Annotated in this window: 86 protein-coding genes and 1 pseudogene (1 of these 87 running past the window's edge); 64 read left to right on the top strand and 23 right to left on the bottom strand. The window is 72.9% G+C overall.

Translation table 11 applies throughout. The features are described 5' to 3' along the window. The 7 genes from C4J65_RS28885 to C4J65_RS28915 all read left to right on the top strand — a co-directional run. Nucleotides 1–636: the 3' portion of a nitrilase-related carbon-nitrogen hydrolase gene (locus tag C4J65_RS28885; protein ID WP_115745037.1), read on the top strand. The gene continues 207 nt to the left of window position 1, outside the view; the window shows 636 of its 843 coding nt (coding positions 208–843); its start codon lies off the left edge, out of view; it ends in the stop codon at nucleotides 634–636. After that, complete coding sequence (locus tag C4J65_RS28890) at nucleotides 633–1,916, top strand: aspartate aminotransferase family protein (protein ID WP_115745038.1); 1,284 nt, start codon at nucleotides 633–635, stop codon at nucleotides 1,914–1,916. Before C4J65_RS28885 ends, C4J65_RS28890 begins: the two co-directional genes overlap by 4 nt. Nucleotides 1,917–1,955: 39 nt before the next feature. Then, a complete protein-coding gene (locus tag C4J65_RS28895; protein ID WP_115745039.1) occupies nucleotides 1,956–3,581 on the top strand; it encodes a PucR family transcriptional regulator in 1,626 nt (541 codons plus the stop codon). Nucleotides 3,582–3,716: 135 nt separating this feature from the next. Then, the gene (locus C4J65_RS28900; RefSeq protein WP_115745040.1) at nucleotides 3,717–4,559 is read left to right on the top strand and encodes a nitrilase-related carbon-nitrogen hydrolase; all 843 of its coding nucleotides are present in this window, start codon (nucleotides 3,717–3,719) and stop codon (nucleotides 4,557–4,559) included. A gap of 34 nt (nucleotides 4,560–4,593) precedes the next feature. Next, on the top strand, nucleotides 4,594–5,997 hold the full coding sequence (gene hydA, locus C4J65_RS28905) for a dihydropyrimidinase (RefSeq protein ID WP_115745041.1): 1,404 nt from the start codon (nucleotides 4,594–4,596) through the stop codon (nucleotides 5,995–5,997). Nucleotides 5,998–6,008: 11 nt separating this feature from the next. Continuing rightward, on the top strand, nucleotides 6,009–7,031 hold the full coding sequence (locus tag C4J65_RS28910) for a TIGR03842 family LLM class F420-dependent oxidoreductase (protein WP_115745042.1): 1,023 nt from the start codon (nucleotides 6,009–6,011) through the stop codon (nucleotides 7,029–7,031). Between the two features lie 110 nt (nucleotides 7,032–7,141). Then, complete coding sequence (locus C4J65_RS28915; RefSeq protein WP_162833401.1) at nucleotides 7,142–8,689, top strand: NCS1 family nucleobase:cation symporter-1; 1,548 nt, start codon at nucleotides 7,142–7,144, stop codon at nucleotides 8,687–8,689. Between the two features lie 9 nt (nucleotides 8,690–8,698). Here the strand turns inward: C4J65_RS28915 and C4J65_RS28920 are convergent, their stop codons facing one another. Next, a complete protein-coding gene (locus C4J65_RS28920; RefSeq protein ID WP_115745044.1) occupies nucleotides 8,699–9,355 on the bottom strand; it encodes a hypothetical protein in 657 nt (218 codons plus the stop codon). 257 nt (nucleotides 9,356–9,612) lie between these two features. After that, on the bottom strand, nucleotides 9,613–10,626 hold the full coding sequence (locus C4J65_RS28930) for a carboxymuconolactone decarboxylase family protein (protein ID WP_115745046.1): 1,014 nt from the start codon (nucleotides 10,624–10,626) through the stop codon (nucleotides 9,613–9,615). Between the two features lie 167 nt (nucleotides 10,627–10,793). Here C4J65_RS28930 and C4J65_RS28935 point away from each other — a divergent pair, with 167 nt between their 5' ends. Together C4J65_RS28935 and C4J65_RS28940 are read left to right on the top strand one after the other, a co-directional pair. Continuing rightward, a complete protein-coding gene (locus C4J65_RS28935) occupies nucleotides 10,794–11,918 on the top strand; it encodes a histidine kinase (protein WP_115745047.1) in 1,125 nt (374 codons plus the stop codon). Next, nucleotides 11,915–12,589: a response regulator transcription factor gene (locus tag C4J65_RS28940; RefSeq protein WP_115745048.1), complete on the top strand. Its 675-nt coding sequence runs from the start codon at nucleotides 11,915–11,917 to the stop codon at nucleotides 12,587–12,589. Before C4J65_RS28935 ends, C4J65_RS28940 begins: the two co-directional genes overlap by 4 nt. 15 nt (nucleotides 12,590–12,604) lie before the next feature. On the opposite strand, the gene C4J65_RS28945 is transcribed toward C4J65_RS28940, so the two are convergent. The 3 genes from C4J65_RS28945 to C4J65_RS28960 form a co-directional block, all read right to left on the bottom strand. Then, the gene (locus C4J65_RS28945; RefSeq protein ID WP_115745049.1) at nucleotides 12,605–13,669 is read right to left on the bottom strand and encodes a biotin/lipoate A/B protein ligase family protein; all 1,065 of its coding nucleotides are present in this window, start codon (nucleotides 13,667–13,669) and stop codon (nucleotides 12,605–12,607) included. A 75-nt stretch (nucleotides 13,670–13,744) separates the two neighbouring features. Then, complete coding sequence (locus C4J65_RS28950) at nucleotides 13,745–14,713, bottom strand: sensor histidine kinase (RefSeq protein WP_205351085.1); 969 nt, start codon at nucleotides 14,711–14,713, stop codon at nucleotides 13,745–13,747. A gap of 402 nt (nucleotides 14,714–15,115) precedes the next feature. Beyond that, nucleotides 15,116–22,033 carry a glycoside hydrolase domain-containing protein gene (locus tag C4J65_RS28960; RefSeq protein ID WP_115745051.1) on the bottom strand — a complete coding sequence of 2,306 codons (6,918 nt, stop codon included), beginning with the start codon at nucleotides 22,031–22,033 and terminating at the stop codon, nucleotides 15,116–15,118. Nucleotides 22,034–22,436: 403 nt separating this feature from the next. On the opposite strand from C4J65_RS28960, the gene C4J65_RS28965 reads away from it, so the two are divergent. The 11 genes from C4J65_RS28965 to C4J65_RS29015 all read left to right on the top strand — a co-directional run bounded on the left by C4J65_RS28965 (nucleotide 22,437) and on the right by C4J65_RS29015 (nucleotide 41,301). Beyond that, nucleotides 22,437–23,837, top strand: coding sequence for a hypothetical protein (locus tag C4J65_RS28965; RefSeq protein WP_162833402.1), 1,401 nt, complete (start codon nucleotides 22,437–22,439; stop codon nucleotides 23,835–23,837). Next, the gene (locus C4J65_RS28970; RefSeq protein WP_115745053.1) at nucleotides 23,831–25,894 is read left to right on the top strand and encodes an MFS transporter; all 2,064 of its coding nucleotides are present in this window, start codon (nucleotides 23,831–23,833) and stop codon (nucleotides 25,892–25,894) included. The genes C4J65_RS28965 and C4J65_RS28970 overlap by 7 nt, the downstream gene beginning before the upstream one ends. Before the next feature lie 87 nt (nucleotides 25,895–25,981). Continuing rightward, the gene (locus tag C4J65_RS28975; protein WP_115745054.1) at nucleotides 25,982–29,521 is read left to right on the top strand and encodes a non-ribosomal peptide synthetase; all 3,540 of its coding nucleotides are present in this window, start codon (nucleotides 25,982–25,984) and stop codon (nucleotides 29,519–29,521) included. An 85-nt stretch (nucleotides 29,522–29,606) separates the two neighbouring features. After that, nucleotides 29,607–33,830 carry a non-ribosomal peptide synthetase gene (locus tag C4J65_RS28980; RefSeq protein WP_115745055.1) on the top strand — a complete coding sequence of 1,408 codons (4,224 nt, stop codon included), beginning with the start codon at nucleotides 29,607–29,609 and terminating at the stop codon, nucleotides 33,828–33,830. After that, complete coding sequence (locus C4J65_RS28985; RefSeq protein WP_011030914.1) at nucleotides 33,827–34,234, top strand: cupin domain-containing protein; 408 nt, start codon at nucleotides 33,827–33,829, stop codon at nucleotides 34,232–34,234. Before C4J65_RS28980 ends, C4J65_RS28985 begins: the two co-directional genes overlap by 4 nt. An 18-nt stretch (nucleotides 34,235–34,252) precedes the next feature. After that, complete coding sequence (locus C4J65_RS28990) at nucleotides 34,253–35,614, top strand: SidA/IucD/PvdA family monooxygenase (protein WP_115745056.1); 1,362 nt, start codon at nucleotides 34,253–34,255, stop codon at nucleotides 35,612–35,614. Continuing rightward, the gene (locus C4J65_RS28995) at nucleotides 35,611–35,997 is read left to right on the top strand and encodes a cupin domain-containing protein (RefSeq protein WP_115745057.1); all 387 of its coding nucleotides are present in this window, start codon (nucleotides 35,611–35,613) and stop codon (nucleotides 35,995–35,997) included. Before C4J65_RS28990 ends, C4J65_RS28995 begins: the two co-directional genes overlap by 4 nt. Then, on the top strand, nucleotides 35,994–37,514 hold the full coding sequence (locus tag C4J65_RS29000) for a class I tRNA ligase family protein (protein ID WP_115745058.1): 1,521 nt from the start codon (nucleotides 35,994–35,996) through the stop codon (nucleotides 37,512–37,514). The genes C4J65_RS28995 and C4J65_RS29000 overlap by 4 nt, the downstream gene beginning before the upstream one ends. A 147-nt stretch (nucleotides 37,515–37,661) precedes the next feature. Further along, nucleotides 37,662–38,936, top strand: coding sequence for an ATP-grasp domain-containing protein (locus tag C4J65_RS29005; protein WP_115745059.1), 1,275 nt, complete (start codon nucleotides 37,662–37,664; stop codon nucleotides 38,934–38,936). A 2-nt stretch (nucleotides 38,937–38,938) separates the two neighbouring features. Further along, nucleotides 38,939–40,261, top strand: coding sequence for a diaminopimelate decarboxylase (gene lysA, locus C4J65_RS29010; RefSeq protein ID WP_115745060.1), 1,323 nt, complete (start codon nucleotides 38,939–38,941; stop codon nucleotides 40,259–40,261). 212 nt (nucleotides 40,262–40,473) lie between these two features. Next, complete coding sequence (locus C4J65_RS29015; RefSeq protein WP_115745061.1) at nucleotides 40,474–41,301, top strand: ester cyclase family protein; 828 nt, start codon at nucleotides 40,474–40,476, stop codon at nucleotides 41,299–41,301. A 23-nt stretch (nucleotides 41,302–41,324) separates the two neighbouring features. Here C4J65_RS29015 and C4J65_RS29020 read toward each other — a convergent pair whose 3' ends face one another. The 4 genes from C4J65_RS29020 to C4J65_RS29035 all read right to left on the bottom strand — a co-directional run bounded on the left by C4J65_RS29020 (nucleotide 41,325) and on the right by C4J65_RS29035 (nucleotide 46,087). Continuing rightward, nucleotides 41,325–42,008 carry a class I SAM-dependent methyltransferase gene (locus tag C4J65_RS29020; protein ID WP_162833403.1) on the bottom strand — a complete coding sequence of 228 codons (684 nt, stop codon included), beginning with the start codon at nucleotides 42,006–42,008 and terminating at the stop codon, nucleotides 41,325–41,327. Nucleotides 42,009–42,139: 131 nt separating this feature from the next. Then, entirely contained in the window at nucleotides 42,140–43,357 is a 1,218-nt protein-coding gene (locus C4J65_RS29025; protein ID WP_115745063.1) for an IS110-like element IS110 family transposase, read from the bottom strand. Nucleotides 43,358–43,630: 273 nt separating this feature from the next. Next, complete coding sequence (locus tag C4J65_RS29030) at nucleotides 43,631–45,136, bottom strand: DHA2 family efflux MFS transporter permease subunit (RefSeq protein WP_115745064.1); 1,506 nt, start codon at nucleotides 45,134–45,136, stop codon at nucleotides 43,631–43,633. A 6-nt stretch (nucleotides 45,137–45,142) separates the two neighbouring features. Then, on the bottom strand, nucleotides 45,143–46,087 hold the full coding sequence (locus C4J65_RS29035) for an NAD(P)/FAD-dependent oxidoreductase (RefSeq protein ID WP_115745065.1): 945 nt from the start codon (nucleotides 46,085–46,087) through the stop codon (nucleotides 45,143–45,145). 86 nt (nucleotides 46,088–46,173) lie between these two features. Here C4J65_RS29035 and C4J65_RS29040 point away from each other — a divergent pair, with 86 nt between their 5' ends. Further along, nucleotides 46,174–46,638: a MerR family transcriptional regulator gene (locus tag C4J65_RS29040; protein ID WP_240330546.1), complete on the top strand. Its 465-nt coding sequence runs from the start codon at nucleotides 46,174–46,176 to the stop codon at nucleotides 46,636–46,638. Nucleotides 46,639–47,033: 395 nt separating this feature from the next. Continuing rightward, nucleotides 47,034–49,241, top strand: a complete 2,208-nt coding sequence (locus C4J65_RS29045; protein ID WP_240330652.1) for a heavy metal translocating P-type ATPase — start codon at nucleotides 47,034–47,036, stop codon at nucleotides 49,239–49,241. Nucleotides 49,242–49,248: 7 nt separating this feature from the next. Here the strand turns inward: C4J65_RS29045 and C4J65_RS29050 are convergent, their stop codons facing one another. After that, nucleotides 49,249–49,947, bottom strand: a complete 699-nt coding sequence (locus C4J65_RS29050) for a response regulator transcription factor (RefSeq protein WP_115745068.1) — start codon at nucleotides 49,945–49,947, stop codon at nucleotides 49,249–49,251. Nucleotides 49,948–50,355: 408 nt separating this feature from the next. On the opposite strand from C4J65_RS29050, the gene C4J65_RS29055 reads away from it, so the two are divergent. Further along, nucleotides 50,356–52,008 (top strand): AMP-binding protein, encoded by a 1,653-nt coding sequence (locus tag C4J65_RS29055; protein ID WP_115745069.1) that lies wholly within the window; start codon nucleotides 50,356–50,358, stop codon nucleotides 52,006–52,008. 85 nt (nucleotides 52,009–52,093) lie between these two features. Here the strand turns inward: C4J65_RS29055 and C4J65_RS29060 are convergent, their stop codons facing one another. After that, nucleotides 52,094–52,534, bottom strand: coding sequence for an SCP2 sterol-binding domain-containing protein (locus C4J65_RS29060; RefSeq protein WP_115745070.1), 441 nt, complete (start codon nucleotides 52,532–52,534; stop codon nucleotides 52,094–52,096). A gap of 194 nt (nucleotides 52,535–52,728) precedes the next feature. Between C4J65_RS29060 and C4J65_RS29065 the strand changes: the two genes are divergently transcribed. The 3 genes from C4J65_RS29065 to C4J65_RS29075 are packed head-to-tail and all read left to right on the top strand — an operon-like array spanning nucleotide 52,729 to nucleotide 55,241. Then, a complete protein-coding gene (locus C4J65_RS29065; RefSeq protein ID WP_115745071.1) occupies nucleotides 52,729–53,727 on the top strand; it encodes an ATP-binding cassette domain-containing protein in 999 nt (332 codons plus the stop codon). After that, nucleotides 53,727–54,506: an ABC transporter permease gene (locus C4J65_RS29070; RefSeq protein ID WP_115745072.1), complete on the top strand. Its 780-nt coding sequence runs from the start codon at nucleotides 53,727–53,729 to the stop codon at nucleotides 54,504–54,506. The genes C4J65_RS29065 and C4J65_RS29070 overlap by 1 nt, the downstream gene beginning before the upstream one ends. 42 nt (nucleotides 54,507–54,548) lie before the next feature. Continuing rightward, on the top strand, nucleotides 54,549–55,241 hold the full coding sequence (locus C4J65_RS29075; protein ID WP_115745073.1) for an alpha/beta fold hydrolase: 693 nt from the start codon (nucleotides 54,549–54,551) through the stop codon (nucleotides 55,239–55,241). A 72-nt stretch (nucleotides 55,242–55,313) separates the two neighbouring features. On the opposite strand, the gene C4J65_RS29080 is transcribed toward C4J65_RS29075, so the two are convergent. Further along, on the bottom strand, nucleotides 55,314–56,156 hold the full coding sequence (locus C4J65_RS29080) for a hypothetical protein (protein ID WP_115745074.1): 843 nt from the start codon (nucleotides 56,154–56,156) through the stop codon (nucleotides 55,314–55,316). Between the two features lie 327 nt (nucleotides 56,157–56,483). Between C4J65_RS29080 and C4J65_RS29085 the strand changes: the two genes are divergently transcribed. Beyond that, nucleotides 56,484–64,469, top strand: coding sequence for a non-ribosomal peptide synthetase (locus C4J65_RS29085; protein WP_115745075.1), 7,986 nt, complete (start codon nucleotides 56,484–56,486; stop codon nucleotides 64,467–64,469). A 56-nt stretch (nucleotides 64,470–64,525) separates the two neighbouring features. On the opposite strand, the gene C4J65_RS29090 is transcribed toward C4J65_RS29085, so the two are convergent. Then, nucleotides 64,526–65,839, bottom strand: coding sequence for a hypothetical protein (locus tag C4J65_RS29090; protein WP_115745076.1), 1,314 nt, complete (start codon nucleotides 65,837–65,839; stop codon nucleotides 64,526–64,528). Between the two features lie 158 nt (nucleotides 65,840–65,997). Here C4J65_RS29090 and C4J65_RS29095 point away from each other — a divergent pair, with 158 nt between their 5' ends. From C4J65_RS29095 to C4J65_RS29105, 3 genes are all read left to right on the top strand, one after another. Beyond that, nucleotides 65,998–66,477 (top strand): hypothetical protein, encoded by a 480-nt coding sequence (locus C4J65_RS29095; protein ID WP_162833404.1) that lies wholly within the window; start codon nucleotides 65,998–66,000, stop codon nucleotides 66,475–66,477. 3 nt (nucleotides 66,478–66,480) lie between these two features. Next, nucleotides 66,481–66,873, top strand: coding sequence for a BlaI/MecI/CopY family transcriptional regulator (locus C4J65_RS29100; RefSeq protein ID WP_275898170.1), 393 nt, complete (start codon nucleotides 66,481–66,483; stop codon nucleotides 66,871–66,873). A gap of 62 nt (nucleotides 66,874–66,935) precedes the next feature. Then, nucleotides 66,936–67,808: a M56 family metallopeptidase gene (locus C4J65_RS29105; RefSeq protein WP_115745078.1), complete on the top strand. Its 873-nt coding sequence runs from the start codon at nucleotides 66,936–66,938 to the stop codon at nucleotides 67,806–67,808. Nucleotides 67,809–67,877: 69 nt separating this feature from the next. On the opposite strand, the gene C4J65_RS29110 is transcribed toward C4J65_RS29105, so the two are convergent. The 4 genes from C4J65_RS29110 to C4J65_RS29125 form a co-directional block, all read right to left on the bottom strand. Next, a complete protein-coding gene (locus C4J65_RS29110; protein WP_115746679.1) occupies nucleotides 67,878–69,245 on the bottom strand; it encodes an aminotransferase class III-fold pyridoxal phosphate-dependent enzyme in 1,368 nt (455 codons plus the stop codon). 52 nt (nucleotides 69,246–69,297) lie between these two features. After that, nucleotides 69,298–70,824: an NAD(P)/FAD-dependent oxidoreductase gene (locus tag C4J65_RS29115; RefSeq protein ID WP_115745079.1), complete on the bottom strand. Its 1,527-nt coding sequence runs from the start codon at nucleotides 70,822–70,824 to the stop codon at nucleotides 69,298–69,300. Beyond that, the gene (locus C4J65_RS29120) at nucleotides 70,821–71,618 is read right to left on the bottom strand and encodes a class I SAM-dependent methyltransferase (RefSeq protein WP_115745080.1); all 798 of its coding nucleotides are present in this window, start codon (nucleotides 71,616–71,618) and stop codon (nucleotides 70,821–70,823) included. Before C4J65_RS29120 ends, C4J65_RS29115 begins: the two co-directional genes overlap by 4 nt. 73 nt (nucleotides 71,619–71,691) lie before the next feature. Continuing rightward, nucleotides 71,692–72,936: a cytochrome P450 gene (locus tag C4J65_RS29125; RefSeq protein WP_162833405.1), complete on the bottom strand. Its 1,245-nt coding sequence runs from the start codon at nucleotides 72,934–72,936 to the stop codon at nucleotides 71,692–71,694. Between the two features lie 126 nt (nucleotides 72,937–73,062). Here C4J65_RS29125 and C4J65_RS29130 point away from each other — a divergent pair, with 126 nt between their 5' ends. Both C4J65_RS29130 and C4J65_RS29135 read left to right on the top strand, forming a co-directional pair. Continuing rightward, on the top strand, nucleotides 73,063–74,193 hold the full coding sequence (locus C4J65_RS29130) for a hypothetical protein (protein WP_115745082.1): 1,131 nt from the start codon (nucleotides 73,063–73,065) through the stop codon (nucleotides 74,191–74,193). 77 nt (nucleotides 74,194–74,270) lie between these two features. Next, nucleotides 74,271–75,473 (top strand): NAD(P)/FAD-dependent oxidoreductase, encoded by a 1,203-nt coding sequence (locus tag C4J65_RS29135; RefSeq protein ID WP_115745083.1) that lies wholly within the window; start codon nucleotides 74,271–74,273, stop codon nucleotides 75,471–75,473. Between the two features lie 82 nt (nucleotides 75,474–75,555). On the opposite strand, the gene C4J65_RS29140 is transcribed toward C4J65_RS29135, so the two are convergent. Both C4J65_RS29140 and C4J65_RS29145 read right to left on the bottom strand, forming a co-directional pair. Then, nucleotides 75,556–76,818 (bottom strand): cytochrome P450, encoded by a 1,263-nt coding sequence (locus tag C4J65_RS29140; RefSeq protein WP_115745084.1) that lies wholly within the window; start codon nucleotides 76,816–76,818, stop codon nucleotides 75,556–75,558. Continuing rightward, nucleotides 76,818–78,071: an NAD(P)/FAD-dependent oxidoreductase gene (locus tag C4J65_RS29145; RefSeq protein WP_115745085.1), complete on the bottom strand. Its 1,254-nt coding sequence runs from the start codon at nucleotides 78,069–78,071 to the stop codon at nucleotides 76,818–76,820. The genes C4J65_RS29140 and C4J65_RS29145 overlap by 1 nt, the downstream gene beginning before the upstream one ends. Before the next feature lie 243 nt (nucleotides 78,072–78,314). On the opposite strand from C4J65_RS29145, the gene C4J65_RS36205 reads away from it, so the two are divergent. From C4J65_RS36205 to C4J65_RS29270, 25 genes are all read left to right on the top strand, one after another. Then, nucleotides 78,315–78,746: an SCP2 sterol-binding domain-containing protein gene (locus tag C4J65_RS36205; protein ID WP_162833406.1), complete on the top strand. Its 432-nt coding sequence runs from the start codon at nucleotides 78,315–78,317 to the stop codon at nucleotides 78,744–78,746. A gap of 35 nt (nucleotides 78,747–78,781) precedes the next feature. Further along, a complete protein-coding gene (locus tag C4J65_RS29155) occupies nucleotides 78,782–79,711 on the top strand; it encodes a TIGR03619 family F420-dependent LLM class oxidoreductase (protein ID WP_162833407.1) in 930 nt (309 codons plus the stop codon). Between the two features lie 45 nt (nucleotides 79,712–79,756). After that, nucleotides 79,757–80,029 (top strand): acyl carrier protein, encoded by a 273-nt coding sequence (locus C4J65_RS29160; RefSeq protein WP_115745088.1) that lies wholly within the window; start codon nucleotides 79,757–79,759, stop codon nucleotides 80,027–80,029. Nucleotides 80,030–80,034: 5 nt separating this feature from the next. Beyond that, complete coding sequence (locus C4J65_RS29165; RefSeq protein ID WP_115746680.1) at nucleotides 80,035–81,309, top strand: beta-ketoacyl-[acyl-carrier-protein] synthase family protein; 1,275 nt, start codon at nucleotides 80,035–80,037, stop codon at nucleotides 81,307–81,309. Next, nucleotides 81,306–82,442 carry a beta-ketoacyl synthase N-terminal-like domain-containing protein gene (locus C4J65_RS29170; protein WP_115745089.1) on the top strand — a complete coding sequence of 379 codons (1,137 nt, stop codon included), beginning with the start codon at nucleotides 81,306–81,308 and terminating at the stop codon, nucleotides 82,440–82,442. Before C4J65_RS29165 ends, C4J65_RS29170 begins: the two co-directional genes overlap by 4 nt. After that, entirely contained in the window at nucleotides 82,443–83,465 is a 1,023-nt protein-coding gene (locus C4J65_RS29175; protein WP_115745090.1) for a beta-ketoacyl synthase N-terminal-like domain-containing protein, read from the top strand. Beyond that, nucleotides 83,462–84,220: an alpha/beta fold hydrolase gene (locus C4J65_RS29180; RefSeq protein ID WP_115745091.1), complete on the top strand. Its 759-nt coding sequence runs from the start codon at nucleotides 83,462–83,464 to the stop codon at nucleotides 84,218–84,220. Before C4J65_RS29175 ends, C4J65_RS29180 begins: the two co-directional genes overlap by 4 nt. After that, on the top strand, nucleotides 84,217–85,218 hold the full coding sequence (locus tag C4J65_RS29185) for a thioesterase family protein (RefSeq protein WP_240330547.1): 1,002 nt from the start codon (nucleotides 84,217–84,219) through the stop codon (nucleotides 85,216–85,218). The genes C4J65_RS29180 and C4J65_RS29185 overlap by 4 nt, the downstream gene beginning before the upstream one ends. Then, complete coding sequence (locus C4J65_RS29190; protein WP_115745092.1) at nucleotides 85,218–86,489, top strand: beta-ketoacyl synthase N-terminal-like domain-containing protein; 1,272 nt, start codon at nucleotides 85,218–85,220, stop codon at nucleotides 86,487–86,489. The genes C4J65_RS29185 and C4J65_RS29190 overlap by 1 nt, the downstream gene beginning before the upstream one ends. After that, nucleotides 86,483–87,469, top strand: a complete 987-nt coding sequence (locus tag C4J65_RS36210; RefSeq protein ID WP_162833408.1) for a beta-ketoacyl synthase N-terminal-like domain-containing protein — start codon at nucleotides 86,483–86,485, stop codon at nucleotides 87,467–87,469. Before C4J65_RS29190 ends, C4J65_RS36210 begins: the two co-directional genes overlap by 7 nt. Further along, nucleotides 87,450–88,280: an SDR family oxidoreductase gene (locus tag C4J65_RS29200; protein WP_115745093.1), complete on the top strand. Its 831-nt coding sequence runs from the start codon at nucleotides 87,450–87,452 to the stop codon at nucleotides 88,278–88,280. The genes C4J65_RS36210 and C4J65_RS29200 overlap by 20 nt, the downstream gene beginning before the upstream one ends. Further along, the gene (locus C4J65_RS29205; RefSeq protein ID WP_205351086.1) at nucleotides 88,277–89,455 is read left to right on the top strand and encodes a beta-ketoacyl synthase N-terminal-like domain-containing protein; all 1,179 of its coding nucleotides are present in this window, start codon (nucleotides 88,277–88,279) and stop codon (nucleotides 89,453–89,455) included. Before C4J65_RS29200 ends, C4J65_RS29205 begins: the two co-directional genes overlap by 4 nt. Before the next feature lie 74 nt (nucleotides 89,456–89,529). Beyond that, nucleotides 89,530–89,817, top strand: coding sequence for an acyl carrier protein (locus C4J65_RS29210; RefSeq protein ID WP_205351087.1), 288 nt, complete (start codon nucleotides 89,530–89,532; stop codon nucleotides 89,815–89,817). Continuing rightward, on the top strand, nucleotides 89,814–90,221 hold the full coding sequence (locus tag C4J65_RS29215; protein WP_115745094.1) for a hypothetical protein: 408 nt from the start codon (nucleotides 89,814–89,816) through the stop codon (nucleotides 90,219–90,221). The genes C4J65_RS29210 and C4J65_RS29215 overlap by 4 nt, the downstream gene beginning before the upstream one ends. Then, nucleotides 90,218–90,727 carry a 3-hydroxyacyl-ACP dehydratase FabZ family protein gene (locus C4J65_RS29220; protein WP_115745095.1) on the top strand — a complete coding sequence of 170 codons (510 nt, stop codon included), beginning with the start codon at nucleotides 90,218–90,220 and terminating at the stop codon, nucleotides 90,725–90,727. Before C4J65_RS29215 ends, C4J65_RS29220 begins: the two co-directional genes overlap by 4 nt. A gap of 37 nt (nucleotides 90,728–90,764) precedes the next feature. Then, nucleotides 90,765–91,511, top strand: coding sequence for a 3-oxoacyl-ACP reductase FabG (fabG, locus tag C4J65_RS29225; RefSeq protein ID WP_115745096.1), 747 nt, complete (start codon nucleotides 90,765–90,767; stop codon nucleotides 91,509–91,511). Nucleotides 91,512–91,578: 67 nt separating this feature from the next. Beyond that, nucleotides 91,579–92,283: a DsbA family protein gene (locus C4J65_RS29230; protein WP_115745097.1), complete on the top strand. Its 705-nt coding sequence runs from the start codon at nucleotides 91,579–91,581 to the stop codon at nucleotides 92,281–92,283. Next, nucleotides 92,264–93,130, top strand: coding sequence for an alpha/beta hydrolase (locus tag C4J65_RS29235; RefSeq protein ID WP_115745098.1), 867 nt, complete (start codon nucleotides 92,264–92,266; stop codon nucleotides 93,128–93,130). The genes C4J65_RS29230 and C4J65_RS29235 overlap by 20 nt, the downstream gene beginning before the upstream one ends. Then, complete coding sequence (locus C4J65_RS29240) at nucleotides 93,127–95,037, top strand: enoyl-CoA hydratase/isomerase family protein (protein ID WP_115745099.1); 1,911 nt, start codon at nucleotides 93,127–93,129, stop codon at nucleotides 95,035–95,037. The genes C4J65_RS29235 and C4J65_RS29240 overlap by 4 nt, the downstream gene beginning before the upstream one ends. Nucleotides 95,038–95,071: 34 nt before the next feature. After that, the gene (locus C4J65_RS29245; RefSeq protein ID WP_115745100.1) at nucleotides 95,072–95,380 is read left to right on the top strand and encodes a DUF6059 family protein; all 309 of its coding nucleotides are present in this window, start codon (nucleotides 95,072–95,074) and stop codon (nucleotides 95,378–95,380) included. After that, nucleotides 95,377–96,042 (top strand): sigma-70 family RNA polymerase sigma factor, encoded by a 666-nt coding sequence (locus C4J65_RS29250; RefSeq protein WP_115745101.1) that lies wholly within the window; start codon nucleotides 95,377–95,379, stop codon nucleotides 96,040–96,042. Before C4J65_RS29245 ends, C4J65_RS29250 begins: the two co-directional genes overlap by 4 nt. A gap of 4 nt (nucleotides 96,043–96,046) precedes the next feature. Next, a complete protein-coding gene (locus C4J65_RS29255) occupies nucleotides 96,047–96,607 on the top strand; it encodes a DUF5134 domain-containing protein (RefSeq protein ID WP_115745102.1) in 561 nt (186 codons plus the stop codon). A gap of 476 nt (nucleotides 96,608–97,083) precedes the next feature. Then, entirely contained in the window at nucleotides 97,084–98,919 is a 1,836-nt protein-coding gene (locus C4J65_RS29260) for a gamma-glutamyltransferase (RefSeq protein WP_115745103.1), read from the top strand. Nucleotides 98,920–99,016: 97 nt separating this feature from the next. Then, nucleotides 99,017–99,862 (top strand): inositol monophosphatase family protein, encoded by an 846-nt coding sequence (locus tag C4J65_RS29265; RefSeq protein WP_115745104.1) that lies wholly within the window; start codon nucleotides 99,017–99,019, stop codon nucleotides 99,860–99,862. A gap of 106 nt (nucleotides 99,863–99,968) precedes the next feature. After that, entirely contained in the window at nucleotides 99,969–100,859 is an 891-nt protein-coding gene (locus tag C4J65_RS29270; protein WP_115745105.1) for a GNAT family N-acetyltransferase, read from the top strand. 42 nt (nucleotides 100,860–100,901) lie between these two features. On the opposite strand, the gene C4J65_RS29275 is transcribed toward C4J65_RS29270, so the two are convergent. Beyond that, nucleotides 100,902–101,585, bottom strand: a complete 684-nt coding sequence (locus C4J65_RS29275; RefSeq protein ID WP_115745106.1) for an NAD(P)H oxidoreductase — start codon at nucleotides 101,583–101,585, stop codon at nucleotides 100,902–100,904. A 104-nt stretch (nucleotides 101,586–101,689) separates the two neighbouring features. Here C4J65_RS29275 and C4J65_RS29280 point away from each other — a divergent pair, with 104 nt between their 5' ends. From C4J65_RS29280 to C4J65_RS29290, 3 genes are all read left to right on the top strand, one after another. Next, nucleotides 101,690–102,631, top strand: a complete 942-nt coding sequence (locus C4J65_RS29280; protein ID WP_115745107.1) for an AraC family transcriptional regulator — start codon at nucleotides 101,690–101,692, stop codon at nucleotides 102,629–102,631. Nucleotides 102,632–102,738: 107 nt separating this feature from the next. After that, a complete protein-coding gene (locus C4J65_RS29285; protein WP_115745108.1) occupies nucleotides 102,739–104,148 on the top strand; it encodes an NAD(P)/FAD-dependent oxidoreductase in 1,410 nt (469 codons plus the stop codon). Further along, a complete protein-coding gene (locus C4J65_RS29290) occupies nucleotides 104,145–104,654 on the top strand; it encodes an O-acetyl-ADP-ribose deacetylase (protein WP_115745109.1) in 510 nt (169 codons plus the stop codon). The genes C4J65_RS29285 and C4J65_RS29290 overlap by 4 nt, the downstream gene beginning before the upstream one ends. Nucleotides 104,655–104,694: 40 nt before the next feature. Here the strand turns inward: C4J65_RS29290 and C4J65_RS29295 are convergent, their stop codons facing one another. Continuing rightward, nucleotides 104,695–105,183 (bottom strand): hypothetical protein, encoded by a 489-nt coding sequence (locus C4J65_RS29295; RefSeq protein ID WP_115745110.1) that lies wholly within the window; start codon nucleotides 105,181–105,183, stop codon nucleotides 104,695–104,697. A gap of 342 nt (nucleotides 105,184–105,525) precedes the next feature. Between C4J65_RS29295 and C4J65_RS29305 the strand changes: the two are divergent. Continuing rightward, nucleotides 105,526–105,696, top strand: a pseudogene (locus C4J65_RS29305) (ABC transporter ATP-binding protein); the annotation flags it as partial. A gap of 70 nt (nucleotides 105,697–105,766) precedes the next feature. Here C4J65_RS29305 and C4J65_RS29310 read toward each other — a convergent pair. Then, entirely contained in the window at nucleotides 105,767–107,158 is a 1,392-nt protein-coding gene (locus C4J65_RS29310; RefSeq protein ID WP_115745111.1) for an RICIN domain-containing protein, read from the bottom strand. A gap of 282 nt (nucleotides 107,159–107,440) precedes the next feature. Here C4J65_RS29310 and C4J65_RS29315 point away from each other — a divergent pair, with 282 nt between their 5' ends. After that, nucleotides 107,441–111,364, top strand: a complete 3,924-nt coding sequence (locus C4J65_RS29315; protein ID WP_115745112.1) for a glycoside hydrolase family 2 TIM barrel-domain containing protein — start codon at nucleotides 107,441–107,443, stop codon at nucleotides 111,362–111,364. A gap of 26 nt (nucleotides 111,365–111,390) precedes the next feature. Here the strand turns inward: C4J65_RS29315 and C4J65_RS29320 are convergent, their stop codons facing one another. Further along, the gene (locus C4J65_RS29320) at nucleotides 111,391–111,753 is read right to left on the bottom strand and encodes a metalloregulator ArsR/SmtB family transcription factor (protein WP_115745113.1); all 363 of its coding nucleotides are present in this window, start codon (nucleotides 111,751–111,753) and stop codon (nucleotides 111,391–111,393) included. 85 nt (nucleotides 111,754–111,838) lie between these two features. On the opposite strand from C4J65_RS29320, the gene C4J65_RS29325 reads away from it, so the two are divergent. Beyond that, on the top strand, nucleotides 111,839–113,752 hold the full coding sequence (locus C4J65_RS29325) for a heavy metal translocating P-type ATPase (RefSeq protein ID WP_205351172.1): 1,914 nt from the start codon (nucleotides 111,839–111,841) through the stop codon (nucleotides 113,750–113,752). Nucleotides 113,753–113,843: 91 nt separating this feature from the next. After that, nucleotides 113,844–115,316, top strand: a complete 1,473-nt coding sequence (locus C4J65_RS29330) for an AlkA N-terminal domain-containing protein (protein WP_115745114.1) — start codon at nucleotides 113,844–113,846, stop codon at nucleotides 115,314–115,316. The last annotated feature ends 27 nt before the right edge of the window (nucleotides 115,317–115,343 follow it).

Here is a 115,343-nt window from a genome sequence, read left to right on the forward strand (position 1 = left end):
CCCACGACCCGCCGCATGCAGGCGCTGGCCCGCGAGACCGGCATGGTGGTCGTCGTCCCCGTCTTCGAGGTCGAGCAGTCCGGCTTCTACTACAACACCGCGGCCGTGATCGACGCCGACGGCACCGTCCTCGGCACCTACCGCAAGCACCACATCCCGCAGGTCAAGGGCTTCTGGGAGAAGTTCTACTTCCGCCCCGGCAATCTCGGCTGGCCGGTCTTCGACACCGCCGTCGGCAAGGTCGCCGTCTACATCTGCTACGACCGGCACTTCCCGGAGGGCTGGCGCCAACTCGGCCTCGGCGGCGCCCAGCTCGTATACAACCCCTCGGCCACCCACCGCGGCCTCTCCGCCCACCTGTGGCGGCTCGAACAGCCCGCCGCGGCCGTCGCCAACGAGTACTTCGTCGCCGCCATCAACCGCGTCGGCGTCGAGGAGTACGGGGACAACGACTTCTACGGCACGTCCTACTTCGTGGACCCGCGCGGGCAGTTCGTCGGCGACCTCGCCAGCGACAGCAAGGAGGAACTCGTCGTCCGCGACCTGGACTTCGACCTCATCGACGAGGTACGGCAGCAGTGGGCCTTCTACCGCGACCGCCGGCCCGACGCCTACGAGGGGCTGGTGCGGCCGTGACCCGTGACCTCTTCGCCCGCCACCGCGCCGTCCTGCCCGACTGGCTCGCCCTCTACTACGAGGACCCGCTGGAGATCACCCACGGCGAGGGCCGGCACGTCTGGGACGCCGCAGGCAACAAGTACCTCGACTTCTTCGGCGGCATCCTCACCACGATGACCGCGCACGCCCTGCCCGAGGTCACCAAGGCCGTCGCCGAGCAGGCCGGGCGCATCATCCACTCGTCCACCCTCTACCTCAACCGGCCGATGGTCGAACTCGCCGAGCGCGTCGCCCAGCTGTCCGGCATCCCCGACGCCCGCGTCTTCTTCACCACCTCAGGCACCGAGGCCAACGACACCGCCCTGCTGCTCGCGACCGCCCACCGCCGCAGCAACGCGATCCTGGCGATGCGCAACAGCTACCACGGCCGCTCCTTCAGTGCCGTCGGCATCACCGGCAACCGCGGCTGGTCCCCGACCTCCCTGTCCCCGCTCCAGACCCTGTACGTGCACGGCGGCGTCCGCACCCGCGGGCCCTACGCGGACCTGGACGACCGGGACTTCATCGACGCCTGCGTCGCCGACCTGACGGACCTGCTCGGCCACACCCGCGCCCCCGCCGCCCTGATCGCCGAACCCGTCCAGGGCGTCGGCGGCTTCACCTCCCCGCCGGACGGCCTGTACGCCGCCTTCCGCGAGGTGCTGCACGAGCGGGGCATCCTGTGGATCTCCGACGAGGTGCAGACCGGCTGGGGCCGCACCGGCGAGCACTTCTGGGGCTGGCAGGCCCACGGAAGGAGCGGTCCGCCGGACATCGTCACCTTCGCCAAGGGCATCGGCAACGGCATGTCGATCGGCGGGGTCGTCGCCCGCGCCGAGATCATGAACTGCCTGGACGCCAACAGCATCTCCACCTTCGGCGGCACCCAGGTCACCATGGCCGCGGGCCTCGCCAACCTCAACCACCTCCTGGAACACGACCTCCAGGGCAATGCCCGGCGCGTCGGCGGACTGCTCATCGAGCGGCTGCGCGCCGTCGCCGCCCAGGTGCCGCACGTGCGCGAGGTACGCGGGCGCGGGCTGATGATCGGCATCGAGCTGACCCGGCCCGGCACCGACGAGGCCGCCCCCGAGGCGGCGTCCGCCGTACTGGAGGAGGCCCGCGCCGGCGGGCTGCTCGTCGGCAAGGGCGGCGGCCACAGCACCAGCGTCCTGCGCGTCGCCCCGCCGATGTCCCTCACCGTCGCGGAGGCCGAGGAGGGTGCCGCGATCCTCGAACGCGCCCTGCGGAGCATCTGATCGCCTGATCACCGGGTGACGAGCCCAGGAGAGGCCCCCATGACCACGACCACCCCGCAGACCCCGGCCCAGCAACCCTGGGAACCCGCCCTGTCGGTCCGTCAGGTCCTCGGCCTCGAACGGGTACGGGCCGGACAGCCCGAGGTGGTGGCCGGAGCGCACCGCCTCGACCGGCCCGTGCGCTGGGTGCACGTCGCCGAGGCCGCCGACGTCGGCGTGATGCTCAGCGGCGGCGAGATGGTCCTCACCACCGGCGTGCTGCTCGCCGGTGACGAGCACCGGCAGGGGGAGTACATCCGTTCACTGGACCGCGCCGAGGCCGCCGCCGTCGTGCTCGGCCTCGGCCGCGCCTTCCCCGCCCCGCCCGAGGTGATGCGCAGCGCGGCCGAGCGCTGCGGGCTGCCCATGGTCGTCCTGCACCGGCCCTTCCCCTTCGCCGAACTGACCGAGGAGGTGCAGTCCCGGCTGCTGCGCCGCAAGTTCGCCGCCGTCAGCCTCTCCGAGGCCGTACGCACCGAGCTGACCGGTCTGATCACCGCGGGTGCCCCGGTGCAGCGCCTGCTCGACGAGGTGGCCCGGCACGCCGGCTGCCCGGTCGTCGTCACCAACCTCGCCCACCGCGTCCTCGCCACGGCGGGGGAGCGGGCCGCCGTCGACGACGTACTGCGGGACTGGGAGCGCATCGCCCGTCAGGCCGGTGTCGGCTCGGCCGACGGCTGGGTCCGTGCCGAACTGACCTGCCGGGGGGAGAGCTGGGGGCGCCTGGTGCTGTGCGGCTACGGGGGCGAGCGGGCCGCCGGACGGCTGCTCGCCGACCGCGCCGCCGAGGCGCTCGTCCTGCACCGCATGCTCGCCGGTGACGGCACGCACGCGGGCACGCACCCGGGCGCTGCCGCCGGCTCCTGGGACTCCTGGGAGGAACAGTCCGCGCGGAGCCTGCTCACCGACCTGGTCAGCGGGGCGGTACCGGCGCGGCAACTGCTGCCCCGGGCCCGCGCCGCCGGGCTGCCGGTCAACCGGCGCGTCTTCGTCCCCCTCGTCGTCCGAGAACGGGAGCCCGCCCGGCCGGCCCGGGTGCTGCGGCGCCTCGGCCTGCCCGGCCTCGCCGCCCACCTCGCCGACGACCATGTCGCTGTCCTGCTCAGCCTCGCCCCCGACCAGGACGCCAGGACCCTTACGGCCCACTTCGCGAGCCGGCTGCGTTCGGAACCGGACAACTCCCACGCCGTGGTCGCCGCCGCCGACGCCCGCGCCGACTGGACCGACGTGCCCGCCGGGCTGCGCGAGGCCCAGCACGTCGCCGACGCGGTCGCCGACTCCGCGGCAGCCGCCCTGAACCTGCCGCCCGTCGTGCGGCTGCGCGACATCCACCTGCGCGGCCTGGTGCGGCTGCTGCGCGACGACCCGCACGTGCAGTCCTTCGCCGAACGCGAGCTGGACGGCCTCCTGCGCGGCCCCGACCAGGACCTGCTGCCCGTACTGCGCACCTACCTCGCCACCGGCCGCAACAAGTCCCGCACCGCCCAGCTCCACCACGTCTCCCGGCCCGCCCTCTACCGGCGTCTCGAAGCCATACAGGGCCGTCTCGGCGTCGACCTCGACGACTTCGAGCAGGCGGCCTCCGTGCACATCGCGCTCCTCGCCCACGACGCACAGCAGGGGTGACACCGTGCAATGCCGGACCCCCGCAGACGTGACACCGTGCCACTCATTTCGGCCACCGCCGGTCCCTAGTCTCGCCGTACACCGAGCGCCACACCGAGCGCCACAGCGAGCGATTCGAGCGAGTGGAGGCCGAAGATGAGCCGAGTGATCCGTGCCGCGCTCTTCCAGACCGCCTGGACGGGCGACAAGGAATCGATGATCCAGGTCCACGAGCAGGCGGTGCGCGACGCCGCCGCCCAGGGCGCACAGGTCATGTGCTTCCAGGAGCTGTTCTACGGACCGTACTTCTGCCAGGTCCAGGACCCCGAGTTCTACGCCTACGCCGAACGCATCCCGGATGGCCCGACCGTGGAACGCTTCCAGCGGCTCGCCCGCGAGCACGGCATCGTCCTGGTGCTCCCGATGTACGAGGAGGAGCAGCCCGGCGTCCTCTACAACACCGCCGCCGTCATCGACGCCGACGGCTCCTACCTCGGCAAGTACCGCAAGACGCACATCCCCCAGGTCCGCGGCTTCTGGGAGAAGTTCTACTTCCGCCCCGGCAACTCCGGCTGGCCGGTCTTCGACACCGCCGTCGGCAAGGTCGGCGTGTACATCTGCTACGACCGGCACTTCCCGGAGGGCTGGCGGGCGCTGGGCCTCGAAGGCGCCGAGATCGTCTTCAACCCGTCGGCCACCTCCCGCGGCCTGTCCGGCTACCTGTGGCAGCTGGAGCAGCCGGCCGCCGCCGTCGCCAACGAGTACTTCGTCGGCGCCATCAACCGCGTCGGAGTCGAGGAGTACGGCGACAACGACTTCTACGGCACCTCCTACTTCGTCGACCCCGAGGCGCAGTTCGTCGGCGAGGTGGCGAGCGACAAGGAGACCGAACTCGTCGTCCGCGACCTCGACCTGGCCAAGCTGCGCGAGGTCCGCGACCGCTGGCAGTTCTACCGCGACCGCGCGCCGGGCGCCTACTCCCCGCTGACCGCGCCCTGATCCGCCGGCGCCCCCGACAGGAGGGAACAGCAGCATGAGCAGCCGTACCGTCATCCGCGGCGGCCTCGTCGTCACCGCGTCCGACGAGATCCACGCCGACGTCCTGATCGAGGACGGCCGCGTCGCGGCCCTCGCCGCGACCGGCACTCCGGCGGCCGAGGCGTTCACCGCCGAGAAGGTCATCGACGCGAGCGGCAAGTACGTCATCCCGGGCGGCGTCGACGGGCACACCCACATGGAGATGCCCTTCGGCGGCACCTACGCCGCCGACACCTTCGAGACCGGCACCCGCGCCGCCGCCTGGGGCGGCACCACCACCATCGTCGACTTCGCCATCCAGGGCGTCGGGCACTCCCTGCGCGAGGGCCTGGACGCCTGGCACGCCAAGGCCGAGGGCAACTGCGCCATCGACTACGGCTTCCACATGATCGTCTCCGACGTGAACCAGGAGACGCTCAAGGAGATGGACCTGCTGGTGGAGGAAGGGGTGACCTCCTTCAAGCAGTTCATGGCCTACCCCGGCGTCTTCTACTCCGACGACGGACAGATCCTGCGCGCCATGCAGCGCGCCGCCGAGAACGGCGGCCTGATCATGATGCACGCCGAGAACGGCATCGCGATCGACGTCCTCGTCGAGCAGGCACTCGCCCGCGGCGAGACCGACCCCCGCTTCCACGGCGAGGTCCGCAAGGCCCTCCTGGAGGCCGAGGCCACCCACCGCGCCATCCGGCTCGCGCAGGTCGCCGGGGCGCCCCTGTACGTCGTGCACGTCTCGGCGACGGAGGCGGTGGCCGAGTTGACCCGGGCCCGCGACGAGGGCCTGCCCGTCTTCGGCGAGACCTGCCCGCAGTACCTGTTCCTGTCCACCGACAACCTCGCCGAGCCCGGCTTCGAGGGCGCCAAGTACGTGTGCAGCACCCCGCTCAGGCCGAAGGAACACCAGGCGGCACTGTGGCGGGGCCTGCGCACCAACGACCTCCAGGTGGTCTCCACCGACCACTGCCCCTTCTGCTTCAGCGGGCAGAAGGAACTGGGCCGGGGCGACTTCTCCAAGATCCCCAACGGGATGCCGGGCGTCGAGAACCGCATGGACCTGCTCCACCAGGCCGTCGTCGACGGGCACATCAGCCGCCGCCGCTGGATCGAGATCGCCTGCGCCACCCCGGCCCGCATGTTCGGCCTGTACCCGAAGAAGGGCACCATCGCGCCCGGCGCCGACGCCGACATCGTCGTCTACGACCCGGACGCCGAGCAGGTCCTCTCCGCCGAGACCCACCACATGAACGTCGACTACTCGGCGTACGAGGGCAGGCGGATCACCGGCCGGGTGGAGACCGTGCTCTCGCGCGGCGAACCGGTCGTCACCGAGCGGGAGTACACCGGGCGCAAGGGCCACGGCGCCTACACCCCGCGCGCCACCTGTCAGTACCTGAACTAGGAGTGGTGCCCATGGACTTCGGACTCGTCCTGCAGACCGACCCCCCGGCCTCCCGTGTCGTGGAGCTGATGCAACGGGCCGAACGCAACGGCTTCAGCCACGGCTGGACCTTCGACTCCGCCGTGCTGTGGCAGGAGCCGTTCGTGATCTACAGCCAGGTCCTGGCCAACACCAGCACACTGAAGATCGGCCCGATGGTCACCAACCCGGGCACCCGCACCTGGGAGGTGACCGCCTCCACCTTCGCCACCCTCAACGACATGTTCGGCAACCGCACCGTCTGCGGCATCGGCCGCGGCGACTCCGCGATGCGGGTGGCCGGGCGCAAGCCCAACACCCTCGCCCGCATAAGCGAAGCCATCAAGGTCATCCGTGCGCTGGGCAGGGGAGAGGAGGCCGACCTCGGCGGCGGCACCGTCGTCCGGTTCCCCTGGACCAGGCCCGGCGCCGAAGTCCCCGTGTGGATGGCCGCGTACGGCCCCAAGGCGCTGAAGATGACCGGCGAGGAGGCGGACGGCTTCATCCTCCAGCTCGCCGACCTCTACCTCACCGAGTACATGGTCAAGGCCGTCCGGGACGCCGCCGTGGCCGCCGGACGCGACCCCTCGGAAGTGACGGTCTGCGTTGCCGCCCCGGCCTACGTCACCGCCGACGACTCGCCCGAGGCCCTCGCCCACGCCCGCGAGCAGTGCCGCTGGTTCGGCGGCATGGTCGGCAACCACGTCGCCGACCTGGTCGCCAAGTACGGCGCCCACACCGGCGCCGTCCCCGACGAACTCACCGACTACATCAAGGCCCGCGAGGGCTACGACTACGCCCACCACGGGCGCAGCGGCAACCCGGACACGCAGTTCGTGCCGGACGAGATCGTCGACCGGTTCTGCCTGATCGGCCCGGTCGAGAAGCACATCGAGAAGCTGACCGCCCTGCGCGCCCTCGGCGTCGACCAGTTCGCGCTGTACGACATGCACGACGCGCGGGAAGCCGTGATCGACACCTACGGCACGAAGGTCATCCCGGCCGTCAACGCCTGAGCCACCGCTGCCCGCCCCGCACCGAGGGGCGGGCCCCCAGGGCGCACCCGCGCACCCCCCCGGCACCGCCCGCACGGCCTCTCCCGTCCCACCGCATGATTGGCCTGCCCATGACCGACACCGCGCCCACGGCCATACCGCCGTCCGCCCAAGTCACCCTCCCCGACGGGCGCGTGGAGCTCGCCCCGGGCTCCCCGCCGCCGAGCGGCCGCTACGCCAACGAGGACCTGCTGCCGGTCCCCGTCGGCAAGCGCACCTGGACCACGTACAACTTCTCCGCCCTGTGGGTCGGCATGGCCCACAACACGGCCTCCTGGACGCTCGCCTCCGGTCTCATCGCGGTCGGCATGGACTGGAAGCAGGCGGTGTTCACCATCGCCCTGGCCAACCTGATCGTGCTCGCCCCGATGCTGCTCACCGGGCACGCCGGACCCAAGTACGGCATCCCCTTCCCGGTGTTCGCCCGCGCCTCCTTCGGTGTCCGGGGAGCCAACCTGCCCGCCGTCGTACGGGCGTTGGTGGCGTGCGGCTGGTTCGGCATCCAGACCTGGATCGGTGGCGAGGCGATCTACTTCCTGGCCGGGAAGCTGATCGGCGACGGCTGGACCGGCGCCGCGACCGTAGGCGGCTACGCCTGGACCATGTGGCTGTCCTTCGCGATCTTCTGGGCGATCCAGGTCGCCATCATCTACCGCGGCATGGAGACCATCCGCCGCTTCGAGAACTGGGCCGCACCCTTCGTCCTCGTCGGCGCCTTCGTGATGCTCTGGTGGATGAGCGACAAGGCGGGCGGCTTCGGCCCGCTCTTCGACCAGCCGTCGAAGCTCGGCTGGGGCGGCGACTTCTGGAAGCTGTTCTGGCCCTCCCTGATGGGCATGATCGGCTTCTGGTCCACGCTGTCCCTCAACATCCCGGACTTCACCCGCTACGGGAAGAGCCAGAAGGCCCAGACCCGCGGGCAGGCCCTCGGCCTGCCGACGACGATGACCCTCTTCGCGTTCCTGTCCGTGATGGTCACCTCCGGCTCACAGGCCGTGTACGGCGAGCCGATCTGGGACCCGGTCCAACTCGCCGCGAAGACCGACAACGTGGTCGGCCTGCTCTTCGCCCTGGTGACCGTCCTGGTGGCGACCCTGTCCGTGAACATCGCCGCCAACCTGGTCTCACCGGCCTTCGACTTCTCCAACGTCGCACCGCGCAAGGTCAGTTTCCGGGCGGGCGCGCTCATCACGTCCGTCCTGGCGGTACTGATCTTCCCGTGGAAGCTGTACTCCGACCCGCAGGGCTACATCTTCACCTGGCTCGGCCTGGTCGGCGGGCTGCTCGGCACCGTGGCCGGCATCCTCATCGCCGACTACTGGATCCTGCGCCGCGCCCGGCTGCACCTCGTCGACCTGTACCGCAGGGGCGGACGCTACTGGTACGAGGGAGGCTGGAACTGGCGTGCCGTGCTGGCCTTCGTAGTCGGCGGGGTCCTGGCCATCGGCGGCGCCGACTTCCATCCCCTGGTCGACGGCCGCCCCGTACCCTTCCTCGAACCGCTGGCCGACTACGGCTGGGCGGTCGGCCTGGGCACGTCCCTGGTGCTCTACCTGGTCCTCATGCTGCTGCCCGCGACCCGGCCGCGAGCCGGGACCGCCGAGCAGACGGGAGTCTGACGACAGGCCCTAGCCGTCCTGCAAGGCGGCCACGGCCTCCTTGGCCGCCTTGATGGCACCCTTGTTGATCTCGGTCGTACCCGGGGCCTTCTTCGACTCGAAGTCGCTGCCGTTGTAGGTGATCATCACCAGGGCGTTGGCGGCGCGGACCAGCACGGTGCCCTCGCGGGTCTGCTGCTTGTCCTCGGTGGTGAGGTTGACGACGGAGTAGGCGCCGTCGCCGAGCCCCGGGACGTCACCGCCGCCGCTGCGGTCGGCGACGCGCTCCTTGTACGACTTCTGGGCCGCCTCGTCCGTCGCCATCACCTCGAAGGAGACGTCGAGCCACCGGTAGTCGTATCCCTTGAGCGCGTTCCAGGAACAGGTGCGGCGCACCTTGGTGTCCGTGGACGGGATCTCCTTGCCGGCCGCCTTGGCGCCCGGCACCAGCGAGGTGACCGTCTTGCCGGCCAGACTCTCGCACGGTGCCGGTGCGGTGGCGTACGTCTTCGTCGCCGTCTCCGTCGCCGGCGCGGAGGCCGATCTGTTCGTGGTGTCGGGCGGCGTCTTCTCCTTCGCGGCCGGTGAGGTGTCCGGCCCGGAGGACAGTGCCCAGCCCGCCGTGGCGAGCACGGCGACCGGCGCCAGACGGGCGGTCAGGGCGAGCGGCAGAGGAAGAGAACGCACGGCGCACTTCTCGTGGGGGACGGTGCGGAGGGTGCCCGCACTGCGGACGGGACGCCAGTGTCACACGAGTCCCCCCGGGGCGGAAGGGCGAACTCGGTGCGTGGCCGGGCGGTGACGCAGACGAACGACCGGCGCCGCCTCCGGTCCGCCGAGCCGTCCGGCGGGCAGGGGACGGCCCGGGTAGCGCGACAGCAGGAGGTCGGCGGCGTCCCGGACCGGGTCGGGACCGGGCACTCGGAGCGAGCCGGTGACGGCGGTCATGAGTTCTCCCGAGCGGTGGGACGAGAGCTCGGGGCGGTCAGGGCGGTCTCGATACGGTCCACGGCGGCGAACGCGCCGTACGCGACGAGGTGCACCAGGCAGTGGTCGGTGTGCTCGGGGCGGCGCCACGCCGCGACGTCCGCGTCCGTGATCCGGTACGGCGCGAGCGCCACCAGCAGCGCCAGCCGTGCGCCCGGCCGCACCCTCCGGTCGGGGAACGGGTCCGGTGTGAGGGGCGGGTGCGAGCCGTCCCAGTCACGCAGGGTGGCGCGCACGAGGTCCTGGTCGTCGGCGTCGAGGAGACCGGCGCCCATCGGGGCGGCGCGGCTCAGCGCCGCGTACGCCGGGCCGACCGGTGTCCCCGCCGCCCACGCCGGACCCGGGCCGGGGTCGTCCAGCAGGGGAAGGGAGGCGCCGGGCACGGCGGTTCGCCGTACGGTGCGGGACAGCGACCGGCCCGCCAGGCTCCGCACCGGACGCAGCCGCTGCGCGTCGGCCGGGAGCAGTCTCTCGGTCACCAGGGACGACACGACGCGGTTGATGAAGTGGAAGGCCAGCACGGTGCCGAGGTAGCCGGGAGCCTCCTCGGGCCGGAACGGGTACGGCTCGCGCGCCGCTCCCGGAACGCGGGTGCGCCGCGCCCACTCGAGTACGCGCGCGTGCCGGTCGTCCGCCGGCTTCTGACCCCTGGCCAGCCGTTCGGCCAGGGCGTGGTCGCCGGTGGCGTGCAGCAGCATGGTGTGCGCGTCCACGCAGAACCGGCACTTGTTGGCCTGCGACACCCCGAAGGCGGCGACCTCCTTGCCGGTGCGGTCGCCCGGCCCGGCGAGCAGGGACTCGCGCATCAGAGCCCAGGCCGGGGCGACGAGCGCGGGCGCGGAGGAGAGGGCAACGAACGGGGCGGGTTCGGGAATGCCGAAGTCCCGCGCGGCCTGCGCGTAGACCTCGGCGACGCGGCCGGTGGCCGCCTTGGGCGGCAGCGGTTCGGTGTGACGGAAGGGTGTGGGCATGGACAGCAGCGTGCGCCGCCGGGGCCCCCGCGGTCGTCGTACCGCAGGATGCGGTTGGCACTGCGCCGCCGGGTCCCCGCCGGGCGGCCGACTACTTCGCCGGGAGTAGTCCGCAAGCCGTCCACAGGGCCGACGCGCCGGTCGGCCGGGACGCATAGGGTGCGGGCATGAGTGGGCGTCAGGTCGATCGCGGACGGCTCGCCGACGTGGTCCTCGCGGCCGTCGTCGGCGCCCTCGGTACGGCGGCCGCCGCCTTCGACGACGACACCACGGCACTCGACCACGTGCTCGTCGCCCTCGCCTCGGCGGCGCTCGCCTGCCACCGCACCGCCCCGCGCGCGGTGCTGGCCGTCGCCACCGTCCTCGGCACGGCGTACGTCGTGCACGCGCACCCCGGCCCGCTGTCCGCGCTGCCCGTCCTGGGCGCCGTGCACACCGCGGCCCGGGTCGGCCACCGGGGCGTCGCGGCGGCCGGCGGCGCCGTGTTCCTGGCCGGGTACGTCGCCACCGGCCCCGGCACGCAGAACGCGGCCGAGCGGGCCGGACTGCTCGCCGGGTGGTTCCTGTGCGCCGTGGTGACCGGTCTCGCCGACCGGAACTGGCAGGCGTACCTGCGCCAGACCGAACAGCGGGCCCTGGAGGCGGAACGCACCAGGGAGGAGGCGGCCCTGCGCCGCGCCGGGGAGGAACGGCTGCGGATCGCCCGCGAGTTGCACGACTCGCTGACGCACAGCATCTCCATCGTCAAGCTCCAGGCGGGCGTCGCCGTCCACCTCGCGCGCAAACGTGGCGACGAGGTGCCGCCCGCGCTGCTCGCCATCCAGGAGGCCAGTGGCGAGGCGATGCGCGAACTGCGCTCCGCCCTCCAGGTGCTGCGGGCCGACGAACCGGCCGGCACCCCGGCCCTGCTCGTCCAGCGGGCCCGCGCGGCGGGGCTCGCCGTCGACCTCACGGTCACCGGGGACGAGCGCCCGCTGCCCCGGGCCGTCGACCGGGCCGCCTACCGCATCGTGCAGGAGGCCCTCACCAACGCGGCGCGCCACGCCGGACCGGCGAAGATACGGGTCCGCATCGACTACGGGACGGCGCACGAGGGGGAGTTCGTGAGGGAGCTGACGGTAGGCGTGGACGACGACGGGGCCGCCGATCCGGCCCGCCCTCCGGTGCCCGGCACCGGCCTGACCGGCATGCACGAACGCGTCAGCGCCCTCGGTGGCACCCTGCGCGCCGCCCCCCGCGCGGAGGGCGGCTTCTCGGTGCGCGCGCGGCTCCCGCTGGGGGAGACGGTATGAGCGGCGTTCTCCGGGTCGCGCTCGTCGACGACCAGGCACTGATGCGGGCCGGTTTCCGGGCGCTGCTCGACGCCGAGGAGGGCATCGAGGTGGTCGGCGAGGCCGCGGACGGGGAACAGGGGGTGGCGCTGGTCCGGGCCCAGGTGCCCGACGTGGCCCTGGTCGACGTACAGATGCCGGTCATGTCGGGCATCGAGGCGACCCGCCGCATCGCCGCCGACCCGGCCCTCGCCGCCGTACGCGTCGTCATCCTCACCAACTACGGCCTCGACGAGTACGTCTTCGAGGCGCTGCGGGCGGGAGCCAGCGGATTCCTCCTCAAGGACACCGAGCCGGCCGACCTGCTCCAGGCCATCGACGTGGTGGCACACGGCGAGGCCCTGCTCTCCCCGTCGGTCACCCGCACCCTGATCGGTGAGTTCGTCGCCCGGCCCCCGGACCGGTCCACCGCACCCGGCCTGGACTCCCTCACCCGCCGGGAACGCGAGGTCACCGCGCTCGCGGCGCGCGGCCTGAGCAACGAGGAGATCGCCGCCCACATGGTGATCAGCCCGCTGACCGCCAAGACGCACATCAGCCGGGCGATGACCAAGCTGGGCGCCCGCGATCGGGCCCAACTCGTCGTGTTCGCCTACGAGTCGGGCCTGGTCGCGGTGCGCCGCACGGTCTAGGAAGCGCAGGGAGCCTCAGGGCACCCGGGCGGTCCACTCGGCGGAGGAGAACTTGGCGCGGGCCAACTCCCGGGCCCGGGTCAGCTCCTCGTCCGTCACCTTGCCCCGGCTCAGCCCGTACCGCCCGCCGAAGGAGGAGATCATCCGCTCGATCACGGCCTCGCGCGCCAGACCGGTCTGCCGGCGCAGCGGGTCCACCCGCTTCTTCGCGGACTTCGTGCCCTTGTCGGACATCTTCTCCCGCCCGATGCGCAGCACCTGAAGCATCTTGTCCGCGTCGATGTCGTACGACATGGTCACGTGGTGCAGTACGGCGCCGGGTCCGCCCCCGGGGCCCACGACGCGCTTCTGCGCGGCGCCAGCGATCTTGCCCTGGTCGGTGGCGATGTCGTTCAGCGGCTGGTACCAGGCGCGGATGCCCATCTCGCCGAGCGCGCCGAGCACCCAGTCGTCGAGGTAGGCGTAGCTGTCCTGGAAGGAGAGTCCCTGCACCAGCGCCTCCGGCACGGACAGGGAGTAGGTGATGGTGTTGCCGGGCTCCACGAACATCGCGCCGCCCCCGGAGATCCGGCGGACCACCTCGATGCCGTGCCGGGCGGCGCCCTCGGCGTCCACCTCGTTGCGCAGGGACTGGAAACTGCCGATGATCACGGCCGGGGCGCCCCACTCCCACACCCTCAGCGTCGGCGGCCGCCGGCCCGCGGCGACCTCGGCGGTCAGCACCTCGTCGAGGGCCATGTGCAGGGCGGGGGACTCGGGTCCCTCGTGGATCAGCTGCCAGTCGTAGTCCGTCCAGTCCGTGGCGTGCGCCAGCGCGCGGCGCACGGCGATGCCGACGCCCTCCGAGGTCAGCCCGTACATGACGGTGCCCTCGGGCAGGGCCGCGTCGATCCGTGCGGCGAGTCCCGTCGCGGCGGTGTCCGCCGGGGCGCCCTCCAGCGCGCGGTTGACGGCGTCCAGCGCCTCGTCCGGCTCCAGGAAGAAGTCGCCCGCCACCCGCACGTGGCGCAGCACGCCGTCCTCGGCCTCCACGTCCACGACGACCAGCTTGCCGCCGGGGACCTTGTATTCACCGTGCACCGTTGCCTCCGTTCCGCATCCGGCGACAACAGCGTGCCCGGCCGGTGTGTTCCCGTCCTGCCCCCGGTCGTGCGGTCACGCGACCTGTTCGGCCACCCGGTCGCCGACGGGCACGGTCAGCCGCACCTCGGTGCCGCCCCCGCGCGCCGGCCCGACGACGAGGTCGGCGCCGATCAGCAGGGCGCGCTCGCGCATGCCGCGGATCCCGGCGCCCTCGGCGGCCCCGCCCGAGTCGTCGAAGCCCCGGCCGTCGTCCCGTACCCGCAGCCGGACGGCGTCACCGGCCCGCTCCAGGGACAGCACCACCAGGCGGGCCCCGGAGTGCCGGGCCGCGTTGGTGAGGCCCTCCTGGGCGACGCGGTAGAGCACCAGGTCGGCGTTGTCGCCCAGACGGGGCAGGCCGGAGGCGATGGCGTGGCGCACGGTCAGCGAAGGCCCGGTGAACTCGTCCGCGAGCGACCTCAGGGCGCTGCCCAGGCCCAGCTCCTCCAGGACCCCCGGGAGCAGCCGGCGGGCGATGCGGCGGATCTCGTCCAGGCTGGCCCGGGTCGTCTCCTGCACCTGCGAGAGCTGTTCACGCACCTCGTCGGGCGCCTGGTCCGCGACCCGCTTGAGATCCAGCAGCACGGCGGCGAGGGTCTGCCCCACCTCGTCGTACAGCTCCTGGGCCACCCGGTGACGCTCCGACTCCTGCGCGCTCAGCGTGCGGGCGGCGCTCAGGGCGCGTTCGGCCTCCAGCCGGTCGAGCATGGTGTTGAAGGTGGTGATCAGTTCGGCGATCTCGCCGTCGCCGTCGACCTTCGGGCGGACCCGCGGCCGCAGCAGATCGGTCGTGGTCATGGCTCGCGCGAGCTGGCGCAGTGGTCCGAGGCCGATCCGCAGCAGCAGGATGTTGGCGATCAGTATGACCACCAGGCCGGCCGTGAGGATCGCGGCCTCGGTGAGCAGGACGGGGGTCGACACGGTGACCGGTCCCAGCAGCAACGCGGTCGCCGCGACCAGCACCACCGAGTTGAACAGCGAGATTCTCCAGAACAGGGGCACCGCAGCAGCGTCCGGGACGTGCGCCACGGGAGTCCATCGGTTCGCACACCCATTTCCGGCCCGCACCGGCACGTAGCGGCCGGGCGGGACGGCGGCACCCGCCGGCCGGCCTGGGCCGCATGCGTGTCACCGGGGAACTGCCGGCGCTCGCCGCCGGCGAGGTGGACGTCTCGTGCGTGATCAAGGCGTACGAGGAGGTCGTCGCCGCCGGCCCGATGCTCACCGCCGCCCCGCCCGCCCCGGCTGGTCGGCTACGACGCCCGCGCCGACGAGCACGCCCTGCGCCGCGCCCGGGAGGGCAACGGGCCCCGCACCGGGGCGCCGAGCCCGACGTGAGAACGACGGACCGCCGCCGGCACGGCCATACCGTGCGGGCGGCGGTCCACCGGGGCCGTCCCGGGGTCATCCCACGGTCCGCTCCCACTCGCGTGCCGGCGTCCAGAGACCGCCACCGTCGCCGACACCACCACTGCCACCGGCCGTCCCGCCGCCGGTGTCCCAGAGCGCGCCCGGCCGGTGCGGATGCCGCTCCGTCGGCCGGAAGCCGACCGTGTAGGTGCGGGTGTACGCGCCGTTGGCCGAGGTCACCCTGATGGTGCGGGTGGTGAAGCCGCGCTGCGAGGACGAGACGGTGGAACTGCCCCCGACCACACTCACCCGCGCACCCGACGCCGCCGTCACGGCACCGACGGCGGGGATCCTCCCGCGCTTCGGCCGGTCCACGACGTACGTGCTCACCTCCGGATCGAACCCGTCGAGAGCCACGCCTCCCACCGTGATCGCGGAGGCGTCGGCCACACTGGCCCGCGTGGCGTCCGAGAAGTTGGTCACCGTGACCGAACCGTCGGCGTTCACGACCACGTCCGCCGCCATCGCCGCCGCCAGGTTGATCCGCTGCCAGCCCGGCCCGCCGGACCCGGTGAGGTCGAGCGGGTACCCCGAGTCCGTCGCGGTCTGCTCCAGGACCTGGGTGCGCTGTTCCGCGGTGAGGTCCGGGAAGGCCGTGATCAGCAGCGCCGCCGCGTCCTCCGGCGCGTCGAGGGCCTGCCCGGCCTTCCCGGTCCGGGAGAACCCGTAGGTCAGCCGCCGCGTGTACCGGTCGATCTGCTGCGCGGTGCTCAGACCGGCGTAGGGGTCGCCCGCGCAGGCCGTGAGGGTGTCGCCGTAGCCCTCCTCCTCGCACCGCGCGAGCAGCACGTTCTCGATCTCGGTGTGGGCCTGCCCCAACAGCTTCTCGAACTCCGGGTCCGCCCAGCGGTGCGCCACCGTGGCCTGGGCCGTGATGCGGCCGCCCATGACGTCCAGCGGGTAGTGGAACCCGAGGACGACGCGGTTGTCGCCGTACTCCGAGGCGCGCGCCAGGATCGACGGTGCCAGGTCGGGCAGCAGCGTGGCGAGGATCGTCCCGGCCTCGTAGCCGCCGTAGGTGTGGCCGCTCGGGTACGAGCCCTGTCCCGCGAGGCCGCTGTACGAGCTGTTCTGCGACTCGTAGATCGCCCCGCCGTCCCCGGCGAAGCCCAGCCGCACGTACGGGCGCAGGTACTGGTAGTGGTTCTTCGCCGCGTCGTGGGTGTCGAGGTTCTCGTTGACGCGGGAGAACAGCGCGCTGGTCTTGGGCAGTCGGCCTTCCTTGAGGGCTTCGCCGTACAGCGGGCCGAGCCGGGAGCCGAGGCCGTCGGCCATCGTGACGGTGGCGCTGTTCGACGCGTCCACCTCGGCCCGGTCGACCTGCCGCTGCGTCGCCGCGTTGTTGACGCTCACGGTGATCCTGTCGTTCTCGGCGCCGAGCGGGGTGCCCGCGGGCAGCTCCGAGCCGGCGCCGAGCGTGGCGGGGCCGAGGTCGTCGAAACCGGAGAGCAGGTGGGTGAACCAGTCGGACCCGTCCCCGGTCCGGGGCCACGCGTCCGAGGCGTAGGCGGCGTCGAGCACGTCGTCCGGGAAGGGGGACGGCTCGTAGTCCGCCGGGTCGGTGGCGGCGGTGGCGGAGGTGACCGAGGCGGTGGAGACCGCCGTACCGGGGTCGTCCGAGCTGCCGGCCCGGGTGACCGCGGTCACGGTGGCGGTGTGGGCCTTCGCCCCGCCGGCCGACGTGAGCAGCGCGGTGGAGGTGGTGCCGTTGACGTGCGCGGTGGTTCCGTCGTCGAGGGCGACGGTGTAGCCCACGACCGGGAAGCCGCCGTCACCGGCCGGCCGCCAGTTCACCCGGACCCGTTCGCCGTCGGTGACCACGCCCGTGACGGTCGGGGCCTGAGGCCTGTTGTCACCCGTGACGGCGGGCTGCGTCGGTGCGCTCCAGGGGGAGTCGCCCAGGGCGTTCACCGCGCGGACCCGCGCCGTGTACGACGTGGCGTCCGTCAGCCCGGTGAACACGGTGCTCCGGCTGTCCGGATCGGCGATCTCGACCTGGTGGCCGCCGCTGAGCGTGATCTCGTAGCCGGTGACCGGCGAACCGCCGTCGTCCTCGGGCGCGGACCAGGTGACCTTCACACTCGTGCCGGACGGGGCCGCGGACACCGCGTCGGGCGCGGCCGGCACCGTCCTGCGCTTGGTGGTGAGCGAGGACCTGGCGCGGTCGAGGGCCGCGTACCGTTCGGTGAGGGTGCGGTCCGTCGCCGCCTCGTCCGCCACGGCCGTCCTCGCCGCGGTGAGCGCCGTGGTGAACGCCGTCCACGAGGCGTCCGTGTAGCGCTCGTTGCCGAGGGCGGACGCCGTGGCGACCAGGCTCTCCAGCCTCAGTCTCGGCAGCGGCACCAGCTGGTTCGCGGCCAGGGTCAGGCTCCGGGTCCGCAGGTCGACCTCGAGCTGCGTCGCGTCCCCGGCGCCGAGGAGGTCGCGGGCGGCGGTGAGTTCGCGCCGGAACACCCCGAAGTCGATCGTGCCGTACCGGCTCGCGTCCTCGGACAGGTCCTCGTACTGGTCGATCGCCTTGCGCAGGGCGGACAGATCCGTCTGCGCGGGCTCCTCGACGTGGTCGAAGGCGACCTGGCCGAGGTTGGCGACGTAGGGGTGCGAGGAGTCGGCGTTCGTGGTCAGCCGCAGGTGCACGGCGTGCGTGCCGGTGACCGCCTTGGGCAGGGTCAGGCTGGTCGTCCCGCCCGACGACCACGAACTGCCGGTGACCGGCAGGGGGATCGTCGCGTACGGCGTACCGGGGGAGTCCGCGTCGAAGGAGTCCAGATAGAGGTGCACGGCGGAACCGGTGCCGCAGCGCGCGGAGTTGTTGACGTAGGTGAGCGTGACGGTGTTCTTGGCGGAGTCGCCGAAGTCGACGTCGCCGTAGTCGAGCCAGGCTCCGTCGTAGGTGCCGCCCAGACTGGTGGCGGAACCCGCGTCGCTCCAGGTGGCCGGTTCGCTCTTGAGCCCGCCGCCGCTGTTGCCCTCGAAAGCCGTGGCGTCGAACACCACCGGGGCGTCCGCCTGCCGCGTCAGGATGAGCGAGTGGACGTTGGCGACGTAGGGCTGCGGGTCGGTCTGCGTGCTGGAGACGAAGACGGCGTAGACGTCCTGCGTGCCCTCGAAGACGTCCGGGTCGAGCCGCACGCTCGTGTCCGCCACGGTGCCCCAGCCCGAGCCGGTGTAGTCGAGCGGGACGGTGACGGCCGTCGGGCCGTCCTTCGCACCCAGGCGCAGTTCGATGTGCGAGTCCGACGCCGCGCGGGAGCGGGGCTTGTCATAGCTGACGGTGACGGTGTCGGCGCCGTCACCGAGGCCGGTGTCCCGCCACTCGGCCCACGCGCCGTTCGTCACGTTCTCGAAGACGCCGCCCGAGAGCTTCAGCGGGAGTGAACCGTCGCCGGTCGACGTGGCGTTGGCCGTGGTGAGCGTGGCGAGTGTCGTGACCGGGGAGGACGAGGGGGCCGCTTCGGGCGAGAACTGGTACCAGTCGAAGTTGGATACCCACTGCTGCCCCGAGGGGGCGTGGAACACGAAGGTCGCGCTCGATGCCTCCAGCAGGGCTTCCGGGTCCGAGACCGCCGCCCGCACGGTCGTGTAGTACTGCCAGCCGCCGGTCCCGGGCAGCGAGACGGTGGCGACGACGGGGCCGTCGGCGTCCCCGGCGTGGATGTCCACGCTGCTCGGCTGCGCCGTCGCGGCCTGCGAGTTGGCGTAGCGCACGGAGACGCTCCGCGGGGCGACCCCGCCGAAGTCGAGGTTCGTGTACTGCTCCCAGGCGCCCTCGGTGACGCCGCCGAGGTCGCCGTCCGAGTGGAACGCCTCCTTGACGAGGCTGGGCCCCTCCATCCGGTCGGGGTCCTCGGCCTGGAGGACGGCGTAGCCGCCCTCGTCCAGGGTGAGTGCGTCGACGGCCGAGCGCAGCGCGTCGTGCGCCGCCATGAGCGTGCCGGTGGGGGAGGCGGAGTTCGCGAGGACGGTCCGCGCGCGTTCGAGCGCCGTGCGGAAGATGCCGTAGGAGCCGTCGGAGTAGTTGCCCTTCCGCACCAGGGACGCCTCCTCGACCAGGGCGGCGAGGCTCCCCCGGTGCACGGCCGCGGCCGAGACGAGCAGCGGGTCGGTCACCGACACCCCGGTGCCGGTCACGGTGGAGGCCGGTATGCCGTGCGGGAAGGCCCGGTCGCGGAAGGTGATGCCGAACCGCGCGTCGGTCCTCGTGGTGCCGGTGAGCTTCAGCGACGCGGTGCGTTTGCCGGTGACCCGGAGATCCGCCGTCACGCCGTCCGGGAGGCCGGTCACGCTCGCCGCGCCGGTCCGGGTGAGGCTGGTTCCCTTCCGCGCGGCGAACGACGCCCTGCCGGACAGGCGGAGTTCGACGCTCGCGTCGACGGTGCCGTCGGCGGCGGTGCCGACGGTCTCCGGGCTGGCGGAGACGACGGTCGTGCCCCTGCCCGGCGCGTGCTCGTCGTCACCGTCGCCCGAGTCGGTGTTCAGCGAGTAGGCGGGCTCGGTGCGGGCGCCCCAGGACGACGGCTTGGCACCCATGTCGAACCTCAGGGTGCCGCCGGCGACGATCTGCGAGTAGTCGAGCCACGTGTTCGAGAACCGCTTGCCGTTCAGCGCCGCGCTCTGCACGTAGTGGTTGCCCGGCGAGACCCCGTCGGCCTCGACGGTGAACTCGGCGCCGTTGGCGTAGGTGATCGTCGTGGAGTCGAAGAACGGGCTGCCGATCTGGAACTGGCTGGAGCCCGCGGTCACCGGGAACAGCCCGAGGGCGGCGGCGACGAACATCGTCGACATGGTGCCGGCGTCGTTGTCCATGGTCGGCAGGAAGCCGTCCGGGGCGAGTTCGTAGGCCTTGGTCTTCACCGGCGGCCTGAACTCGCCGCCGGAGCTGGGGGCTTCGTTCGTGGAGCCCGTCGCGATGTACCGGTTCCAGGTCTCACCGGTGTAGATGGCGCGCACCCACTTCTGCGTCAGGCTCGGCTCGCCGACGTAGTTGAAGAGGTAGGGGGCCTGGAGGTCGATCTCGTTGGCGTTGGAGTGCAGCATGGCCGAGCCGTCGTCGGCGTCGGAGTCCTCGCCGAACATGTGCCGGATCGCGGCCCGGCCGGCCTTCACACCACCCATGGCCTCGATGAGCCCGCCCATGTCGTACGCGTCGTACCAGTGGTACTGCCAGAGCGTGCCCTGGTAGAGCCTGGCCTCCTCGAACTTCTCGTAGTCGGCCTGCTGCCAGTCGCCGTCGCCCTCGCGCGGGGTGAGCAGACCGACCTCGGTGCCGTCGTCCGCGGTCCAGGCGCCGGGCTTGACCAGGTTGTCGGTCGCCATCGTCGCCTGCTCGCGCAGCTTCTTCGCGTCCGCGTCCTCGCCGAGCGCGTCGGCGATGACGGACAGCGCCCACTGGTCGTAGCCGCGCTGCACCGTCGTACCGGGGTCACCCGGAATGTAGCCCTGCCGCAACTGCGTCCCGGTGTAGTACCCGGTGTACGACTTCAGCGCCGGGTACGCCTCGTCGAGCCGGTCGAAGTCCTTGAACCCCTTCGACAGCGCGTCGGCGATCACCACCGCCGAGCGCTCCCAGCGCACCGTCGGCACCGAGTGGGTGAGACTGCCCGGGCTCTTGCCCGCGGCGTGCGCGTCGGCGAAGAGGATGACCGCGGACTGCACCATGTCCCGGTAGGCCGCCGGGTCGATGTAGGCCTCGACCGAGTACTTGCGGAAGTCGTCCCAGGTGGACCAGCCGTCGTAGTACGTGAAGCCGTTCGCCTCGTGCACCGCGCCGTCGACGCCGCGGTACGTGCCGCTGGTGCTGGTGGCGTTCACCGGCAGCGCGTACATGCGGTACAGGTGCGTGTAGAACTGCTTGGTGAGCGTCGAGTCCGGGTCGGCCTTCTTCGAGGCCTTCACCGCGACGGCGCCGAGGGTGCGGTTCCACTCCGCCTTCGTCTGTGCCCGCACCTCCTCGAAGGTGCGGCCCGCGACCTCCTTGTGCTGGTCGGTGGCCGCCTGTTCGGCGCTGATCGGCGACAGCGTGACGCGCAGTTCGACGTCGTCGCCGTCGGCCGGGTCGAACCCGAGGACGGCGCCGGTGTCGGTGCCGTCCCGCGCCGTCGCGTCGCCCAGCGCGCCGTCGTCGCCCCAGGTGCGCAGCGAGGTCACGGGGGCGTTCGTGGTGGCGTAGTAGTACAGGCGGTACGAGGCGCCGTTGAACGACCCGGCGACCAGGCCGCTGATCGCGGTCGTCCCGTCCTTCAGCGTGGTCGCGTCCAGGGTCGCGCGGGTGCGGCTGGTGAAGTTGTTGGCGAGGTCGAGGACGAGCTGGGGCTGCGCTTGCGCGGGGAAGCTGTACCGTTCGAGCGCCGTCCGGGTCGTCGCCGTCATCTCGGCGTCGATCGTCCCCGAGGGGGACCCGAGCCCCACCCGGTAGGAGCCGGGCGTCGCGCTCTCGTCGTCGTGGCTGTAGGGGTGCGCGTAGGTGCTCGTGGCCGGGCGCTTGTCGTACTGCTGCGAGGTCGGGACGACCAGCAGGTCGCCGCCGCCGCCCGAACCGCCCACGCCGTCCAGGTTCGTGGCGGTGAACCCGGCGATGTGGTCCTCGTTGTAGTCGTACCCCGAGTGGTTGCGGCCCGGCGTCGTCATCGGGTTGACCTTGGCCAGGCTGTGCGGTGCCTGGGCGCCGGGAAGGTCGTTGCCGTCGTCGCCCGCGGTGGACACGAAGGGGTCGACGAGCTTCGTGTAGTCCGTTCCGCCGGACGCCTCACCGGCCGAGGGCGGGGCCTTCGGGAGGGGCACGGCGCCGGCGGTGCCGCCGCCCGTCAGCGCGGCCAGGCCGAGTGCTCCGACGAGCACCGCCGCGACCGTGGCCCGCAGGGCGGTCCGGGGACTGGACGACCGGATCGGCGGTCTCTTGGATCTGTCGGGCATGACGAGTACGGACCCTTCCCTGGTTGGACAACGTTGTCAAGCGGCTTCCGAAGCGTGCGCTCCGGCTGAACGCTCCGCCATCACATAGGGAGAAGTCATACAACGGGGAAACGGAGTTCGTACAGAGGTTCACCTGGCCGCGAGCGCCGTGGGGGCGGGCCGGCGCCACCCGGTGTCCACGTAGTGGTATTTGCCGATTGCGTGCGGCCCGTCGGCAAGATGTCCGCGGGTACCCGCGTCCGGCGTGGGTTTTCTTCGCTCCGGACTCCGTACCGGACAGGCATCTTCCGGCGCGTCGAACCGGTGTCGGTGCCATGGCGATAGTGTTCCGCTCCAGCGGCTGGGGGGACGCGGAAACCCCCTGTGCGAAATGCGAAAGCGGCATCAGGACATGCGGGGGGGCATGGAGAACAATCTCGGTTCATCGCGTCGTTCATCGCGTCGTTCATCGCGTCGTTCGTTCGACATCTGGAGTGAACTCACCCCGTCCTTCCGCGAAAACGCCCTGGCCCGTTCGGCCACCGGCGCGCGGAGCGTCCACGACGGAATCAGCGGCTCCAAGGGAACGTGGCGACCGCTGCGCCCGAGCTTCGTCGACCGGGGTCACTACGACGAACTGGGCCGTGTTTGCGCACGTCTGATGCGGTTGATCCTCGACGCCTGCCGCCGCAGGGCCGGCACGGTCGGCGAGCTCCAGGACGTGCTGGGGGTGGACGAGGCCGACACCCCGCTGCTGTCGCGCACGGAGCTGCTCGGCGACCACCTGCTCGTCGCCGCGCGCCCCGACATCGTCTATCGGTCCGGCGTCCCCCGGTTCGTCGAATTCAATATCGACGGTGCGCTCGGCGGCACACTCCAGGCCGATCTCCTCGCCGCGCGATTCCGCGATCTCTATCGTCCGCTTCCCGGCGGGGACCGTATCGACGCCCCGCCGTCCGCGGTTGATTCCCGTTTCGCCGAAATCCGTACGTCACTTGGCCTTTCGGAGGGATCACGGGTCGCCATTCCCGTGTTCCGCAAGGGCGCGGCACCCGGACTCGAGGACCCCGACGCCTTTCTCGCCTGGCTGGTCCCGATGTGCGAGAGCGGCCGACGGCACGGCATGGACACCGTCGCCTGCCCCATGGACCGGCTGGAGACCGGCGAGGACGACGTCCTGCTGCTCGACGGGCAGCGGGTGGACGCCGTGTTCCGGCTCTTCCTCAGCTTCGACCAGCCGCCGAGCAGCGGTCTGGACGCCCTGGTCCGCTCCGTGCGCGCCGGCCGGGTGCGGATGCACACGCCCGAGGCGACCTGGCTGCTCAGCGACAAGACCACGATGGCCTGGCTCTGGGCGGACAAGGACGTGCTGCCCGAGGACGACCAGCGGCTGATCGAGCGTCACCTTCCCTGGACGGCGCTGTTCCCCGCGCCCGGCGCCGGGGGCGAGGCGCTGCTGCGGCACGCCCTGGCCCACCGCATGGAGCTGGTCCTCAAGCCCGTCGGCGGCTACGGCGGCGGTGGCGTCGTCCTCGGCCCCGAGGTCCCGGACGAGGAGTGGCGCCAGGCGCTGGAGGACGCGCGACGGACCGGACGCCATATCCTGCAGACCCATGTGACGCCGGACCGGCTCGCGCTGGACTTCCAGGACCTGGCAACCGGCGCCGTGGAACACGCCGAAGTGCCTTTCGTCGTCGGCCCGTTCCTGTTCGGCGGCGCCCCCTCGGGGGTGCTGGTACGGCACGGCGTCCCCGGCGGCGGGCCCGTCCTCAACGCCCACCACGGTGCCCTGATGAGCTCCGTGGTGCTGGTGGACCGATGTTGAGCGCCACCCGGAGGGGACGGGACACCCCCGGCAAGGAGCGGCTCGGCTCGCCGTTCCGGCTCTTCCAGTCCGCCGTGGTCTCCTCGGACCTCGCGGACGGCATCTACAAGATCGCGGTGCCGCTGCTGGCCCTCGGGATCAGCCGCTCCGCGGTCGCGGTCGGTGCGGTCGGCCTCGCCGTCCGGCTGCCCTGGCTCATCGCCACCCTGCCCGCCGGGGTGCTGGCCGACCGGTACCCGCCCCGCGGCGTCATGCGCTGGGCGTCGGCGGTCCGGCTGCCGCTGGTGGCCGTCATGTGCGCCCTGGCCGCCACCGGCCGGCTGCCCCTGTGGGCCCTGGTCGTCACCGCCTTCCTCATCGGCTGCGCCGGCATCTTCGTCGACGTGGCCGCCCAGTCCCAGCTGCCCCGGCTGGTCCCGGTGGGGCAGCTCCCCAAGGCCAACGCGTCCCTTCAGTCCACCCAGATGTTCCTCGCGCAGCTGATCGGCCCGGCCCTCGGCGGCTACGTGGTGGCGCTGGGCTCCGGCGGGGGACTCGCCGTCGTGGTCGCCCTGTACGTGGTCACCGTCTGGGCGCTCGGACTGCTGCCCGCGGCCGTCGAGCAGGCGGCGGTGGGCCGCGCCCGGACGGCCCCCGAACCGGCCCGCGAGGGCGGACGCCGGTCCTCGCTCGGCTCCCTGGTCGCCGAACTCGGCGAAGGGCTGCGCTACTTCCGCGGCCGGGCGGACCTCGCCAGGCTCGCGACGGCCGCCGCCGTCAACAACCTGTCCTACTCGATGTGCCTGACCATGCTGCCGCTGTGGGCGGTGCGGCCCGGGCGGCTCGCCCTCTCCGAGACCGGGTACGGGCTGCTGCTCACCTGCCTCGCGGTCGGCAGCATCCTCGCCGGACCGGTGACCGGACGGATCCTGAAGGCGGTCGGCGACGGGCCGGTCATGCGGTTCGGCGCGCCGCTGCTCGGCGTCTGCTTCCTCACCCTGGCCGTGCCCTCGGTGCCCGTCGTCGCCCTGGGACTGTTCGTCTACGGGCTGGTGTCCATGGTCTGGAACGTGGCGGTGGTCTCCTACCGCCAGGCGACCATCCCGCTGCCCCTGTTCGGCCGGGTCAACGCCGCGTACCGCTGGCTGACCTGGGGCGTCATCCCGTTCGGCTCGCTGGCCGGTGGCACCCTCGCCGCCACGGCCGGCATCACCTGGGTCTTCCTGGTCGCGGGCGCCCTGCCCCTGGTCGCGGCGGCCCTGCTGCCCCCGCCGCGACCGCGGGCGCCCCACGAAGCACCGACGTCCGACACGCCGGCCGCGGAGGCGGCGGAGCCCGAGGTGCCGATCCTGGAAGCGTCGGCCGCCGAAGCGTCGGATGCGGACGTGCCGGCGCTCGAAGCGTCGGATGCGGACGTGCCGGCGCTCGAAGCGTCGGATGCGGACGTGCCGGCGCTCGAAGCGTCGGATGCCGACGTGCCGGACCCCGAAGCGTCGGCCGCCCCAACGCCGTCACTCCGAACGCGGTCACCCGAAGCGCCGGTACTCGGAACGCCGAAGCCCGAAGCGCCGGTACTCGGAACGCCGAAGCCCGAAGCGCCGGTACTCGGAACGCCGAAGCCCGAAGCGCCGGTACTCGGAACGCCGAAGCCCGAAGCGCCGGTACTCGGAACGCCGAAGCCCGAAGCGCCGGTACTCGGAACGCCGAAGCCCGAAGCGCCGGTACTCGGAACGCCGAAGCCCGAAGCGCCGGCACTCGGAACGCCGAAGCCCGAAGCCCCGTCACTCGGAACGCCGAAGCCCGAAGCGCCGGCACCCGACGCGCCCGCGCCGACCGGTCAGGGTGCCGACGGCCCCGCCGGCGCCCCGGTGGACGTCCTCGCCGAGGCATCCGCCGGGCATCCCGACCACGCTCCGGGTCCGGCGCGCACCAGCCGCCCGGACCCGGACCGACGGAAACCGACGCGGACCGACGTCCCGGACCCGGCATCCGCCGCCATGCCCGCCGCCATGCCCGCCGACCTGTCCGCCGAGCTGTCCGCCCCCGGGGCGAACGCCTCCCGCGCCACGCGGGACTGACCGGTCCGCCGGACGTCCCCGCGCGCACCCCTCGTACCGCCTTCCCTACCGCAGTCCGCACCGACCACACGGAAATGGTGTCCACGCATGTCGTTCCTGCATGACCTGCTCACGGCGCAGGCCGCCTCGGCCCCCACCCGCACGGCAGCCCTCCTCTCGGACTCGTCGGCCACCTACGGCCAGGTGGAGACGGAGGCGGACCGGATCGCCGCGGCCCTCGTGGCCCGGGGTGTCCGGCCCGGCAGCCGGGTCGGACTGCACATGTCGCGCTCCCTCGCGCTGCTCCCCGCACTCTTCGGCATCCTGCGCGCGGGCGGCGTCTGCGTCCCGGTCGACCCGGAGGACCCCGCCGAGCGCCGCGCCACCATCCTGGAGTACTCGGGCGCCACGACCGTCGTCACCGAGCGCGCCCTCCTCGACGGACCCGCGCCCGACGGCACCCGGCAGCTCGCCGTCGAGGACCTGCTCGACGAGGCCGCCGAACCGCTCACCGGGCCGGTCGAACTCGCCCCGGACGCCCTGGCGTTCATCTTCTACACCTCCGGCTCCACCGGCACCCCCAAGGGCGTGATGCTCACGCACCGGGCCCTGCTCAGCGGCCAGCGCTGGCTCCAGCGCACCTTCCCGCTCGAACCCGGCGACCGCCAGTTGCTGCGCACCACCCTCAGCATCACCAACCTGGTCCGCGAGGTGTTCTGGCCGGTGCTCTCCGGCGGCACCGTGGTCATCGTCCCGCCGGGCGACCACAAGGACCCCGACCGGCTGGTCGAGCTGATCAACAGCGGTTCCGTGACGACGCTGATGGTCGTCCCGGCGCTGCTCTCCGGCATCCTGGAGAACCCCGGTTTCGCCGCCAACACCTCGCTGAAGTACGTCTTCTGCAGCAGCGACGTGATGCCCGGCGCGCTGCCGGAGAAGTACTTCGCCTCCGGCCTGTCCGCCCGGCTTTTCAACGTCTACGGACTCACCGAGGCTCTCTACAGCACCTACTGGGAGTGCCTGCCCGGCGCCGTGTACGACGGCTTCGTGCCGGTCGGCCACCCGGCCGAGCTGACCCCCCGGGTGCTCGACGCCGACCTCGCCCCGGTCCCGCCCGGCGAGACGGGCGAACTGTGCCTGGGCGGCGTGGGCATGGCCGAGGGCTACGACCGGCTGCCCCGGCTCACCGCCGAGAAGTTCGCCGACACCGACGCCGGCCGGGTGTTCCGCACCGGCGACCTGGCCCGGCAGTCCGAGGACGGCCGCCTCGAACTCCTCGGCAGGATGGACGACCAGGTCAAGATCGCCGGATTCCGGGTGGAGCTGGGCGAGGTCGAGGCCCGGCTGCTCGAAGTTCCCGGCGTCACCGGCGCCGTCGCCTCCGGCCTGCGCGGCGCGGGCGGACACCAGCGGCTGGTCGCCCACCTGACCTGCGACGGGGAGCCGCCCACCGCCGCCGCGATCCGCGCCCACCTGGGCGACCGGCTGCCGTACTACATGGTCCCGGCCGTCTTCACCGTCATCGACACCATCCCGCTCACCCACAACGGCAAGGTCGACCGCCGCTCCCTGCACGAACTGCCGGGCGCCCACCTGGAACTGGCCGAGGACCACACGGCCGCGCGCAACGAACTCGAGAGCTACCTGTGCGCGCTGTGGGCCGAGACCCTCGACCTGCCCGCCGTCGGCATCCACGACAACTTCTTCGCACTGGGCGGCGACTCCATCCAGGGCTTCCTGATCAGCGCCAAGGCCAACCGCGACGGCATCGGCCTGAGCGCCACCCAGGTCTTCGCCACCCCCACCATCGCCGAGACCGCCGCCTTCATGGCGGCCCAGGGCGACACCGGCCCCGCCCCGGCCGGCTCCTTCGACCCGCAGGGCTTCACCCTCACGGACGAGGACCTGGCCGCCGTGCGCGCGGCCACCGCCGACCCCGACGGCATCGAGACGGTGTACCCGCTCACCGAGATGCAGAAGGGCATGCTGTTCCACTCGCTGCTCGACCCGGACTCCGGCGTCTACTTCGAGCAGTTCCTGTACGCGGTCGACGGCGAGGTCGACCTCGACGCCTACCACCTCGCCTGGCAGCAGGTCGTCGACCGGCACGAGATCCTGCGGGTCTGGATCGCCACCAAGGGCCTGTCCGAACCGCTCCAGGCCGTGCAGCGCACCGCCGAGCTGGGCTGGACCGTCCTGGACTGGTCCGACCGCACCGAGGCGGAGCAGAAGGAGCTGCTGGAGCGCTACCTCGACGAGGACCGGCGCCGCGGCTTCGCGTACGACCGGGCGCCCCTGTTCCGGCTGACCATGGTCCGGCTCGGCGCCACCACGTACAAGCTGGTGATGAGCTACCACCACCTGATCCTCGACGCGTGGTCGCTCTTCGTCCTGCTGCGCGACTCCCTGGAGATCTACCACTCCGGTCTCGAAGGACGGCTGCCCGAGCTGCGCCCGACGCGTTCCTTCGGTGACTACGTGTCCTTCCTGGAGCACGAGGACATCGAGGGCGCCCGGGACTACTGGCTGGAGCGGCTGGCCGGCTTCCGCCGCCCGACCGTCATCGGCCGCTCCGCGCAGCTCGGCCTCTCCGCCAGCTCGCAGGAGATGCACGCCGAGGCCCGCCTCGACCTCGGCGAGGAGCTGACCGAGCGGCTGCTCGCATACGGCCGCGCCAACCAGCTGACCCTGAACTCCCTGGTGCAGGGCGCCTGGGCGGTGGTCGTGGGCGGGTGCAGCGGCCAGGACGACGTCTGCTTCGGCATCACCATCACCCACCGCCCGGTGGGGCTGGCCGGGGTCGAGGACGTCGTCGGCATCTTCATCAACAGCCTCCCGATGCGGGTGAACCTGGAGCCCGGGCAGCCCGTCGGCCGCTGGCTGCAGCAGATCCAGCGCACCCAGGTCGCCGCCCGCTCCCACGACCACTACCCGCTGCCGCTGATCCAGCAGCGCACCGACCTGCCCAGCGGCCAGCCCCTGTTCGAGTCCCTGCTGATCTTCGAGAACTTCCCCCGGGGCACCGGCTGGACCGGCCGCGGCGGCCTCGACGTGCGCCAGGAGCGCTACGTCGGCTGGACCAACTACCCGTTCGCCATCGAGGCGATGCCCGAGGAACAGCTCTTCTTCCAGGTCAAGTACGACCTGGCGTTCTTCGACGCGGAGTCGGTGGACCGCATCCTGGGCGCCTTCCGCGGCGTCCTGGAGGCCATCGCCGACGGCGGCACGACCCCGGTGGGCAAGCTCGCCGAGCACATCGCCGCCAACCGGCCCGGCCCGGCCGCCGAAGCCCGGCCCGCGGACGCCGGCGCGCGGGCGCTGTTCCCGGCCCGTGGCACCGCCGCGACCGCCGGAGTCACCACGGCGCCCACCACCGACGACGAGATCGCGCTGGCCGCGATCTGGGCCCAGGTGCTCCAGGTCGAACAGGTCGACATCCACACGCCGTTCCTGGCGCTGGGCGGCTCCTCGCTGGCGGCCATGCGGCTGGTGGCGCTCGCCCAGGCGGAGGGCTTCGACTTCGAACTGAGCGAGCTGTTCGCCGAGGACGGCACCGTCCACCGGCTCGCCGCGGACGCGGACGGCGACGAGGACGCGGACGCGGACGGGGACGGTGACGGGGACGCGGACGGCGACACCGGACGGTAGCGGCACCGGGCGAAGGCGGTGGCCCCGTCCCGGGCGGGGCCACCACAGGGGCGACGACGGACACAGGTCGGAGGGGTACGGCGAGGTGGAAGACACACAACGGGGTACGGGGGAGCGGGACACGCTCGCGCTCCTTCGCGAACTGGCCGAGCAGGGCGTCACGGTGCGCTCCCGCCGCGGCAGACTGTCCGTCGACGCCCCGCCGGACGCGCCCCGGCAGCTCCTCGACCGCCTCACGGCCGCGAGGGAGCCGGCCCTCGCGGCGATCACCGCCCACCCGGGCCTGCCCGGACCCCGGGTCGTCGCCCCTGACCCGGAGACCCGACCGTCCGGCCGCCCCTTCCCGGTGACCGACCTCCAGAGCGCCTACCAGGTCGGCGAGTCGGACTTCCCCGAACTGGCCACCCCGGCCTACATCGCCCACGGCTTCGAGGTCCCGGGCCTCGACACCGGACGCTGGCGCCGTGCGCTGCGCACGGTCCTCGTCCGGCACGAGATGCTCCGCGCGGCGGTCGGCCCCGACGGACGTCAACGGGTCGTCCCGCTCGACGACGCCTGGGGCCCGGCCCTGGTCGACTGGAGCCACCTCGACGCCGCCGGGGCCCGCGCGGCCTTCCACCGGGACCGGGAGACGGCGGCCGCGCTCCTGCCCGGCCTGACGGACGGCCTCCAACTGGGCTGCGCGGTCTACTCCGCCCGGGGCACCACCTTCGTCCTGCTGTGCCTGCGGCTGTTCGTCCTGGACGCCCGCTCCATCGGGCTGCTCTGCCGCGACCTGGCCGACGCCTACGAGGGGCGGGCGTTCGCCGACCCTCCCGTGGAGCCCGGGTACTTCGCCCGGTACACCGAGGCCCTCGCCGCCCACCGGGACAGCCAGGCCCACCGCAACGCGGTCGCCCACTGGCAGCGCCGGACGCCCACCCTGCCGGGACCGCCGACCCCGCCGACCCTTCCCCGCCCGGCCCGGGCCGGGTTCGCCCGAGTCCGTCACCGGCTGCCCGCGCCCGTCTGGGCGTCGCTGCGCGAACGGGCCCGTGGCGCCGGGCTGTCGGCCAACTCCGTGCTGTGCGCCGCCTACGCCGAGGTGCTGCGCCGCTGGTCGGGCCGGCCCTCCTTCACCCTGACCGTCCTCGTCGCCACCCGCGCCATGCTGGCCGCCGACCCGGAAGGCACCGACCCCGCACCGGCCGCGTGCGTGGGGAACTTCGGCAGCACGCTGCTGCTGGAGTGCGACGGCACCGGCGACACCTTCGCCGAGCGCGCCGGGGCCCTGCAACGGCGGCTGATGGCGGACCTGCCGCACACCTGGCTGTCCGGGGTGGAGGTGGCCCGCCGGGCCCGCCGAGAGAGCCCCGGAGCCGCGGTGGGCAGCCCGTTCGTCTTCGCCTCGGGACTCGACGACGCGGTGTCCGACGCGCTGCCCCCGCACCTGCGGGCCGAGGGGTGGGAGCTGGTCTTCAAGTCCATGCACACCCCGCAGGTCCTCCTCGACCACCAGGTCTCCGAGGAGGACGGGGAACTCGTCTGCACCTTCGACCACGTGGCCGAGGCCTTCCCCGAGGGCCTGGTCGACGAGCTGGCCGCGGCCCACGCCGACCTGCTGCGCCGCCTGGCCGGGAACGACGCCCCCTGGGCCGCCCCGCACCCGCCCCCGCTGCCCGAGGCACTGCTGGCCGCGCGCACCGCCGCCAACCGCACCGCACGCCACCTTCCGGGCGGCGGAGTACTGGACGGGCTGCGCGAGGGCGCCGCGCGCACCCCCGACCGCATCGCCCTCCACGGCGCGGACGGGAAGACCACCTACCGCGAGGCCGCGGACCGGGTGGGGCGCACGGCCGCCGCGCTGACCGCCTCCGGGACGGCACCCGGCGAACCCGTCGGCGTGCTGGCGCGCAAGAGCCCCGGCCAGTACCTCGCCGCGCTCTCGGTCGTCGCGGCCGGCGGCGCCTACGTGCCGCTCGGCGTGGACTGGCCGCCCGCCCGGCTCGACGCGCTGCTCACCCGGCACGGCATCGGCAGGGTGCTGGCCGACGCCGAGGGGGCACGGCTCCTGGCGCAGCTGGAACGGCCCGTCCACGTGCTCGCCCTCGACGCCCCCGCGCACCCCGGCGAGCCGCTGCCGGTGCCCGCCCCCGACGACCTCGCGTACGTCATCTTCACCTCGGGCTCCACCGGCACCCCCAAGGGCGTCGCGATCCCGCACGGCGGGCTGCTCAACACCGTCCAGGACATGGTGGAGCGCTTCGGCGTCGGCCCGGACGACCGGCTGCTGTCGCTGTCCGAGCTGCACTTCGACCTCTCGGCCTTCGACCTGTTCGGCGCCCTGTGCGCCGGCGCCACCGTCGTCGTCCCGCCCTGCGCCGCCCGTCCCGACCCCGACCTGTGGGCACACTGGGTACGGCACAGCGGGGCCACCGTCTGGAACACCGTCCCGGCACTGCTCGACATGCTCCTCGACCACCTCGGCGACGAACGCGCCGCCGACGTCCTGGGCGGACTGCGGCTGGTCCTGCTCAGCGGCGACTGGATCCCGCTCGGCCTGCCCGACCGCGTCCGGCGGGCCGCGCCCAAGGCCGAGGTGGTAGCCCTGGGCGGCGCCACCGAGGCATCCATCTGGTCCAACTACCACGTCGTGGACCGGATCGACCCGTCCTGGAAGTCCGTGCCGTACGGGCTGCCCCTGGCCAACCAGCGCTACCACGTCCTCGACGCGGACGCGGGCTTCGCGGACGTGCCCCACTGGGTGCCCGGCGAACTCTTCATCGCCGGTGACGGCCTGGCCACGGCGTACTACGGGCAGCCCGAACTGACCGCCGCCCGCTTTCCCACCCACCCCCGCACCGGCGAGCGGCTGTACCGCACCGGCGACCACGCCCGCTACCGGCCCGACGGCACCCTGGAGTTCCTCGGCCGCCTCGACAGCCAGGCCAAGGTGCGCGGCTACCGGGTGGACCTCCTGGAGGTCGAGCAGCAGCTGACGGCGCAGCCCGGCGTCCGGGCCGCGGCCTGCGTCGTCACCGGCACCGGTGCCGCCGCCCGCCTCATCGCCCTCCTCGTCGCAGCGGAAGGCGGCGGCCGGGGCACCGACGGCGAGCCGGTCCCGGGTCCGGCGGCGCTGCGCGCCCGGCTGGGCACCACCCTGCCCTCGTACGCCGTACCCAGCGCCTTCCACACCGTCGCCGCCCTGCCGCTGACCGCCAACGGCAAGCGCGACGCCCGCGCCCTCCTCGCCCTCGCCGAGGAACACGCGGCGGGGACCGGGGACGGCGCAGGGCACACCGACCGGGGCGCCGCGTCCGGCCGCGCGCCGCGCACCGAGCGGGAGTCGGCGCTGGCCCGGCTGTGGCAGGAGGTGTGCGGCACGGCCGTCCGGTCGGTCGACGACGACTTCTTCGCCAGCGGCGGCAGCTCGGTCTCCGCGGTGCGCCTGGTCCGCCGGATCGAGGAGGAGTTCGGCGTCCGGCTGGCGCTGTCCAGCCTCTTCGAGGCGAGCACCGTCGCGCAGCAGGACGCGCTGCTCGACCAGCGCGTCGACACCCCGCTCGTGCAGGTCAGACCCGGCGACGGGGCGGCGGTGGTCCTGGTCCACCCGGTGGGCGGACACCTCCTCGGCTACCGCGCCCTGATCGACGCGCTGCCCGCCCCGTACGCGGTGTACGGGCTGCAGGCCCCGCCCACCGGGCGGCTTCCCGCGACCCTGCCCGAACTGGCTGGGGAGTACGCGCGGGCGCTCGCGACCCTGGGGCGCCCCGTCCACCTCCTCGGCTGGTCGATGGGCGGCGTCCTCGCCGCGGAGACCGCCCGCCGCACCGACCTCTTCCAGCCCCTCTCACTGACCCTGGTCGACAGCTTCGTGGCCGCCTCCGACGGGGCGGACCTGGACGAACGGTCCGCGGCGGCCGGGTTCTTCACCGACTACCTCGGACAGCGGGACGGCGCCGCGCGGACAGCCGTACCCGTCGGCCACCCGGACCCGTTCGGACACCTCGCCGCCACCCACCTGCCCCAGGAGCCGGCCGGCGCCCTGCGCGGCCTCTACGACCAGTACCGAGCCCTGTACCGGCTGCTGCTCGACCACCGCCCGCGGCCCCTGCCGCAGGACTGCCCGCTCCTGGTCGTACCGGCCGAGCGCGAACGGCCGGACACCTTCGGGGGCCTGACGCCGCTGCACCTGCACCCGGCCGGTCTCGTCCCGCCCGGCGCGCGGGTCGCCCCCCTGCCCGAGACGCACTACTCCGTGGTCCGCGACGGTGCCGCCCGGCGGCTCGCGGAGCTCTTTCACACCCGTACAGCGAAGGGATCGGCATGACGAGCAGAACGATCAAGGACATCGTGGTCCTCGGCGAGTCCGAGCCGGAGAACGTGCGCCAGGTGCGCAAGGGCCCGGACCGCTGGATCTCCGGCGAGCTGGCCATCACCAACACCCTGCACTTCACCAGCCCCGACGGGGCCTTCACCTCGGGCATCTGGGAGAGCACCCCGGGCAAGTTCCGCGCGGTGTACGAGGAGGACGAGTTCTACCACATGCTCCACGGCCGGGTGGTCATCGCCGACGACGACGGCAACGCCCGCACCTTCGTCCCCGGCGACACCATCGTCGTCCCCGCCGGATTCACCGGCACCTGGGAGGTCCTGGAGCCCACCAAGAAGTTCTACGCCCACTACCGGCCGCTGGACGACGACCGCACCGGCCCCGCCGTCCAGGCCGGCTGACCGGCGGAGAGGAACACCATGACCACTGCCCCGCGCGGGGGACACCCGCACCACCGGCTGCTCGGCGTCGGCTTCGGCCCCTCGCACCTGTCCATGAGCGCACTGCACGCCTCGGCCGGCCCGGCCGCCGCCGGGACGTCCCTGCACTTCCTGGAATCCAGGGCCGCCTTCTCCTGGCATCCCGACATGCTGCTGCCCGGCGCCCGCATGCAGGTCGCCTTCCTGAAGGACCTGGTGACCCCCAGGGACCCGACCAGCCCGTACAGCTTCGCCAACTACCTGGTGTCCAAGGGCAGACTGGAACCCTTCCTCAACCTGGGCACGCTCAACCCGACCCGGCGCGAGTACGTCGACTACTTCCGATGGGCGGCCGACCGGCTCGCCGGCTACGTCACCTACGGCAGCACCGCCGAGGCGATCCGCCCGGTGACCGGCCCCGACGGACGGGTCACCCGCCTGGAGGTGGACCACCGCGGCCCGGACGGCACCCGGCACACCGTCTCCGCCGACCACGTGTCCCTGGCACCCGGCGGCACCCCGATCGTCCCGCCCGGTGTCGAGCCCGGCACCCTTCGGGACGGCACCGTCCTCCACAGCAGCTCCTTCCTGGGCGGCATCCGGCCCTTCCACGACCGCGGCCGCGAACTGCCCTACCGCTTCCTGGTGGTGGGCGCCGGACAGAGCGCGGCGGAGATCTTCCAGTACCTGGCCGGCGAGTTCCCGGCGGCGGAGGTCACCCTGGCGCACCGCGGGTTCGCGCTGATGCCCGCCAACAGCAGCGCCCTGGCCAACGCCATCTTCGACCCGGCCTCCGTCGACCTGTTCCACGGCGCCGGCCCCGAACGCCGCCGCGGCATCCTCACGGAGCTGAAGGCCACCAACTACGCCGCCGTCGACGACGAGGACATCACCGCCGTCGCCGGACTCCTCTACGACCAGCGGGTGCACGGCGGGCAGCGGCTGCGCCTGAGCCGCTTCACCGAACTTACCGGTGCCCGCGCCGAGGACGGCCTGGTCACCGCCACCCTGCGCGACCTGCTCACCGGCGAGGAACGCGGCGAGCGCCACGACGCCGTCGTGCTGGCCACCGGCTACGACTTCCGCGAGGCGCGCGGCCTGCTGACCGGCGTCGACCCGTACCTGCTCAGGGACAAGGACGGCGAACTGCTCGTCGACCGCGACTACTCGGTACGCACCGACGAGAGCTTCGCACCGCGGATCTTCCTGCACGGCGCCGCCGAACACACCCACGGCCTGACCAGCACCCTGCTGTCGCTGCTCGCCCACCGCGCCGGAGACATCCTCGACGCCGTCCTCGGCACCCCGGCCGCCGGCCACCAAGACCTCGCCACCCCCCTGTTCGAAGGAGTCCACGCATGAGCGGCATCCGGATCCAGCGGCGGGCCGACGCCCTCGTCAACGAGGAGTACGGCTGCGCGTTCCGCCGCATCCTGCCCTGGGAGTCCAGCGGACCCTCGGACACCGGCATGGGCGTGTGTACCGTCGCGCCCGGCACGGCCACCACCCCGCACTCCCACGAGGACCACGAGCACTTCTACGTGGTGCGCGGCAGCGGCCACGCCGAGGTCGACGGGGAGCGTACGCGGATCGCCGCGGGCGACGCCCTGGTGGTCGGCGCCCACCAGCGCCACCACTTCGAGAACGCCTCGGACACCGAGGAGTTGGAGATGGTGTCGGTCTGGTCCCTCGGCCCCTTCGGCGCCGCCCCGGCCGCCGGGCAGGCCCACGGGGAGGCCCGATGACACCGGCCCCGCGCCGCTTCCTGGTCACCGCCACACCCCCCACCACCAACGGCGACCTGCACGTCGGCCACCTCTCCGGGCCCTACCTGGGCGCCGACGTGTTCAGCCGCGCCCAGCGCATGCTGGGACACACCGTCCTGTACGCCTCCGGCGGCGACGACCACCAGACGTACGTGGTCACCACGGCCGAGCGGCTGGGCCTGGACCCGGTGGAGCTGGCGGCGCGCTGCAACCGCGAGATCGCCGGCACGCTGGAACTCGCCGGCATCGACATCGACGCGTTCACCAGCCCCGACGACGCCTACCGCGCCGAGGTGCGGGAGTTCTTCACCGGCCTGCACCGGACGGGCCGGCTCAAGACCCGCACCTGGACCTTCCCGTACTGCGGGCGGACCGGCCGCTACCTCCTGGAGGCCTTCGCCACCGGGTACTGCCCCGAGTGCCTGGTCGGCACCTGCGGGGCGATCTGCGAGAACTGCGGCCACCCCAACGACGTCGACTCGCTGCTCTTCCCCACGAGCACCGGCGCCGGGCCGGTCACCGCCACCCAGCCGCGCGAGACGGAGATCCTGGTCCTGCCGCTGGAGGAGTACCGGGAGCAGTTCACCGAGTTCTACCGCGCCCGGCGGGCCACGATGCGCCCGCACGTGCTGCGCTTCGTCGACGAGATGCTCTCCCGGCCGCTGCCCGACTTCCCGGTCAGCTACCCGGCCGACTGGGGCATCCCGGTCGGCATCGACGGCTTCGACGGCCAGGTCTTCAACGTCTGGGCCGAGATGCTGCCGGGCCTGAGGCACATGGCGGAGGCCGCCCGGGCCCGCCGCAGCCCCGCGACGCCGCCCGGCGTGTGGGCGGCGGACTCGGGCTTCGAACTCGTGCAGTTCCTCGGCTACGACAACACGTTCTACTTCGCCTTCGCCCACCTCGGGCTCACCTTCGCGCACGGGGGGCTGACCGAGCCGGCCGCGATCGTGACCAACGAGTTCTACCACCTGGACGGGGCCAAGTTCTCCACCAGCCGCCGCCACCTCGTCTGGGCCCGCGACCTGGTGGGCAAGTACGGCGCGGACAACGTGCGTTTCCACCTCGCGCTCGGCAACCCGGAGCACCAGCCCGCCAACTTCACCGAGGCGGACTTCCTGGACACCGTACGCACCCGGCTGCACCAGCCGCTCCACAGCCTCGCGGCGGCCCTGGCCCCGCACACCGGGCGGCCCGTGACGGCCGGGCCGAGGACCGAGGCGCTCCTGGACCGCTACCGCGACCGGATGCGGCGGGCCTACACGCTGGAGACCTTCTCGATGCGGCAGGCCGCCGAGACCACCGCGAACCTGCTCGCGCTGCTCGCCGCCAGGGCGCCGGACGACCCCGGACTCGCCGTCACCGGTCTCCGGGCCGCCGCCGAGCACGCCGCGCCCCTGGTGCCCGGCCTCGCCGCCGCCATCGAGGCCCGGTACACGGCAGCGGCCCCGGGCACCGTGCCGGACCTGGCCGACCTCCTGCCCGTCACCCTCTGACCACACCCGCTCCGACCACACCGCCTCGACCACACCCGCTCCGACCACACCGCCTCGACCACCGCTTCGACCACACCGCTTCGACCACCGCCCGGGCGGCCCGCGCCGCCCCGGCCATCCCCCTCCCGCGACCCCTAGGCAGAACCCATGCACATCGCGTTCGTCGACTCCAACCCCGCCGCGCTCGAAGCAATCCGGCTGGCCAAGGAGGCCGGTCACCGGGTGACCTACCTCCAGTCCGCCGAGCCGTTCTATCCGCCCACCGAGAAGAACCTGCGGATCGTCGGCTCGGTGGACCACCTCGTCGACAACCTGGTCACCACGGACGCCGAGACCGTCACCCGGGTCCTCGCCGACCGCCACGCGGCCGACCCCATCGACGTGGTCACCGCCCAGCTGGAGCTGAGCGCCGAGGCCGTCGCCGTCGCCTGCCGGGAGCTGGGCCTGCGCGGCACGGCGACCGAGGGCGTCCTCACCGCCCGCCGCAAGGACCGGTGCCGGGCCGCGCTGGACAGGGCCGGGCTCGCCTCCGCGCGCCACGCGCTGGCCGAGACCGAGGAGGCGGCGCTGGCCGCGGCAGAGGAGATCGGCTACCCGGTGATCCTCAAGCCGCCGTCGGGCGCGGACAGTCTGCTCTCCTACGTGGCCACCAACCCCGCCGAGGCCGCCGCCGGCTGCCGCGGGGTGCTGACCGGACTGGACGCGGTGCCCGTGCAGTGGCACGAGCAGTTCACCCGCGGCATCCTCGTCGAGGAGTACCTGGTCGGCACCCTGGTCTCGGTCGAACTGGGCGCAAGGGACGGGGAGTTCTTCCCCTTCGCGGTGTCCGGGCGGTTCCGCTGGGCCGAGGACGAGGTGGTGGAGCTGGGCTCCTACATCCCCGCGGCGCTGTCCGGGGAACAGACCGAGGCCTGCGTCGCCTACGCCGCCGACGTGTGCCGGGCGATCGGCCTGGACCTGGGCGTCTTCCACCTGGAGATCATGGTGACCGGGCGCGGGCCGGTGCTGGTCGAGGTCAACCCCCGGGTGATGGGCGGCGCCCTGCCCACCATCTACCGGCACGCCACCGGCACCGACATCTTCTCCGGACTGCTGGCGATCCTGGAACCCGGCGCCGAGGTGCCCCTGCCCGGCACGCTCGACGGCTGCGTCGGCGGACGCAAGGTGATGGCCCGCGACGGCGGCACCCTCGCACCCGGCGCCTCACTGGAGTGGATCGCCGAGCGGCCCGGCGTCCTGGAGGTCGTCGGCTTCGACAGCTACGGCACCGGACCCGGCCGCACGGTGGCCGCCGGACAGATCGTGGCCCGCTTCATGCTGCGCGGGCCGGACCATCCGTCCGTGGTTCGGACGGCCGAGCAGATCTTGCGCCGTTTGGAAGAAGATCTCGGTATTGCCCTGATGATCGGCGAGAAGGACTGACCATGACCTCCCCATCCGCCCCTTCCTCCGCCGAGCAGCCCGGCCTGCCCGGTACCCTGGACGGCCCCCGGCTCGCCGCCGCGGCCGCCGAGCACGGCACGCCGCTGTGGCTGTACGACGCCGGGACGATCCGCGCCCAGATCGACCGGCTGCGCCGCTTCGACGTCATCCGCTACGCGCAGAAGGCCTGCTCCAACCTGCACATCCTGCGCCTGATGCGGGAGGAGGGCGTCCACGTCGACGCCGTGTCGGAGGGCGAGATCGAGCGGGCGCTCGCGGCCGGCTACCGGGTCGGCGGGGACGACGAGCCGATCGTCTTCACCGCCGACCTGCTGAACCGCTCCACGCTGCGCCGGGTGGTCGAGCTGGGCATCCCCGTCAACGCGGGCTCCCCGCAGATGCTGGACCAGGTGGGCCGGGCGGCCCCCGGCCACCCGGTGTGGATCCGGATCAACCCGGGCTTCGGGCACGGCCACAGCCGCAAGACCAACACCGGCGGTGAGCACAGCAAGCACGGCATCTGGCACGAGCACCTCGAAGAGAGCCTCGCGCTGGTCGACCGGCACGGGCTCGACCTGGTCGGCCTGCACATGCACATCGGCTCCGGGGTGGACTACGGCCACCTGGAATCGGTGTGCGAGACCATGGTCAAGCAGGTCAGGATGGCCGGGCGGGACATCCGCGCCATCTCCGCCGGAGGCGGACTCTCCGTGCCGTACACGCCGGGCGACCCGGAGATCGACACCGACCGCTACTTCGAACTCTGGGACGCCGCCCGCCGGGAGCTGGTCTCCGAACTCGGCCACCCGGTGCGGCTGGAGATCGAGCCCGGACGCTTCCTGGTGGCCGGTTCCGGCGTGCTGGCCGCCGAGGTGCGGGCCCACAAGCCCGTGGGCAGCAACTACTTCGTCCTGGTCGACGCCGGGTTCAACGACCTGATGCGGCCCGCGATGTACGGCAGCAACCACCGCGTCTCGGTGCTCGACGCCGACGGCGCCCCCCGCGCCTCCGACGCCCGCGACACCGTCCTGGCCGGACCGCTGTGCGAGTCGGGGGACGTCTTCACCCAGATCGAGGGCGGGGACGTGGAACCGGTGCCGCTGCCCCGCACCGACGTCGGCGACCTGGTGGTCTTCCACGACACCGGCGCCTACGGCGCGAGCATGTCGTCCAACTACAACTCCCGGCCGCTCATCCCCGAGGTTCTGGTCGACGGCGCCGAGACCCGCCTGATCCGCCGTCGCCAGACGGTCGCCGAACTGTTGGCCCCGGAGCTCGACTCCCTGCCCGGGTCCGGATCGGGCGGCCGCCACCCCGGAGCGTGACCCGAGTCCTGCCGGGCCCCGGGCCGGGCCGCCGCAGCCCCGTACTGGTCGTTCGGGCACCTCACGTGCGGGGGCCCAAGGAGGGTGCCGGGCTGCGCGAGGGCGGCCACAGAGTACCTGCATGGGATTTTCCGCGCCCGCGCCCGCACTCGGGCGCGGGACGGGCTGTCCACCACGGGACCCATCGCAGGGGCGAGCGCCGGGAGGGCGACATGACCGAGACCAAGCGCAGTGAGAGCGCGCGGCACATCGAGCGGTTGTACGCCGAGGTGTACAACGCGAACCGCCTCGATCGGATGCCGGAGTTCTACGCGCCGGACATCCTCAACCACGGGGGCGAGGGCGAGGTGGGGGTCGACGCCCTGCGCAACCGGGTGGGGGCCATGTTCATCGCCTTCTCCGACGCCCAGGTCCGCATCGAGCACATGGTGGCGCAGAACGACCGGGTGATGGTGTTCCTGCACTGGACCGGTCATCTCTCGGGCTCGGACCAGGAGTTGTCCCTGCGGACCGCGAACCTGTACCGGGTGACGAACGGGCAGATCGCCGAGCACTGGAGCGTCGTCGACCAGTCCGGGCTGACCCGGTTCGGACTGCCCGCGGGCGACCAGACGCAGCCCGCGGGCAAGCCCGACCCGAACGCCGGCGAAACCGAGCAGGCCAACACACGGACGGTGCTGACGGTCTGGGAAGAGATCATGCAGCAGCACCGGCTGGAACGCGCGGACGACTTCTACCGGCAGGACTACATCCAGCACAACCCCTTCGCGGCGCAGTCCGGGACCGGCCTTCAGGGTATGAAGGACTTCTTCGCCGGGCTGTTCGCCCTGGCCCCCGATCTGACCGGGGAGATCACGCAGGTGGTCGCCGAGGGCGACCGGGTCGCGGTCTTCTGCCTCTGGCGGGGCCACGAGGCCTCCAGCGGCCGGGAGGTGCGGCTGCACACCGCGGACCTGCTGCGGTTGCAGGACGGGCTGATCGCCGAGCACTGGGACGTCATGGACTACTCGGCCGTGGCTCAGTTCGGGGTGACCCCGTAGGACACTCCGGCCTCGCCGCCACGTCAGTCGCCCGCTTCGCCCGGCACCCTCGACCGCACGGTCAGGCGGGCGAAGAGGGGGAAGGGCAGCCAGGGCGCTCCGGTGACGAGGGAACGGCTCACCTGCTGGCCGCTGAACTCGGGCCGGGCCGCCGCGCCCTGCCGCAGTGGCGCGTCGGACACGGAGCGGAAGTCGAAGACCACGAGCCGGCCGCCGGGACGCAGCACGCGGGCCGCCTCCGCGACGGTGGCGTGCGTGTCGGACCAGTGGTGCATGCTGAGGGTCGAGACCACCACGTCGGCGCACGCGTCGGGCAACGGCAGCCCGGTGCCGTCGGCGAGGTGCACGATGATCCGGTCCCCGAGCCCGTACCGCTCGGCGTTGGACCGCGCCCGGCGCACCATCGACGGCGAGATGTCCACGCCGTGCAGGGTGAGGTCGGGGCGGCTGCGGGCGACGCGCACGAGCAGTCTGCCCGGGCCGGTGCCGATGTCGACGGCGACCCCTTCCCGGGGGGCCCGGCACGTCTCCGTGGCGGCGTGCCGGTACAGGCCGCTCAGGAGCCTGCCGGAGAGCCGGTCGTACGCCTCGCCGCTGATGCCCATCCCGCCCGGGTCCGGAGCGGTGCCCCGGTGCGGGGAAGGATGCCGGTGCTCGGCGATCCGGTGCAGTGAGCGGTGGGCGGCGGCGAGGACGGTACGCATCATGGGGGGGCGCTCCCGCTGTTCAGGGGTGGTGCCCCGGGGCGCGCGGTGCGCGCCCCGGGGCAGGGGGGGTGCCTCTATGTCCTTCGTCAAGGCGCCCCTGTCGGGTTTGGGGTGATTCGGTCTTGCTGGGGTCATGCCGCGAGCTCGACGCCCGCGGGCATGCGGGATTCGTAGAAGGTGCCGTCTCGGAGCATGGCGAACAGGACGCTGATGCGTTGGCGGGCGAGGCGGAGGAGGGCCTGGGTGTGGGTTTTGCCGCGGGCTCGCTGGCGGTCGTAGTAGGTGCGGGAGGCGGGGTCGGCGTTCATGCAGGCGAAGGCGGACAGGAACATGGCGCGTTTGAGCTGGCGGTTGCCGCCTCGGGGCGCGTGTTCGCCGTGGATCGAGGTACCGGACGACTTCGTGGTCGGGGCGAGTCCGGCGTAGGAGGCCAGGTGGGCGGCGGTGGGGAAGCTGGTGCCGTCGCCGACGGTGACCAGCAGGACGGCGGCGGTCCTGACGCCGACGCCGGGCATCGACGTCAGGACCGGGGAAAGAGGGTGGGCCTCCAGCAGGGCGTTGATCTGGGCTTCCAGGGCCCGGCGCTGTTCGTGGACAGCGGCGAGAGAGCTGGCCAGGGAGGGCACGACGATGTCGAGGGTGCCGGTTCCCGGGACCACGACGGTCTGCTCGTCCAGGGCGTCGAAGATGTCGTCGATCAGCCGCTGGGCCATGCGCGGGGCCTTGGGCCGGACGAGCTCGACGAGTCTGCGGCGTCCGGCTTTGCGCAGTGCGGCCGGAGAGCCGTAGCGCTCCAGCAGCCAAGTGACGGCCTGGTGGTCGAGGCGGGGGCCCAGGACGCGCTCCAGCGAGGGGTGGAACTGGGTGAGCAGGCCGCGTATCCGGTTGGAGGTGCGGGTGGCCTCGGCCGCGAGGTCCTGGTCGAAGCCGACGAGGACCGAGAGCTCGGCGGTGATCTCGTCGGTGAGCTCCAGGGAACGCAGGGTGTGCGCCATCGTGCGGGCCGCGTCCGCGATGACCGCTGCGTCCTTCGCGTCGGTCTTGGCCTCGCCGGGATACAGGTCGGCGATCCGCCGCATCGCCAGGCCGGGCAGGTAGGCGACCTTGCAGCCGGCGTCCCGGGCGACCGTGAGCGGGAGGGCGCCGATGGAAGCGGGCTGGTCCACGATCACCAGGACCGTGCCGAACTTCGCGGCCAGCTTGTCGAAGACGGCCCGCAGTCTCGGCTCGCTGTTGGGCAGCTGCTTGTCGAGGACCTTCTTCCCGGCCGGGGTGAGTCCGTGGCCGTGGTGAGCGGTCTTGCCGACGTCCAGGCCGAGGAACACGCCCACGTCTTCGGTGTCGAACATCGCGCCCTTTCAGGTGAGTTGCACGTGCCGGCCTCGGCAGTGGTGTCGTACGCGCGCATCCACGTTATGCAGACCTGCCGCCCGCGAGCTGTCCGGCATTGCGCCGGACCGGGCGGTGGCCGGACCTCTCATCAGCGTCTCCGACGGCACCTCCCGGGCCCGGTGACACCACCCCCCAGGTCATACCTTCGACAGGGGGACACAGTCATGCCGGGCCCGGAGGCCAGCGGCCCTCTTGCAGGACCGCGGAAAACATAACGGGGGATGGCTTGTTCAGGCCGTGCCGGGCCCCGGCACGGTGGCCGACCCGGAGGTCTGCTCCTGGCCCGATCCGGCGGGTTTGGGACGGGGCAGCAGCATGATCAGGAGGACCAGCAGGGCCGCGACCGGCACGCCCCAGACGAACACCTCCGGGATCGCGGTGGCGGTGGCCTCGGGGGTGACCGGGCCGTCACCGGTCTCCCGGGCGAGCAGGCTGCCGAAGAGGGCGACACCGATGGCCATGCCCAGGCCGCGGATGGACAGGTTGGCGGCGGTGGTCGCGGCGAGGTCCGGCGGTGCCGCGGCGTTCTGGCTGACCACGACCAGGTTCTGCATCAGCAGGCCGAATCCGCAGCCCAGCACCGCCATCTCGGCCGCCACCAGGACGTACGGACTGTCCGCGTCGACCAGGCTCAGCAGCAGGAAGGACACGACCAGTACCACGGCCCCGGTGAGCAGGTACGGCTTGAAGCGACCGCTGGCGCCCGCCTTGCCGCCCGCGACGGCGGAGACCACCACGAACGGGATGAAGTACGGGTTGAGCGCCAGCCCCGCCTCGGTGGCGCTCATGTCGTACGCCGCCTGGAGGAAGGTCGGCATGAACACGATGGAGCCGTACAGGAGCATCCCGAGGACGGCCGTGGCCGGCAGGGTGAGGCGCAGGGTGCGGTTGGTGAACAGCCGCAGCGGCAGCAGCGGGTTGCGGGCCCTGCCCTCCCACCAGACGAACAGCGCGACGAGCGCGAGGAACGCCACCATCAGCCCGGCGATCTGGCCGGACGCCCAGTCGTACTCGCGTCCACCCCACTCGGTGATCATGAGCAGGCTGACCACGGCGCCGATGAGCAGCAGCGAACCCGCCAGGTCCACCCGGTCCCGGGCGGCCGCCCGGGGCAGCCGCAGCGCGTAGGCGCACAGGGCGATGGACAGGATGCCGAGCGGGATGTTGACGAAGAAGATCCAGCGCCAGCCGAACGAGTCGGTGACCACCCCGCCGACCAGCGGGCCACCGACACTGGCCAGTGCGAAGACGGCGCCGGTGGCGCCCTGCACCTTGCCGCGCAGGTGCTGCGGATACAGCTCGGACAGGGCGACGGTGGGAATGACGAAGAGCGCGCCCGCTCCGATGCCCTGGAGCACCCGGGCGGCGATCAGCTGCGGCATGCTCTGGGCCATCCCGCAGAGCAGCGAGGCCACGCAGAACAGGACGACGGCGGCGATGAACACGTTGCGGCGGCCGTAGCGGTCGCTGACCCTGCCGTACAGGGTGCCGGTCGCCGTGGAGGCCAGGACGTAGGCCGTGACGACCCAGCTGAAGGAAGCGGCTCCGCCGATGTCCGCGGTGATGTCCGGCAGGGCGATGGCGACGACCGTCTGGTCCAGTACGGACAGCAGGATGCCGAGAACGAGACCGGCCGTCGCGAGGGGAACGTTGCTCCGGTGCGCCGGGCCCGGAGCGGCGTCCGCCGCCGGGCCGGCGGACGGGTCGCCGGTGGGGGTAGGGGTGCTTTCGGACATGTCCGGTCAGGCCCTCCCAGGCGCGAACGGGTTGGGAAGTTTGAAGTCGACGCTCACCAGGTCCTGGTCGATGACCGTGCCGGCCACGGTTCCGCTGGCGGCGGCCGCGACGACGGCGGCGAGCGGGACCGGCACGGTGGCCCGGCGGGCCATGTCGCCGGCGGCGTACACGCCCGGGACGCTGGTCTGGCCGAACTCGTTGACCTCGACGCAGGCGTCCGGGAAGAGGACGCAGCCGAGCTGCTCGGCGAAGGGTGCCCGCTGACGCAGGGTGGTCTTGATGAAGACGGCGTCCCGCTCCAGGGAGGTGCCGTCCTCGAAGACGATGCGGCGCAGCCGGTCGCCCGCGCCCTCCAGCCGGACCGCCGCCTTGGTGTGGACGGCGATGCGGTTGGCCTCCAGGACGATCTGCATCATGGGGTCGAGCGGCTCGCCACCGGTGCACAGGGCCATGGTGTCGGTGAAACGGCTCAGGTGCAGGGCCAGGCGGACCCGCTCCGGGCCGGCTCCGAGCACCGCTATCCGGGAGTCGCTGGCCTCGTATCCGTGGCAGTACGGGCAGTGGAACGCCGACCTGCCCCACAGCTCGGCCGTGCCGGGCAGGTCGGGCAGCTCGTCGCGCAGGCCGGTGGCGAGCAGCAGCCGGCGCGCCTCGGCCGTGCCGCCGTCCGCGAGGCCGACCTCGAAGTGGTCCTCACCCACGCGGCGCACCGAGGAGACCTCGGTCGCGCGCCGCTCGACCGTCGGGTAGTGGCTCAGGTTCTCCGCGCCCTGCTCCCGCAGGCGCTCCGGCGGCGTTCCGTCATGGGTGATGAAGTTGTGCACGGCCTCCGCGGGAGCGTTGCGCCCCTGGCCGCTGTCGGCGAGCAGCACCGTGCGGTGGGCTCGTCCCAGGGTCAGCGCCGCGGACGTTCCGGCGGGGCCGCCGCCGATGATGATCGTGTCCAGCATGCTCGATTCCGTCCTTTCGCTCCGTACTCGTCCCGAGGCCTCTCGGTCCGCTTGACCTGAACCCAACTCTGCAAGTTAATGTCAACATGAAGTCAAGCGCGGACGAGCAATCCATGACCATCGGCGAGCTGGCCCAGCGGTTCGGGCTGCGCGCGCACGTCCTGCGGCACTGGGACGCCACGGGCCTGCTGCCGCCCGCGGAGCGGGTCAACGGCCGCCGCCGCTACACCTCGCGTCACATCGCGCGGGTCGCGATGATCGTGCGGGGCAAGGCCGCCGGTTTCAGCCTGGAGCAGTTGCGCGCCGTACTGGACGCCCCCAGCCCGGACGAGCGACGGTCGCTGCTGCGCAGGCAGCATGCCGAGCTGGAGAGACGGATCAAGGAGATCGTGGCGTCACGGACGCTGATCGAGCACGCCCTGGACTGCCGGGCGGAGGACTTCACCCAGTGTCCCGGCTTCCGCGGGCTGGTGCAGCAGCTCGCGCGCGAGGACGAGGATCCCGCCTGCGCACCGGCCGAGGGCCCGGCGCCCCGCCCCGTGGACCACTGACCACTGAGCACTGACCACTGACCGCGGCGGCGCCGGGAGGAGCGGGAAAAGGCCGTCCCGCGCGGGAACCGTCCGCCGTGCCGATCCGACTAGCTGACCATGAATGCAGAACTGCGGCGACGTCCTTTGGCCGGCCACGGCAAAACGGTCGGGTTCGTGCTGGTCCTCGGAGTGCTGGGGGGCGTGTTCTACGGGGTGGGGCAGGCCGTCGGGCCCGTGGCGCCCGAGTCCCGCCCGGGGTGGCACTATCCCAGTGACGACCCCTCCCACGGCGGGCACGCCCGATGACCCCCGGGCCCGGGGCGTTCCCGGCGACACCCTCGCCCACCGGCCACGACGCACCGGTCGCCGGGGACGCCGATTCCCTGACCACGACCGACCTCGTGGTCGGCGGCATGACCTGCGCGGCCTGCGTGGCCCGGGTCGAGAAGCGCCTGCACCGGATGGAGGGGGTCACCTGCGGCGTCAACCTCGCCACCGGCCGTGCCCGCGTGATCCATCCCGCCCACGTACCGGTGGAGGACCTCACGGCGGCCGTGCGGCGCGCCGGATACACGGCCGAACCCGTCACGCCCGAGGACACCCCCACCGGGCCCGATGCGTCCGGCTGCCACGACGAGGACTGCGTCAAGGTCGCCCTGATCGCCGTCCTCGCCGTGCCCGTGCTGCTCGTGTCCATGATTCCGGCGCTCCAGTTCCGCAACTGGCAGTGGATCTGCTTCCTGCTGACCACACCCGTCGCCCTGTGGGGAGCCGACGTCTTCCACCGCCGGGCGCTGCGGGCCCTGCGGCACGCGACCGCCACCATGGACACGCTCGTCAGCCTGGGAGTCGCGGCCTCCTACCTGTGGTCGTGCTACGCGCTGTTCCTGGGCACCGCCGGCACGCCGGGGATGGTCATGCCCTTCTCGTTCGCCACGGACGGGGCGCATGACCACGTCTATCTGGAGGCGACCGTCGGCATCCCGTTGTTCGTGCTGTGCGGAAGGCTGATGGAGGGCCGGGTGCGGCGCCGGACGGGCTCGGCGCTGCACGCGCTCGCCGAACTCGTGGTCAAGGACGTGACGGTCCTCGACGACGGCCCGCCCGATGGGCCCCCGGTCGAACGACGTGTCCCCGCCGACCAGTTGGTGCCGGGCCGGCTGTTCCTGGTCCGGCCGGGGGAGCGGGTTGCCGCCGACGGCGTGGTCGTCTCCGGCGGCGCCGCGCTCGATCTGTCCCTGCTGACCGGCGAGAGCGCGCCGATGGAGGTCGGGCCGGGCGACCGGGTCACCGGCGGCACCCTCGGCACCGGCGGGACCCTCGTCGTACGGGCGACGGAGGTGGGCGCCGACACCCGGCTCGCGCGCATCACCCGGCTGGTCTGGGAGACACAGGCGGGCAAAGCCGGGGTGCAGCGGCTCGCCGACCGCGTCGCGGGAGTGTTCGTCCCCCTGGTGCTGGCGGTCTCGGCGTCCGTCGTGGGGTTCTGGCTGGGCGCGGGCGCCGGGGCGCAGGGCGCCGTCACCACCGCCGTCGCGGTGCTGGTGGTGGCCTGCCCCTGTGCGCTGGGACTGGCCACGCCCACCGCGCTGCTCGCGGCCACGGGGCGCGGCGCGCAGTTCGGGGTGCTGCTGAAGGGCCCCGAGGTGCTGGAACGGCTGCGGACCGTCGACACGGTGGTGCTGGACAAGACCGGAACGCTCACCACGGGTGACATCCGGCTTCTGGACACGGTGACCGTCGAGGGGTGGTCCGCCGCCGGCGTCCTGCGGCTCGCCGCCGCCGTCGAGCAGTTGTCCGAGCACCCCGTCGGCCGTGCCATCGCCGCGGCCGCGCCCCCGGCGGGCCGTGCCCCGGGTGCCGTCTCCGGGTTCGCCGCGATGACCGGGAGCGGTGTGCGCGGGACCGTGGAGGGTCACGCGCTGTGTCTTCGGCGGATCCCCCGGGACGCGCTCCTGCCCCCGGTCCTGCGGGAGGCCGGCGACAGGGCCGACGCCGCGGGACGTACGGCCGTCCTGGTGGAGGTCGACGGCGCGGGCGTGGCCGTGCTCACGCTCGGCGACACCGTGCGGCCGGGCGGACGGGAACTGGTGGTGCGGCTGCACGCCCTGGGCGTCGAGGTCATGCTGCTGACCGGGGACGGACCCGGTGCCGCGTCCGCGGTCGCACGGGAGCTGGGCATCGACCGGGTACGGCACTCCGCTTCCCCGGAGGAGAAGGCGGAGGTCGTGGCGGAGCTGCAGGCATCCGGGCGGGTTCCCGCGGTGGTGGGGGACGGGGTCAACGACGCGGCGGCACTGGCCGGTTGTGAGCTCGGCCTCGCCATGGGCACGGGAACGGACGTGGCCATCGGGGCCGCCGCGGTGACGCTGATGCGCACCGACGCGACGGCGGTGGCCGACGCCCTGGAGCTGGCCAGGCGAGCGATGTGGACCATTGGCTCCAACCTCACCTGGGCGTTCACGTACAACGTTCTCCTCATCCCGATCGCCGCCGCCGGCATGCTCAACCCGATGCTCGCCGCCGTGGCCATGTCCGCGAGTTCGCTGCTGGTCGTCGGCAACAGCCTGCGGCTGCGGTCCTGGCGCCCGGCCGGGAAGCACGGCGCGTCCCGGGCCTGAGGGGGGATCAGGTCTGCGCGGGAAGCAGGCCCTCCTTGAGAGCGGTCACCACGGCCAGCGTCCGGTTGGGGCTGTTGAGCTTCGCCAGGACGTTGGCCACGTGCCGTTTGGCGCCGTGCTCCGAGATACTGAGCCGGCGGGCTATCTGTTTGTTGCTCAGCCCGTCCCCGACCAGCGAGAGCACCTGCTGCTCCCGGGGCGTCAGGGACACCGGGCGCGGAGCCTTGGTGCCGTTGCGTTCGCGCACCTGGGACAGCAGCTCACGGGCGAGCGTCGAGGGCATGGAAAGTTCGCCGTCGCTGATCCGACGCAGCGCGTCGGCCAGGGCGTTGCGGGTCAGCTCCGACTGCACGAGGAACCCGTCGACGGGCAGCGAGGCGGCGCGGACGATCGTGTGCTGGGACGCGCTCTCCAGCAGGAACAGCACCTTGACGTGCATCGCGGCGAGTTGACGGAGTGGCTCTTCCTGTTGGGCCATGTCATGCCCTGGACAGGACATGATCAGCACGTTCACGGCGGTCCGTTGCAGGTGCTCCACGAGTTCTTCGAACGAGTCGGCCTCGATCAGGTGCCTGACCCTGAGCGAGTCCAGCATCGTGCGCAGGCCGAACCTCGCCACTTCGTTCGGCACGAAGAGCGCGATGTCCAGTCCGTCCTGGGTGGGGGGTGCGTACTCGAGAGCGCTGGTGCGGCCTGTCTCGGTCACGACGTCTTCTCCTGGGGGGATGAGGTAGAAGGTGGTTCCGCTGGGCGGAGTCGCGCGGGGGGCTGTCGTCGGAGCGGACCGCCACGTCGCCACGGCGCCGGTTCTGTCCGGTCGCGGCCGGAGCACTGCCGGTGTACCGAGGACGACTGTGCACGGTTCACGGGTCACGATTCACGTGTGGCTACTATGCCGGGCTAGTAGATCGGGTCGACAGTAGTTCACGCCCGGGCCCGGAGCAACGGAGTGAAACACGCCACTTCTCTTGCCCCGGTCACACCCGCGACACCACCGACCCTGACCGATCAGGCACCCTCGGACGGCGTCTCCCAAGGACCGACGCGGGCCGGCGGCCGTCCGCATAGCGTGGGGCAGCGCCCGGTGCTCCCCGCTACCGAGAGGCCACGCCCCATGACCGCCGAAGTGCCAGGAACCGAACCGCAGTCGATACCCGACCTGCTGCGCCGCTCGGCGCGCCGCGGAGGCTCGCTCACCGTGCTCGACCGGTCCATGCGGCCGACCCGCCTCACCCTGACCGAACTCGACGACCTCTCCACCGCCGTCGCCGCCCGGCTGCACCGCACGGGCGTCCGCCCCGGCGACCGGGTCTGCGTGCTCGCGCCCACCTCGCCGGCGCTCCTGCTGAACCTCTTCGGACTGTGGCGGCTCGGCGCCGTGCCCGTGGTGCTGCCGCACGAACGGCCGGAGCCCGCGGGCTCCTCCGGAGGACTGCTCGCCCAGCGCGTCGTCGTCTCCGGAGCCCACCTCGTCCTCACCGACCGGCCGGACCGGTTGAGCGACCGGGTGCCGGCCGGCTGCCGGGTACTGGCGCTCGACGCCACGCTGTCCGGACCGCAGGACCCCGAGCCCCCGATGCCCGACGGCCGTGCCCTCGGCCTCCTCCAGTTCACCTCGGGAACCACCGGTTCGTCCAAGGCCGTCCCGGTACGCCAGGGGCAGCTGGTCGGAAACGTCCGCGCGTGCATGGCCGGGCTGGGAATGCGCCCCGGGCACACCTACGTGAGCTGGCTGCCCTTCTACCACGACATGGGCATCGTCTCGGTGGTCGGCCTCCTCGCGCACGGCGTGCACACCGTCGTGCTGCCCACCGAGACCTTCCTCGGCCGGCCGTCGAGCTGGCTGGAGACGGTCGCCGCGTACCGCGCCGAGATCACCGCCGCCCCCAACTCGGCCTACCGGCTCGCCGTGCGCGCCCAGCAGCTGCGCCCCGCGGCCCTCGATCTGTCCCGGCTGCGGGTGGCCATCAACGGCGCCGAACCGGTCACCGCCGACACGGTGGAGGAGACCGTGCGCCTGCTGGGCAAGAGCGGGATGCCCGCCGAGGCGCTCTGCCCCACCTACGGCATGGCCGAGACCACACTGGTAGTGACCGCGGCGCCCGCCACCGCGGCGGTCCGCGTGCTCGACGCCGGCCTGGCGCCCCGTCAGACGGGCGGTCACGAACTACCGGCCCGCCCCCTGGTCTCCTGCGGGAGCCCGCTGCCGGGCACCGCCGTCACGGTGCACGGCCCGGGCGGCGACCGGCTCCCCGACGGACAGGTCGGCGAAGTACACGTGAGCGGCCCCGGCGTGACCGACGGCTACTGGACCGGGCCCGACGCACCCCTCGACGGCCTGGGGCGGCTCATCGGCGACCAGATGGACACCGGGGACCTCGGCTTCCTCCACGAGGGCGAGCTGTACATCTGCGGCCGGGTCAAAGACATGATCATCGTGGGCGGACGCAACCTCTACCCCGAGGACTACGAGATCACGGCCGAGGCGGTCCCGGGGGTGCGCGGCGGCAACGTCATCGCGTTCTCCCTGCCCGACCAGGAGCGCATGGTCGTCGTCGCCGAGGGCACCGGCGGCACCGCAAGCCAGGACCGGCTAGCCCACGACCTGTTCGAGCGGCTGCGGACGGCGGCCCAGCACGCCCCGGCCGAAGTCGTGCTCGTCCGCCCCACCACCCTGCCGAAGACCTCCTCGGGCAAGAAGCGGCGCGGCGCCTGCCGCGACCGGTACCTCGCCGGCCAACTCGACGTGGTGGCCACCGCCCGCTGACTCCCGCCACAGGCGGAAGCCGCCCCGCCGGTGGGCAGACCCGGCAGGGCGGCTTCATCCACGAACGGGCCGGGGCCCGCGCGCCTCACCGAACGTCGTCGACCGGCACGTCGTCGACGAAGCTGCTGGAGACCTGGGCGGCCAGTGACACCAGTTCGTCGGTCGCCCGCACGTACTTCAGCAGCGTGGGCAGATGCCCCGTCACCATCAGGTCGCCGTCCAGCATCCCCTCGATGGGATCCGTCTCGCCCTCGATGACGCTCTTCCACACGGAGTACGGCGCCCTGATCACGAACGTCGTGTCGCCCGCCCCCTCCCGGCCCACGTCGTAGGCGGCGGACTTGCACCTGCCCTCACCGAATTCCGTGTGGCACCAGACGTCGGCCCGCAGTCCTCGCTCCTCCTCCGCCTCGAAGACGAAGGCGATCTCGGCCTGGAACGTGCGCGCCGCCTCCTCGAACTCCTCCGAGGAATTGATCAGTCCGACATACGAGTTCAGCCAGTCTGCGCTGGGAAAGACACTCACGGCATCCCCTCAATACGGTACGGAGCCACCGTTGTACCCGGGTCCGGAAGCCGATCCCAGATCCAACCGGACGCCCGAGTCACAGCACGCTCGACGGGCCCGATCGGCCACCTAGGACGGACTGCGCGCGGCGCACGAACGACGCTCCGAAACAGCGCTGTTCAGGGCCGGACCGAGGCAAGACGCTGAACGGCATGTCCATCATCGAGGCCCAGGGCCTCCACAAGGCGTTCGACGACGGCACGGTGGCAGTGGACGGGGTCGACTTCGAGGTGGCCGAGGGAGAGGTGTTCGGCTTCCTCGGCCGCAACGGAGCGGGCAAGACGACCACCGTCCGTATCCTGACCACGCTCACGCGCGCGACATCCGGCCGGGCCAGGGTCCTGGGACTCGATGTCGACAAGCACCGGTCCAAGGTGCGCGACCGCATCGGCCTCTCGCTCCAGCAAGCCGCGCTCGACCCCCTCATGACCGGCCGTGAGCACCTGGAGCTGATCGGATCCCTGCGCCGGATGGGCTCCGCCAGGCGCACCGCACGCATCGGAGAGCTGCTCACCGGCTTCGGTCTCACTGAGGTGGCCGACCGGCTGGTGGCCACCTACACGGTGGGCATGCGGCGCCGGCTCGACGCGACCCTCGCCCTGCTGCACGCTCCGCAGCTGCTCTTCCTGGACGAACCGACCACGGGCCTCGACCCGCAGAGCCGGCGGGCCCTGTGGGACTTCGTCCGCGGCTACCGGCGCGACGGCGGCACCGTCTTCCTGACCACCCAGTACCTCGACGAGGCCGACGAGTTGTGCGACCGCATCGCCATTCTCGACAAGGGGGCGGTCGCCGTGATCGACACCCCGCAGGACCTCAAGAAGGGCATCGGCGGCAAGGTCCTCACCCTGCCCGTCGCCCCCGAAGCCCGCGAACTGGCCGCCTCCGCCGTCGGCGACGCGGCCGTCCGGCTGGACGAGGGAGTGCTCCGCGTCGACCTGCCGGCCGGTGACGACGTCCTGCCGTCCCTGCTCAAGCGCCTCGCCGACGGCGGCGTCCCGCTGTCCGGAGTCACCGTCACCGACCCGACCATCGAGGAGGTCTTCATCCGCCTGACCGGCGAAGGCCTGGAACGCGGCAAGGGCAACGACGCCAACATCGGCGCGGCCGCCCTCGCCAGGACCGTCGGCACCGGCCGGGGAGGCATCTGATGACCGCGTTCTCCGGCACCCTCACCCTGCTCAACCGCAATCTCCGCGAGGGCCTGCGCAGCCCCGTGATCGCCTTCGTCTTCCCCGTCCTCTTCCCGCTGTTCCTCATCACCCTCGTGGCGTCCAGCTACGAGCGCATGGCCTTCATCCCCGGCTTCCCCGTCACCCCCTACGCCGCCTACATGGCGCCCGGCCTGCTGCTGTTCACCGGCATGATGGGCTCCGGCTACTCGGCCACCGCTCTGGTCCTCGACGCGCAGAGCGGCTTCCTCGACCGGCTGCGGCTCCAGCCCGTGCGCCCCTCGGCCCTGCTGCTGTCCAGGCTGCTGTTCGACGCCATCCGGGTGGTGCCGGCCGGCCTCGTGGTCCTCGGCGTCAGCGTGCTGCTCGGCGCCCGCGTCGACACGGGTGCGGCGGGCGTCGTCCTGCTCCTTCTGCTCTCCTCCCTCTGGTCGGTCGCCTACGGCGGGATCTTCTACGTCGTCGCGCTGCGCACGCGCAATCCGCAGGCGCCGCTGGCCATGGCGCCGCTGTCGGTGCTGCTGCTCTTCGCCAGCCCCGCGGCGGCCCCGCCGTACCTCTTGCAGTCATGGCTGGCCACGCTCACCACATGGAATCCGTTCACCTACGTCATCGAGGGCATCCGCGCCCTGATGACGGGCCCGGAGAGCGGCACCGTCACCGAGGCGCTGCTGAAGGCCGTGGCGGTGCTCGTCGGACTCACCGTCGTGACCCAGATCTTCGTCGTCCCGTCCTTCACCCGCCTGGTGGGCGACTGAGCCAGGCCGCCGCCCCCTCCGTCCGCACAGGAGTACTCCGTCATGCTGTTGTACTGCTTCCCCCATGCCGGCGGTGCCGACTCCCCGTACCGTTCGTGGGGCGACCGGCTCGCCCCGGTGGAGGTGCGGGTCCTCGGCCGCGGCGCCCGCCTTCCCGGGCGGGCGGCCACGACGCCGGACTCGGTGGCCGCACTGGCCGAGGCGTGCGCCGACCACCTGGCGGCCGAGCGCCGCCCCTACGCTTTCCTCGGCCACAGCCTCGGCGCGCTGATCGCCTTCGAAACAGCCCGGGTCCTGCGAGCCCGCGGCGGCCCGGGCCCGGCGGTGCTGATCGCCACGGGCCATGTGGCACCCCATCTGCCGTCGCCGGGACGAAAGCTGGCCGAGCTGCCCACGCCCGAGTTCTGGGCGGAGGTGTGCGCGCTCGGCGGGACCGCGCCGGAGCTCCTCGACCACGCCGCGCTGCGCGAGGCGGCCGAGCCCGGCCTGCGGGCGGAGTTCCGCGCCTCCGAGAACTACCGGTACACCCCCGGACGCCCCCTGGACTGCCGGATCGTGGCCCTGGCCGGCACCGACGACGACCGGGCGCCCGCCGACCAGTGCGCCCCCTGGCGGCTGCACACCACGGGCAGCTTCGCCCAGCACACCGTGCCCGGCGGCCACTTCTTCGTCGCGGACAATCCCGAGCCCGTACTGCGGACGGTGCGCGAGGAGGCCGCCGCACCGGCACGGTGACCACCGCGCGCACGCCGCGGCGGGGCCACCCCTCGTGCAGGGGCGGCTCCGCCGCGGCGTGCGCGCGGGGAATCAGACCTTGGGTGTCCGGGACTCCAGGGAGTACGACGCCTCGATGCGGTAGGTGCCCTTGTTGCCGCCGCCGCGGTCCACGTTCACGTCCGCCGACCTGACGACCTTCAGGTACAGGCCGTCCGCCTTGTCGAACCAGACGTCCGCCACGGCGTCACCGTCGAGACCGTCGCCCCTCACGTAGCTGTCGATCCGTACATGGTGGGCCGGCCGGACCTCGCCCCCCACCGTGACGGTCTCGTCGCCGATGTATTTGATCTTGATGGCGGCCCTGTTGCCGTGCGCGACGCAGATGGTCTCCTCCTTCCCTCCGGCCCGCACCGCGTCCCCGCCCACCTGGACCATGGCCGGATTGCACTTGTGGGCCTCGTCGCCCTCGATACCCGCGAAGCTCACCTTCTGCATGTGGGCGAGACACAGGTACTCGCCCTGACCGCTGCACTGCCGGTGGGCGTCGGTGTGTTCCTCGATCGGAGTGAAGTACAGCTCCCACACACAACCGGAGGCGTGCAGGACCCGGGCGTAGGTCTCCTTGGGGAAGGGACGCTCGTACTTGTCGCCGTCGTAGATGATCGAGTCCGCGCCGTCGGTCCGGTAGGTGTACACGCCGGCCTTCGGTTTGCTGAACCCCTTGATCTCCTTGCTGGGCGACACCGGGTGCGAGATCTGCCCCAGGTCGTCCCGGAGGGCCGAAGGGTGATCGCGGTACTTCTTGAGCGCCTCGGTGAGCGTCACGGGCGTTCCCTCGGGCGTGATGGCCTGGGTGCGGTTCGCGACGATGAACGCTCCGGCCGCGACGAGCACGGCCAGAATCGGCACCAGGCGCAGCAGGGTGCGCCGCACTTGCCGGTTGGTTGAGCGAGACGGGCCTTCCACAGTCGCTCCTTCGACGGTCGGGAAATCCCCAGCACCGTCCCCCGTCGGACGCGGCCCGCCCACCCCAGCACGACGTGTCCGAAGAGCCCTGCCCTTGGCCCCCTCGAAAGAGCACGGTACGCGTCCCCGGCCGCCCGCCCTTCCCGCCAGCCCTTCAGGGCTGTCGGTGTCCTCGTCCGCGCGTGAGCCTGGCCGGGACTCGCATGCCCGCGAGCCCGCAGCCGCAGGCGACGCTCCGCTCGCGGCCGAGCGGGTGGCCCGGGCGCCGTCCCGCATCGTCATCCGGAGGACCCAGTGCACCCGACCAGCAACGGCAACGCCGGCACGCGCTCCCTCGACCGCGGCACCCTGCTCGCCCTCTCACCGGCCGACCGGATGCGGGACATCAGCGCCTACCTGCGGGACTGCCACCGCCGGATCACCGGCCGGGAGGCACCCGCCGACCTCGACACCTCCGTGTTCCTGGAATCCCTCCAGGCCACCGAACTGCAGATCACGATCGAGGCCGAGCTGAACGTGTCCGTCCCGCTCACCGAACTCGTCGCCATGCCCAGTCTCCGCGCCCTCGCCGAGGCCGTCGACCAGGCCCTCGTCTCCGCCTCCGAGGCACCTCTCGCCGAGACCGAGAGGGAGCTGACTTTGCGTCCGGATGTGGCGGGGTGGGGTGAGCCGTTCGGGCTGACGGATGTGCAGCATGCGTATTGGCTGGGGCGGTCGGGGTTGTTCGAGTTGGGTGATGTGTCGACGCATGTGTATCTGGAGTTGGAGTCGTCGGATTTTGATCCGGTGCGTGCGTCGGTGGTGTTGGGGCGTTTGGTGGCGCGGCATGGAATGTTGCGTGGGGTGGTGCGGGGTGATGGTCGTCAGCAGGTGTTGGGTGATGTGGGGGTGGTGGAGGTTGGTTTCGAGGATGTGAGTGGTTTGTCGGTGGGGGAGGTGGAGGGGGCGTTGGCTGCGGTGCGGGGGCGGTTGTCGCATGAGGTGCGGCCGGCGGGGGAGTGGCCGTTGTTCGAGGTGTGTGCGTTGCGTTTGCCGGGTGGGGTGACGCGGGTGCATGTGAGTGTGGACATGTTGGTGGCGGATGCGGCGTCGGTGCGGATTCTGTTGTCGGAGTGGGGGGAGTTGTATGCGGATCCGGAGTGTGTGTTGCCGCCGATCGATGTGTCGTTCCGGGACTATGTCCTGGCTGTGGGGGCCGCGGGGGAGGACGAGGGGGCTCGGGAGTACTGGCTGTCGCGGTTGGACACCCTGCCGGCCGCACCCGAACTGCCCACCGTGTCGCGGGCACCGGGCGGCCCGACCCGGTTCGTACGGCGGACGCACCAGCTCTCGGACGACCGCTGGCGGTCGCTGAAGCGGGCGGCGCAGGCGCGGGGTGTGACGCCGTCGGCGTTGCTGTGCGCGGCGTACGCGGAGGCGCTGGCGTTGTGGGCGAAGGAGCCGCGGTTCACGCTGAACGTGACGATCGGCGACCGGCTGCCGCTGCACCCGCACGTCGACCGGCTGATCGGCGACTTCACCAACCTCGTCCTGCTCGAGGTGGACACGGAGTCCGCCGACACCTTCGTCGGCCGTGCCGGGAACGTGCAGCGCCGCCTGTGGGAGGACCTCGAACACCGCGGCTACGGCGGCGTCCTGCTGCTGCGGGACCTCGCCCGGCGGCACGGCCCCGAGCGGGCCGCCATGCCCGTCGTCTTCACCAGCGTCCTCGGCCGCTGCATGCCGGGCGGCTCGCCCGCCGACCCGCTGCCCGGCCTGGGCCACGTGGTGTCTGCCGTGTCGCAGACACCGCAGGTCCACCTGGACTGCCAGGTGGTGGAGGTCGCCGACGGGCTCTCGGTGAGCTGGGACGCGGTGGAGGCCTTGTTCCCCGAAGGCGTCCTGGACGAGGCGTTCGCGGGTTTCGTGGCCCTGGTGGAGAGCCTCGCGGATGGCGAGGACGTCTGGGAGGCGGCGTGTCCGGTGGAGGTGCCGGCGGAGCACGCGGCGGTGGTGGCGGCGGTGAACGCGACGGAGCGGAAGCTGCCCGAGGGGCTGCTGCACGAGCCGTTCTTCGAGCGGGCCGCGCTCGCGCCCGACGCACCGGCGGTGATCTGGTCGTCGGGGCGAATGTCCTATGGGGAGTTGGCGCGGCACGCGGGCCGGGTGGCGGACCGGCTGGGGGAGTTGGGGGTGCGGCCGGGTGAGCGGGTCGTGGTGTCGATGCGGAAGGGCTGGGAACAGGTCGCGGCCGTGCTGGGTGTGTTGCGGGCGGGTGGTGTGTATGTGCCCGTGGACCCGACGTTGCCCGCGGAGCGGGTCGGTTATCTGGTGGAGCACACCGAGGCGCGGGTGGTGTTGACTCAGCCGGGGCTGGTGGAGGGGCCGTGGCCGTCGGGTGTTCCGGTGGTCGGGGTGGACGACACCGATGCCGAGCCGCGCGGCCACAGCGGTGAGCGGGCGGTCACGGATCTGGCGTATGTGATCTTCACGTCGGGTTCGACGGGTGTGCCGAAGGGGGTGATGATCGACCACCGGGGGGCGCGGAACACGCTGGAGGACATCAACGAGCGGGTCGGACTGGGGGCCCGGGACCGGGTGCTGGCGGTGTCGAGCCTGAGTTTCGACCTGTCGGTGTGGGACGTGTTCGGCACTCTGGCGGCGGGCGCGGCCCTGGTGATTCCCGACGCCGGGTCCGACCGTGATCCGGGGCACTGGAGCGAGCTGGCCGACCAGCACGGCGTGACCGTCTGGAACTCGGTTCCGGCCCTGTTCGAGCTGTTCACCGAGTACCGGGCACGGGTGGAGCCGCGGGAGGGCCTGCGTTGCGCGATGTTGTCGGGTGACTGGATTCCCTTGTCGTTGCCGGAGCGGGCGTGGGGGGTGTTCCCGGGGGTCCGGCTGTTGAGTCTGGGTGGGGCGACGGAGGCGTCGGTGTGGTCGATCCACCATCCGATCGCGGAAGTGGACCCGGAGTGGTCGAGCATCCCGTACGGGACGGCGTTGGCGAACCAGTCGGTGCATGTGCTGGACGGCCGGATGCGGACCCGGCCGGCGTATGCGACCGGTGGGATCTACATCGGTGGCGTGGGGACGGCGTTGGGGTACTGGAAGGACGCGGAGAAGTCCGGGCGTTCCTTCGTGGTGCATCCGCGGAGCGGGGAGCGGTTGTACCGGACGGGGGACCTGGGGCGGTTCTGGCCGGACGGGACGATCGAGTTTTTGGGGCGGGAGGACCAGCAGGTCAAGATCAACGGGTATCGCATCGAGCTGGGCGAGATCGACGCGGCGCTGACCGCACACCCCCGCGTCGATGGCGCGGTCACGATCACCGACAGTGTGGGGCAGGGCGGGAAGCGGCTGGTGTCCTACGTGACGCTCGACGCGGACGTCGAGATCGAGGAGCTGCGGGAGTGGCTGCGGTCGAAGATCCCCGCCTACATGGTGCCGCCGGTCGTGGTGGTGCTGGACGAGATCCCGCTCAGCGGCAACGGCAAGGTCGACCGCAAGGCGCTTCCGGCGCCGGACCGGGGTGACTCGGCGGCCGTCTACACTCCGCCGGCGAGCCCTGTCGAGCACGCGCTGGTGGAGGTGTGGACGGAACTGCTCAACCCGTCCCAGCCGCTGTCGACCGGCGCCAACCTCTTCGAACTCGGCGCCGACTCCCTGCTCGCCCTGCGCGCCACCGCCGCGGCCGACCGGCACGGCCTGCGCCTCCAGCTCGCCGACGTCTTCACCCACCCCACCATCACCCAGCAGGCCCTCGTCGTGCAGGCCGCCAAAGCGGTGGAGACCACCCGCATCGAGCCCGATGTGGCGGGGTGGGGTGAGCCGTTCGGGCTGACGGATGTGCAGCATGCGTATTGGCTGGGGCGGTCGGGGTTGTTCGAGTTGGGTGATGTGTCGACGCATGTGTATCTGGAGTTGGAGTCGTCGGATTTTGATCCGGTGCGTGCGTCGGTGGTGTTGGGGCGTTTGGTGGCGCGGCATGGGATGTTGCGTGGGGTGGTGCGGGGTGATGGTCGTCAGCAGGTGTTGGGTGATGTGGGGGTGGTGGAGGTTGGTTTTGAGGATGTGAGTGGTTTGTCGGTGGGGGAGGTGGAGGGGGCGTTGGCTGCGGTGCGGGGGCGGTTGTCGCATGAGGTGCGGCCGGCGGGGGAGTGGCCGTTGTTCGAGGTGTGTGCGTTGCGTTTGCCGGGTGGGGTGACGCGGGTGCATGTGAGTGTGGACATGTTGGTGGCGGATGCGGCGTCGGTGCGGATTCTGTTGTCGGAGTGGGGGGAGTTGTATGCGGATCCGGAGTGTGTGTTGCCGCCGATCGATGTGTCGTTCCGGGACTATGTCCTGGCGGTGGGGGCCGCGGGGGAGGACGAGGGGGCTCGGGAGTACTGGCTGTCGCGGTTGGACACCCTGCCGGCCGCACCCGAGCTACCGGTCCTCGCACCCCGTCCCGGCGAGCCGACGCGGTTCGTACGCCGCACGCACACCGTGTCCCGTGAACGCTGGACCCGGCTCAAGGACCGTGCGCAGGCGCGGGGTGTGACGCCGTCGGCGTTGCTGTGCGCGGCGTACGCGGAGGCGCTGGCGTTGTGGGCGAAGGAGCCGCGGTTCACGCTGAACGTGACGATCGGCGACCGGCTGCCGCTGCACCCGCACGTCGACCGGCTGATCGGCGACTTCACCAACCTCGTCCTCCTGGAGGCGGACACCGCTGCCGACGGCTCGTTCGCGGACCGTGCGGAGGCTCTCCAGCGGCAGCTCTTCCGGGACATGGAGCACCGGGCCTTCGGCGGCATCCGGGTGATCCGCGAGCTGGCGCGGGTGCACGGGCCCGCCCGCGCTTCGATGCCCGTCGTGTTCACGAGCGTCCTCGGCCACGACATGCCGGGCGGTGACGACGGAGTGCTCCCCGGCCTGGGCAGGCTCCTCGGTGGCGTTTCCCAGACGCCGCAGGTCCACCTCGACTGCCAGGTCCTGGAGATCGCCGGGGAACTCATGATCAGCTGGGACGCGGTGGAGGCGCTGTTCCCGGAGGGTGTGCTGGACGCGGCCTTCGACGCGTACGCGCGCCTTGCCGAGGCCCTCGCGGATGGCGAGGACGTCTGGGAGGCGGCGTGTCCGGTGGAGGTGCCGGCGGAGCACGCGGCGGTGGTGGCGGCGGTGAACGCGACGGAGCGGAAGCTGCCCGAGGGGCTGCTGCACGAGCCGTTCTTCGAGCGGGCCGCGCTCGCGCCCGACGCACCGGCGGTGATCTGGTCCTCCGGCCGGCTGACGTACGGCGAGCTGGCCGGACGTGCCTGCCGAGTCGCCGAGCAACTGGGGGAGTTGGGGGTGCGGCCGGGTGAGCGGGTCGTGGTGTCGATGCGGAAGGGCTGGGAACAGGTCGCCGCGGTCCTCGGCGTGTTGCGGGCGGGTGGTGTGTATGTGCCCGTGGACCCGACGTTGCCCGCGGAGCGGGTCGGTTATCTGGTGGAGCACACCGAGGCGCGGGTGGTGTTGACTCAGCCGGGGCTGGTGGAGGGGCCGTGGCCGTCGGGTGTACCGGTGGTCGGGGTGGACGACACCGATGCCGAGCCGCGCGGCCACATGGGCCGGCGTACTCCGGCAGACCTGGCGTACGTGATCTTCACGTCGGGTTCGACGGGTGTGCCGAAGGGGGTGATGATCGACCACCGGGGGGCGCGGAACACGCTGGAGGACATCAACGAGCGGGTCGGACTGGGGGCCCGGGACCGGGTGCTGGCGGTGTCGAGCCTGAGTTTCGACCTGTCGGTGTGGGACGTGTTCGGCACTCTGGCGGCGGGTGCGGCCCTGGTGATTCCGGATGCCGGGTCGGACCGTGATCCGGGGCACTGGAGCGAGCTGGCCGACCAGCACGGCGTGACCGTCTGGAACTCGGTTCCGGCCCTGTTCGAGCTGTTCACCGAGTACCGCGCGGCTACCGAACCGCACGCGGGGCTGCGCTGCGCCCTCCTCTCCGGCGACTGGATACCGCTCTCCCTGCCGGAGCGGGCGTGGGGGGTGTTCCCGGGGGTCCGGCTGTTGAGTCTGGGTGGGGCGACGGAGGCGTCGGTGTGGTCGATCCACCATCCGATCGCGGAAGTGGACCCGGAGTGGTCGAGCATCCCGTACGGGACGGCGTTGGCGAACCAGTCGGTGCATGTGCTGGACGGCCGGATGCGGACCCGGCCGGCGTATGCGACCGGTGGGATCTACATCGGTGGCGTGGGGACGGCGTTGGGGTACTGGAAGGACGCGGAGAAGTCCGGGCGTTCCTTCGTGGTGCATCCGCGGAGCGGGGAGCGGTTGTACCGGACGGGGGACCTGGGGCGGTTCTGGCCGGACGGGACGATCGAGTTTTTGGGGCGGGAGGACCAGCAGGTCAAGATCAACGGGTATCGCATCGAGCTGGGCGAGATCGACGCGGCGCTGACCGCACACCCCCGCGTCGATGGCGCCGTCACGATCACCGACAGTGTGGGGCAGGGCGGCAAGCGGCTGGTGTCCTACGTGACGCTCGACGCGGACGTCGAGATCGAGGAGCTGCGGGAGTGGCTGCGGTCGAAGATCCCCGCCTACATGGTGCCGCCGGTCGTGGTGGTGCTGGACGAGATCCCGCTCAGCGGCAACGGCAAGGTCGACCGCAAGGCGCTTCCGGCGCCGGACCGGGGTGACTCGGCGGCCGTCTACACCCCGCCCGCGAGCCCTGTCGAGCACGCGCTGGTCGAGGTGTGGACGGAACTGCTCAACCCGTCCCAGCCGCTGTCGACCGGCGCCAACCTCTTCGAACTCGGCGCCGACTCCCTGCTCGCCCTGCGCGCCACCGCCGCGGCCGACCGGCACGGCCTGCGCCTCCAGCTCGCCGACGTCTTCACCCACCCCACCATCACCCAGCAGGCCCTGGCCGCCGACTCCGTCTCGGTCGGCGCCACGCAAGACGACCCGGTGGGGCCGGCCGGCATGACACCCTCGCAGCACTGGTTCCTCTCCCAGGACCTGCCGCGCCGCCAGCACTGGAACGACGCCTCCTTCCTGCTGGCACTGCAACGACCGCTGGACACGGCCGTCCTGGCCCGCGCCCTCGAACGCGTCCTGGGCCACCACGACGCGCTGCGGCTGCGCTTCGTCCGCGGCGCCGACGGCGGGTGGGCCGCGCGGGTGGCGCCGCACGACGGGACGGAAGAGGAACTGCCCTTCACCGTGCACGACCTGTCGCACTTGGACAGCAGGGCCCAGAAGAAGCAGAGCGTCGAGATCAGCGACCGGCTCCAGGCCAGCCTCGACCTGGGCCACGGACCCCTGCTGCGCATGGCCTACTTCGACATGGGGGACCGCCCGCACTGCGTGCTGTTCCTCGCGCACTGGCTCGCCGTCGACCACTACTCGGGCCGCATCGTCCTGGAGGACCTGCTCGGCTGCTACGCCGACCTGGAGGCCGGCGGCGAAGGACTGCTGCCACCGCGGACGACGTCGTTCCGTGCCTGGACCCGAGGGCTCGCCGAGTACGCGAACGGTGAGGAGGTGACGGCCGAGGCGGCCCACTGGGCGAGCGACGCCCGCCGGAACGCCACCCCCGTCCCGGTGGACCGAACCGAGGGCCCCAACTCGCTGGAGTCGCTGGAGAACGTCACCGTGCGAGTCGACCGCAAGGTGACCGACGCACTGGTGCACCTGCTGCCCCGGCACATCAGGGCAGACCTCTCCGAAGTACTGTGCTCGGCCGCCCTGCGCGCCCTGCACACGACGTACCCGAAGCTGGACGGCACCGCGCGGACGCTGATCGACCTGGAACGCCACGGGCGCGACCTCCCGGTGCCGGGCACCAACGTCAGCCGTACGGTGGGCCGTTTCTCCACCCTGGTCCCGGTGCTGTTCGCCTACGACCCCGCCCTGCCCGCCGACGAGGCCCTGCGCCGGACCCGGGACCAGGTCGACGCCCAGCCCGCCAGGGGCGCCGGACACGGGCTGCTGACGCACCTCTCGGTCCGGCCCGAGGCGGAGGCCGTGCGTGGACTGCCCGCCGCATCCCTCGGGGTGAACTACCTGGGCCAGGTGGACGAGGTCTTCCTGCGCAGTGATCTGCTGAGCGTGCCGCGCATGGCCTACGGCAGTCAGCGCAGCGACGTGGGGACCCGGTTCCGGCTGATCGACCTGATCGGGTTCGTGGTCGCGGGCCGGCTCAACCTGACCGTCGGATTCAGCGCCAACCGGCACTCCGCCGCCACGCGCGAGACGTTCACCGCCGCCCTCGTCGACGAACTCACCGAACTCGCCGCGTGGGTCCGCTGGTTGGAGGGCTGAGCCGCACCGGAGAAGGACGGGCCCGGCGGACGCCGCCACGTCCCCCCGGGCCCGCCTCACACGCTCAGCAGCAGGGACAGACCGCCGAGCGTGAGACCGATCATCACCACGAACAGCGGGATCTGCGGCAGGACCTTGCGTCCGGGCGGCAGCGCACCGACCGCCGAGTCATGGGCCGCGATCACACCGAAGACATGACCGGTGACGACGGCCACCACCTGGAACAGTGCGATGAACACCGCCGCGGGCACGGCGTACGCGGCGGCCTTGGCGCCGCCGTGGTGCGCCGCCGCGGGCTCCCCCGAGACGAAGAAGACGTCGACGAACCGCTGGACCTCCAGCAGCAGCACCGAGGCGTAGTGCGCCATCACGTACCCCACGGCGACCGGGACGAGGGACGGCGCCATGAGACCGCTGCGCCACGGGGCGCCGCGGGACAGGAAGCGCGCCGCGGCCTCCGACAGCCGCAGCAGGCCCAGCATCGTCAGGGCCGTCGCGAGCAGTCCCGCCGTACGCACCGGCGACTGCGGCAGCCCCTCGCTCACCGTCCGCCAGGCGCCCGTGTTGGCCAGGCTGTCGAAAGCGGTGAGCGACAGCATCACCGACACCAGGGCGGACAGTCCCGGTTCGGCACGCACACCGGCCAGCCCGTTGAAGGGGTTGCGCAGGACCAGCCGCCGGTCGCCGTCGGCCGAGCGGCCCAGCGGCGACATCGCGGCGAGCAGCGAGGAGTACACCTCGAAGGCGTCCCCGCGGGCGAACCACCGCGAGCCGAACACGGTCGCCGCGACCAGCTGCACCGCCCCGTACACCCAGAGCCACAGCAGCACGGTGGCCGTCGAGTCGCGGGCCGGGGCGGCCAGTTCGAGCCAGCCGAAGCAGAACAGGCCGATGACGGCCGGCCACACCCCGACCCGGGCCGGCAGCCGGCGCAGCCCCTCCCCGGGGGCCACCCGCGTCAGCGCGCACACCGCCTGGTGCACGGCGCGCAGGGGGTTCATCAGCCGCCAGACCGGACCCAGCAGCAGGGACGCGGGGACGAGTCCCACCCAGAACAGCACGAAGACCATGCCGAGCCCCAGTTCCGCGCCGCCGTACCCCGTCGTCAGTACGGTCAGCGTCAGCACGGCGGAGGCGAGGCCCAGCAGCCGCAGCGTACGCCGCAGCAGCGGATGGTCGACGACCGGGGACAGCGTCCCGGGCAGGGGCCGCCAGACCCGGCGCTGGTCGAACCGACGCTCCTGCCAGCGCAGTCGCAGCGCGTCGAAGGACGCGTACAGGGCGGTCGCCCCGGCGATCAGCGCGTAGGTGCGGGGAATGGGACCGGATCCGTGTCCGACCACGTGGGCGAGAGTGAGGGCTGAGACCATGCGCCCACGGTGGCCGCGCCCGCCCCGGCCGCCCAACCTCCGGGGGCCGCGCCTTCGGGCCCGGTGCGGACGATGCCCGGGGTGCCCGATCGGGCAGGCCGATGGGACCCACCGGTGTCGGATCACGCTGCTACGGCGCCCAGGTGCACCGTGGTCGTATGGAATCGACAGGCATGCGCGCGGTCGTCGGACGGAACTCCATCCCCACAGGCGCCGACCCGCTCGGCCGGCGCAGGTACCTGGCATACGCCGGGGTGGTGATCTACCTCTTCGGCCAGGCCTACGACACCTACTGGCACGCGAAGAACGTCTCCTTCGTCGTCGAACCCCCTGGTTCACTGTGGACCATCCACCTCGGGATATGGGTGGGCGCCCTGGTCACCGCGACGGCCGGTGCGACGCTGTGGCGCGTGCGGGGGTTCCGGGTGGCGGGCGGACTGCTCGCCCTCGGCGCGGCGGTCGAACTGGCCGGATACTTCCTGGACATGTGGAAGCACTCGCAGGGCACGTCCCTCGACTTCTATCATGACCTGGTGTGGTACGGATTCGGCGTGGTGGTCGTCGGCATGGTCAGGATCGAGGCCATGCGCCGCAACCTCCTCGGCCGCTCCGTCCAGCGGGACGACTCAGAGCTGTGAGGCATGATGAACCCTAGCGACGCCGACAAACTGGGCAAGGCCCTGGGGCCGCTCGGCGCCGAGCTGCTCACCGTGCTCTGGCGGAACGGCCGTGGCATGACGGTGCGCCAGGTGCTCGAGCAGGTCAATCACGGGCGGTCGGAGCCCCTCGCGTACACCACCGTCATGACGGTCCTCAACCGCCTGGTGAAACGCAACGTGCTGCGCCGCACCGCGGAAGGCCGAGGATTCGCCTACGAGGCCCTCGTGCGGGACGCGGCCGACCTCGCCGTGCGCGATGTCATCCGGGACCACGGTGTCTCCGCGGTCGCCCACTTCATCGACCAGTGCCAGGCGGAGCCGCAGTTGCGCTCGCGGCTGATGAGACTCGTCCGGGCGGACCCCGACGACACCTGACCGGCAGAACACGCAGCAAGGACACGGGGGAGTGGTGGAAGTTGGCGCGGCTTCGCAAAGCCATGTCATGGAAGTCGGCCGTCGGTGCGGGCCTCGTCATCGGGGCGCTGCTCGCGCTGGCGCTGCTGGACGTGCTGATCTACAGGCTCCTCAGAGCGTGGCGCCGAAGGCCCGACGCCGGACCGAGCAGGGGCGTCGCGGAGGTGCTCGACATCCTCGCCCTCACCGGCGGGGCGGCGGTCGCGCTGGTCATCGCGACGGTCGCGGTGACGGTGCTGGTGCGGGCGCTGGTGATCACGCGACGCGCCCTGGTGCGGATCGGCGAGCACGCCCTGCCCCCGTCGCGGCGGCTGCTCTCCGTCGCCGGTCAGGTCCTTCCTGGCAACGCTGTCAGAATCGTCCAGCTCGACGTGCGGGAGCCCCTCGCCCTCACGTACGGGCTGCTGAGACCTCTGGTGGCCGTCAGCACCGGCCTGGTGGACCGCGCGACGGACGAGGAGCTGGCGGCGGTGCTCGGGCACGAGATGCACCACGCGCGTCGCCGGCATCCGCTCGGGCGGCTCGTCGTCGAGACGGCCGCCTCCGCCCTGTGGTTCCTGCCCGTCCCGCGCATCCTGGCCCGTCACGTGCGTATGCGCCAGGAACTCTCCGCCGACCAGGCCGCCCTGACGCTGGTCGCGCCCAGCGTCGTCGCCAGCGCCCTGATGAAGTGCCTGTCCGAGAGCGGACCGGCCACCCTCGGCATCGGCATGGGCGGCGACGTGGCACTGGAGGCCAGGGTCGCCCAGCTGGAGGAGGGACCGAAGCGCTTCGCCCACTTCCTGGGCTGCTGTCACCTGCGCCGCACGGTCCTGGTGGCCGTCGCCCTGGTGGGACTGGTCCTGTACTGCTGCGTGGCGACCGTGGCCGGCGGGGTCACCGCCGTAGTGCCCTGAACCGGCACCCCGGCCCCGCCCGCGCGGGGAAAGCGGCCCCGGCGGGCGGCCCGCCGGGGCGGACGGCGGTCAGACCACCCGCGCGTCGGCGACACCCAGAACCTCGTCGATCCGGGCCAGGCCCTCCCGGGCGTCCTCCTCGCTGATGTTGCACGGCGGCGTGATGTTCAGCCGGTTGATGTACACCATCGCGTTCAGCCCACGTTTCATCAGCGCACCCATCAGCTCCGCACCCTGCGGGGTGAGGCGGTCCGGGGCGTCGAAGCCGACGTACATCTCGCGGGTCTCCTTGCTCTTGACGAGCTCCAGCGACCAGATGGCCCCGATACCGCGGGCCTCGCCGACACAGGGGTGCCGCTCGGCCATCTTCGTGAGTTCCGGCTCGAAGACCTCGCGGCCCAGTCGCGCGGCGTGCTCCACGACGCCCTCGTCGCGCATCGTGTCGATCGCCTCCACCGCCACCGCGCAGCCCAGCGGATGCCCGGAGTACGTGGAGCCGCCCGGGTACGGCGTCTTGGTGAAGGTCTCCACGATCTCGTCGCAGACGACGACCCCGGACAGCGGCACGTACCCGGAGTTGACCCCCTTGGCGAAGGTCATCAGGTCCGGGCGCACGCCCCAGTGGTCGGAGGCGAACCAGGCACCGGTACGGCCGAACCCGACCATGATCTCGTCGAAGATCAGCACGATCCCGTACCGGTCGCACAACTCCCGCACCCCCGCCAGATACCCGGCCGGCGGGACCAGAACGCCGCTGCTGGTGCCACCGACCGGCTCCAGCACCAGGGCGGCGATGGTCTGTGCCCCCTCCAGGACGATGACCTGCTCCAGGTGCTCCAGCGCCCGGGCGCACTCCTGCTCCTCGGTCTCGGCGTAGAACGCCGAGCGGTACAGGTACGGCGGGAAGAACCGCACCACGCCCGCGTTGCCGGTGTCGTTGCGCCACCGCCGGGGGTCGCCGGTGAGCTGGATCGCCGTCGGGGTGGCGCCGTGGAACGAGTGGTGGGCGGAGAGCAGCTTGTACCGCCCCGTGTGCAGCCGCGCGAGCCGCACGGCATGCTCCACCGCCTCGGCGCCGCCCGTGGTGAACAGCACCCGGTTCAAGCCCTCGGGCGCCAGCTCCGCGATCTTGCGGGCCGCCGTGGCCCGCCGTTCCTCGGCGAAGTGCGGGGCGATCACGCACAGCCGGTCGGCCTGCTCCTTCACCGCGGCGACCAGGCGCGGATGCTGGTGCCCCAGGTTCGCGTACACCAGCTGGGAGGAGAAGTCGAGGTAGCGGTTGCCGGCGTAGTCCCAGAACCACGATCCCCGGGCTCCGGCCACCGGAAGGGCCATGTGCGCGCCCTGCTGCACCCAGCCCCGGAAGAGATGTGCTCCGTCGTCGGCGACGACCGCCTGCGCGGCTTCGAGTCCGTTGCCTGTCTCGGAAGGTGTCATGGTCAGCACGGTAGGGCGGGGCCCTTCCTCCTCACAGTTCCGTTCGGGCGAGCTAATCGGCTACCTGACGCGGGTCACCGGTGCCTTGGGCAGCGGCCCCGGCGGCCGGCCGGAAACGAAAACCGGACCCGCCGGGGTGTGCCGTCATGCGCCGGTAGAGCGAGGTGCGGTACGGCCAGTTGTTGGTCAGCGTTCCGTCGGCCGTCTTGAACCAGCTCGTGCACGCTCCCGCCCACACCGTGGCGTCGCAGCCCTCGTCCACGAGGCGCTGCCAGGCCTCCAGGGCCTCCGGCGTCGCCTCCATGCCCGCGACGTCCGGGCGGGCGTCCAGCAGTTCGACGCACCCGGCGATGTGCTCCGCCTGCGCGTCCAGGGCGAGGGTCACCGAGTTGTGGCCGAGGTTGGTGTTCGGGCCGTACATCAGGAAGAGGTTCGGGAAACCGGGCACGTGCATGCCGAGGTACGCCCGTGCCCCGCCCCGCCAGACCTCGTGGAGCAGCCGTCCTCCGGGGCCGGTCACCGTCATGGGAGCCAGGAACTCCGTGGTGCGGAACCCGGTCGCGTACACGATCGTGTCCACCTCGCGGTGGGCCCCGTCGGCGGTCTCGAAGCCCTTGGCGGTGATCCGTGCGATCGGCTCCGTGACGACGTCCACGTCGGAGCGGGCCAGCGTCGGATACCAGTCCGACGACAGCACGATCCGCTTGCAGCCCAGCGCGAAGTCGGGCGTGAGCCTGGCGCGCAGCTCCGGATCGGGCACCCCCGCGCGCAGATGCCGTACGGCCATGCCGCGCAGCAGCGCACCCGCGGCCCGGTTGCCGCGCAGGGCCCGGAGCATCACCGCCTCCGAACGGCGGTACAGCAGCGAGCGGTATGCGCGATGGGCACCCGGCACGCCGCGCAGCAGCAGCGACAGCGCGGGGTGGAAACGGGCACCGGGCTTGGGCAGGACCCAGTTCGCCGAGCGCTGGACCACGTACAGCCGGCGTACCCGGCCGGCGATGGCGGGCACCACCTGAGCGGCGCTGGAGCCGGTGCCGACCACCGCCACGGACCGTCCGTCCAGCCCGTGGGCGTGGTCCCAGCGGGCGGTGTGGAAGGCGGTGCCCTCGAAGTCCTCGGCGCCGGGCAGCGCCGGCACGTGGGGGCGGTGCAACTGGCCCACGGCGGAGACCACGACGTCCGCGGCGTGGGTGCGGCCGTCCGCGGTGTGCAGGACCCAGCCGCGGGTGGCGGGATCGTGGCGCACCGCCGTGATCTCCGTGTCGTACCGCACATGCGGCAGTACCCCCTCGTCCCGGGCGCAGGTACGCAGGTACTCCAGCACCTGCGACTGCGCCGGGTAGCGCACCCGGCCGTCGCGGTAGGGGGCGAACTCGTACGAGTACAGGTGCGAGGGGATGTCGCAGCCGGCCCCGGGATAGGTGTTGTCCCGCCAGGTGCCGCCCAGGTCGGACGCCTTCTCGTACACGGTGAACGACGTGATGCCGCGCCGCCTGAGCCGCACGGCGGCCGCCAGTCCGGCGTAGCCCGCACCGATCACCGCCACTCGGGTCGACGTGTCGGGGCGCCGGGTCATGGCCGCACGGGGCCCGTCTTGCGGTACACCGCGACGTGCGCCTGACTCTCACCGGTGAACGCGCCGCCGTCCCAGTCCGCGTACCGCCGCTCCAGGGTCAGCCCGGCCAGCCGCGCCATCAGGTCCAGTTCACTGGGCCACACGTACCGGAACCGCACGGTGTGCTCCCGCTCCGCGGCCGGGTCGGCCAGGCGGTAGCGGGGGTGCATGTGCTGGTGGACCGGATCGTGGTGGACGATGCCCAGGTCCAGACGGGTACCGCCGTCGCGTGCCACCTCCATCCGCTGCCCGCTCTGACGCGCCCCCTCGAAGCGCGCCGCGTCGGGCACGAAACCCTGGAAGACGAAGGCACCGCCCTCGGGGAGCAGGTCCGCGGCGCCCGCGAGGCAGCGGATCTGGTCCTCCTGGGTGGCCAGGCTGTAAAGGGTGTTGAAGACGATGTAGACCAGGCCGAACGGGCCCCGCACGTCCGGGCGCACGAAGTCGCCGTGCACCAGCGACACCTTGTCGCTGCCGGGCTTGCCGCGCAGCCGTTCCAGCATCTCGGCGGAGGCGTCCACACCGGTGACCTCCACGCCCGGCGCAGCGGCCAGCGGCAGGGCCACCCGCCCCGTGCCCACGCCGAGTTCGAGGACCCGGGACTCCCCGGTGTCCTTGGCGACGCGCGCGGCGAGATCGGCCAGGAAGCGCACGGTGGGCTCGGTGTCGTCCTGGAGGCGGACGATCCAGTCGTCGTAGATGTCGGCCAGCTCTTGGCCGTAGCTGGTGGGGCCGTACTGCTGCTCAGTGGTCATGCTGCGGGACACCTCCGGGGCGAGAAGGGCGAGGGGCGAGAAGGGCGGACGGGAAGGGGCGGGGCGGGGCGGTTCAGCGGACCCCGGAGAACGCGACCTCCATGCGCTCGGGTCCGCGCAGGATCACGTGCGGGCGGTACTCCAGCGACTCCACCACCAGTTCCGGGTCGTCGACCCGGGAGAAGAAGGCCTGCAGGGCGAGGGCCGCCTCCAGCTTGCCGAGGTTCGCGCCCAGGCAGCGGTGCACCCCGCTGGAGAAGGACAGGTGGTCCAGACGCCGGCCGAGGGCACGGGTGATGTCGAAGCGGTCGGGCTCGTCGAAGACCTCGGGATCGCGGTTGGCGGCCGCCGCCAGGAGCAGCACGTCCGTGTCGGCCGGGATCTCGAAACCGTCCAGCTCGATGGACTCCTTCGCCATCCGGTGCAGGATCTGCACCGAGGGCTCGAAGCGGAGGATCTCCTCCACCGCCCCGAACGCGAGGGAGGGGTCCTCGCGCAGCATCGCCAGCTGCTCGGGGTGGCGCAGCAGGGTGAGGATGCCGTGCGTGATCAGGTTGGCGGTGGTCTCGTGCCCCGCCATCACCAACAGGGCGAGCGTGGCGAGCAGTTCCTTCTCGGAGAGCCGGTCGCCCGCCTCCTCCGCTTCCACCAGCCGCGTCAGCAGCCCCTCGCCCCGGGCGCCGCCGGACGCGATCAGATCGCGGAAGTACTGGTAGAACGCGGCCCGGGTCTCGGTGTCCTCCTTGTCGATCTCCGGCGTCCGGTTCGCCGCCATCAGCGGGTCCAGCGCCCGGCCCAGCACCGTGGACCAGGTGCCGAAGATCTTGTGGTCCTCGGGCGGCACACCGAGCATCTCGCAGATCACCCGCACCGGTACGGGATACGAGAACACGCTCGGGACGTCCACGGGCGAACCGGCCCGGGCCACCTGGTCCACCAGGTCGTCGACGATCTCCCTGATCCTCCCCTCCAGGCCCTGCACCATGCGCGGCGTGAACGCCTGGGTGACCAGGCCCCGCAGCCGGGTGTGGTCGGGAGGGTCGAGGAAGGTCATGACCTCCTTGCGCGACTCGACCGCGTCTGTACTGAGGATCTTGGACTTGCCGCGGTCCGCGCTGGCCACCGGCGAACGCAGCACGGTCTCCACGTCCTTGTGCCGGCCCACCACCAGCAGCGCGCCGTCCATCGCGTAGAAGGGCGACGCCTCACGCATCCGGTGCAGCGCCGGGTACGGATCCGGGCGGTTCGCCGGGTCGAAGAAGGTGATCAGGTGCTCTTCCGGGCTCCGCGCGGCGGAAGCCGTCGTCGTCTCCGTCATGCGCCGAGGATCGGGCCACCGCAGCGCGCCCGCCCAGCCGCCGACGCCGTGGTCGTTCGGGCACCTCACATACACCCTCCAAAGGGCACTCCCCCTGCCCGCGCCCAGCACCGAGGGTGGCCCGACATGGGAACCGAACCGCTCGACCCCGCTGCCGCGGCGATCGCGTACGCGGCACCGCCGCCGCGGGGAGCAGCCTTCGACGCCTGGCGCGACTGGGAGAACCGGGACGGCGCCCACGGCCTGGTCGCGGCCGGCATCCTGGCGGCCAACGCCCGCAACGTCCAGCCGTGGCGGTTCACCGTCGACGACGGCGCCGGACGCGTCGACGTGTACGCCGACCTCACCCGCAGGCAGGGCGCCCTCGACCCGTTCGACCGCGAACTCCACGTGGGGCTCGGCTGCGCCCTGGAGAACATGGTGCTGGCCGCCCGCGCCCGCGGACTGGCCCCCGAACTGACCCTGCTGCCCGACCCCGGGCGGCCCGAGCACGCCGCGACCCTGCGCCTGACCCCCGGCGAGCGGGTCCCCTCCGAGCTGTACGACGCCATTCCGCACCGCCGCACCAACCGCGGCCCCTTCCGGCGCGAGCCGCTGCCACGACCGCTGCTCGACGAGATCGGCGCCCTGGCCGCCGACGGCCCGGACGCCCCCGCCCTCCTCTGGTTCGCCGACGAGGAGCGGCGGGCGCGCGTTTCACACCTGCTGGTCGAGGCGACCGAGGCGGTCGTCGCCGACGAGGGGCAGTCGCTCGCGGGCCACCGCTGGTACCGGGGCACGGACGGCGCCGTCGAACGCCACCGTGACGGAATGACCGTGGACACCCAGGGCATGTCGCGCACGATGAGCAGTCTCGGCAAGCGGCTGCCCGCCCCTTCGCGGCGCACCGCCGACCGGTTCTGGCTGCGCAACACCCGCTCCGTGCACGTCGCCACCGCCGCCGCCTTCGGCATGGTCACGGTGGCCGACACCGACGACCCCGCCCTGCGGATGCGCGGCGGACGGCTGCTCCAGCGCGTCCACCTGTTCGCCACCGCCAGGGGACTGGCGGTCGGACACCTCAACATGATGACCGTCCGCGCCGACCGCGAACGCGAACTGGGGTTGCCCCCGCGCTTCGGCAAGGCACTGGACGAACTGGTCGGCGACGCGGGCGGCCAGACCCTGGTCACCTTTCGCATCGGCCGACCGGCCCGTCTCGCCGGCACCAGCCCCCGGCGCCCCGTCGCCACCGTCCTCGGTGCCGACGCCGGGTGACGCCGGGTGACGCCCGGCCGCATACCTACCGTTCGGCGGACCCGCTCCGCCACCATGCCGAGGAGGCAGAGACCACCATGTACGACGCGATAGTCGTCGGTGCCCGGGTCGCCGGAGCGACGTCGGCCATGCTGCTCGCGCGGGCCGGCCACCGGGTCCTGCTGCTCGACCGGGCGACCTTCCCCAGCGACACGATGTCCACCCACTACGTCCACCAGCCGGCCATCGCCCGGCTCGCCCGATGGGGTCTGCTGGAGCGGCTCGCCGCCACCGGCTGCCCGCCGCTCGACGTGGCCCGCTGGACCCTGGAGGACGTCAGCATCACCGGGTGCGCGCCACCCGTGGACGGCATCCGGACCGCCTACGGCCCCCGCCGCTACGTGCTCGACCACCTCCTGGTCACCGCGGCCGTCGAGGCGGGTGTCGAACTGCGTGAACGCGCGAACGTCACCGCCCTGGTGCGGGACGGCGACCGGGTCACCGGCGTACGGATCAAGGGCGCGAACGGCGAGTACACCGAGCACGCGAAGGTGGTGATCGGCGCCGACGGCATCGACTCCGTCGTGGCCAAGGAGGCGGGCGCCCGCCGCTACGAGGAGGCGCCGAGCCTCAACTGCCTCTACTACACGTACTGGAACGGCCTCAAGGCCGACTACGAGGTGTACGTACGCGGTCGTCGCGCCATCGGGGTGGTGCCCACGCACGACGACAACGTCATGATCGGCATCCAGTGGCCGCGAGCCCAGTTCGACAGTGTGCGCGCCGACATCGAGACGTCCTATCTGACCGCCCTGGAGGAGACCGCGCCCGAACTCGCCCAGCGCGTCCGGGAGTCCGAGCGGGCGGCCCGCTTCACCGGCACCGGCCGGCTGCCCAACTTCTTCCGTCGTGCCGTCGGGCCCGGCTGGGCCCTGGTCGGGGACTCCGGCTTCCACAAGGATCCCGTGGGCGCCTTCGGCATCAGCGACGCGCTCCGCCACGCGGACCTCCTCGCGGGGCTGCTGGCCCCCGCGCTCGGCGGCGAACGCCCGGTCGACGAGGCGCTCGCCGACTTCGCCGAGCAGCGCGACGAGGACGCCATGCCGGAGTACTTCTTCAACCTCCAGGCGGCCCAGCTCGAACCGATGCCGGAACTGCTCAACGTGCTGCGGGTCATCGAGGACGACCAGGACCAGATCGACCGGTTCTTCGGCCTCATCGCCGGCAGCTACACCTGGGACGTGTTCTTCACCCCGGACCTCATCGAGCGAGCGGCGGGACTGGCGGGCCAGGAGGCCTGACGCCGGGCAGGACGAAGGGCGGTGGGGAGGATGGTCCTCCCCACCGCCCTTCGCGCCGCTCCCGCGGTTCCGCCGCGCCGTCCTACACGGCGGTCACGGTCACCGGCAGCCGGGCCAGCCTGCGCTGCATGAACAGCGGGAGCCATTCGGGCGCCTCGACCGCCTCCGAGGCCAGCCGGGCCGGCCAGCGGGCCAGCGCGTCCAGCAGCAGTGTGCCCTGCTGCTTGGCGAGCGCCGCGCCCAGGCAGTAGTGCAGGCCGTGACCGAGCGCCAGGTGCCGGGCGCCGGCCCGGGTGATGTCGAAGCGGTCGGGGTCCTCGTAGACCGCGGGGTCCCGGTTGGCCGCGCCGATGAACGTCAGGACCCGCACACCGGCCGGCAGGGTGCGACCGCCGATCTCCAGTTCCTCCCCGGTCCACCGTCCGCCGCCGGCGGTGGCCAGCTGCAGCGGACTCTCGTACCGCATCACCTCCTCGGTGGCCGCGGCGGCGAGTTCCGGATGCTCGCGCAACAGGGCCAGCTGGGCGGGGTTGCGCAGGAAGGACAGGACCGCGCTCGCGGTGAAGGCGACCAGCGTCTCGTGGCCCGAGATGAACACCAGCGCCGCGTTGGCGTGCAGTTCGCTGCGGCTGAGTGCGCCGTCCAGGTGCGCCCGCACGAGGGAGGAGAAGAGGTCGTCGCCCGGGTTCTCGGCCCGGACCCGGGCGAGGTGCGCGAAGTAGTCGTCGAAGGCCTCGTAGGCCGCCACCGCGCTGTCGATCGAGGACGGGGCGGCCGGTATGTCCGCGGCCGGCGACATGGCCTGCCCCCAGGCGCGGAGCTTGGGCAGGTCGGCCCGGGGGACGCCGAGCAGGTCGCCGATGGCCTGGAGCGACACCGGGAACGCCAGCTCGTCCACGACCTCCAGACGGCCGCGGCGCAGCCCGTCCGCCAGGATCGTGTCGGCCAGTGACCGCGCGTCGGCGAGGACCCCGCCCAGGCGCGGTGAGGCGAACGGGCGCCGGGTGAGCCCGCGCAGCCTGGTGTGGTCGGGCGGATCGGTGAACAGCAGGGTCCGGCTCATGGACCGCAGCGACTCCGGCACCACGGTGGCCATCAGCTCCGCCACCGGATCGGGTGGCTCCAGCCGCATCCGCGGGTCGGCGAGCAGCGCGGTGGCGTCCGCGTGGCCGCTGACCACGTACGAGTCGAGATAGTCCCAGTAGGCGGGCCCGCCCAGCGCCCTGATCCGTTCGTAGTGGGGGTAGGGATCGGCCCGGAACGCGTCGTTGTACGGGTCGAAGTCCTCCAGCGCCGGCACCTCGCCGGGTACGGTGCCGGTGTCCTCGACGGGCTGCTGCGTCATCACATTCCTTTCGGGCCGGTCAGCTCCGCCAGCGCGTCGGCGGGCAGCCGGCCGAGCATGGCCAGCAGGTTGTCCGGGGAGAAGAACTCCTCGGCGGGCACCGATCCCGCGATCATCCCGAAGAACCGGTCGGCGTCCTCCTGATGGGCGGCGACGACCTGGACCAGCTGCCGGGTCATGGGGTCCAGATCGAAACCGGCCGCCTCGCAGGTGAACTCGTAGATCAGCTCGGAGCGGGCGTCGCGGGCACGCGCGTAGGCGGCGAGCGCGCTCTCCCACTCCTCGGCACCGCAACGCACCCGGTCGACGGCGTCCGCGAGCAGTTCGGCGTCCCGCCAGGCGTCCGAGATGCCCTGACCGGTGAGCGGGTCCTTGTGGTAGCCGGCGTCGCCCACGAGGGCCCAGCCGGGACCGTACGGCTTGCGGTAGAAGTTGCCGAGGTCGGCGGTGCCGCGGAACCGGTCGACGCGTTCCGCGCCGTCGGCCAGCTCCCGCGCCAGCGCGGGCGCCGCTTCGGCGATGGCCTTGTGGTAATGGCCCTCGATGTCCGAGCGGTAGGTGGGGTAGAACGCGTGCGGGCGGGCCACCTGGATCAGACAGGCGTCGTCGTGGGTCGGGATCACCCCGATCTGCTTGTCGCCCATGAGGAACACCTCGTTGAGGTGCCGGCGGTCCGGTGACAGACCGCGCCAGTAGGCGTAGTAGACGACGGTCAGCGGCGGACGCTCGTGGTACTTCACGGCGCCCGTCTCCCGCGCCACCAGGGAGTTGCGGCCGTCGGCGCCCACCACCAGCGGGGCGTGCGCCGTGTGCTCCCGGCCGCGGCGTTGGAAGCGCACCCCGGTCACCCGCCCGTCGTCGTCCCGGAGCAGGGACCGCACGGTGCACCGCTCGCGCACCTCCGCCCCCGCCTCCCGGGCCGCGTCGACGAGCAGCTCGTCGAGCACCGTGCGGCGCGGGGCGAGGGCGCTGTCGACGCCGTCGTGGGGCGGGGCGAACCCCCGCACCGACAGGTCCTCGCCGAACCACCAGCGCGCCTGGGTGATCGGCGGGCAGCCGGTGCCGGCCAGCCGGTCCAGGAGGCCCCAGCGTCGCAGGCGGGCCAGGCCGCTCGGCTGGACGTAGTGCGTCGAGACGGTGTCCTTGGGAAACGCCGCACGGTCCAGGACCAGCACGCGGTACCCCTTGCGAGCCAGCAGCATCGCCAGCGGCGATCCCGCGCAGCGGGCACCGACGACTATGACGTCGTACATATGACCTCCGCGTACGTGCGGGGCGGCGGCCGGCGGACGCCGGTGCCCCGGACAGCAAAGCGGGGCGGCCCGGGGACCGAAAGGCCTGGGGGAGGTGCCCGGTCGGGCAGCGCCTTCGGCCCGCCGTCCCGGTCGTCACCGGCGGCCCCGATCCACCGCCCTGACGGCCCTGTCGCCGCCCGCGGCGGCCCGGGCAGCCTGAGTGCCGTCCGACACACCGGCTCGACGACACAGGAGCGTGGCATGGCCCTGGACACCGGCAGGTTCGAAGAGATCAAGGAAGTGGCCGGACGCCGCAAGGAGGAGGAGGTCTTCGACTTCGCCCGGCAGCAGACCGGCGGCATCGCGGGGCTCCTCGACGACGTGTTCGGGAACATGCCCGAGGCCTTCCGCGCCGACCGGGCCAAGGGGCAGGAGGCCCGGTTCCAGTACCTGATCAACACGCCCGACGGCGTCTTCGAGTACTACGTCGAGATCGCGGACGGTGGCTGCCGGACCGCCCGGGGCCGCGTCGACTCCCCCAAGCTGACCACCACCGTGGGGCTGCCGACCTTCCTCAAGCTGCTCACCGGCCGCCTCAACGGGATGCAGGCGTTCCTCGGCGGCAAGGTCAAGCTCTCCGGCAACACCCTGTACGCCGCCAAGTTCGAGCACTGGTTCGAGCGCCCCGCCTGACGGACAGCACCGCCCAACGCCCTGGGGGAGGCCCCGTGAAGTTCGGTATCGCACTGCCCACCGTCGGTCCGCCGGGCCGCCGGCGCTATCTGATCGACGTGGCGACGGCCGCCGACCGGATGGGGTTCGACTCCGTCTGGGTCAGCAGCCACGTCGCCCTGCCGCGGACCCGCAACAGCACCTGCCTGTATCCGCGGGCCAAGACCGCCAACGCCTACAACTGGGGCGTCGCCTGGCTGGAGCCCGTCGCCGTGATGGGCGTGGTCGCCGGCGTCACCGAGCGCGTGCGGATCGGCACCCACGTCCTGGCGCTGCCCTACCGCAACCCCGTCATCCTCGCCTCCGAACTGGCCTCGCTGGACCAGCTGTCCCTGGGCCGGACCGTGCTCGGGGCCGGCATCGGCTGGATGGACGAGGAGTTCAAGACCGTCGGAGTCCCGCGCACCCAGCGCGGTGCCCGCACCGACGAGGCCATCGAGGTCATGCGCACCCTGTGGAGCGCCCGTCACCCCACCTCGTTCCACGGCAGGTTCACCGACTTCGACGACATGTGGCTGGCCTCCCGGCCGCACAGCCGCACCGGACCCCCCGTGTACGTGGGAGGCAACACCGAAGCCGCCCTGCGCCGGGTGGCCCGGGCCGGCGACGGCTGGCTCGCCCACGAGCTGTACCCCGACGAGATCACGGCCGCCCGCACCACCCTCGACCGGCTCACCACCGAGGCCGGCCGCGACCCCGCCGCCGTCGAGATCACCGTGCGCCGCGCCCTGGTTCCGCCCTTCGAAGTCATGGACTTCATGTCCGACCGGGTCAGCATCACCGGCACCCCGGAACAGGTCGCCACGGAGATCGACGCCTACCGCCGGGCCGGGGTGCAGCTGATGGTCCTGGACCTGTCCATGCGCCCCGCGGAGATCGTCGAAACCATGGAGTGGCTGATCAAGGACGTTCTCGTCCTGCTGTGACCCGCTTGCGCAGCTTCGCGCCCACCCACCGACCCTGGAGAGCAGATGACCACGCCGGAGAACACCGTCGCCGACCGCGAGGCGCGCAAGGCCAAGATCAAGGAAATGGTCTGCCGGATCCTGGAGATCGACCCCGAGCAGCTCACCGACACCAGCCGGTTCAAGGAGGAGCACGACGCCGACTCGCTGCGGGCGATCGAGATCCTGGCCGGCCTGGAACGCGAGTTCGGCATCACCATCGAGCAGGAGGAACTCAGCCGCATGGTCAACCTGGACGGTGTGGAGTCGGTGGTGGACCAGGCTCTTCCGGCGCGGTGAGCGCCGTGACGACCCCGGCCCCCCACCCGGAGGCGCAGGGGACACGACGGGTGGTGGTCACCGGGCTCGGCACGGTGACCAGCATCGGCATCGGCGTCGAGGAGTTCCTCGCCGGACTGCGCGAGGGACGCAACGGCGCCCGGCCCATCACCGCGTTCGAGACCGAGGGCTTCGCCCACGCCAACGGCTGCGAGGTCACGGGATTCGACCCCGCCGAGTGGATCACCCACACCCCCACCGAACACCTGGGCCGGGCGGCGCAGTTCTCCACCGCCGCCGCGGTCATGGCGGTGCGCGACGCCGGGATGGACGTCGCGGAGCTGCGCTCCCGCCGCGCCCTGGTCTGCGTCGGCACCACCGACGGCGAGTCGGCCGACCTGGACCGACTGGTCGCCACCGAGATCGCCGACGGTCCCGAGCACCTCGACCCGGCCGTCGCCCGCCGCAGCTCCGCCGGACGACTCTCCTCCGCCGTGGTCGCCGAACTGGGCCTGACCGACGTCGAGGCCACCACGCTGGCCACCGCCTGCGCGGCCGGCAACTACGCCATCGGCTACGGACTCGACGCGCTGCGCTGCGGAGACGTCGACGTCGCCCTGGTGGGCGGCGCCGACGCCATGTGCCGCAAGACCTTCACCGGCTTCTACCGGCTCGGCACCATCGCCCCCGAGGCGTGCCAGCCCTTCGACCGCAACCGCAAGGGCATCCTCACCGGTGAGGGCGCCGGCATCCTGCTCCTGGAAACCCTGGAGTCCGCGCTCGCCCGCGGCGCCCGCATCTACTGCGAGGTCCTCGGCTACGGACTCAACTGCGACGCCCACCACCCGGTCGCCCCCGACGGCGACAGCATCGCCCGCTGCATCGAACTCGCCCACGCCAACGCCCGCGTCAAACCCGAGGAGATCGACTTCATCTCGGCGCACGGCACCGGCACCAGGGCCAACGACGTCACCGAGGCCGCCGCGATCCGGCGCGTGTTCGGCGACCGGCCGCCGAGCACCATCTCCATCAAGGCGATGATCGGACACACCATGGGCGCGGCCAGCTCCCTGGCCTCCGCCGCTTGCGCCCTGGCCATCGTCGAGGGATTCATCCCGCCCACCATCAACCACGTCGAGACCGACCCCGAGTGCGGACTCGACTGCGTTCCCAACGTGCCGCGCGAGGCCGACCTGCGCGTCGTGCAGAACAACGCCCTCGCCTTCGGCGGCAACAACGCGGTCCTCGTGCTCGGCAAGTACACGGAGGCGGCCCCGGAACCGGCCGGGGAGGTGCGATGAGCGCGCTGATCACCGGGATGGGCGCCAACTGCAGCATCGGCGCCGACCGCGTCGCCACCTTCGACGCGCTGTGCGCCGGCCGCACCGGACTGGCGCCCCTGCGCGGCTTCGACCGCGCCAACTTCCGCGCCCGCAACGCCTACGAGATCGACGACCGGCCCGCCCCCGGCACGGACCGCCCGCTGCGCCCCACCCGGTGGCTCCTGGCGGCCGTGGCCGAGGCCCTGGCCGACGCCGGCCTCCCCGAGGACCTCACGGGCATACCCGTGATCGTCGGCACCACCCTGCGAGAGCTGCGCTCCGCCGAGCTGAACTGGTGCGACGGAGCCCCGCTCGACCCGGCGGACCTGCACTTCGGCACCGCACTGCGCCGCCGCTTCGGGGCCGACCGCACCTACACCGTCGCCAACGCCTGCGCCGCCTCCCTGTACGCCCTCGGCATGGCCGTCGACCTGCTCGACCTCCGGGAGGCCGAGACCGTGGTGGTGGCGGGCGCCGACACCATCACCGAGAGCACCTACGGCATGCTCGACCGGGTCTACCAGAAGCCGCCCGAATCGGTGCTGCCCTTCGACCGCGGCCGACGCGGCATGCTCCAGGGCGACGGCGCCGCCGCGGTGGTGCTGCGGCGCGAACCGGGGGCCGGGCGCCGGCCGCACGCCAGGGTCAGGGGCGTCGGCGTCAACTGCGACGCCCACCACCCCTCGGCACCCGACGTGGACAGCATCGGCCGGGTGATGCGCGACGCCCACGCGCGGGCCGGGGTCAAGCCCGCCGACATCGACCTGGTCCTCCTGCACGGCACCGGGACCCCGCACAACGACGCGGCCGAGGCACAGGCCCTCGTCGACGTCTTCGCCCGGGTGGACACCGCGCCCCGGATGACCGCGATCAAGTCGATGATCGGGCACACCGCCGGCGCCTCCGGACTGCACAGCCTGATCACCGCCGTGCAGTCGCTCGACTCCGGCAGGGTGCCGCCCACGCTGGGACTCGCCGACCCCATCGACGAGATGGCCGGCTTCCGGCTGGGCCCCGAGGCGGCCCTCGACCCGGAGCTCTCCCTGGCCCAGATCGACTCCTTCGGCTTCGGCGGCCTCAACGCCGTGGCCGTCGTGGAAAAGGTGGCGTAGATGCGGGCGGCGGAAGCGACGGCGGGCGCCGAGGTGCTGATCAGCGGTTCGGGCACGGCGATCACAGGGGTCCCCGGACCGGACGCCCTGTCGGACCCGCCGGGCACCGCGCCGGGCCCGGACCCGGTTAGCACCCTGCGGGGGTCCGGCCTGCGCTACAAGGACCGGGCCACCAAACTGGCCCTGTGCGCCGCCCGGGACGCGCTCGATGACGCCGGACTGCTCGGCCCCGACGGGGAACTCGACGTCGACGGGGACGACTTCGGCGTGGTGGTCAGCAGCAACTGGGGCAACGTCGACACCGTCTGCGAGACCGCCGCCACGATCAGGAGCAGCACGTACCGGGCCACCAGCCCCATGCTGCTGCCCAACACCGCCGGCAACGTCACGGCCTCCTGGGTCGCCATCACCCACGGGCTGCGCGGCGCCAACGTCACCCTGTGCAACGGCGCGACCTCCGGGCTCGACGCGGTCCACTGGGCCCGTACGCTCATCGCGGCCCGGCGGCTGCGACGGGCCCTGGTCATCGGGGTCGAGCCCGTCAACGAGCCGGTCCTGCACCTGGTCGGCGACGCCGGACCGCTGTTCGACGGTGCCGTCGCCCTCGTCGCCGAGGCCGCCGACGCCGTGGAGGCCCGCGGCGGCACCCCCCGCGCCCGCATCGGCCGCTACGTCCGCGCGGGCGACCTGCACCAGGCCCTCGCCGCCGCCCGGGAGAACGAGAGCCGCCCACCGGACGCCTGGTGGCCGCCGGAGTTCCCGCTCGCGCCCGCCGCCCCCGTCCCGCCGCCCGCGACCGGCGTCCCCGCCCGTGACCTGCGCGCACGGCACGGCCACTGCTCGGGCGCCCTCGGTGTACTGCAGTGCGTGGCCGCCACCGCCGAGCTCACCCGTACCGCGGGGCACTCGATGCTCGCCGCCGCGGGCCGCGGGCCGGGCGGCGACGGCCCCGGCGAGGACGACGCCGCGGCCGCCCTGGTCCTGCACGGCGTGTCCGTGGCGCCCGCGGGAGCCGCCTCATGAGCGCCCTGCGCGTGACCCTGGTGCACGGACTGGCCGGCAGCACCCGGCTGTGGGACGCGTGCCGCGCCGAGGCGCCCGAGGGCGTCCGGACGACCGCGGCCGACGTCCGCTGGCCCCTCGACGGCACCGCGGGCCCCGGGCTCACCGGCGACCCGGCCGGTCTCGTCGCCGACGTGGTGCGTGGCACCCGGGCCGAGGTCGTGGTGGCCCACTCCTTCGCGGCCAACGCGCTGCTCGAACACCTCGCGTCACCCCAGGCGTCGCCGCTGCGCGCGGCCGTGCTCGTGGCGCCCTTCTACCGACCGCGCCGACAGGACTTCGACTGGGACACGATCTCCTACTACTTCAACCGCTTCCACCTGATCCTCGAAGAGGGACTGCACGTGTCCGCGGGCGGCCGCCTCGACCCCGAGGTCCGGCACGCGATGGCCCTGCGGGTCCGCGAGAGCATCGGCCCGTACGGCTGGATGGACTTCTTCGGGGCCTACCTGCGCACTCCCGCGCTGCCGCTGCACCGCGTCCGGCTGCCCGTCCTGGTCGTCGCCGGCAGCGACGACCGCGCCGCACCGGTGTCCGACGCCCGCGCGCTCGCCGGTGCCCTGCCCGCGGCCCGGCTCGCCGAGTTCCCGGGGTGCGGGCACTTCCCGATGGCCGAACGCGCCCGGTCCTTCGGCCGGCTGCTCGGCGACTTCCTCGCCCCACCCGACCGCTCCGCCGGCGCCCCGTCGGCCGACGCCCCGCTGGAGATGACGTGACCAAGGCACCCGTGACCACCGCCCCCTCGCTGCCGGATTCCGTGGAGGTCCTGGAGCGGCCCTCGACCGTGCAGCTGCGGCCGCGGTACGAGGGCTCCAACATCTGTACCTGGATCGGCTTCAAACACGTCAACTACCTTGTGGAAGAGGCCGTCCTCGAACACCTGCGACGCAGCGGCTGGCCCGCCGGGATGCTCTACGAGGACTTCGGCCTGTGCGTCGACATCGTGAGCGTCGAGGCCGCGATCCTGTCCGCCACCCACATCGACGACATCGTCTCCGCCCGGGTCGTCGCCGAGGGGCCGCCCGTCGGACAGGAGATCGCCCTGACCGTCTCCCTGGACGTCCACGGCTCGGCGACCCCGGTCAAGACCGTTTCCGCCAAGGTCCGGGTGGCCCTGCGGCACGACCCGCGCGGCGGCGGCGCCGCCCCGGTGCCCCAGGTCCTGGAACGCTTCACCGTCAAGGAGATCGACCGCGCGCACCTGGTCCGGGTACCCGTCGCCGCCACGCCGCCGGCGAGGGTGGCCGACGGCGACGAACTGCTCGCCGCGCTGACCTCGGACGCCAACGCCTTCGGCTGGAAGTGGCGCATCCCGTACTTCTACTGCCACTTCACCGAGCGCCTCCAGATGTCCGGCTACCTGCGCCTGATGGAGGAGGCCGTCGATCGCTTCCTGGCCGACCGCGGCATCTCCATCAAACGGCTGCTGGACGAACAGAACTGGATCCCCGTCGTACCGAAGAACTCCGTCGTCATGCTCGCCGAGGCCCGGATGGAGGAGGACATCTACACCGTCCTCACCGTCGAGGACGTCTTCAAGCGGCTCATCTACACCGCCCGGATGGACTGCTACGTCCTGCGCGACGGCGTCCCCGTGCACACCGCCACCGGCCGCATCACCCACGGCTACGCGCTGATCGAGAACCGGCGCGACTGGAGCCTGGTGGAGTTCGACGACCGCATGGTCCAGCGGCTCAACGGGCAGCACGGCTGATGGACCCCGTCCTGGTCACCGGAGTCGGTGCCGTGACCTGCCACGGCACCGGAGTGCCCGCCCTCGGCGCGGCGATGGACCGGGCCCGCGGCAGGCAGCCGGACAAGGTGCCCGACCCGTGGGCGCGCATGGAGCTGCCCCTGATGTACCTGGTGCCGGAACCGGCCCTCGACGAGGAGCCGGGCACCGGCCCGGGACGCGCCACTACCTTCGCCCTGCGCGCCGCGCACGAGGCGCTGGCCGGCGCCGGCCTCGACCGGGACGCGCTGCGCGCCGCCCGGGCCGCGGTGGTGCTCGGGACGTGCATGGGAGCCCTCGGCGACCGGGAACGGGAGCGGGACCGGGAACGGGAACGGGAACGGAGCGGCGGGGCCGCGCCGTCCGCACCGCCGCACGATCCGCCGGGGGCGCCCGCGCCGTCCGGACCGCCGCACGATCCGCCGGCGGCACCGGACCGGTGGTCCGACTTCGAGGTCTCCTCACGGCTGGCGGCCGACCTCGGTGTCACCGGTGCGGCGAGCAGCACCAGCAACGCCTGCGCCGCCAGTGGCTTCGCGCTCGCCACCGCGGCCGACATGATCCGCTGCGGCGAGGCCGACGTCGTCGTCACCGGCGGCGCCGACGCCTACTCCCGCATCGCCCTCGCCAACTTCAACCGGCTCGGCGCCGTCGACGCCCACGGCTGCCGTCCGTTCGCCGCCGACCGGGCGGGCACCGTCTTCGGCGAGGGCGCCGGCGTCGTGGTGCTGGAATCGGCGGCGTACGCCCGGGCCCGCGGTGCCCGGCCGCTCGCCGAGGTCGGCGAGGCCGGCTGGAGCTGCGACGCCGGACACCCCACCGCCCCCGAGGAGAGCGGCGAACAGATCGTCCGCGCCCTGCGGGACGCCCTCGACCGCACCCACGTCGAACCCCACGAGATCGGCTGCGTGATCCCGCACGGCACCGGAACCCGGCTGAACGACCGGATCGAGAGCGCCGCCCTGCGGACCACGTTCGGGCCGCGGACGGAGGTACCGCCCCTGTACAGCCTCAAGGCACTCCTCGGCCACACCGGAGGGGCCGCCGCGGCCCTCGCCGCCGTCGCCGCCACGGTCGTCCTCGGCCGCGGCACCGTGCCCCCCAACGTGCCGGTCGGCGCGCCGGACCCGGACTGCGCCGTCCCGCTCCCGACGGCCGCGACGCCGCTGACCGCCCGGTCCGTGCTGGTCAACGCCTACGCCTTCGGCGGCAACAACATCTCCCTGGTGCTGCGGGAGGCCCTCCCGTGCTGACGCCGCACCGCCCCGCCGAGGCGGACATCGTGGTCACCGGCGTGGCCACCGTCGTACCCGGTCCCGGCCGGCCGCCCGGCGCCTGGTTCGACGCCGACGCCGAACTCGGCCCGCGCGGCCACAAGTACCTGCCCCAGGGCACCCGTTACCTGCTCGCCGCCGGACGACGCGCCCTGCGCTCCGCGACGGCGCCCGTGCAGGTGCCGCCGGACCGGCGCGGCCTCGTGGTCGGCACCAACAACGGGCTCGCGCCGCTCTTCCGCGCCATGGACCGCACCGTCGTGGACACCGGGGCCGAACGGCTGCGCCCCGCCCTCGCCCCCTACTTCGCCGTCAACGTCCTCGCCGGCCGGTTCGCCGCCGAACAGGCCCTCAAGGGGTTCAGCTGCACCCTCACCACCTCCTCCGTCGCCGGCGTGGAGGCGGTGCAGACGGCCGTCCGGGCCCTGCGTCTGGACCGCGCCGACCTGGTGGTGGTCGCCGCCGTGGAGGACCTGGCTCCCTCCTCGGCCGGGACGGCCGGACCGCCGCCCGAGGAGGGAGCCGTGGCCCTGGTTCTGGAACCGCGGGCCGCGGCCGAGCGCCGAGGGGCGCCCGTGCGGGGCAGCCTGAGGGCCGCGGCCGCATTCGTCCCGCCCGGCATCGACGCCGCCGACCCCGAACTCGGCCTCGCCGTCGGCGACCTGCTGAGCGCCGTCCAGTCCGAGCCGCCCGCACCGGTCCACGCCGTACTGGACGGCTCGGCCCGAGGCACGGCCGTCGGCGCGCTCCTCGGCGCGTCCGCCCGGCGGGCCGCCCGCCCCGCCGGGGCCGGGTGCCTCGCTCCGCTGCTGGCCGCGGCCGAGCCGTTCGCCGCCGGCGGCGGGCGCCGGGTGGTCCTCACGGCCACCGCGGCCGGACACCTCGCCGCCGTCCACGTCCTCGCCGCAGCACCACGACCCACCCCGTCAGGAGGCTTACGTGCGCAATCGACTGCGTGACCGCTGGTGTCTGGTCCTCGGCGCGTCGAGCGGCATGGGCCGGGCCACCGCCCTCGCCCTGGCCGACCAGGGCGCGCACATCGCCGGAGTGCACCTCGACCGCGCCGACGGACTCCGGGCGGCCCGGGAGCTGGAGTGCACCCTGCGGGCCAAAGGCGTGCGCGCCCACCTCTTCAACGTCAACGCGGCGTCCGACCGCGGGCGGGCCACCCTGCTGCCCGCCCTCGCCGAACTCACCGGCGGCCGGGCGCTGGCCACCGTCCTGCACTCCCTGGCCTTCGGCAGCTTGGTGCCGTTCCTGCCCACCGACGACACCAAGCAGTCCCTGACCCGTGCCCAACTGGAGATGACGCTCGACGTCATGGCCCACAGCCTCGTCTACTGGACCCAGGACCTGCTGTCCGCCGGGCTCCTCGCCGAGAACTCCCGGGTCTTCGCGATGACCAGCGCCGGCACCAGCCAGGTACTCCCGAGCTACGGCGCCGTCTCCGCCGCCAAGGCCGCCCTGGAGTCCCATGTCCGCCAGCTCGCCTGCGAACTCGCCCCGCACGGAGTCGCGGTCAACGCGCTGCGCGCCGGCGTCACCGTCACACCGTCGCTGCTGCGCATCCCCGGGCACGAGGAGTTCACCGGCGAGTCAGCGGCGGGCAACCCGCACGGCAGGCTCACCACCCCCGAGGACGTCGCGGAGACCGTCGTCCTGCTGTCCAACGCCCCGTCCTCGTGGCTGACGGGCAACACGATCGGCGTGGACGGCGCGGAACTCGTCGCCGCCGGCGCCACCTGGAGCCGACGGGAGGCGACCCGATGACCACCACCGTGCCACAGCCGGCGACCGCACCACCCACCCCCGCCACCACCACCGTGATCTCCGGATGGTCGGTGCTCTCCCCGTACGGGATCGGCGCCGGACCCTTCACCCAGGGCCTCGCCGAACGGCGACCCGTCGTCCCCCGGCTCAACCGCGACGTGTGGCACGCACCGCCGGGCGACGCCCTGCTCGTGCCCGGGTTCGACGTGGTCACCGTGCTCGGCAGCCGCGGCACCCGCACCATGGACCGGCTCACCGGCCTCACCGTCGCCACCCTGGGCACGCTCGTCGACCCCGACGGGACCGCCCGCCGCCTCGACGAACCGGAACGCGTCGGACTCGTCCTCGGTACCGGCTCCGGCTCCGTGCAGAGCACCATGGACTTCACCCGCGACGCGCTGACCGGAGCCAAGCCCTTCTACGTCGACCCGGCGCTGTTCCCCAACACCGTCATGAACCGCGCCGCCGGGCAGAGCGCCATCTGGTACGGCCTCAAGGGGCCCAACGCCACCCTGGCGGGCGGCCCCCTCACCGGACTCCAGGCCCTGCGCTACGCCACCCGGCTGCGCGAGCGCGGCTACAGCCGCACGGTGCTGTGCGGTGCCGTGGAGGAGTTCTCCGAACAACGCGCCTGGCTGGCCTGGCACACGCGGAGCGAGGCCCGCCGCGCCACACCGCTCGCCGAGGCGTGCGCCATGTTCCTGCTGGAGGACGCCGAGGCCGCCCGGGAGGCCGGTCGCACCCCGTACGCCGACATCCTCGCCGTCCGCTTCGGTGCCGGCCCGCGGGGACCGCGCGCCGCCCTGGAACGGTGCGTGCGCGGCGCCCTGGAGGCAGCCGGCACCACACCGGGCGACGTCGCGTTCGCCGCACCCTCGGGGCGCGTCGCCCCGCCCCCCGGGGCCTGCCCCATGGGCTTCGGGAACCCCGCGTCCGGCACCGACGAGGCCGACACGGTGGAGACGGACGTCCTCGGCACCGTACTGGACGGCACGGACGCCGAGCTCATCGGCGTGCGCGACCTGATCGGCGACGCCTCGGCCGCGTCCGCGGGCGTCCAGCTGGCCGCGGTGCTCGCCGCCGCCGCCCACCGCCCCCGGCCCGGCGCCACCGCCCTGATCACCTCCGTCGACGACGACGGCCTCGTCGCCTGCCTCGTCCTGCGGCTCAGGTGACCCGCCGGCCCCCGCCTCCGCCTCCGCCCTCGCCCTCGCCCGAGACCCGCCGAACCGGCAGCGAAAGGAACGTCATGGCCGAAGAGACCCGTACCGCACCCGACCACACGAGCCGCACGCCCATGGACAAGGAGCGGCTGCGCACCCTGCTCGCCGAGATCCTCGACGTCGACGTCGCCGAGATCTCCGACCGCGCCCACTTCGTCGACGACCTCGGGGTGGACTCGCTGATGGCCCTGGAGATCAGTGTGCGGCTCGAAGCGGAGTACCCCGTCAAACTGGCGGAGGAGGAGCTGACCGAACTCGCCACCCTCGACGACACCTACGCACTGCTCGAGGCCAAACTGAGGTCGGCCTCATGACCGCGCCGTCCGTCTCCCTGCTCGGCCTGGAACCCCGCTCCGTCCTCCGCGACGGCGGCGCCGTCACCGCACGGGCCACCGTCGACCCCGGGCACGAGGTCTTCCCCGGCCACTACCCCGGATTCCCGGTCCTGCCGGGGGTGTGCCTCATCGAGTACGCCGACCGCAGCATCCTCTTCGACCAGCGGCGCCTGGACCGGGAGCGGGAGCTGGTCGCCGTGGACCGCTGCCGCTTCCGGGCCCCGGTCTTCCCCGGCGACGAGCTGACCCTGCGCGTCGAGTACGCCGACGGCGACGACGCCGCGCCCGAGCTGCGCAGCGACGTCGTGGTCAGCACCGGCCGCGGCCGCGTCGCGGAACTGCGGCTACGGCATCGCACGGTGGCGACCGGGGCGGGCCGATGACCGCCTGGGCCGCCGACACCGACGCCATCACCCGGATCATCCCGCACCGCTACCCCGTCCTGCTGGTCGACCGTGTCACACGGGTCGATCCGGGACGGACCCTGACCGCGCTCAAGGCGGTCAGCGCGAACGAGTCCTGCTACCGCGGGGTCCCGGCGCACGGCGGTCCCGCCCGCTTCCACTACCCGCGTCCGCTGCTGATCGAGTCCTGGGCCCAGGCCGCCGTGCTGCTCGCCGTCTGGAACACGCCCAACCCCGACGTGACCACCGGAAAGGTCGAACTCGCCGGTGCCGTCGACGAGGTGGCCTTCCACCGCCCCGTAACCCCCGGCGACCTGCTCGAACACCGGGTGCGGGTCGTCCGGGCGGTCGGGGACACCACGATCCTGGCGGGCGGGACCCACTGCGACGGCGCCCCGGTGACCGAGGTCGGCCACTTCATCGTCGCGCTGCGCCCGCTCGCCTCCGTCGCCCCACCGCTCGCCCCGGACCACTCCAGCCCCTGAGACCCGTCGGTCCCGCAGCCCTCCGAGGAGACCCGCCATGCCCGCACCCGACCGTCCCGTCGCCCTGGTCAGCGGCGGCTCACGCGGCATCGGGCGAGCCGTCGTGCAACGGCTCGCCGAGACCGGCCACGACGTGGCGTTCTGCTACCGCGGCCGCGACGACGCCGCACGGGAGACCGCGGAGGCGGCCGGCAAGACCGGGGCCCGCGTACTGCCCGTGCGGGCGGACGTCACCGACGCCGGGGCCGTCCGCTCGCTGGTCGCCGCCACCGAGCGGGAGCTCGGCCCCATCGCGACCGTCGTCGGCTGCGCCGGCATCGTCCGGGACAAACCTCTGCTGATGATGGGCGACGACGACTGGCGGGAGGTCGTCGACACCAACCTCAACGGCACCTACCACCTGTGCCGCGCCGTCGCCTTCGGGCTGATGAAACGCAGGTCGGGCAGCATCGTCACGCTGTCCTCCGTCAGCGGCCTGCACGGCAACGCCGGACAGGCCAACTACGCGGCCACCAAGGCCGGGATCATCGGCTTCACCAAGTCCCTCGCCAAGGAACTCGGCCGCCACGGCGTGCGCGCCAACGTGGTGGCCCCCGGCTTCATCTCCACCGACATGACCGCCGAGCTGCCCGCGAACACCGCGGAGAGCATGCGCGGCCGCATCGCGCTCGGCCGCTTCGGAGGACCCGAGGAGGTGGCCGACCTCGTGGCCTTCCTGGTGTCCGAACGGGCCGCCTACATCACCGGTCAGGTGTTCGCCGTCGACGGCGGCATCGCCCTGTGAACCGGGCGGCGCCGGCCGCCCCTCCCGCACCGCACCCGACCGCAGCCAGCCCCGGAAGGCGAGGGCCATGACCACGAGGACCATCTTCTACTTCTCCCTGCGCAGTCCGTACTCCTGGCTGGCCCACCGGGAACTGACGCGTCGCCGGCCCAGGGTCGCCGCCGAACTGGAGTGGGTGCCCTACTGGGAGCCGGACGCGCGCAGCGAACGGCTCCTGGCCGAGTCCGGGCACGCCTTCGTCTACACGGCGATGTCACGCCCCAAGCACTTCTACATCCTCGCCGACGTCCGCAGGCTCGCCACCGCCCGCGGTCTGAAGGTCACCTGGCCGGTGGACCGCGACCCCGTCTGGGAGGTACCCCACCTGGCCTGGCTCGCCGCCCGGGCCCACGGCCGCGGCACCGAGTTCGCCGACCGCGTCTACACCGCCCGCTGGCTGGAGGGCCGCAACATCTGCGACCCCGCCACCATCGCCGCCCTCGCCGACGAGAGCGGCCTCGACCCCGCCGAACTCGCGGGCGCGGCCGACCACCCCGGGCTGCGCGAAGAGGGCGCCCGGGCGCTGCGCCGCGCCGTCGAGGACGGCGTGTTCGGCGTGCCCTACTTCATCAACGGCCACGACAAGTACTGGGGTCTGGACCGCCTCGACGCCTTCCTGGCCACCCTCGGCCCCACGTACGACACCGTGCCGCCCCCCGAACCGGACCTGCGCGAACCCGTGCTCGAGGCGCGCGGAGGAGGTGACCTCGGACATGGCGGCGGGTGCGGCTGAACCGACGACACGGACACACGACACGGCCGGCGACGGCGACTGGGCCTTCGGCTGGCACCGGTGCGGCACCGGTGACCCGGTCGTCCTGCTGCACGGCCTGCTCACCGACAGCAGGGTGTGGGAGCCCGTCACGACCGCCCTGGCCACGACCCGGACGACCGTCGCCGTGGACGCGCCCGGCCACGGCCTGGCACCGGCGCGGGCGGCACCGTACACCCTGGAGGAGGAGGTCGACCGGCTCGCGGACACCTACCGCGGCGTCATGGGGGAGCGGCCCGCCGTCTGGGTCGGCCACTCCATGGGCGGCATGAAGTGCTTGCGCATGGCTCTGCGCCACCCCTCGCTCGTCTCCGCCCTGGTCCTGGTGGACACCCGCCCCGACGAGGAACCGGAGAACACCAGGCGCCCCTTCGAGGCGATGGTAGAGGCGGTGCTCGCGGACGGGATGAGCGCGGACCTCGCGGCCATGGTCGCCCGGCTCAACTTCCGCCGCGACTTCCTCACCAGCGACACCGCCCGGACCTGGACCGAGCACTTCACCACGCTCACCGGCGAGCGCATCGAGCACGCCTGCCACTCCGTCTACCGGCGGGGCGACCTCACCGGCCGGCTGCCCGAGGTGGACGTGCCGGTGCTTGTGGTCCACGGCGCCGACGACGTGCCGATCCGGCTGCCCGTCGTACGCGAGTACACCGCCCGCATGCCCAGGGCCAGGCTCGTGGTGCTGCCCGCCACCGGACACACCCCGCCCCTCGAACGTCCCGGCGAACTCCTCGCTGCCATCCGTGAGTTCCTCGCCGACCCGACCACCTTCCCCACGCCCCCGGCCACGCAGGAGATCCCGTGACCACGGAGACCGTCACCACCCCCCGCCCGCGCGACGTCGTGCTGCCCGACGGCGCGGGCACCCTCCTCCTGATCACCCTGGAGAACGGACTGCCCCCGCTCGGCCCCGCCATGCGGCCCACCACCTTCGGTCCCGAGGGACTGGACCGCCTGGACGCGGTGCTCGACCGGGCGGCGGCCCGGGCCCGGACCGGGGAGATCGCCGCGGTGGCCGTCACCGGAACCGCCTTCATGTTCAGCACCGGCGCGGACCTGGCACTCGCGGCCGGCGTCACCGACCGCGACGAGGCCGTACGCACCCTGCGCCGCGGCCACCAGGTCTTCCGCCGCCTCGGCGAACTGCCCGTTCCCAGCTTCGCGTTCGTCAACGGCGCCGCGGTCGGCGGCGGCCTCGAACTCGCGCTGCACTGCGGCTACCGCACCCTGTCCCGTGGCGCGCCCGTCGTGGCCCTGCCCGAGTGCTCGCTCGGTCTGGTCCCCGCGTGGGGCGGCGCCTGGCTGGCGCCCCGGCTGCTCGGCCCCGACACGACCGTCACCCTGATGCTGGAACACCCCCTGTCCGCCCGGCGGATGCTCTCGCCCGTCGAGGCCCACGACCTCGGTCTCGCGGACGTCCTGCTCGACCCCACCCGCTTCCTGGACCGCTCGCTGGCCTGGGCCGCCGAGGTCCTGACGGGCCGGCAGACCGTGGAGCGGACCCCGCCGGACACCTTCGCCGGCCAGTGGGACGACGCGCTCGCCCGCGCCGCCGACCTCGTCGAGACGCACACGCACGGCGCCGTACCCGCCCCGCGCCGCGCCCTGGAACTGCTCGAACTCGCCAGGACGGCCCCCCGGGAGGAGGTCCTCACCGCGGCCGAACAGGCCGCCGCCGACCTGTTCGTCACCCCCGAGTTCCACTCCAGCCTCTACGCCTTCCAGCTCACCCAGAGCCGTGCCCCCTCCCACCCGGCGCGCCCCGACACGAGCTTGGCGCGGCCGGTGCGCGGCGTGGGGCTGATCGGCGACGGCGAGGACGGGCTGCGGTTCGCCGCCCTGCTGCTGGAGAAGCTGCGCATGCCGGTCACCGTGTGCCTGCCCGACCCGGCCGCGTGCGAGGCCGTGACCGGCCGCCTGCGCGGCCTCGTCGACGAGGCCCGCGCGGCCGGACGCATCTCCGACCTGGACGCCGGGCGGTGCGCCGGAGGGATCACCGCCGGCACCGCGGTGGACGTCCTCGCGGACACGGACGTCGTCGTCGCCGGACCCGGCGCGGACGGCGCGCTGCTGCGGCAGGCCGAGGGCGCCGTCTCCGAGGAGTGTGTGCTGATCGCCGTCGGCCCCCGCCCGGCGGCCGAGGTGGCGGCCGGGCTCAAGCATCCGGGCCGGCTGGTCGGCCTCGGCCTGCCGGCCACCGTCTCCGCGCCGGGCGTGGTGGAACTGGCCCGGGCCGGGGCCACCGACCACGCCTACGCCACGGCGGGCGCCCTCGTCGCCCGGACCGGCCTGCCCCTGCTGCCCGTCGGCGACCACCCAGGGGTCGTGGCCGACCGGCTGCGCGGCACGTTCCTGGGCGCGCTGCTGGACCGCGCCCCCGAGGAGGACCTCGACACCGTCTGCGCGCCGCTCGCCCTGCCGACGCCGCCGAGCGTGTCGGCCCGGCTGCTGCTGCGGGCCGGGATCCTGGCCCGTCCGACGCCGCCGCCCACGACCACCGCCCCGGACGCGCTCGACCACGCGCTGACGGCCCTCGCCCGGGACATCGGCGCCCTCGTCGCCGACGGTGTGCTGGCCGCCCCCGCCGACGCCGACCTGATGCTCCTGGCGAGCGGCGAGTGGCCCTTCCACCTGGGCGGCGTCACGCCGTACCTGGACCGGTCCGGCATCGCCGAGAGCGCCGGCGGCGCCACGCCGGGGGAGCGGAGGTGACCGGCCGCGCACGACCGGAGCGCGCCCCGCGCGGATGAGGGGCGCGGCGCGTCGACGCCACCGCGTCCTCGTCCTGCTCCACGAGCTCCGGCGGATGCTGATCGCCTACGGCGGCATGTGGACGGCACCCGGCTGTCCGGAGTACACGGCGCTGATCCTGCGCTCCGGCGACCCGCCGCCGGGCCACCCGGAGAGCCGGGACGCCCGGACCCCGCTCAGTGCCGAGGAGCGCGACCTCGAACGCCGCATGTACGCCGACGACCGTCCCGCACGTGAGCGCCCCGGCGGCAGACGGAAGCGGAACAGGCCCGGCCACGGGCACCGACCAAGGGGAAATCCGTGACGCATCCCGACCGGCTCCGCCGCGACCCGCAGGCGGCCCGTCCCCCTCGCGACACGCACCCGTCCCGGCCGTCCTGCCGCACGCCGGAGCCGGGGCCGGGCCGCGACGCGCAGGCGACCCGGTCGGCCCGCGACGCGCAGGCGACCCGGCTGGCGCTCGCGGCGCGCGACGGCGACACCGACGCCGCGGAGCGCTTCGTGCGCTCACTGCACCGGGACGTCTGGCGGTACGTGGCCCATCTCAGCCGTGATCCGCAGGCCGCCGACGACCTGACCCAGGAGACCTTCCTGCGCGCCCTGGGGGCCCTGCGCCGCTTCCGGGGCCACTCGTCCGCACGGACCTGGCTGCTCACCATCGCCCGGCGCGCCGTGGCCGACAACGGGCGGTACGCGGCGGCCCGGCCGCGTCTGTACGCCGTCCCGGACTGGGAGACGATGGCCGAACGCGCCCAACCACGCGGCCTGCCCGGCTTCGACGACGGCATCGCCCTGGGCCAGCTGCTCGACACGCTGCCCGAGGAACGCCGTGAGGCATTCGTCCTCACCCAGCTGCTCGGCCTGCGCTACACCGAGGCCGCGCGGGTCAGCGGCTGCCCGGTGGGAACCGTGCGGTCCCGGGTGGCGCGGGCGCGGGCGGCCCTCATCGAGGACCTGGAGGGCTGACCTCATGCAGCACGCGGCACTGTCCGGGTTCCCCGGCTGGCTGCTCGCCGCCCTCTGCGCGACGGTCGGCGCCTACTGCCTGTTCCGCGTCCGCACCGGCCCTCGCGCGGAGCGGGCCGAGATGACGTCCGACGCAGTGATGGGGTTCGGCATGGCCGCGATGGCACCGCCCTCGCTCATGGCGGTCATGCCGGGCTGGAGCGGCACCGCGGGCGCGGCCTGCTTCGCGGCCGCCGGACTCGCCGCGTCGGCGTCGCCACCGGCACGGCAACGCCTGCACCACGCCCTCGGTGCGCTCGCCATGGTGTACATGTCCGTCACCATGCCGATGGGAGCGGCCGGTACCGGCACCGCACACGCCCGGCACACGGCCGAGACGGGCGTCCCGGTGCTCACCGCAGTGCTGCTCGCCTACTTCGGCGGCTACGTCCTGTTCGCCGGCGCCGCCCTCGCGACCGCGGGCCCCGCCGACGCCTCCGGAGCTGCCCACCCCGGCGTCCTGCTGGGACGCGCCTGCCGGATCGTGATGGCGGTGGCCATGCTCACGATGCTCGCCGCACTCTGACCGACGACCTGAGCTCTGCCGGAAACGAGTGCCTCGCCAGGCTGACACCCGGTAGAGGACCAATTCCCTGTCGTAGGTGGCTTGCAGCTCATCGGCCGGCTCGTCATGGCGCACTGCTGAGATCGGGGTGGCGAGGTCCCCGCAGCACCCTCGTGCACGGCGATGAACGTGATCGCGAGGGCGGTCAACTGCTCCGCATCCGGACGCCAGCGGCGCATGGACCTGCCGTCTCGCCACGCCCGACACCGTCCACGGCCGGGCCGACCTCTTCCTCGGCACCCACCCGCTACGTCAACGAACTTGCCGGCCGGCGCCGACCCACCGCCCGTATGCGAAGGGGCGCAGGGCGATCGATAGCCTTCCGGGGAGCGGGAGAAGGAGGCCGCCGGCGCGAACTCCGCAGATTCTCCCCAGGACCCGTCCTGAGCGCCCATCCCCCTGGGCCGCGACACGTACACAGCGAGGTGAGAGGCCCCATGTTCACGACCCGTCCCACCCTCCAGGGCACCTTCGGCATGGTGTCCTCCACCCACTGGCTGGCCTCCCAGTCGGCCATGGCGGTACTGGAGGACGGGGGCAACGCCTACGACGCCGCCGTCGCCGGGGCCTTCGTGCTGCACGTCGTCGAACCGCACCTCAACGGGCCCGCCGGAGAGGTGCCGATCCTGCTCGCTCCGGCGGGCGGCGAGACACGGGTGCTGTGCGGGCAGGGTGTGGCCCCGGCCGGGGCCACACCGGCGCATTACAAGGGGCTGGGACTCGACCTCGTCCCCGGCACCGGACCGCTCGCCGCCGCCGTGCCCGGGGCCTTCGACGCGTGGCTGCTCCTGCTGCGCGACCACGGCACCAAGTCACTGGCCGAGGTGCTGAAGTACGCCGTCGGCTACGCCGAGCACGGGCACGCTCCCGTGGAGCGCGTCGCCGAGACCGTGGAGACCGTCCGGGAGCTGTTCGAGACGGAGTGGACGTCCTCCGCCGAGGTCTACCTGCCGGGCGGCCGCCCGCCCCGCCCCGGCGAGCTGCTGCGCAACCCGGCCCTCGCCGCCACCTGGAAGCGGCTGCTCGCCGAGGCCGCCGGCGCGGGGAACCGGGAGGCGGAGATCGACGCGGCGCGGGAGATCTGGCGCTCCGGGTTCGTCGCCGAGGCCCTCGTGCGGCAGGCCGGGCGGCCCACCCTGGACACCAGCGGCGAACGCCACACCGGCACGCTCACCGCCGCCGACCTGGCCGGCTGGTCGGCGCACTACGAGGCCCCGGCGACGTACGACTGGAACGGCTGGACCCTGTGCAAGGCCGGGCCCTGGAGTCAGGGGCCGGTGCTGCTCCAGCAGTTGGCGCTGCTCCCGCCCGAGCTGCCCGACCACGGCTGTGCCGACTACGTCCACCTGCTGGTCGAGGGCTGCAAGCTCGCCATGGCCGACCGGGAGGCCTGGTACGGCGACGCGGACGGCGCGGACCGGGTACCGCTCGACGAGTTGCTGTCCCCCGGGTACAACGCGGCGCGGCGGCGACTCGTCGGCGACAAGGCCTCCTTCGAACTGCGCCCCGGCGCCCCGGGCGGGCGCGTCCCGCGGCTCGCTGCCCACGCGCTCGTCGCCGCCGTGGAGGGCGAGGGCCTCGACGCCCTCGGCGTCGGCGAACCGACGGTCGCCAAGAGCCCGAAGTCCCCGGTGCCCGGGGAGCCGGACGTCGCCGCCGACGGCGGCACCCGCGGCGACACCTGCCACCTCGACATCGTGGACCGCTGGGGCAACATGGTCTCGGCCACGCCCAGCGGCGGCTGGCTCCAGTCCAACCCCGTCGTGCCCGAACTGGGCTTCCCGCTCGGCACCCGGCTCCAGATGACCTGGCTGGAGGAGGGTCTGCCCAACTCGCTCACGCCGGGCCGCCGCCCGCGCACCACGCTCACGCCTTCCATCGCCCTGCGTGACGGAGTACCGGTCATGGCCTTCGGCACCCCCGGCGGCGACCAGCAGGACCAGTGGCAGACGCACTTCTTCCTCGCGGTCGCGCTGCGCGCCCGGGTGCGCGGCGGTCTCGACCTCCAGGGCGCGATCGACGCCCCGAACTGGCACAACGACAGCTTCCCCGGTTCCTTCTTCCCGCGCGGCATGCGGGCGGGCTCGGTCACCGTGGAGTCCCGCATGCCGGCCGAGGTCGTCGAGGAGCTGCGGCGCCGCGGGCACGACGTGACCGTGGGGGAGGCGTGGTCGGAGGGCCGGCTGTGCGCCGTCGCCCGGGACCCGGAGACGGGCGTGCTGTCGGCGGCGGCGAACCCGCGCGGCATGCAGGGGTACGCCGTGGGCCGCTGACCGGCACGCACGCGCGTGCACCCGATGTTCGTGCCGATTCCACCCGGAGTACACCACCCGGGTGGGGATTGTCAGTGGCGCGTGCTCTCATGGAGTCATGATCGAGGACAACGAAACCATCGACGAGTTTCTCGCCCGGCACAGCGACGACGTGGAGGAGGCCGTCCGCAAGGCGGCCGCGCAGGAGATCATGCCGCGCTGGCGCCGGCTCGCGGCACACGAGGTCGACCAGAAGGCCGGCCCGCACGACCTGGTGACGGACGCCGACCGCAAGGCGGAGCTGTACCTCACGGAGGCCCTGCCCCGCCTGCTGCCCGGCTCGGTGGTGGTCGGCGAGGAGGCGGTGCACGCGAACCCGGCGTCGTACGGGGCGATACGCGGCGAGGCCCCGGTGTGGATCGTCGACCCGGTCGACGGGACCCGGCAGTTCGTGCGTGGCGAGGAGGGCTTCTGCACGCTGGTGGCGCTCGCCCACCGCGGCGTCGTGCACGCCTCCTGGACCTACGCCCCGGCCGACGACCGGCTCGCCACGGCCGTACGCGGAGAGGGCGCCTTCCTGGACGGTGAGCGGCTGTACGCGGGGCCGCCCGAGCCCGGCCGGGACCTGCGGGTGGCCACCTCCCACCCGGACTACACGACGGACGAGCAGAAGCGCGACCTGCTCGCCCTGCGCACCCCGGGTGTGGCCCCCCGCCCGTGCGGCTCCGCGGGCCTGGAGTACCTGGCCGTCGCCCGCGGCGAGTCCGACGCCACCGCCTTCTCCTGGGAAGCGGCGTGGGACCACGCGGCCGGACTTCTCCTGGTCGAGGAGGCGGGCGGCACCCACCTGACCCGCACCGGCGAGCCCTTCCGCATCACCGGGGGCAACGAACTGCCGTTCACCGCCGCCCGCGACGCGGCCACGGCCCGCCAGCTGGTGGCCCTGCTGTCCGGCGAGGCCTGATCCCCCGCGGAGCGTAGGCCGCTGCCCGGGAAACCGGATGCCCCGGCGGCCCCTCGCGTGATCGACTGTCGGGCCAGGCAGCCGTCGCCGAACGACCGGAGTCACCTTGTCCATACGCGTCACCGCTCTCATCGACCCCGCCCGCACCCCCTCCGCCCATCGCCTGGCCTGGCTGGCCTGCGGGGACGACGGCGGTCCGCTCGGGCACGCGTTCCTGCGGGTGTTCACCCGGGAAGGGCAGGACCACCTGGCGGAGCTGACGCTGCACGTGCATCCGGCGGAGCGGCGCAGACGGGTCGGGTCGCGGCTCCTCGACGCGGCGGTGGCCGCCGCGCGGGAGGCCGGCCGGCGGTCGGTCGTCGCGCAGGCCGACGCGGACACGCCCGGCGACCACTTCCTCGCCGCGAGCGGCTTCCGCCGTGTGCTCGCCCTGACGTACGCCCGGCTCGACCTGAGCGGGACGGGCGGCGGCCGGGCCGAGGAGACCGACGCGATCGTCGAGCGGCCGCACCCCGGCTACCGGTTGGTGTCCTGGCGCGGCACCGTCCCGGACGACCTGGCCGGGACCTTCGCCGACTCGCGCCGTGCGATGGACGACATGCCGATGGACGACACCGACTACGGCGTGGTGGCCTGGGACGTCGAGCGGGTCCTGGCGGCCGCCCGGGCCGTCGCCGACCGCGGGGAGCAGCTCACCACGGTGGCCGTCGTCGACGAGGCGGACGGCTCGATCGCCGGCTTCTCGGAGTTCGTCGTGCCGGGCGACGGCAAGGGGGACGGGCTGCACTACGGCACCGGTGTGCTGCCCGAGCACCGCGGCCACGGCCTCGGCCGCTGGATGAAGGCCGAGTCGATCCGCCTCGCCCGCGCCCAGCACCCCGACCTCGCCGGTCTGGTCACCGACACGGCCGACAGCAACACCCACATGCGCCGCATCAACGACGCGCTCGGCTACATCCCCACGCACCGGGCCCTGGAGTACCAGCTCGACCTGTGACGACCGGGCCCGCACCGGTCGCGCCGCGCGGAACACCCGCCGTCAGGCCGCCACCCCCTCCGCGGCGAGGAACTTCTCCACCGCCTCCCGCGCACGACGGTCGAAGCCGGCGTACTGCGCCTCCCGCTCGGCCCCCTCGACCGCGTCGCCGACCAGCAGACTGCCCTCGGCGTCGACGCGCTGCGGGCGATCCTCGGCGTCGGTGAGCAGACCGACGGCCGAGTGGGAGAAGCCGCAGTAGTAGGCGATGCCCTCGCTGAGGTTGGTCTCCAGGAGGGAGTGCATCGCCTCGGTGATCGGATCGTCGGCGGTGGCACCGGCCAGGCCCAGCCAGAGCATGCGCTTGCCCGCCAGGCGCGGCTTGCTGCGGCCGTAGGCGAAGCCGTAGTTCCACACCCGGTCGATCCATCCCTTGAGGAGGGCGGGCACACTCTGCCAGTACACGGGGAAGACGGCGACGATCACGTCGGCGTCGAGCACGCGCCGCATGTGGGCCCGCGCCTCGTCCGAGTACGCCTTCTCCCGGTCGCCCCAGTCCGGCTGGTCCGCCGTGTTCATCCGCGGGTCGAAGCCCTCGGCGTGCAGGTCGAGCAGGTCGACGCGGTATCCGGCGGCCTCGAGCCGGTCGACGGTACGACGGGCGGTGTGCGCGGTGAGGGAGTCGGCGCGGTGGTGCGCGACGACCACGAGGGCGGTCCTGGCGTTGCTGCTGCTGTGCTGCGTCACTGGGTCTCCCGGCTGGTCTCGGTCAATGCGACGAGTCCAGTACAGCCGTGGCCACGTGGATGATCCATGGGAGAAACTCTTGGAAACATAAGAGATCGTCTACGATGACCGGTGTGGATCCCCTGAGTTCACTGCTGACCGGCATCCGGGCCGAGGGCTCGGTCGTCAGCCACGCCGTCCTGACGGCGCCCTGGACCATCCGCTTCACCGACGGTGCGCCGCTCACCATGGTCAGCGTGCTGCGCGGCGGCGGCACCCTGCTGCTGCCCGACGGCACCCGGCGGGCGGTCGGCGTGGGCGACACGGCCCTCGTCCGCGGCCCCGCGCCGTTCCTTCTCGCCGACCGGCCCGCCACGGTCGAACGCCCGCACACCGAGTACGAGATCGCGTGCTTCACCGCGGATCCCGAGTGCACCGCCCAGGACCTCGGCGGTATCCGCTGGGGCACCGATCCGGACGGCGCGACCGCGCTGATCGTGGGCGCCTACCGTGCCTCGGGCCACCGCCACGAACGGCTCCTGCGCACTCTGCCGCCCGTCCTGGTCGTCAACGAGGACGTCGAGGTCTGTGCCTGGCTGGAGACGGCCGCTGCCGACGCCGCCCGGCTCTCGGCCGGTTCCCAGGCGCTGATGGACCGCCTCCTCGACTGGGCCCTGGTCTGCACGCTGCGCAACTGGTTCGACCAGGCCGGTGCCGACGCGCCCAGCTGGTACCGCGGCCTGGCCGATCCGGTCCTCGGCCCTGCCCTGCAGGCCTTCCACGGCCGGCCCGCCCAGGCCTGGACGGTGGCGTCGCTCGCCGGCCGGGCGGGCGTCTCCCGGGCGCTGTTCGCCAAGCGCTTCACCGAGCTGATGGGCCGCCCGCCCCTCGCCTACCTCACCGAATGCCGGATGGCCGACGCCGAGGCGCTGCTGGCCGACACCGACCTCAGCATCGCCCGGATCGCCCGGTCCGTCGGCTATGCCGACGCCTTCGGCTTCAGCGCCGCCTTCAAACGCCACCGCGGCCAGAGCCCCAGCACGTTCCGCGCCACGGCGGCGGCCTGAACCCCGCCGCGCGGCCCGGCCCACCCGCGACCGTGCGCTGTCCGACCCCGGGCATATCCTGATCCCCAGTGGCCATCGGCTGACGAAGGGGTCCGAAGGTGCCGTCGATGCTCGATGCGGTCGTAGTGGGTGCGGGGCCGAACGGACTGACCGCCGCCGTGGAGCTGGCCCGCCGCGGCTTCTCGGTGGCCGTGTTCGAGGCGCGGGACACGGTGGGCGGCGGCGCGCGCACGGAGGAGCTGACCCTGCCCGGCTTCCGGCACGACCCGTGCTCGGCCGCGCACCCGCTCGGCATCAACTCGCCCGCCTTCCGCGACCTGCCCCTGGAGCGGTACGGCCTGGAGTGGCTGCACCCCGGGCTGCCCATGGCGCACCCCTTCCTCGACGGCTCGGCCGCCGTGCTGTCCCGCTCGGTCGGCGAGACCGCCGCCTCCTTCGGGGCGCGCGACGCCGGCCCGTACCGCAGGCTGGTCGAGCGCTTCCTGCCCAGGTGGGACACGCTGGCCCGGGACTTCATGTCCCTGCCGCTGACCGCGCTGCCCCGCGACCCGGTCACCCTGGCCCGGTTCGGTCTGGTCGGTCTGCCCCCGTCGACCTGGCTGATGCGCCGCTTCCGCGACGACAGGGCCAAGACACTCTTCGCCGGGCTCGTCGCGCACGTCATGGCCCCGCTCGGCGGCTTCGCCACCGGCGCCATAGGCCTGGTCTTCGCCCTGGCCGCGCACGCCCGCGGCTGGCCCGTGGCGCGCGGCGGCTCCCAGTCCATCTCCGACGCCCTCAGCGCGTACCTCGAGGACCTCGGCGGCGCCGTCCACACCGACTACGAGGTGAAGCGCCTCGACGACCTGCCGCCCGCGCGGGCGTACGTCTTCGACACCTCGCCCACCGCCCTGGCCCGCATCGCCGGCCTCGGCAACCACTACGCGAACTACCGTTACGGCCCCAGCGTCTTCAAGATCGACTACGCGCTGGACGGCCCCGTCCCGTGGACGGCCGAGGAGCCCCGCAGCGCGGGCACCGTCCAGATCGGCGCCGACAGCACGGAGATCGGCGCCGCCCTGCACGCCGCCTCCGGCACGGACCGCGCACCCGAGCGGCCGTTCCTGATCACCGTGCAGCCCAGCGTCGCCGACCCCACCCGCGCCCCGGCCGGCAAGCACGTCTTCTGGGCCTACGGCCACGTCCCCAACGGCTGGAGCGGCGACCTCACCGACGCCATGGAACGCCAACTGGAGCGCTTCGCCCCCGGCTTCCGCGACCGCGTCCTCGCCCGCGCCACCGCGGGACCGCCCGAACTCGCCGCCCGCAACGCCAACTACGTCGGCGGCGACATCTCCTCCGGCGCGGTCTCCGGCCTCCAACTGCTCCTGCGTCCCAAGATCTCGCTCTTCCCGTACTCGACCCCGCACCCGGCCGTGTTCATCTGCTCGTCGGCCACCCCGCCCGGCCCCGGCGTCCACGGCATGTCGGGCCACAACGCGGCGAAGGCCGTCTGGCGCAGGCTGAGGCAGACATGACCGACATCACCCTCGTCCAGGGCGACATCACCCGCCAGAGCGCCGACGCGATCGTCAACGCCGCCAACTCCTCCCTCCTCGGCGGAGGCGGCGTCGACGGGGCCATCCACCGGCGCGGCGGCCCCGCGATCCTGGCGGAGTGCCGCAGGCTCCGCGCGGGGCACCTCGGCAAGGGCCTGCCCACCGGCCGTGCGGTCGCCACCACCGCCGGCGACCTGGAAGCGCGCTGGGTGATCCACACGGTCGGTCCGGTCTGGTCGGCCACCGAGGACCGCTCCGGCCTCCTCGCCTCCTGCTACCGCGAATCCCTGCGCACCGCCGACGAGTTGGGCGCCCGCACGGTGGCCTTCCCCGCCATCTCCACCGGCGTCTACCGCTGGCCGATGGACGACGCGGCCCGGATCGCCGTCGAGACGGTGGCGACCACCGGGACCTCGGTGACGGAGGCCCGCTTCGTCCTCTTCGACGCCCGGGCGTACGAGGCGTTCGCGGCACGGGTGGGCTGAACGCGGTCCGCGCCCGGACCGGTGCCGGGCGCCGGGCGGCCTACCGGCGGCGGTGCGGGAACGCGGCGCGCGGGAAGCGGTCGTGCACCCGTACGGCCCCGACGACCAGGGTGGCGACGGCGATCGCCGCACCGCCGCCGATGGGAAACAGGGAGTCGACGACCATGCTTCTGCGTTGATCGGCCACGGTCGCCGCGCCCACGTCCTGCCCGTTGAGCAGCCTCCGGCAGTCGACCGTCTCGGACGGGACGCAGTACGGCTCGAACGTCACGACGGCGTGCACGCCGAAGGCGATCAGTCCGACGCCGGCCAGGAGGGCGTGCAGCCACAGCAGGAAGACCGCCACCCTCAGGACCGGGCCGTCGACGGCCAGCACCACGCCCACGGTCCCGCTGACGCAGATGATCGCCGCGTACCCCAGGACGACCCACCCCCACCACCCGGTCGCGAACCCCACCGGCAGCAGGATGACCGAGAACGCCACGCACCAGTACACCCCGCTGCGGAGGCTGTTCCGTACCTCGTCCATCGGTCCGTTCCCGTCGTCGCTGGGAAGTGTCGGGCGCGGCGGTGCCGTCGCGGCCGGCCGCCCCGTCCCGAGTCCAGCGGCCGCCGGGTTGTTCAGCAACCCGCTCCGCCGCCCTGAACATTCGCCGCATCCCGCCGGTCGCCCTCTCCAGCCGGCCTGAGCCCTTTGTTGCAAGTGATGGGCAATGGGTACGCATCGACAACAGGCGCGGGGAAGACATGACAGCCCGTCGGACCCGTCGGACCCGTCGGACCCGTCGGACCCGTTGGACCCGGCGGACCGACCGGAGCCTTCCGAGACGGAGTGCCGTCCTCGCGTGGCGTTCGCAGCCGGTGCGACCGCCTGGCCCGCGCCCTGGTGCTGCGCCCCCGCCGGGTCGTGTGCGACGAGATGACGGTGATGCTCGACGCCTCGACCACGGCCGCCCTGGTACGGGTCGTGGAGGACTACCGGGCCGTCACCGGCGCGGGCCTGCCGGCCGTCGGCCACGACCGGGTCCTCCTCGACCGCTGATGCGAACGCACCGCCGAGTGGGCGTCCCCGGTTTCCCCGGCGGAGCGCTGAACCCCCCACCCCGGGTCGGTCAGCGGGTGCTCCACTTCTGGTTGTCGCGGCCGCTGCACTCCCAGAGCTGGAGCCTGGCGCCGTTGCCCGTCTTCTCGTCGACGACGTCCACGCACTTGTTGGCCTGCACATTGACCAGGTCCCGGGGGCCGGCCAGGATGAACTGCTGTGCCGGGTTGCCGCTGCACACCGCCACCTGGACCACCGTCCCGTTGGCCGTGCCGCCCCAGGTCGCGTCCATGCACAGGCCCAACGAGCGGATCGTGCCGTCGGGACGGAAGTCCCACTTCTGCCAGTTCTTGCCGGTGCAGTCCGCGATCTGCAACGGCGCACCGTCCCGCCACTTGTGGCCCGCCACCTCGATGCAGCGGTTCGAGGCGTGGCCGTAGATGGTCGTGCCGGGGGCGACGGGCTCCGGCGCCTCGGCCTCCGGCTTCTCGTCGCCGCCGCCCCCGCCTCCGCCCGACGTCTCCTTCTCGGGCTTGTCGCGCTTCTCGGGAGCCGGCGCCTCACCACCCCCGTCGTCCTTCGGCGCCTCGGCGGTCGGCTGCTGCGCCTGCGGCTGCTCGGCGGGCGCGGACCCGGCGGTGCTGGGCAGCAGCTCCGGGGTCGCGCTGGGACTGGGCGCGAGGGCGGCGCCCGCCTGCTGGGTCTGCTCGGTGGCACTGGTGCGGACCTGTGGCTTGTAGGCGATCCAGATCATCACGAAGGCGATGGCCAGCGCCACCGCGATGCCCAGGAACGTCGCGAGCCAGCGGGGCAGGAATCCGCGCTGCACATAGGTTCCCTCGACGTCGGTCGGATCCGCCCCCGACCGGCGCACCGCCATCCGGTACGGCCGCTCCTGCTTCGCCCCGAACCAGGTGATCTGCCGCGGCTTGAGCGTCGTTTCGACGAACGCCGCGCGTCCGGGCTCGATCTGCACGTTCGAGGGCCGGATCTCGTACGAGAGGTGGTCGCCGGTGTCGCTGCCCGTGACCGACGCCGTCACCTTCGTATTGCCGAGGTTGTCCACCGCCAGCCGCGGCCGGCCCCGGAACCGCCCCTTCACCGTGTGCGGCACCAGCTCCGCCCGCACCTCGGAGAACGCCGTGATCGTGAGGTTCCCCTCCGGGACGGTCACGGCGTCCGGATGCTCCGTCGGCGTGATCCGCACCGCGTACGGATGAGGGCCCGCCACCGCGTCCGGCGTCCGCGGCGGGGCGAAGGTCAGCTCCACGGTGCCGGTCGTGCCCGGATACAGGCGCAGCGTCTGCGGCTCGACCGTCGTCCAGGGAGCCATGTCCCCGACCGGCTCGAACCGGTACTCGTCCACCACGTCACCGGTGTTGCGCACCCGCAGTCGTACGCGCGTACTGCTGCCGGGGTCCACCGTCGCGGACGCGGGTTCCAGGGAAGTCCACAGGCTCACAGGGGGACGTTACGTGGTGCTCCGGTCACCGTCACGAGCCGCAGGGGCAGACCTGGGTGCCCCAACGGCCCGGGTCACGTGACCGGTCGTCCCGAAGACCTCCGTGTCCACCAGGAACAAACAAACTCCGACGGGGTAATTGATTCGGTTGTGTTCGGGTTCTAGGGTGACCCATGACTCAGTAGTCGCCGCGTCACCGGCAGTTGTGTTCCATCCCCACGGCAACTGCTCTCACAGCACCGTGCGTTGAGCCGCCCCCGAAGCCCACGGAAGGCCACGGTCATGCCGCACTCGCCCGTGTCACCCGCCGAATCCCCGGCCCCTCAGCCCAGCCGTCCCCGCCCGGTCGTCAGCCGTCGCCGTCTCCTGGAGGGCGGTGCCGCCGTCCTCGGCGCCCTCGCGCTGTCCGCGTCGCCCCTCGCGGCGCAGGCGGCCGTACGGCGGGCGGCGGCCGACGAGCCGCCGGAGTGGAACGACTTCGGTGTCTTCCGGCTCGGGACCCAGCCGCCGCACGCCACGCTCACGCCGTACGCGGGCGTCGAGCAGGCGCTCGCCGGCGACCGTGCCCGCTCGCCCTACCGGCTGAGCCTGGACGGCACCTGGAAGTTCGCCTACGCCGACCGCCCCGAGGACCGGGACGCTGACTTCCACCGCACCGACGTGGACGACGGCGACTGGGAGACCATCCCCGTCCCGTCCGTGTGGCAGCTGCACGGTCACGACTTCCCGATCTACCTGAACATCACCTACCCGTACTGGGGCCCCAACGGCCTCGGCGAGGAGCCGCAGCCGCCCGCCGCGCCGACCCGCTACAACCCGGTCGGCCAGTACCGGCGCACCTTCACCGTCCCCCGGGACTGGAAGGGTCGGCGCACCTTCCTCCACTTCGAGGGCGTCAAGTCCGCGCACTACGTGTGGATCAACGGCGAACTGGCCGGTTACGACGAGGACTCCTACACGCCCTCGGAGTACGACGTCACCGACCTCCTCAAGCCGGGCACCAACCAGATCGCCGTCGAGGTCTACCGCTACTCCGACGGCGACTGGATGGAGGACCAGGACATGATCCGGGTGAGCGGCATCTTCCGCTCGGTCCACCTCTACTCCACCCCGGCCGTGCACCTGCGCGACTTCAAGCTGGACACCCCGCTCGACGACACCTACACCGGCGCCGAACTGGCCGTCACCGCGAGCGTGCGGGCGTACGACGGGGGCGGGACCGGCCGCTACACCGTCGAGACCCAGCTGTACGACGCGCGCGGCCACGCCGTCTGGTCCCGGCCGCTCCAGCAGCCCGTCGAGGTCGGTGCCGCGGGCACCGGCGAGGACGTCACCGTGCGCGCCGCGAAGGCGGTGCCGAAGCCGAGGCTCTGGTCGGCCGAGCACCCGAACCTCTACACGGCCGTCCTGCGCCTGCGGGATCCCGCGGGCAAGGTGACCGAGACCCTGTCGCACCGGGTGGGCTTCCGCGAGTTCGCGCTCAAGGACGGCCTGATGCGGATCAACGGCGAGCCGGTGTCCTTCCGCGGCACCAACCGCCACGAAATGCACCCCTCCCGCGGCACCGCGCTCACCCGCGAGGACATGGTCGAGGACATCACGATCATCAAGCGGATGAACATCAACAGCGTCCGCACCTCGCACTACCCCAACAACCCGTACTGGCTGGAACTGGCCGACGAGTACGGCCTCTACCTCGTCGACGAGACCAACCTGGAGACCCACGGCATCCGCGACGAGTACCCCGGCGACCACCCCGACTGGACCGCCGCCTGCGTGGCCCGCGCCCAGAACATGGTGCACCGCGACAAGAACCACGCCTCCGTCGTCATCTGGTCGCTGGGCAACGAGGCGGGCGGCGGTTCCACCTTCACCGCCATGCACGACTGGATCCGCTCCTACGACGACACCCGCGTCATCCAGTACGAGGGCGACGACCGCCCGGGCGTCAGCGACATCCGCTCGGAGATGTACGACAGCCCGCAGCGCGTCGAGCAGCGCGCGAAGGACACCTCCGACACCCGGCCGTACGTCATGATCGAGTACGCCCACTCGATGGGGAACTCCACCGGCAACTTCAAGAAGTACTGGGACATCGTCCGCCGGTACGACGTCCTCCAGGGCGGCTGGATCTGGGACTTCGTGGACCAGTCCCTCCACACGCCCGTCCCCGCCCGCACCCTGCTCACCGAGGCCGGGCCCGCCGGGCTGCGCGGCGAGATCCTCGCCACCCGGGGCACCCTCGACCGCGACAAGGGCCTGTCCGGCATCACCGTCTTCGAGCGCGACGACAGCCTCGACCTCACGGGCTCACTGACCCTGGAGGCCTGGATCACCCCGCACGTGACGGGCTACCACCAGCCGATCCTCGCCAAGGGCGACACCCAGTACGCGCTGAAGCAGAACGGCCGGACCCTGGAGTTCTTCATCCACTCCGAAGGCCAGTGGATCACCGCGAACTGGACCGTGCCGGACGACTGGACCGGCCGCGAGCACCACCTCGCGGGCGTCTTCGACGCGGACGCCGGGACCCTGACCCTCTACGTCGACGGTGTCGAACGGGCCACCCGCACCACCGACCGGCGCCCCAGCAGCAACACCGCGCCCCTCGCCCTCGCCAGCGACGCCGACAACCAGGTACGGGAGTTCAGCGGCACCGTCCGCCGCGCCCGCGTCTACGCCCGCGCCCTCGGCGCCGCCGAACTGGCCTCCGAGAGCCGCGGTCCCGGCGACGAGGGAGTGCGGTTCTGGTTCGACGCCGCCACGGTGAGGACCACGACACGGCGGCCCCGGGACAGGACGTTCCTCGCCTACGGCGGCGACTGGGGCGACAACCCCAACGACGGCGCCTTCGTCGCGGACGGCATCATCACCGCCGACCGCGGCCACACCGGCAAGGCCGCCGAGGTCAAGCGCGTCTACCAGGCGATCGACGCCGCCCGCACCCCGGGCGGCGGCCCCGGCGCCGTCACCCTCACCAACGAGTACCTCTTCACCCGCCTCCGCGAGTTCGACGGCCACTGGGAACTCGTCGCCGACGGCGAGGTCGTACGGCGCGGCAAGCTGACCCGGGACCAGCTGGACGTGGCACCGCGCACCAGCAAGGACATCACCGTCCCCGTCCGGCTGCCGGGCCGCCCCGCCCCGGGCACCGAGTACTTCCTCCAACTCTCCTTCACCACCAAGGAGTCCACCCCGTGGGCGAAGGCGGGCTTCGAGGTGGCCCGCCGGCAGCTCCCCGTCGAGACCGACGCCCACGCCGTCACCCCGGCCCGCCTGGCGAGCGTGCCGGTCCTGCGCCAAGAGGACCGCGACCAGGACATCGAGGTCACCGGCAACGGCTTCTCGGTCACCGTCGACAAGCGCACCGGCACCATCACCTCCTACGATGCCCGGGGCACCCGGCTGATCACCTCCGGTCCCGTGCCCAACTTCTGGCGCGCGCCCACCGACAACGACAAGGGCAACGGCCAGCACACCCGCAACCAGACCTGGCGCGACGCGGGCGCCCGCCGCGAGGTCACCGACGTCACGGTGCGCCCCCTCGGCGACCGGGCCGTCGAGATCAAGGTCACCGGCACGCTGCCCACGTCGGTGGAGTCCGCGTACAGCACCACCTACACCGTGTTCGGCAACGGCGAGATCAAGGTCGACAACACCCTGCACCCCGGCGCCGCGAACCTGCCCTACATCCCCGAGGTCGGCACGATGCTGTTCCTGCCGCGCGGCCTGGACCGGGTGCACTGGTACGGCCGCGGCCCCGAGGAGAACCACTGGGACCGCAACGACGGCACGGACGTCGGCCGCTACTCCGGGACCGTCGCCGAGCAGTGGACGCCGTACATCCGCCCGCAGGAGAACGGCAACAAGACCGACGTCCGCTGGATCGCCCTCACCGACCGCCGCGGCGTGGGCCTGCTCGTCTCCGGCGAACCCCTGCTGGAGGCCAACGCGTCGTACTTCACGCCGGAGGACCTGTCGGCCGGGGTGCGGCACGACTACCAGCTCACCCCGAGGGACGAGGTCGTCCTGCGCCTGAACCACCGGCAGATGGGCGTCGGCGGCGACAACAGCTGGGGCGCGCACACCCACGACGAGTTCAAGCTCTTCGCCGACCGGGACTACGCCTACACCTACCGGCTTCGCCCGCTCACCGACGTGCGGGACGCGACGCGCGCCTCGCGGCGGTCGACGGCGACCGAGTAGGAGGAAGAGGCGAGGGAGCGGCGCCGTCAGTCGGCGGCGTCGCTGATCCCCAGTCGCAGGTGCTCCACGTGGTAGACGGCCTGGTCGAGCAGCCCGGAGACATGGTCGTCGTGCAGGGCGTACACCACCGAACGGCCCTTGCGCTCGCCGACCACCAGACCGAGGTTGCGCAGCAGCCGCAGCTGGTGCGAGCAGGCCGACTGCTCCATGCCGACCTCCGCCGCCAACTCGGTGGCGGGCAGCGGCCCTTCACGCAGCCGGGCGAGGATCAGCAGCCGGGACGGGGTGGACAGGGCCTGGAGGGTCGTGGCGACCTTCGCGACGTTGTCCGCGTCCAGCCGCACCCGCTCGGCGGCGTCCTGCGCGGTGGTGACGGCTCCGTGACCCATGCCGCCATCTTACGCACCCGCCGAAGGACTCCCCGGGGGGCAGATGAACGGATGAACAAATGAATGAGTCTTCATGTGTTCCTGTATGGTGGGGCGCGTGCCCACCACCCTCGCCCCCGCTCCGCAGACCGCGCCCACCACCGCGGCGCCGCCCCGCCGCCGCACCCGTGTCCTCGCCCTGCCCGAGGCCCGCTGGGCGCTCGTGTCGCTCCTCGCGTTCCTCGCGGCCCTGCCCCTCGACCTCGGCTCCGCCCCCGCCTGGACGTACGGCCCGCTGTACGCGGTCGCCTACACCGCCGGAGGCTGGGAGCCCGCGCTCGAAGGGCTGCGGGCGCTGCGCGAGAAGACCCTGGACGTCGACCTCCTGATGATCGTCGCGGCGCTCGGCGCGGCCGCCATCGGGCAGGTCCTCGACGGCGCCCTGCTGATCGTCATCTTCGCCACCTCCGGCGCCCTGGAGGCCCTGGCCACCGCCCGCACCGCCGACTCCGTGCGCGGACTGCTCGACCTCGCGCCCGCCACCGCGACCCGCCTGCGGGAAGGCGGCGAGGAGACCGTCCCGGCCGCCGACCTCGCCGTCGGCGACCTGGTCCTGGTCCGGCCGGGAGAGCGGATCGGCGCCGACGGCACGGTCGTCGACGGCACCGGGGAAGTCGACCAGGCCACCATCACCGGCGAGTCCCTGCCCGTCCTCAAGCGCCCCGGCGACGACGTCTTCGCCGGCACCCTCAACGGCACCGGCGCGCTGCGCCTGCGCGTCGGGCGCGACCCGGCCGACTCGGTCATCGCCCGGATCGTCACCCTGGTCGAGGAGGCGTCCCGCACCAAGGCGCCGACCCAGCTGTTCATCGAGAAGATCGAGCAGCGCTACTCGGTCGGCGTGGTCGTCGCCACCCTCGCGGTCTTCGGCATCCCCCTCGCCCTCGGCGCCGACCTCACGGGCGCCCTGCTGCGCGCCATGACCTTCATGATCGTCGCCTCGCCGTGCGCGGTCGTGCTCGCGACGATGCCGCCGCTGCTGTCCGCCATCGCCAACGCCGGCCGGCACGGCGTCCTGGTCAAGTCGGCGGTCGCCATGGAACGCCTCGGCGAGATCGACGCCACCGCCCTCGACAAGACCGGCACCCTCACCGAGGGCACCCCCGAGGTGACCGCCGTAACCCCCTCGGCCGGTGGCGACGTCGACGAGGACACACTCCTCGCTCTCGCCGCCGCGGCCGAGCACCCCAGCGAACACCCGCTGGCCCGCGCGATCGTGGCCGCCGCCCGCGCCCGGGGACTGCACATCGCGTCCGCCGACGAGTTCACGGCGGCCCCCGGCCGTGGCGTGACGGCCGTGATCGACGGCCGCACGGTGCACGTCGGCCGCGCGGACACCCCCGACGGCGCCGAGACCACCGTCCGCGTCACCCGCGACGGCACCCTCCTCGGCACCCTCGCCCTCACCGACCGCCTCCGCGCCGACGCCGCCCGGGCCACCACCCGGCTCACCGCCCTCACCGGCACCGCCCCCACCCTGCTCACCGGCGACCACGCGGCAGCCGCCGCCCGCGTGGCCGACGCGACCGGCATCACCGACGTCCGCGCCGGACTGCTGCCCGAGGGCAAGGTCGAGGCCGTACGGGAACGAGAGCGGGCCGGCCGCAAGGTGCTCTTCGTCGGCGACGGCGTCAACGACGCCCCCGCGCTGGCCGCCGCACACGCCGGCGTCGCCATGGGCCGGGCCGGTTCCGACCTCGCCCTGGAGACCGCCGACGCGGTGGTCGTGCGCGACGAGCTGACGGCCGTGCCCGCCGTCGTGGACCTCTCCCGGCGGGCCCGCAGACTGGTCGTCCAGAACCTGGCCGTCGCCGGGGTCTTCATCACCGTCCTCGTCCTGTGGGACCTCATCGGCCACCTCCCGCTGCCGCTCGGCGTCGCGGGCCACGAGGGCTCGACCGTGCTGGTCGGCCTGAACGGCCTGCGGCTGCTGCGCGAGTCGGCATGGCGCCCGGAGTGATCCGCGGGACCCCAGCACGCGGCACGTCCATGTCGGATTCCCGCCAGCCCCGGCCCGTCCGGTGCACCATCCTGGACACATGCAGACGGGAATGCACACCGACACCGAGCGCTGCGCGCGCGCCGTCCGGTCGAAGGACGCACGGTTCGACGGCTGGTTCTTCACGGCCGTCCTGACGACCCGCATCTACTGCCGGCCCAGCTGCCCCGTGGTGCCGCCCAAGCCCGAGAACATGACCTTCTACCCGAGCGCGGCGGCCTGCCAGCAGGCCGGGTTCCGGGCGTGCAAACGCTGCCGCCCGGACACCAGCCCCGGCTCGCCCGAGTGGAACCTGCGCGCCGACCTCACGGCCCGCGCCATGCGCCTGATCGCCGACGGCGTCGTGGACCGGGAGGGCGTACCCGGCCTCGCGGCCCGCCTCGGCTACAGCACCCGCCAGGTCGAACGCCAGCTCCTCGCCGAACTCGGCGCGAGCCCCCTCGCCCTCGCCCGCGCACAGCGCGCCCAGACCGCCCGGCTGCTGATCGAGACCACCCCACTGCCCATGGCGGACGTCGCCTTCGCGGCCGGCTTCTCCTCCATCCGCACCTTCAACGACACCGTCCGCGAGGTCTACGCCCTCTCCCCGAGCGAACTGCGCACCCGCGCCCCCAAGAGGCGCCCGGCCCCCACCGCCCCCGGCGCCCTGTCCCTCCGCCTCCCCTTCCGCACCCCGCTCAACCCCGACAACCTCTTCGGCCACCTCGCCGCCACCGCCGTCCCCGGCGTGGAGGAGTGGCGGGACGGCGCGTACCGGCGCACCCTGCGCCTCCCGTACGGTCACGGCATCGTGGCCCTCACCCCGAACCCCGACCACATCGCCTGCCGCCTCACCCTCAGCGACCCGCGCGACCTGACCGTCGCCATCAGCCGCTGCCGGCGCCTGCTCGACCTGGACGCCGACCCGACGGCGATCGACGACCAGCTGCGCACCGACCCGCTGCTCGCACCGCTCGTCGACAAGGCCCCCGGCCGGCGGGTCCCCCGCACGGTGGACGAGGCGGAGTTCGCCGTACGGGCCGTGCTCGGCCAGCAGGTCTCCACCGCCGCCGCCCGCACCCACGCCGCCCGCCTGGTCACCGGGCACGGCGATCCGGTGGACGACCCCGAGGGCGGCCTCACCCACCTCTTCCCCTCCACCGGGGCGCTGGCGGCGGTGGACCCGGAGACCCTGGCCATGCCCAGGACCCGCCGCACCACCTTCACCACCCTGGTCGCCCACCTGGCCGACGGCTCCGTCAACCCGGGCGTCGAGAGCGACTGGGCCGAGACCCGCGCCCGGCTCCTCGACCTCCCCGGCTTCGGCCCCTGGACCGCCGACGTCATCGCCATGCGCGCCCTCGGCGACCCCGACGCCTTCCTCCCCACCGACCTCGGCATCCGCCGCGCCGCCGCCGGACTGGGCCTGCCCTCCACCCCGGCCGCGCTCACCGCCCGCGCGGCGGCCTGGCGGCCCTGGCGGGCGTACGCCGTCCAGTACCTGTGGGCGACCGACGACCACCCGATCAACTTCCTGCCCGTATGAGCCCGTTCGAGCCCGTCCGAGGAGCCG

The organism is Streptomyces sp. CB09001 (assembly GCF_003369795.1).
GTDB lineage: Bacteria > Actinomycetota > Actinomycetes > Streptomycetales > Streptomycetaceae > Streptomyces.

Coding starts and splice junctions, on each gene's coding strand:
- C4J65_RS28895 (WP_115745039.1), top strand. CDS start 1,956: ATGACCACGACCACCCCGCAGACCCCGGCCCAGCAACCCTGGGAACCC.
- C4J65_RS28900 (WP_115745040.1), top strand. CDS start 3,717: ATGAGCCGAGTGATCCGTGCCGCGCTCTTCCAGACCGCCTGGACGGGC.
- hydA (WP_115745041.1), top strand. CDS start 4,594: ATGAGCAGCCGTACCGTCATCCGCGGCGGCCTCGTCGTCACCGCGTCC.
- C4J65_RS28910 (WP_115745042.1), top strand. CDS start 6,009: ATGGACTTCGGACTCGTCCTGCAGACCGACCCCCCGGCCTCCCGTGTC.
- C4J65_RS28915 (WP_162833401.1), top strand. CDS start 7,142: ATGACCGACACCGCGCCCACGGCCATACCGCCGTCCGCCCAAGTCACC.
- C4J65_RS28930 (WP_115745046.1), bottom strand. CDS start 10,626: ATGCCCACACCCTTCCGTCACACCGAACCGCTGCCGCCCAAGGCGGCC.
- C4J65_RS28935 (WP_115745047.1), top strand. CDS start 10,794: ATGAGTGGGCGTCAGGTCGATCGCGGACGGCTCGCCGACGTGGTCCTC.
- C4J65_RS28940 (WP_115745048.1), top strand. CDS start 11,915: ATGAGCGGCGTTCTCCGGGTCGCGCTCGTCGACGACCAGGCACTGATG.
- C4J65_RS28960 (WP_115745051.1), bottom strand. CDS start 22,033: ATGCCCGACAGATCCAAGAGACCGCCGATCCGGTCGTCCAGTCCCCGG.
- C4J65_RS28965 (WP_162833402.1), top strand. CDS start 22,437: ATGGAGAACAATCTCGGTTCATCGCGTCGTTCATCGCGTCGTTCATCG.
- C4J65_RS28970 (WP_115745053.1), top strand. CDS start 23,831: ATGTTGAGCGCCACCCGGAGGGGACGGGACACCCCCGGCAAGGAGCGG.
- C4J65_RS28975 (WP_115745054.1), top strand. CDS start 25,982: ATGTCGTTCCTGCATGACCTGCTCACGGCGCAGGCCGCCTCGGCCCCC.
- C4J65_RS28985 (WP_011030914.1), top strand. CDS start 33,827: ATGACGAGCAGAACGATCAAGGACATCGTGGTCCTCGGCGAGTCCGAG.
- C4J65_RS28990 (WP_115745056.1), top strand. CDS start 34,253: ATGACCACTGCCCCGCGCGGGGGACACCCGCACCACCGGCTGCTCGGC.
- C4J65_RS28995 (WP_115745057.1), top strand. CDS start 35,611: ATGAGCGGCATCCGGATCCAGCGGCGGGCCGACGCCCTCGTCAACGAG.
- C4J65_RS29000 (WP_115745058.1), top strand. CDS start 35,994: ATGACACCGGCCCCGCGCCGCTTCCTGGTCACCGCCACACCCCCCACC.
- C4J65_RS29005 (WP_115745059.1), top strand. CDS start 37,662: ATGCACATCGCGTTCGTCGACTCCAACCCCGCCGCGCTCGAAGCAATC.
- lysA (WP_115745060.1), top strand. CDS start 38,939: ATGACCTCCCCATCCGCCCCTTCCTCCGCCGAGCAGCCCGGCCTGCCC.
- C4J65_RS29015 (WP_115745061.1), top strand. CDS start 40,474: ATGACCGAGACCAAGCGCAGTGAGAGCGCGCGGCACATCGAGCGGTTG.
- C4J65_RS29020 (WP_162833403.1), bottom strand. CDS start 42,008: ATGATGCGTACCGTCCTCGCCGCCGCCCACCGCTCACTGCACCGGATC.
- C4J65_RS29025 (WP_115745063.1), bottom strand. CDS start 43,357: ATGTTCGACACCGAAGACGTGGGCGTGTTCCTCGGCCTGGACGTCGGC.
- C4J65_RS29030 (WP_115745064.1), bottom strand. CDS start 45,136: ATGTCCGAAAGCACCCCTACCCCCACCGGCGACCCGTCCGCCGGCCCG.
- C4J65_RS29035 (WP_115745065.1), bottom strand. CDS start 46,087: ATGCTGGACACGATCATCATCGGCGGCGGCCCCGCCGGAACGTCCGCG.
- C4J65_RS29040 (WP_240330546.1), top strand. CDS start 46,174: ATGAAGTCAAGCGCGGACGAGCAATCCATGACCATCGGCGAGCTGGCC.
- C4J65_RS29045 (WP_240330652.1), top strand. CDS start 47,034: ATGACCTGCGCGGCCTGCGTGGCCCGGGTCGAGAAGCGCCTGCACCGG.
- C4J65_RS29055 (WP_115745069.1), top strand. CDS start 50,356: ATGACCGCCGAAGTGCCAGGAACCGAACCGCAGTCGATACCCGACCTG.
- C4J65_RS29065 (WP_115745071.1), top strand. CDS start 52,729: ATGTCCATCATCGAGGCCCAGGGCCTCCACAAGGCGTTCGACGACGGC.
- C4J65_RS29070 (WP_115745072.1), top strand. CDS start 53,727: ATGACCGCGTTCTCCGGCACCCTCACCCTGCTCAACCGCAATCTCCGC.
- C4J65_RS29075 (WP_115745073.1), top strand. CDS start 54,549: ATGCTGTTGTACTGCTTCCCCCATGCCGGCGGTGCCGACTCCCCGTAC.
- C4J65_RS29090 (WP_115745076.1), bottom strand. CDS start 65,839: ATGGTCTCAGCCCTCACTCTCGCCCACGTGGTCGGACACGGATCCGGT.
- C4J65_RS29095 (WP_162833404.1), top strand. CDS start 65,998: ATGGAATCGACAGGCATGCGCGCGGTCGTCGGACGGAACTCCATCCCC.
- C4J65_RS29100 (WP_275898170.1), top strand. CDS start 66,481: ATGATGAACCCTAGCGACGCCGACAAACTGGGCAAGGCCCTGGGGCCG.
- C4J65_RS29105 (WP_115745078.1), top strand. CDS start 66,936: ATGTCATGGAAGTCGGCCGTCGGTGCGGGCCTCGTCATCGGGGCGCTG.
- C4J65_RS29110 (WP_115746679.1), bottom strand. CDS start 69,245: ATGACACCTTCCGAGACAGGCAACGGACTCGAAGCCGCGCAGGCGGTC.
- C4J65_RS29115 (WP_115745079.1), bottom strand. CDS start 70,824: ATGACCCGGCGCCCCGACACGTCGACCCGAGTGGCGGTGATCGGTGCG.
- C4J65_RS29120 (WP_115745080.1), bottom strand. CDS start 71,618: ATGACCACTGAGCAGCAGTACGGCCCCACCAGCTACGGCCAAGAGCTG.
- C4J65_RS29125 (WP_162833405.1), bottom strand. CDS start 72,936: ATGACGGAGACGACGACGGCTTCCGCCGCGCGGAGCCCGGAAGAGCAC.
- C4J65_RS29130 (WP_115745082.1), top strand. CDS start 73,063: ATGGGAACCGAACCGCTCGACCCCGCTGCCGCGGCGATCGCGTACGCG.
- C4J65_RS29135 (WP_115745083.1), top strand. CDS start 74,271: ATGTACGACGCGATAGTCGTCGGTGCCCGGGTCGCCGGAGCGACGTCG.
- C4J65_RS29140 (WP_115745084.1), bottom strand. CDS start 76,818: ATGACGCAGCAGCCCGTCGAGGACACCGGCACCGTACCCGGCGAGGTG.
- C4J65_RS29145 (WP_115745085.1), bottom strand. CDS start 78,071: ATGTACGACGTCATAGTCGTCGGTGCCCGCTGCGCGGGATCGCCGCTG.
- C4J65_RS36205 (WP_162833406.1), top strand. CDS start 78,315: ATGGCCCTGGACACCGGCAGGTTCGAAGAGATCAAGGAAGTGGCCGGA.
- C4J65_RS29160 (WP_115745088.1), top strand. CDS start 79,757: ATGACCACGCCGGAGAACACCGTCGCCGACCGCGAGGCGCGCAAGGCC.
- C4J65_RS29170 (WP_115745089.1), top strand. CDS start 81,306: ATGAGCGCGCTGATCACCGGGATGGGCGCCAACTGCAGCATCGGCGCC.
- C4J65_RS29175 (WP_115745090.1), top strand. CDS start 82,443: ATGCGGGCGGCGGAAGCGACGGCGGGCGCCGAGGTGCTGATCAGCGGT.
- C4J65_RS29180 (WP_115745091.1), top strand. CDS start 83,462: ATGAGCGCCCTGCGCGTGACCCTGGTGCACGGACTGGCCGGCAGCACC.
- C4J65_RS29190 (WP_115745092.1), top strand. CDS start 85,218: ATGGACCCCGTCCTGGTCACCGGAGTCGGTGCCGTGACCTGCCACGGC.
- C4J65_RS29205 (WP_205351086.1), top strand. CDS start 88,277: ATGACCACCACCGTGCCACAGCCGGCGACCGCACCACCCACCCCCGCC.
- C4J65_RS29210 (WP_205351087.1), top strand. CDS start 89,530: ATGGCCGAAGAGACCCGTACCGCACCCGACCACACGAGCCGCACGCCC.
- C4J65_RS29215 (WP_115745094.1), top strand. CDS start 89,814: ATGACCGCGCCGTCCGTCTCCCTGCTCGGCCTGGAACCCCGCTCCGTC.
- C4J65_RS29220 (WP_115745095.1), top strand. CDS start 90,218: ATGACCGCCTGGGCCGCCGACACCGACGCCATCACCCGGATCATCCCG.
- fabG (WP_115745096.1), top strand. CDS start 90,765: ATGCCCGCACCCGACCGTCCCGTCGCCCTGGTCAGCGGCGGCTCACGC.
- C4J65_RS29230 (WP_115745097.1), top strand. CDS start 91,579: ATGACCACGAGGACCATCTTCTACTTCTCCCTGCGCAGTCCGTACTCC.
- C4J65_RS29235 (WP_115745098.1), top strand. CDS start 92,264: ATGGCGGCGGGTGCGGCTGAACCGACGACACGGACACACGACACGGCC.
- C4J65_RS29245 (WP_115745100.1), top strand. CDS start 95,072: ATGAGGGGCGCGGCGCGTCGACGCCACCGCGTCCTCGTCCTGCTCCAC.
- C4J65_RS29255 (WP_115745102.1), top strand. CDS start 96,047: ATGCAGCACGCGGCACTGTCCGGGTTCCCCGGCTGGCTGCTCGCCGCC.
- C4J65_RS29260 (WP_115745103.1), top strand. CDS start 97,084: ATGTTCACGACCCGTCCCACCCTCCAGGGCACCTTCGGCATGGTGTCC.
- C4J65_RS29265 (WP_115745104.1), top strand. CDS start 99,017: ATGATCGAGGACAACGAAACCATCGACGAGTTTCTCGCCCGGCACAGC.
- C4J65_RS29280 (WP_115745107.1), top strand. CDS start 101,690: ATGACCGGTGTGGATCCCCTGAGTTCACTGCTGACCGGCATCCGGGCC.
- C4J65_RS29285 (WP_115745108.1), top strand. CDS start 102,739: ATGCTCGATGCGGTCGTAGTGGGTGCGGGGCCGAACGGACTGACCGCC.
- C4J65_RS29290 (WP_115745109.1), top strand. CDS start 104,145: ATGACCGACATCACCCTCGTCCAGGGCGACATCACCCGCCAGAGCGCC.
- C4J65_RS29295 (WP_115745110.1), bottom strand. CDS start 105,183: ATGGACGAGGTACGGAACAGCCTCCGCAGCGGGGTGTACTGGTGCGTG.
- C4J65_RS29315 (WP_115745112.1), top strand. CDS start 107,441: ATGCCGCACTCGCCCGTGTCACCCGCCGAATCCCCGGCCCCTCAGCCC.
- C4J65_RS29320 (WP_115745113.1), bottom strand. CDS start 111,753: ATGGGTCACGGAGCCGTCACCACCGCGCAGGACGCCGCCGAGCGGGTG.
- C4J65_RS29325 (WP_205351172.1), top strand. CDS start 111,839: ATGGTGGGGCGCGTGCCCACCACCCTCGCCCCCGCTCCGCAGACCGCG.
- C4J65_RS29330 (WP_115745114.1), top strand. CDS start 113,844: ATGCACACCGACACCGAGCGCTGCGCGCGCGCCGTCCGGTCGAAGGAC.